We start from the raw sequence: 115,343 nt of genomic DNA on the forward strand, positions 1-115,343 counted from the left end.
TGCAAGCTATTTCCAAAACCTATTTTTTTACATTTGCACGCAAAATCTCACCCCAGCTGTTGGCTCGCACAAGACTGCTTCAACCCGAATGCTGGCAGCTCCTGATTTCCAATCGTCGCACCGCAGGTATGGTTTGATACCTTGCACCATCTTTTTGAAATTTCCCTCGCGCTCCATCCATGACTCTCGTTCCGCCCCCCGCATCTTTCTCCGTGCTCATGGTGTGCATGGGCAATATTTGCCGTAGCCCCAGCGCCCATGGCATCATGCGCAGCATGGTGCACGTCCGTGGCTGGAGCAACTGGTTCAGTGTCGATTCCTGCGGCACACATGCGCACCACGTCGGAGAGGCTCCCGACCGCCGCAGCCAAAAACACGCTTTGCTACGCGGCTACGACCTGAGTGATCTGCGCGCACGTCAGCTCACGCGTGAAGATTTCGAAGGCCACAACCTGGTGCTGGTGATGGACCATGAAAACATGGCCCGAGCACAAGCCCTGTGCCCGCCTGGGCAGCGCCACAAGCTGCACCGCCTGACGGAGTTCTGCCGCAACATGCGCAGCTCTGTCGTGCCTGATCCGTATTACGACGGCGACCAAGGTTTTGAACATGTGCTCGACCTGATTGAAGATGCTTGCCAAGGCGTTTTGCAGCATGTTGAAAAAGAGCACTTGGCGCTTTAAGCCAACCACTTTTTCTGCGTCTGCTGCATGGTGATGTAGCGGCTATGGCGGGCTATGGACACCTCCTGCAGCCCGCTTCTTCCCATCCAGATCACCCTTTGTGCATGATTACACCGGGGCTGCAAACGCCGAATTACATGGTGGACATAAGGCTTCTCCTGACGTGGAACGCGCTTGCCGTTATGGTGGCAACCCCTTCTTCGAGTTTTCAGCAGCCTTTCCTCCGTGCAACGCATCCAACTTCACTACACGCTGCAAGAAGCACCATCAAGTAGCGTCATTCACCACCCTTTGCTGGCATTGCTGGAATCCATCGCACAGGAAGGCTCTATTTCTGGCGCAGCACGCGCATTACGGCTTTCCTACCGCCATGTGTGGGGCTCCCTGAAAAAGTGGGAGGACCAACTGGGCCGCAAAGTCATTCTGTGGGGCAAGGGTCATACCGCCCAGCTCAGCCCTTTTGGCCAGCGCCTGCTGCTCACTGAGCGCCAAGCCCAAGCACGCTTGGCACCGCATATCGAAGCCATTCAAGCGGAGCTGGAGCGCAGTTTTGCACTGAGTTATGACGAGCGCACCCCCGTCCTTTCGCTGCATGCCAGCTATGACAGTGCCTATAGCGTGCTGCGTCAATTTGCCAGCATGCAAGGCCCACTGGCGGTGCATCTCGACCTGACTCCTTGTGTGAGTGTTGATGCCTTGCGCGCCCTGAATGAAGGCCGGGCGGCACTGGCAGGTTTTCATGTGCTGGAGGCAGCTGGCAAACACTCGATGTCTGCCCACATCTATCAACCCCTGCTGGATGTGGTGCAGCACCGCTGCATCAGCTTGGGGCGCCGCGCGCAAGGCCTGATTGTTGCTGCGGGCAACCCTTTACAACTACGCAGCTTGCAAGACGTGGCCCAGAGCAAGGCACAGTTTGTCAATCGCCCTTTAGGCACGGGCACCCGCGTTGTATTGGCCGACTTGATGGCGCAATCGCATCTGCACCCTGAGGACATCGTAGGTTTTGATGACGAAGAACCCAGCCACAACGCTGTCGCCCAAGCGGTGGCACAAGGGCAGGCAGATGTAGGGCTTGGGATTGCCTCTGCAGCCTTGGCCAAGGGCTTGGATTTTGTGGCGCTATGCCAAGAGCATGATCTGCTGGTCTGTCACGCCAAATTGCTACAGCACCCCGCGATGCAGGCGCTGTGCAGCATGCTGCGCTCTGCGGCTTGGCACCAGAGCATGCAGGCTCTGGGCGGCCATGACTGTACGGGCAGCGGCGACGTCAGCTTGCTGCATGAACGTCTGCCTTGGTGGTCAAAAAGCTGTTCGCACCATGCGCAAGATCAAGCCCAGAGCATCGACATCACCTAGTAAAAACCCTTTATTGACACCCTAAAACACATCAAAAGTGCTGAATTTTTACACCTCCGTCACAAAGCCGTCAGCAAGTACTTAGGGCGCTCCGTAGAATCGCGCGACTGTGCATTCTTACAAGCCTGCAGGGCCGTGTGGCCACACGCCATACGCTGTACCTGCGGCAGATATCGCGCTTTTTGGAGACACCATGCAAGCACTTCTACGACTCTCACGGGGTATCGACCAGCTCAACGCTTGGGTCGGTAAATACGTCATCTGGCTCATTCTTGCGGCCACTGTCATCAGCGGCGTAAACGCCGTGGTGCGCAAGGTGCTACACACCAGCTCGAACGCTTTTCTGGAAGTGCAGTGGTACTTGTTTGCCGCCTCCTTCCTGTTGGCAGCCGGCTATACGCTGCTGGAGAAAGAACACGTCAAGGTGGACGTGATCAACGCCAAACTGTCATTGCGCACCCGCGTCTGGATTGATGTAGTGGGCTTTGCCCTGTTCCTCACGCCGATGTGCTTGATCGTGCTGTATCACGGCGTGCCCTTCTTCCTGCAGGCCTGGAACACCAGCGAAATGTCCAGCAATGCTGGTGGCCTGATCCGCTGGCCCGTGTACCTGATGATGCCTCTGGGCTTTGGTCTGCTGATGCTGCAAGGCTTGTCCGAGCTCATCAAACGCATTGCATTCCTGATGGGCTTGATCGACGACCCAACCGTCAAGATTCTGGAAAAAACACCGGAAGAAGAGTTGGCCGAAGTCATCCGCAAGGCCGAAGAAGAAGCCGCGCGCAACGCCGCTAAAAGCGCCTGAGTGCACAGGGAGACATAGCTATGGAATTCATTGCAAACAATATGGCCCCGATCATGTTCGCGGGCCTGATCTGCTTCTTGCTGCTGGGCTTCCCGGTGGCATTTAGCCTGGGTGCCTGCGGCCTGTTCTTTGCCGTCGTGGGGATTGAGCTGGGCGTGCTACCCGAAGCCCTGATGCAGGCCTTGCCGCTGCGCATCTACGGCATCATGCAGAACGAAACCCTGCTCGCCATTCCGTTCTTCACGCTCATGGGGCTGATCCTGGAGCGCAGCGGTATGGCGGAAGACCTGCTGGACACCGTGGGCCAGCTGTTCGGCCCTATCCGGGGTGGCGTGGCCATCGCGGTGATTTTGGTGGGTGCCATGCTGGCGGCCACCACCGGTGTGGTGGCGGCTTCCGTGATCTCGATGGGTTTGATTTCCCTGCCCATCATGCTGCGTTACGGCTATGACCGCCGCATCGCCTCGGGCGTGATTGCCGCCTCCGGCACGCTGGCGCAGATCATTCCGCCATCGTTGGTGCTGATCATCTTGGCCGACCAGTTGGGCCGCAGCGTGGGCGACCTGTACAAGGGCGCTTTCCTGCCAGGCTTCATGCTGGTGGGTTTTTACATGCTGATGGTTTTCGCCATCGCCATCTTCAAGCCAGCCATGGTGCCGGCCCTGCCGCCTGAAGCGCGCAGCCTGAAGGAGAAAGATGGCTCCAACGGCCTGACTTCGCTGCTGGTGTTGACCATCCTGTGCGTGGGAGTCTCTGTATTTGCCGCCAACAACATGACCACCATCCACACCTGGTTCACCGGTGAAGTGGTGGAAAAAGTGGCCAAGGACGAGACCATCGTGTTTGCGATGTGCTTTGGCGTGGCGCTGGCCTTCGTGGCTGCGTCGATCAACCGCATCACCGGCATGGGCCTGCTGTCGCACGTGGCGGAAAAAGTCACCTTTGTGCTGATCCCCCCACTGCTGCTGATCTTCCTGGTGCTGGGTACCATCTTCCTGGGCATTGCCACACCCACTGAAGGCGGCGCCATGGGTGCCCTGGGCGCCATGATCCTGGCCGTCAGCCGCAAGCGCCTGAGCTACCAGCTGCTGCGCCAGGCCCTGGTTGGCACCACCAAGCTGTCGTGCTTCGTGCTGTTCATCCTGATCGGCGCCACCGTGTTCGGCCTGACCTTCCAGGGCGTGGACGGCCCACTGTGGGTGGAGCACCTGCTGTCGGACCTGCCAGGCGGCCAACTGGGCTTCCTGATCCTGGTGAACATCATGGTGTTCTTCCTGGCGTTCTTCCTGGACTTCTTCGAGCTGTCCTTCATCGTCGTGCCGCTGCTGGCCCCCGTGGCCGACAAGCTGGGCATTGACCTGATCTGGTTCGGCGTGTTGCTGGCAGTAAACATGCAGACCTCCTTCATGCACCCACCATTCGGCTTTGCGCTGTTCTTCCTGCGCTCGGTCGCCCCGGACAAGGAATACACCGACAAGCTCACCAAAAAGCGCATTGCCCCGGTGACTACCAACCAGATCTACATGGGCGCCATTCCGTTCCTGTGCATCCAGTTGCTGATGGTGGGCCTGATCATTGCCTTCCCGGGCATCGTCTCCAGCGGCCTGGACGAGAAGGTGGACTACGATCTGGACGCCATCCGCGAACAGATGGAAGCCGATATGCCTGCGCCGGTGGATTTTGACAATCCGTTCATGGAACAGCAGCAACAACAAAACGCTCCCAGCACTGACACGGCCGACGAAGACCCGATGAAGGCTTTGCAAGACTCCATGGCCAAATAAGCCTGTCAACTGCCTCCTCCCAGCCCCTGAGTGCCGAAAGCCTCGGGGGCTTTTTTTGTGCTGATGCACTCTAAAAAATGAGCATCTAGCGCTCAAAAAGCATGGCTTTCAAAGTCTTTTCACCTTTAAACCCATTAAAAACCAGCGCTAACAGCTCTTATTTTTAAATATCCTTACCGTCTCTTGCGATTTAGCGCGCAGGAGATCAGCCGTGTTTCGGTACACTTGGCGCCGGGTGCCCACCACATGCAGTGGTGATGGCAGGTGTTTCGTGCAGGTCGGGCCGCCTGCACACAATCGTGCCGTACGCACCCGTTTTGCCATACCACCCACGCCTGCTTTCAGCCCGCGCTGACACAGGCGCTCCCGTGCTTGCTTGAGCCTGGGCGTATGCTTGCCAAAGCGATTGCTGCGGCACTTTCCCAACCAAGAGAAAGCGCATACGTGGATTCACCCAAGCAATTTCCCATTCACCCGCAGTTTCCAGCCCCCAGCAACCGCATTCCTGCGCTGCAAACTGCGGCCGAGCGTGCCAGCGCTGGCTTTAGCCGGATGCTGCATATCGAGTCCATGAGCGGCATCGTGCTGCTCATCGCCGCAGCCGTGGCCCTGCTCTGGGCCAACTCGCCGTGGGCACAAAGCTACTTCGACACATGGCATGCCCCGCTGTCCCTCACTCTAGGGCCATGGACGGTCAACACCGATCTGCACTTTGTCGTCAACGATGTGCTGATGACCATCTTCTTCCTGGTCGTGGGCATGGAGATTCGCCGCGAGATGCACAACGGCGCGCTCTCCAGCCTCAGCCAGGCAAGCCTGCCCGTGGTTGCCGCCGTGGGCGGCGTGGTGGTGCCCGCTTTGATTTATGTGGCGATTGCGGCGGGCGATGCCGAACTGCTCAACGGCTGGGCCATCCCTACGGCCACCGACATCGCATTTGCCGTGGGCGTGCTGGCACTGCTGGGCAAATCCATTCCCGGCCCCTTGCGCATCTTCTTGCTGGCCTTGGCCATCATCGATGACATTGTGGCCGTGCTCATCATCGCGTTCTTTTACTCCGGTGGCCTGGACTACAGCGGCTTTGGCATCGCCTTTGTCGGTCTGCTGCTGGTGCTGCTGTTCAACCGCATGGGCGTGGCCTCTGCATGGCTGTACGTCTTCCCCGGTGCTGTGCTGTGGTTCGGTCTGCTGCAAACGGGGGCCCACCCCACGCTCGCAGGCGTGGTGCTGGGGCTGATGACCCCCGTCGCCATGCGCCCCGCACCCCGACACCATTTGGAAGCGGCACAACAAGCCCTCGCGCGCGTGCAAGTGCATGCACGTAGCGGCAGTTTTGATGCGCATGTGCTGTATGAAGAACTTCATATAGCCACCCGCGCCCAGCGCGATCTGCTCCCCCCCGTCTTTCGACTGCCGATGATGCTGCACCCTTGGGTGGCTTTTGCCGTCATGCCGGTCTTTGCGTTGGCCAATGCCGGCGTGCAGTTTGGTGGCGTGGACTTGAGTGCTGTGGGCCCCGCGACGGTGGCCTCGGGCATCATGCTGGCACTGCTGCTGGGCAAGCCTGTGGGCGTGTTCCTTGCCACGTTTTTGGCGGTCAAAACCGGCCTGTGCCAAATGCCCCAAGGGGTGACTTGGCCGGGCGTACTCCTAGTGGGCTTGCTGGCTGGCATCGGTTTCACCATGGCCATTTTTGTCGGCGGACTGGCCTTTACCGATCCGCAATTGCTGGCTGCAGCCAAGATGGGCATTCTGGGCGCCTCTGCTGCGGCAGCCATCGCGGGCTTGTCCTATGGCTTTGTAATGCGCAAGCGCTTGGGTGCAGCGGCCTAAACCCCAGCCACTCGCCCATTAAAAAGCCGGAGTCGCTGGTGCGCTCCGGCTTTTTTTCAGTCGTAGCAACCCTGTGCTTACTCGTGGCGCAGCGCCTCAATCGGATCCAGCTGCGCCGCCCGGCGCGCTGGAAAATAGCCAAACACCACACCAATTGCGGCCGAGAACACAAAGGACAGCACATTCACCGTGGGATTGAAGATGAAGGGCACCTGCATCACCTGCGCCAAGCCCACCGATGCAGCCGCCGCAATTGCAATGCCAATCAAACCACCCAGCGCTGCCAGTACCACCGCTTCAATCAAAAACTGAAGCAGCACTTCGCGCTCCAGCGCCCCAATAGCCAGGCGCAAGCCGATTTCGCGCGTGCGCTCCGTGACACTCACTAACATGATGTTCATGATGCCGATGCCACCCACCAACAAGCTCACGGCAGCCACCGCGCCCAGCAAGGTGGTCATCACCTTGGTGGTACCTGCCATGGTGTCAGCCAGCTGTTTGGTGTCGAGTACGTTGAAGTTGTCCTCGTCCATCGGCGCCAGCTTGCGCAGCTCGCGCAGCAGGTCTCGCAAGCTGCTTTTTACGCGCTCTGGGTCGCTATCGTCTGCCATCGAAACCAGCAAGGTATTCACCCGCGTATTGCCCGTCACGCGGCGCTGCAAAGTTTTCAGCGGGATCAGCACCATATCGTCCTGGTCGTTACCAAACGCACCTTGGCCTTTGGATTCCAGCACCCCAATGATGGTGCAGGAAAACGCCTTCACCCGCAGCTGCTGCCCCAGCACATCGGCGCTGTTTTGGTACAGCTCACGCAGCAAGGTCGAGCCAATCACACACACCGGCGCACCGGCGCGCAGCTCTTCGTCCGAGAACGCGCGGCCTTGCGCCAGCGTCCAGTTGCCGGTTTGCAACCAAGCATTGGTGCTGCCAATCACACTGGAAGACCAGTTGCGGCCATCGGCCACCAGCGTCACGCTGGAGCGTGCCTCGGGTGCCACGGCGGCAATGCCTCCGATTTGCTGCTCAATGACATTCGCATCCGTATCCTTGAACGCTGGTGCTGGTGCAGCGCCCGGCCCCATGCGTTGCCCCGCACGGATTTGCAGCAAGTTGGTGCCCAGCCCTTGAATTTGCGACTGCACGGCCACGGTGGCGCCATTGCCCAAAGTGACCATGGTGATCACGGCGCTCACGCCAATCACAATGCCCAAAATGGTCAGGAATGAACGCAGCAAATTGCGGCGAATGGAGCGCAATGCCAAAAGAATGGTGTTCAAAAACATCAATGCCCCTCCTGTGGCTGCACTGGCGCACTGCGGGCAGCTCGGCGCAGCATAAAGGGTTCGTTGCGCGTATCACTGTCGAGCAAACCATCCTTGAAACGCACAATGCGCCGCGCATAGGCAGCCATCTCCGGCTCGTGGGTCACCATCAGCACCGTAATGCCTTGCTCGCTGTTGAGCTTCCAGAGCAACTCCATGATTTCTGCGCTGCGCTGGGTATCCAAATTACCAGTAGGCTCATCCGCCAGTAGCACCACCGGATTGCTGACAATCGCCCGTGCAATCGCCACGCGCTGCTGCTGCCCCCCCGATAGCTCTGCGGGCGTGTGGTGCTCCCAGCCTTTCAAGCCCACGGCCTCCAACGCCTTTGCAGCCGCTTCGCGACGCGCTGCGTTGGTCTCTCCACGGTACAGCAGCGGCAGCTCCACGTTTTCCTGTGCTGTGGTGCGTGGCAGCAGGTGAAACCCCTGGAACACAAACCCGAAATAGCGACGGCGCAAACGCGCGCGCTCATCGCGGTCCAGGTCTTCGACATGCACACCTTTGAACAAATACTCGCCAGACGTGGGGCGATCTAGGCACCCCAAGGTGTTCATGGCAGTGGACTTGCCAGAGCCGCTGGGGCCCATAATGGCCACAAAATCACCTTGCTCGATATCAAGATCAAAGCCTTTGAGCGCCTTGAATGCCAGCCCACCCTCGCCGTATACCTTGACGATGTTGCGCAGCCTAATCAGGGGCACAGATCCACTGGCTTGTGGGGCGGCATCGCTCATCGCACGGCTCCACTGCGCTGGTCGGTAATGATTTGTGCGCCTTCCTTGAGCTTTTCGCTCTCCACCTCGGTCATGCGACCATCGCTCAGGCCCGTTTTGACCTGCACTGCCACGGGAGTGCCCGCTTCCAGCACCCATACATAACGGGTTTGCCCCGCACCCAGCGCTTGGCTGCCGCCGGCACCACCACGGCTCATGCGAGGGCGTTGTGGCAATAGTTGCCCCATGATGCCGCTATTGCCGGCGCTGCCAGCACCTTGAGGGCGCGTGCCCCGCTCGCCCGCAGCACCCGATGGGCGCCCATCGGGTGCTGCTGCATCTGCTGCAGCGGGGGCTGTCATTCCCACCGGGGTAAAGCGCAACGCCGCATTCGGGATCAGCAGCACATCCGTGCGCTCATTGGAGCGAATGGTCGAAGAGGCAGTCATGCCGGGGCGCAGCGATAAGTCTTCATTACGCACTTCCAGCCGCGCCAAATAAGTCACCACGTTATCGGTCTTGGTAGAGCCGTAGTCCACACGCGTCACTTTGGCAGGATAAATACGCGAGGGGTGGGCACTGACCGTAAAGCTGGCGCGCTGGCCCTCTTTGACCTGGCCAATATCAGCCTCATCCACCGAGACTTCCAGTCGCAATTGCTTCAGGTCTTCGGCAACGGTGAACAAGGTCACGGCTTGCAACGAAGCTGCCACCGCATTGCCCGGGTCTACGCTGCGCGTGAGGATCACGCCATCAATGGGCGATTTGATCGAGGCCTTGGACAAGTTGGTTTCGTCGTTCTTTAGCGCAGCCCGGGCATCATCTACCGCAGCACGAGACGCGGCCTCATCCGCAATTGCTCGATCAACCACGGCACGCCCCGTATCCATTTCTGCTGCAGAAGGTACTTTCCCACCCGAAATGCGGTGGACTTCTTCCAGCCGGGCCAAATTGGAACGCGCTTCTTTCAGCGTCGCTTGGGATTGCTGCAAGCGTGCTTGCGCGGAGGCAACCGATGCTTTGGAGCGGTTGAGCTGTGCATTGAGCTTGTCGGTATCCAGCTCCACCAGCACCTGGCCTTTTTTCACCGTGTCGTTCACGTCAACCAGCACATTGCGCACGGTACCGGACAATTCAGACCCCACATTCACCGTCCGTGTAGGCTGCAAGGTACCGTTAGCCGCCACCGTGATTGATAGATTGCCGCGCTTGACCTCTTGGGAAACATACACGGGCTTGGCATTCGCAGCCTGGTGGTTTTGCCACAGGAAATAGCCACCAATGGCACCTGCTACGGCCACAGCGCCAATCCAAATGGTGGGGTTCTGCCACCACTTACGGGCGAGACCATCACCTAAAAGTTCGTGCACGTCTTGGGCAATACTGGCGGATGTTTTTTTACGCATTGTTTGTTTTCCGTTGAATCTTTAAGGCTGTGCTGCAGCGGTGTCGATGACCTGGCCCTCGGCATTCAGGGGTTGCCAGCCGCCCCCCAACGCTTTGTACAGGCGCACGTAATCCGTGCTGATAGAGGCTTGTGCCGTGGCCACACTGTCTTGGGATGACAGCAAAGTGCGCTGGGTATCCAACACAGTCTGAAAATCCACCAGGCCGCTGCTGTAGCGCTGGTTGGCAAGCAGTTGGGCATAACGTGCTGCCTCTTCGGCAATCTTCAGTTGCACCAAGCGGTCTTTATCGCCTTGCAACTGCACCAAGGCATCTTCGACCTCTTGCAAGGCAGTCAGCACCGTCGAGCGGTAACTGATCCGCGCCTGTTCCACCAACGCTTGTTGCACACGAATCTGGGCGCGGTTCGCCCCGGCATCAAACAAGGGCGCAGCCAGTCCTGCGGCAATGTTTTGGGCCACGGTGGCTCCGCTCAGCGCCCCCAATGTCAAAGCATTCAGCCCCAGCGACCCCGACAGGCGCAGCGTCGGGAAATTGGCACGCTCTTGCGATGACAGATTGGCCACCGCTGCTATCACTTTTTGCTCCTGTGCGCGAACGTCCGGGCGCTGGCGCAGGGTGTCTGCAGGCAGCGTCATGGCCAGACTGTCAGGCGCCACTGGCAAGGGTTGTGCAGCCAGCAACTCCGCATCCAAGGCCGAAGGTGGTTGGCCCGTCAAAATGGCCAAGGCATGGCGTGTTTGGGCCAGCGAAGATTCCAACGCCGGAATTTGTGCAGCCGTTTGCGCCGTCAAAGAGCGCGCCTGCTCCGCGTCCAGCGAAGTGGCCAACCCTGCCTGCACACGCCATTCGGTGATTTGCTGGTTCTCCCGCTGAATGCCCAGGTTGTCCTGGGCAATCCTCAGCCGGTTTTGCAGGCTACGCAATTGAATGTAGTTGAGCGCGACTTCTGCCGCCAGTGACACATGCGCGCCTTCCAGCACCGCCACGGCTGCTTGGACATTGGCCTCCCCAGCCTGCACCGCATTCGCTTGGCGTCCCCACAAATCAGCTTCCCAGCTGGCGCTCACACGTGCTGCATAGCTATTGGCGCCATTGTCGCCACCTTCCCAGCTACGCCCTCGGTCAAAGCCAGCACTTGCGCTGGGGATGCGAGAGGCAGCTTGTACATCCAGTTGTGCACGCGCTTGACGCAATGATGCTTGGGCCGATTGCACACTGGGGTTGGCCTGCAGCGACTGCTCAATCAACGCTGTCATCTGGGCATCACCAAACCGCTGCCACCAGCGACTGAGGTCTTCCGGCGTGCGCTGCTGAGGCTGGGCCGCCGTACTGCTCCACTGCGTTGGCACAGCCACGGCTGCGCTTTGCCCATCAAAACGAGAGGTGTGCGTACAACCTGCAATAAATACGCTACATGCCACAGCAATGGGCATGACCCAAAAACGCGGCAAAGGTCGCAAAAAAATGGTGCTGGAGTTCTGGTACATGCTGGGGACGAAAAAACGCAATAGCCTGTTTCTACCCCCAGATTGTGCAGACCCCATGTAGGGCCACAGCAAAAGCCACGTGAAGCTTTGGTAAAGCCCGATGGCCGGACTGCTGGGAAAACCATCAAAAAAGCCCTCTTTCGAGGGCTTGGTCAGTCCGTGCGCAGCATGCTCAGGCGATGGTTTCCACAATCGCATCCAGCGGCCAGCGCGGCTTCACGTCAAATGCATAGGTCTTCTGGGGCATCTGCTGCCCGGCCTGTATACGCATGGCTGCTGCCATGGCAATCATGGCCCCGTTGTCGGTGCACAAATGCAACTCCGGGTAATGCACGCGAATTTTGCGTTTGGCGCATTCTTTGTTCAACTGGTCGCGCAGCAGTTGGTTAGCCCCTACGCCGCCCGCAACCACGACACGGTGCATGCCCGTTTGCTTTAAGGCATTGAGGGTTTTTTTCACCAGCACATCGACGATGGCCGCCTGGGTGCTTGCGGCCAAGTCTGCCTTACGCGCCTGCAGCTCATCGCCGAGCTTTTTGGCCTGCGTCAGTACTGCTGTTTTCAGGCCTGCAAACGAAAAATCCAAGTCACCGCTGTGCAGCAAAGGGCGAGGCAACTTGAACGCTTCAGGATCTCCACTCTCCGCCAGCTTCGACAGGATAGGCCCCCCCGGATAGGGCAAGCCCAGCACCTTGGCAGATTTATCGAAAGCTTCGCCAGCAGCGTCATCAATCGTTTCGCCCAGGATTTCATAGCGGCCCACGCCATCGACCCGCATCAGCTGTGTATGCCCCCCTGAAACCAGCAAGGCGATGAACGGGAACTCGGGCGGGTCTTCACTCAGAAAGGGAGAAAGCAAATGCCCTTCCAGATGGTGCACACCCAGTACCGGTTTGTCCAGTGCCGCACCCAGCGCACATGCCACGCCCGCGCCCACCAGCAACGCGCCTGCCAAGCCTGGGCCGCGTGTAAATGCCACCACATCCACATCTTGCAAAGTTTTGCCTGCATCTTGCATGACCTGTTTCGTCAAAGGCAACACGCGGCGAATATGGTCACGACTGGCCAGCTCGGGCACCACGCCGCCATACGCACGGTGCATATCAATTTGGCTGTGCAAGGCATGTGACAGCAGCACAGGCACGCGGCCATCTGCGGGCACTTGCACCAAAGCAACGCCCGTTTCATCACACGAGGATTCAATACCCAAAATCAGCTGACTCATAGCTTGCAAGTGTAGGTCTGTGACAGCGCCAGCAACGTCAGGCGTCCAAAAAGCCTTGCATGCGAGGCAAGAAAAAAGCACCGGCTGGTGCTTTTTTCCGTGTGTGTGGCTTGCGGCTTAGCGGCGGCCACTCCACAAGCTACTGCCCAGCTTGAATAGGTCGCCCACATCTAGCTTGCCATCGCCGTTTTGGTCCAGCAGGCTTCCCAGCAAATCACCACCAAGGCCGCCTTGCTGCTGGGCTTGAGCGCGCTCTTGCTCCAGCGTCTGGCTCAGACTGCCTGCATCCCAGCCCGCAGATTTCGCGCGATTGGCTAAAAAAGCCATCACGATGGGCGCCAGCATAGACAGCAGTTGCGCAGCGCCTTGGCCGCCCAAACCCGTGGCCTGCCCCAGGCTGGCCTCTGCTTTTTGCTGGCTGCCACCCAGGATATGGCCCAAGATGGCTGCACCATTGCCCAGCGGGTTCTGCGCGCTGTCGGCTGTGCTGCCCCCCAGGATGGAGCCCAGCAGGCCTCCCAGCCCACCCAAGCCTTGAGGCAGGGCTTGGCTGTGGTCACGCTGCAGCGCGCCCAATAAATCTGCGGCGCCTTGGGGCTGAGCGGCATTTTTCCCCAGTGCGCCCAACAACAGTGGCAAAGCCGCACTGACCGCTGTTTGGATTTGCTCGCTGTTTGCCCCCAATTGCTGTGCCATGTGCTGCATAGGTGCTCCCTGCAGTTGCGCCTGCAGCTCATTCACGATCGATGGCGAAGTATTCATTGCCCATTCTCCTCAACCAAAATTTGCCCCAAACGGCAGTCCAGCACCTACTTTGCACGCTGACAAAGCCTCCGGGTAAAAAACCACCCCGCCACGAAAGTAGACCACGGAGGCTGTTGCACATCAAGGCGCCACCTTGAAGGTTTTTTTGTGCACTCTAGAGCCATCGCCCTCTCTTTCACCGACTGAGGCAGTGTTTTTTGCACGATATGCCAGCGCAAGCCCATCACCGCTTTAGACCTGCATTTCCATATATCGAATCTATATATAAGACCTGTGAAAATAACAATAAATTCACATATCAGTCATGCATATCCAGCAATACCTCAAAGAAATTGGTCGCGGCAAAGATGGTGCCCGCGCGCTCTCGCGTGCCCAGGCCTGTGAGCTGCTGGGATGGATACTCGATGGGCAAGCCCTTCCCTTGCAAGTGGGTGCCTTTTGTTTGGCCATGCGCATCAAAGGCGAAACAGCGCAAGAGATGGCGGGTTTCATGGATGCAGTGCATGCACGCTTGCCGCTCACCGCCAGCGCTGCAACTCCGGTCATCATCTTGCCCAGCTACAACGGTGCACGCCGCCTGCCGGTACTCACCCCTTTGCTGGCCTTGTTGCTGGTACGCCAAGGTTTACCGGTGCTGCTGCATGGCTGTACCACGGAAAGCACACGGATCACTGCCGCACAAGTGCTGGAACACATGGGCTACCCCGCTGCGCTTGCCGTGCAGACCCCGCAGCCCGGGCAATTGCTACACCTTCACACCCGCACTTTGTTGCCTAGCTTGGCTGATTTGCTGGACGCCCGCGCTGCCATTGGGCTGCGCAACCCAGCGCACAGCCTGGTCAAGCACCTGAACCCACTGGCTGCCAGTGGCACACAGAGTTTGGTGGTTGGCTGCTACACCCACCCGGAATACCGCCTCAGCATGGAGCAAACCCATGCCGAAGCAGGCAGCCATGCGCTGCTGCTGCGCGGTATGGAAGGTGAGCCCGTGGCAGACCCGCGCCGCCAACCTGCGCTGTGCGGCATCATCAAAGGGCGCAGGGTACTGGATTTGCAGGCAGAAACTGGGGCTGTGCCCGTCACGCCCGAACTACCCAATGGGCTGGATGTGGCTGCCACCGCCACATGGACGCGCGAGGTGCTGCAAGGGCAGCGCCCAGTGCCCGCACCGATCGCCACGCAGGTGCAAGCCATTTGCGATTTACACCGTCAACTGGCCGCTTTACCGGCCCCACAAGGAGCGCAAGCATGAACGCCAGCGCCACACACACCGCAGGCACATGCACCCTGGTCGGTGCAGGCCCGGGTGACCCTGAATTGCTCACCCTCAAAGCACTCAAGGCCATCCAGAACGCCAGCGTGCTGCTGGTGGATGACCTGGTCTCGCCAGAGATCGTCCACTTTGCATCGCCCACCGCGCGCATTGTCTATGTGGGCAAGCGCGGTGGCTGCAAAAGCACGCCCCAGGCGTTCATCGAAAAGCTGATGGAAGCCGAGGTGCGTCAGGGCGAGCGCGTGGTACGCCTCAAAGGCGGGGACCCCTTCATCTTTGGCCGTGGCGGTGAAGAAGTGGAGCACCTGCGCCGCGCCGGTATTGCGGTGCAAGTGATCAATGGCATCACCGCAGGCTTGGCCGGGTTAAGCAGCTTGGGCGCACCGCTGACCCACCGAGAGCACGCTCATGGGGTGGTGTTTATCACGGGCCATGCCAAGCCCGGAGACAGCGGCACTGACTGGCGCGCTCTGGCCAGCACGGCACATGCGGCCAAACTCACCCTCGTGATCTACATGGGCGTCAGCGCAGCCGATCACATCAGCGCAGAGCTGCAAGCCGGCGGCCTGCCAGCCCTCACACCGGCGGCCATCATTCAACACGCCAGCTTGCCGCAGCAGCGCCATGCCATTACCAATTTGCAAAATTTGGCGGATACGCTGCATGCACAAAACCTGGCCAGCCCCAGCGTGCTGGTGATTGGGAATGTGGTGCAGGGCGTTGCGGCATGGGCCCTGCAAGCTAGCAGCACCCCGCCCTTGCAAGCAGCCTGCTAACTCCATCCACCATGGAAAATCACAACAATTGATAGCTGCTAGCGCTTGCCACGTAAGCGCTAGAGGCCAATTTCAGGGATTGCGCATGAGGTATGGAGATGGCGCCAAGCGCTATATTCCATGCCTTTTCCGTTTCGCCATGCAATGCTCTCGCTGCAATCACCATCACACACAAAAGATTGGCCTGAGCCGCCACAAACGACAAAGATGGATGTGCATGGGATGTCACAGAACCTTTGGTGACAAGGACTTGCGCCTTATCGATCCAAAGATCAAAGCACTGGCCTTGGCGATGTATGCCGAAGGTATTGCCGCAAGAAAAATCGAACGCCTATTACACGTGAGCCACAACGCAGTATTGTGGCTGGGTGCGCAAAGAAGTTGCTGGCAAAGCACTTCAAGCTGCGCACGTCAAAGATCTAGCGGTCATTGAGGCTGATGAGATGTGGAGTTATGTGGGCTCAAAAAACAGCCCATTTGGCTGTGGTGGGCAATAGACAGGACAAGTCACCAGATCGTCGGTTTCGCACTTGGGGAGCGAGGAACGAAAACAGCCAAAGTGCTGCAGCCTCAACTACCTATGGATGGGCATATCCATTACTGCACGGATGCACATCGGCCTTATAAGGCCATCATCAAGGCTGAGCAGCACACGGTAGGCAAGGCTCATACCCATCACATTGAGAGTCTGAACAATAAGTTGCGTTGGTACTTGGCTCGGCTTGGGAGAAAGACGCATGCATATAGCAAGAGCGCTACCGCGCTCTTGCATTCGCTGCTATTTGTCTAGCAGCGCAAGTTTGGGGCATCGTTGAAGCCCCAAACCGGGTACTTGCTGAGCAAACGATTGTGGGATCACGATATTCAAATACCTATTTAGCAATCCCCAATTTCATGCATAAACCCCATGAAAAACAAAGGCTGCAACGTCCACCACCGTTGCAGCCTTTGCCATCTGCACAGTGCCTAAGCCCTGTGCACATGTCCCAACCGTTATGCCTTAGGAACCGATCACACCGCCGTCATCCTTGGTGATCACCACCGTGGCCGAGCGAGGAATGCTGGAGCCACCATCGGGCCAGTGGCTGTCACCCTCTTCACCGGGGTGCTGGATGTTGATAAACATGGTTTTGTGGTCTGGCGTGAAGGTGATGCCGGTCACCTCGCACTCCTGGGGGCCTACCAAAAAGCGGCGAATCTCTTTGGTCACAGGGTCGGCGCACAGCATCTGGTTGTTGCCCTGGCCCGCGTAGTCGCCCTTGTTGCTGTACTTACCGTCCGTCTGGATCCACAAGCGGCCCTCGGCATCGAATGCCAGCCCATCGGGGCTGTTGAAGGTGTTGTCCGCCGTGATATTGGCCGAGCCTGACATCAAGTTCTTGCGGTCGGTATGCACGGCGGGGTTGCCCGCCAGCACAAAAACATCCCATTCAAACTGGGTGGCAGCGGCGTCGCCACCGGCTTCGCGCCAGCGCACGATCTGGCCATACACATTCTTGGGGCGCGGGTTGGCCGCATCCGCCACCGTGCGGCTGGTGTTGTTGGTCAGCGTGACATACACCTCACCCGTGCGAGGGTGCACCGTCACCCACTCGGGGCGATCCATCTTGGTGGCGCCCACCACATCACCGGCCATGCGCGCATGCACCAGCACGGCCGCCTGGTTGGCAAACTGCGCATCGGCCTGGAGCTTGCCGTTGCGCTGTTTGTCCAGCAGCAACCATTGGCCCGTGCCCGCAAAGTCGCCCGAGGCCTTGCCTGCGTCAAAGCGGGCAACGTACAGATCGCCTTCATCCAGCAAGTGGCTGGTTTTGCCGCCGGGCACATAGGGGTGCTTGGAGACAAATTTGTAGATGTAGTCGTTGGCCTGGTCATCGCCCATGTAAACCACCGGACGGCCATCTTTGGTCAACGCAAACGCCGCGTTCTCATGCTTGAAACGCCCCAGCGCCGTGCGCTTTTGGGGAATGCTGCCGGGGTTGAAGGGGTCAATTTCCACAATCCAGCCAAAGCGATTGGCTTCATGGGGCTCTTGCACATAGTCAAAGCGTGCTTCGTGCTTTTCCCACTGGAACAGGCTGGCCTTGGCCGAGATGCCATAACGCTTTTGCGCAGCGTTGCGGCGGTCTTCCCCGGCGCCGGTGCCAAAGTAGTTGTTAAAGTTTTCTTCACAGGCCAGGTAAGTGCCCCAAGGGGTAAAGCCGTTACCGCAGTTGTTGAACGTGCCCTGCGCACGGCGGCCTGAAGGATCGCCCTTGGTTTGCAGCAGCGCATCACCCGCTGCTGGCCCTGTCATTTCCATGGCAGAAAAAGCGGTGATCCGGCGGTTGTACACACTGCCCTTGACGATGTCCCACTGCCCCTTGGCATTTTTTTGAATGTGGATGACCGACACACCATGTGCATTCATGGATTTGTGCACATGGTCTTTGCTCCATTTTTTCTGGGCATCGGCACCTTTGCGGCCAAACAGCCAGGTGTAGGCACCGGTTTTCTCATTCACGGTGCAGTACTCGTGGTTCATCACCAGCAAGCCTTCGTGGCTCTTGCCATCCAGCGCGAAAAAGTGAATACCGTCGTGGTTATCCCCCACCTGCAAGGCTTGCGCCGCAGCATCTTCGCTGCCATCGCCCTTGAAGTTCGCTGCACCATCCACCAAAGGCGTGCCCCACGGGGCCAGCACCTTGGCGCTGTAGCCGGGAGCCACTTGCACCGTATCTGCCGTAGAAATGGCAATTGGTTTGAACCCCAGCAAAGGCTGGCTGGTATGGCCCCCTGAAGTGGCACAACCGGCCAGACCCCCGCCCAGGCCCAAAAACATGGCGGCTGTCAGGCCAGTGCCACTGCGCAAAAAACCACGGCGCGACACGGCGCTGTCCACCACGGTCTGAAACTCCGGGTTGTCACTCAGATTGGTAGGCAGGTCTTCACTGTCCAAAACGGCGGTCTGGCTATTCATCATGGCTTGGCTTTCTTCCCATAAAGATCAATGCCTGCGCAGTGTCGACAAGCTTTGTGACAGGCGCATGAAGCCATCAAGTCATCCGTATGACGGCGCACACCAAGCCCTGTGCGCACCCTCCAGCATTCCCTGATTTTTTTGGTGTCGCTGAAAATGCCACCGCATTGGAAAGAATGAAAATATCTGTGCAGCTGGCACACCCCAGCAAGCCTGCACACACATACACCGGGATGCAATTTCATGCGCATTACAAATCTCAAAATTGGCACCAAACTAGGCCTGGCTTTTGCCTTGCTCTTGGTTCTCACCCTCGGCCTTGGCGGCATTGCCTTGGCCCAACTCGAGCGCATGCACCTTGCCATGCAAACCATGGGCAACAGTGCCCTGCCCAGCGTGGCAGAAGCGGGCAACATCCGCTCACAGTGGAACCGTTTTCGGCGGCTGGAAAGCCATTTGCTCCCAGCACAAGCCAGCAGCAACGCCCAAGCACTGCTGCAGCAAGCGCAAGGGGTACTGACTTCCATCACGCAGTCTGAAAAAAATTACGAAGCCTTGCCCCATTCCGAGCAAGAGTTGCAGCTCATGCGCGCTTACCAGCAGCACCGCGACACGTACCTGGTCGCGCACCGCAAGTTCGTGCAGGCCGCCCTGGACGTGCACCAAAGCGGCAGCAGCGATGAAGCCCGTTTGCAGTCACTGCAGCGCATGTACAGCGAAGAAGCCGAGCCCAGCTTTGCTGCCTTGGCAGAAACCGTGGGCAAGCTCGCGGCCATGACCCAAAGCGATGCGCGCACACTGAGCCAGCAAGGCGATGCCGTACGCAGCTCTGCCCAGTGGTGGGTCATCATGGGCATGGGCGTGAGCGCGCTGCTGTCCATACTGTTTGCCGTGCTGGTCACCCGCTCTGTGGCACGCCCTGCGCAGCAAGCCGTGCAGGCCGCCAGCCAAATTGCCAGTGGCGACCTCACCCAGTCCATCCCCCCTGCTGGCAACGATGAAATGGGGCAGCTGATGGCCGCACTGGAGCAAATGCGCAACAAGCTCGACAGCGTGGTGCAGCATGTGCGCCACAACGCCGAATCGGTGGCCATAGCCAGTGAAGAGATCGCCAGCGGCACCACCGATTTGTCCTCACGCACCGAAGAGCAAGCCAGTGCGCTGCAGCAAACTGCAGCGTCGATGGAGCAGCTCTCCTCCACCGTGCGCCAGAACGCCGACAGCGCCTTGCAAGCCAATCAACTGGCACTGGGGGCATCCCAGGTCGCAGCACAAGGCGGGGACGTGGTAGGCGAGGTGGTGACCAATATGCGTGGCATCACGGAAAGCAGCCGCAAGATTGCCGACATCATTGGGGTGATTGACTCCATCGCCTTTCAGACCAACATCTTGGCGCTGAACGCTGCAGTCGAAGCGGCCCGCGCGGGCGAACAAGGCCGTGGTTTTGCGGTGGTCGCCGGTGAAGTGCGCACCCTGGCCCAGCGCAGTGCAGAGGCGGCCAAAGAAATCAAACTGCTCATCAACAACAGCGTGGACAGCATCACCGCCGGCACTGCCTTGGTGGACCGCGCGGGCCACACCATGACGGAAGTGGTCAGCTCCATCCGCCGCGTGACGGACTTGGTGGGAGAGATCAGCGCCGCCAGCTCCGAGCAAAGTCAGGGGGTCAGCCAAGTGGGTGAAGCCATTACCCAGATGGACAGCACCACCCAGCAAAACGCGGCATTGGTCGAAGAAAGCGCCGCAGCGGCAGAGAGCCTCAAACGCCAGGCGCAAGAGCTGGTGCAAGCGGTCTCGCACTTCAAAACCACCAGCGCCATCACTACGTCCGCCGCCCAGCCACCGCGCAGCGCCCCCATGCCTGCACGCACAGCCAGCACATCGCGCACCGAAGCTGCAGCGAAAGCAAAGCCGCAGACTGTGGCAACACCTGCCAAGGTGGCGCCAGCGCAGCCAGCGGCGCCCGCGCGCTTGGCCAGCCCTTCTGCCCGGGCGGCCACACTACCGGCCACCGCAGGGAGCGCAGAAGACGATTGGGAAACTTTCTAAGCGCCGATACCGCCCACCACCCAGCCAATCGCAGATGTGCGCTGGAAACGCGCAGCACGCAGCCTCTAGCCGCACAAGCGCACGACAAGGCGCAGCAACGATGTATGCAGGGTGGTGTTCGCGGGTCTGCGCCCCCGCGCCATCCGGCGGCCCTAGCAGCCAGACCATAAAAAAAGCCGTGCGCTCCTGCACGGCTTTTTGTTGCGTCGGCCAAAAAATGCGGCGATTACTATTACTGCGCAGCAGCGGGGGTGCGTGTCAGGGCAAAACGCTGCGCGACTTCTTTGCGCATGTCCTTGCGAACCAAGGCCGCATTCCAGCGGCGCTTTTCTTCCTCGGTAGAGGGCTGCAGCGCAGGCACGGACACCGGCTTGCGATCGGCATCCACCGCCACCATGGTGAAAAAGCAGCTGTTGACGTGGCGCACCACCTTGTCCTGGATTTGCTCGGCCACCACCTTGATGCCAATTTCCATGGAAGAGTGGCCGGTGTAGTTCACGCTAGCCAGGAAAGTCACCAGCTCGCCCACATGGATGGGCTGCAAAAACATCACCTGGTCCACGCTCAAGGTCACGCAGTAGCGCCCCGCATAGCGGCTGGCACAGGCATACGCCACTTCATCGAGCTTTTTCAAAATGGCACCCCCGTGGACATTGCCCGAGAAGTTGGCCATGTCAGGGGTCATCAGCACGGTCATGCTGAGTTGGTGTTCAGGCAAATTCATGGGCCGCAATTGTAAGAACCGCACTTTGATCGAGCGCAAAGCTTTGCATGCAACCTACGTCCATGGCGGGGCTTCCACCCTTGGCTACACTGCCGGCTCTGTTTTGGCTGTGCGCTGCCAGCCCCCTGTTGTTGACATTCCCAACCTTCCGCCATGCCTGCACCCACTGCCACCGCCTATCCCACAGCGTTTGACGCCATCATCATCGGCGCGGGCGCTGCGGGCCTGTTTTGTGCGGCGCAAGCAGGCCAGTTGGGGCTGAACGTGCTGCTGATCGACCATGCCGAAAAAGTGGCCGAGAAGATCCGCATCTCCGGCGGCGGGCGCTGCAACTTCACCAACCGCGATCTGGATGTGCGCGCGCCGCACAAGCACTACGTGGGCCAGAACCCGCAGTTTTGCCGCTCGGCCCTGTCGCGCTACACCCCGGCCGACTTCATCGCGTTGATGGACAAGCACGGCATTCCCTACGAAGAAAAGCACAAAGGCCAGCTGTTTGCCACCACCAGTGCGGAAGACATCATTCGCATGCTGCTGGCTGAATGTGCAGACGGTGGCGTCACACGCTGGCAGCCCTGCGCCGTGAAAAAAGTAGTGTTTTTGCCATCTAGCGCAGACACATCAAGCGCAGGCAGCTATGAAGTTCATACTGACCGTGGCGTTGTACACGCACCGCGCCTGGTGCTGGCCACGGGCGGCCTGTCCATTCCCAAAATTGGCGCCACGGATTTTGGCTATCGACTGGCCCAGCAATTCAAGCTGCCCCTGGTGGAGCGCCGCGCCGGTTTGGTGCCGCTGACGTTTGATGGCGCTGCGTGGCAGCCTTATGCCCAGCTGGCAGGCCTGGCCCTGCCAGTCGAAATCAGCACCGGCAGCAAAAAAGAACGCATGACGTTCCATGAAGACCTGCTGTTCACCCACCGGGGCCTGTCCGGCCCGGCCGTGCTGCAAATCTCCAGCTACTGGAAAGACGGCGCGCCGCTGCACATCAACCTGCTGCCCGGCACCGACATGGCGGCGCTGCTGCAAGCGGCCAAAACCCACTCGCGCAAACTGGTGGCCAACGAGCTGGCCGCGCACCTGCCAACCCGCTTGGCCGATGCCTGGGTCAGCCAGCAACCCGAGTTGCAGCGCCCCATCAACGAAGCCAGCGACAAAGCGCTGACCAAGCTGGCCGAGCAGCTCCAGCGCTGGGAGATCATCCCCACGGGCTCCGAAGGCTACAAAAAAGCCGAAGTGACATTGGGCGGTATTGACACCAAGGCGCTGTCGCAGCAAACCATGGAATGCAAAACCCAGCCCGGTCTGTATGCGATTGGCGAGGTGGTGGACATCACCGGCTGGCTGGGCGGCTACAACTTTCAGTGGGCCTGGGCCAGTGCCTTTGCCTGCGCGCAGGCCATGGCCCAGCAGCACGCAGCCACTGCCGCATAACGCCACTATCGGGGTTGGGAATGCGCCAACTTCAGACACGCGCTGAAAACTCGCTATAATGCTCGACTTTGCTGGCATATCCCCGTCGGCCATACTAGTTAATAGAGACGGGGAACAACCGCTGTACATGGCTCTTAGGCCCGATCTTCCCGAGAACCCGCTGTCAGCACAGATATATCTGGAAATTGAATGACTACTATCCGCGTCAAAGAAAACGAACCCTATGAAGTTGCCCTGCGCCGCTTCAAGCGCACGATCGAAAAACTGGGCCTGCTGACAGACCTGCGCGCTCGTGAGTTCTACGAAAAGCCTACAGCCGAGCGCAAGCGCAAGAAGGCTGCTGCCGTGAAGCGTCACTACAAGCGCGTTCGCAGCATGCAACTGCCTAAGAAGCTGTACTAATCGTTGATTAGGACTAGCCGGCCTTAAAAAAGCCGCAACCCGCGCTCGGGACGCCAGGCGCGGGTTTTTTGTTTTCTGGCCACTGCACTGCTGCAGTGACCTCCACAGCCACGGCGCCATCGAGCGAGGACACGCGGCCCGCGCACAGGCAGTACACAGGTACTGGCCAGCGTGATCGGCCAAGCCCGCATTGGATAGCGCCACGGCATTCCCTCAGGAGAGAGCTATGAGCTTGAAAGCCCAGATCACCGAAGACATGAAAACCGCCATGCGTGCCAAAGACAGCGTACGCCTGGGCACCATCCGCCTGCTGCAGGCCGCGATGAAGCAAAAGGAAGTGGACGAGCGCGTGGAGCTGGATGATGCCGCCATCATCGCCATCGTCGACAAGCTGATCAAGCAGCGCAAAGACTCCATCGCCGCCTACGAAACCGCCAACCGCCAAGATCTGGCCGACGTGGAAAAGGCCGAGATCGAAGTGCTCAAGGTGTACCTGCCCGAGCGCATGTCGCAAGCTGAAATCACCGCCGCCGTGCAAGCCATCGTGGCCGAAGTGGGTGCCACCGGCCCTGGCGACATGGGCAAAGTGATGGGCAAAGTCAAGAGCACCTTGGCTGGCAAGGCCGATATGGGCTTGGTGTCCGCCGCCGTGAAGGCCGCTTTGAGCCAGTAAGCACGGGGTAATGCAGCCTCTCATGGCTGCCAAGTCCTAATAAAAAGAAGCTGCCAGCGTTGATTGAGCAAGCGCTTCAGATACAAAACCGTCTGAAATGCCCATTTCACGAGCGCTGGCAGCTTCTTTTTTAATATCCACACACTGCGGCCACCTCTCTAGCCTGCGGCGGACAGTTTCTTCACAATGTGCGCTCCACATTCAGGAGAAGACATGCACCTCACCCGTCGTGATTGTTTTCGCTGGGGCAGCGCTGCCCTTGCCACCGCAGGTTTGAGCGCCTGCGCCACCCACACCACCACGGCCAGTAGCGCCCGTACGGCAGACGCCGCCGGCACGGGCTTTCAGCGCAAGCGCCTGGGCCCAGCCACCATCACCGCTGTCAGCGATGGCGTGTCGCGCCGCCCGCTTGATGCCAGCTTTGTGCGCAACGCACCGCTGGCGCAAGTGCAAGCCACACTGGCTGCGCAAAAGCTGCCTACCACCCACATCGACGTGCCCTACACCTGCTACGTCATTGAAACCCAAGGCAAGCGCTATTTGCTGGACACCGGTTTTGCCGACAACGGCGGCGCGGGCACCGGCCTGCTGCACACGCACCTGCGGGCGGCCGGGATCCCCCCTGAATCGATTGACACCATCATCTTGAGCCACCTGCATGGCGACCACATCAACGGCCTGCGCCGCAAGAGCGGTGAACTGGTCTACCCCCAGGCCACCGTGTACGTGGCACAGCCCGAGATGGCGTTCTGGGGGGACGATGCGCGCATGCAAGCTGCGCCAGAGGCTGCACGCGGCGGTTTTCAGAATGTACGCCGCGTCTTCAACGGCTATCCGCAAGACAAACTCAAGCTGTTTACGCCCGGCTCCCGCATTGATGGCGTGATCGACACCCTGCCCGCTGTGGGCCACACGCCCGGGCATACCGCGATTGCGATTGGCAGCGGCAAAGATCGCTTTACCTTCATTGCCGACACCACCAACTACCCCTACCTGTTTGTGCGCCACCCCAACTGGCATGTCATGTTCGACATGAACCCAGAGCAAGCCGCGGGTACCCGCCAGGCCCTGCTGGCGCAGCTGGCCAAAGAAGGCGGCTGGGTGGGCGGCTTTCACTTCCCGCTGCCGGGCTTTGGCCACATCCATACGCGCAACGACGGCTTTGACTGGGTGACGTAAACCTGCGCCTTGGGCTGCTTGCCCTTGGCTCTGTGGCCTGTGGCGTTATTTAGCCCTTGTGGCGCAGCGCGGCGGCATTCGCCGCCAGCGGCTGCGCTTGCAAGAAGGTCTGCAAAAACTCCACGCACACCCGCACCTTGGCCGAGCGCTCTAGCCGAGTGGGGTAGACCGCCCAAATATTGGCTTCCTGGCGCCACTCCGGCAGCACGTGCACCAAACGGCCATCGGCCAGCTGCGCGGCCACATCCCAGTGCGAACGCAGCACCACCCCATGCCCATCGACCGCCCATTGCACGGCCATTTCGCCGTGGTTGGTCGACAGCGGGCCCGTCACTTTCACGCTGCGCTCCAGCCCGCCTGCACGCAGCTTCCAGACGCCAAACGGGTGGTCGCGCTCCTTGATGACCAGGCAGTCGTGCGCCGCCAATTCCTCCAGGCTGCGGGGCACTCCGCGGCGCTGCAGGTAATGGGGCGCGGCGCACAGCAGGCGGTGGTTGTCTGCCAGCTTGCGTGCAATCAGCTGCGGGGCAATCTCATCGCCCACGCGCACATCCAGGTCAAACCCTTCGGCCACCACGTCCACCAGCCGATCCAGCACCTCCAGCCGCACCTGCAGCGCCGGGTGGCGCGCCACCAGTTGCGAAAACGCGGGGGCCACCACGTTGCGCCCAAAGCCAAAGCTGCTGCACACGCGCAGCAGGCCCCGCGGCTCTTTGCGCGTCACCCCCACTTCTTGCAGCAGGTGCTCCATATCGTCCAGGATGCGCTGTGCCCAGTGAAAAATGCGCTCCCCCTCCTCGGTCACCACCACGCGGCGTGTGGTGCGGTGCAGTAGCTTCACGCCCAACTCCTGCTCCAGCAACCGAAGGCGCTTGCTGACATAGGCGGGCGATGCATCCAGCGCCTGCGCGGCAGCCGCAAAACTGGATTTACGCACCACGGTGATGAAGACGCGCAAGTCGTCCGGAGAGGGCATTTTGTTCACGCTGTGTGAATAATCAAACTACAAAGCGTTGATTGTATGCAGAGCGTTCTTGCGCACAATCGCCACACCACGCCCACTTCTATTCATTTCTGTACTGGATTGCACCATGTCTCACCCTAAAAAAATTGCAGTGATCGCCGGTGACGGCATTGGCAAAGAGGTCATGCCCGAAGGCCTGCGCGCTTTAGAGGCGGCGGCGGCCAAGTTCAACCTGCCGCTGGAGTTCCACCACTTTGACTGGGCGCACTGCGACTACTACGCTGCGCACGGCCAGATGATGCCTGACGACTGGAAGGCCCAGCTCGCAGGCATGGACGCCATCTTCTTCGGCGCGGTGGGCTGGCCCGCCACCGTGCCCGACCACATCTCGCTGTGGGGCTCGCTGCTGAAGTTCCGCCGCGAGTTTGACCAGTACATCAACCTGCGCCCCGTGCGCCTGTTTGAAGGCGTGCCTTGTCCCCTGGCGGGCCGCAAGCCCGGCGATATCGACTACTACGTGGTGCGTGAGAACACCGAAGGCGAATACACCGCGCTGGGCGGCATCATGTTTGAAGGCACAGACCGCGAAATCTGCATCCAGGAATCGGTCTACAGCAAGCACGGCGCCAAGCGCCTGCTGAAATACGCGTTCGACCTGGCGCAAAGCCGCAGCAAAAAGCATGTCACGCTAGCCACCAAGAGCAATGGCATTGCCATCAGCATGCCGTGGTGGGACAAGCAGGCCGACGCCATGCACCAGCACTACCCCGAAGTCACGCTGGACAAGCAGCACATTGACATCCTGACCGCGCGCTTTGTGCTGCAACCCGGCCGCTTTGATGTGGTGGCCGCCACCAATTTGTTTGGCGACATCCTCTCCGACCTGGGCCCCGCCACCACCGGCACCATCGGCCTGGCACCTTCTGCCAATCTGAACCCAGAGCGCACCTTCCCGTCGCTGTTTGAGCCGGTGCATGGCTCGGCCCCCGACATTTATGGCAAGAACATTGCCAACCCCATCGCCATGGTCTGGTCGGGTGCGCTGATGCTGGACTTTCTGGGCCACAGCCAAGGCCAGTGGCGCGCCGCGCACGATGCCATCGTGGCGGCCATTGAGCAAGTGATCAAAACCGGGCCCAAAACGCCAGACTTGGGCGGCAGCGCCACCACGCCCGAAGTCGGCAAAGCAATTGCGGCACAGCTGCTTTAAGCCGCGCACCGCATACTGCACGCTAGGCAGCACAACCAATAATTTTTATAGCTATAGGCGCATACCTAGTATGCGTTTATAGCTGTTTTTATGCTGTATATTTTTCAGCCGTTTGCGGTGCCATATGGGTCTGGGTTTGCAGCCAATGCGCCAGGTCTTGCGGCGCCATTGGCTGGGCAAACAGGTAGCCCTGCGCCACGGGATAGCCCTGGTCGCGCAGCATGACATGCTGCACCTGGGTTTCCACACCTTCGGCCACCACCGTCAGGTCCAGGCTCTGGCCAATGCCCAAAATCGCACGACTGAGCGCTTGCGCGGCTTCGTCATGCTCCAAATCAGAGACAAAGCTGCGATCGAGCTTGAGCTCACTCACCGGCAATCGGCGCAGATAACTCAAGCTGGAATAACCGGTACCAAAGTCGTCCATGGACAGGCGCACACCGCTGGCATGCACCGCATGAATCGTCTGCATGGTGCTGGGATTGGTGTCCAGCAAGATGCTTTCCGTCAGCTCCAGCGTCAGGTCTTGGGGCTGCAGGGCGTGGCTGTCCAGGGTGGCAGAAATCATGCGCGGCAGATCCAGATTGTGAAAGCTGGAGGGCGACAGGTTCACCGCCACGGCAGGTACCTCCAGCCCCTGCGCACGCCACTGTGCCAATTGGCTGCATGCCTCTTTGAGGGCCCAGCGGCCCAAATCAGAAATTAGACCGCACTCTTCCGCCAGCGGGATAAAGCGCGCGGGAGCAATCATGCCCAGTGTGGGATGCGTCCAGCGCGCCAGGGCTTCTACGCCATACAAGCTGCCCGTCTTCAAATCCACCTGGGGCTGGTAGTGCAAATGCAGGCATCCGCGCTCGCTGTGCAAGGCTTCGCGCAGGGCTTTTTCCAGCGCCAAGCGCTCTTGGGCCAAGCGGTTCATCTCGCTGCTGAAAAAGCTCACACGCCCGCGCCCGGCGCTCTTGGCCTGGTACATGGCCATGTCAGCGCGGTGCAGCAAGGTTTCCATATCGCGCCCGTCATCGGGGAACATGGCCACCCCGATGCTGGCGGAAATCACCATCGACGTGTCGCCCAGCGTCAGCGGTGCCGACAACTGCTCTTGCAAGCGCTCAATCACTTGACCGACCTGCTCCGCGTCGCCCTCGGACAGCACAAGGACAAATTCATCCCCGGACAAGCGCCCTGCGGTATCGGCATTGCGCAGCACCAGCTTGATGCGCTCAGCCACCGCGCACAGCAACTCGTCACCCACAGGATGACCCATCGAATCATTGACCTGCTTGAAACGATCCAAATCCACAAACAGCACCGCCACCCGCTCATGGTTCGTGGTTGCGCTGGCCAGCACCTGCTCGGCCCGCGCGAGCAGCAAACTGCGGTTGGGCAGGCCTGTCAAACCATCGTAGAACGCCAACTGGCGAATGCGCGAGCGCGCTTTTTCACGCTCCAAGGCCAAAGCACACAAATCAATGCAGGTATCTACCAAACGCTGGTGGTAGGCAGAGGCGACCGCGATACTGGGGTCTCGGTAATAGAACGCAAAAGTGCCAATCGGCTTGCCTTCAGCCCCCACAATCGGGGTCGACCAGCACCCCGTGTAGCCCAGCGGCAAAATCAGGTGCTTGAAATCCTGCCACAAAGGGTCGCTGGCAATGTCATGCACCACCACAGGCTCGTTGCGCCATGCGGCGGTGCCGCAAGAGCCGACACAAGGGCCAATCGCCACCCCATCCAGCTGCATGGAATAGGACGCGGGCAAACAGGGGCTGGCCAAGGGGTGCAACTTGCCGTCCGCATCCACCTCCAGCACGGAGGCCGTGACCTCGGGGGCCATGCGCTCCACCTCTTCGCACACCATCTCCAGCACTTCCACCAGCGGACAATCGCGTGCCATGGCTTCCAGCACACGGCGTTGCAGCACCTCATGCATCTTGCTAGTGGTGATATCGGTCAATGTGGTCACGGTGTATTGCCACGCGCCATCACCGTCTGGTACGGGGTTGCTCAGCACCTTGCTCCAATAGCGCTGGCCGTTCTTACCCACCACAATCTCTTCGCGCACCACGGGCTCTCCGGCGCGCAATGCCGCTTGGTAATGTTCCGCAAAACCCACGGAGAGATGGGGGGCCAGCAAATCGATCGGTGCGCGGCCTTGCACCTCGGCAAGGCTCCAGCCAAACATGCGGCTAAAGCCCCGGTTCACAAACAGGATGCGTGACATGGCATCGCTGATGATGATGGCCGTATCACTGACATCTGCCACCAAGGCCAAACGCTCTACATAGGCCTGATGCGCCAGGGACTGGGTGTGCCGCTCGGTCACATCGGAGGCGATCTTGACCACATGGGTCACGCGCCCATGCTCGTCCAGCGCGGGCGAATAGGTGGCCTCTAACCAGCATCTACTGCCATCGCTGCGCACGCGTTCCACCTCGCCTGAAAACGCCTGCCCGTTGCGCAAGCGCTCCCACATCGCGGGGTAAGCGGCACTGGCCAACAAAGCGGGCGGGCAAAAATCTCGATGCGCTACGGCCAAGCTCGCGGTCTGGTCCAGCTGGAGCAACTGGCGATAGTTCGGGTTGGCATGGAGCAAGCGCCCATCCAGGTCAAACTCCGCCAGCGCCATCACCCGATCCAAAGCCTTGAACCGAGTGACTTGCGTGTGCACGTCTTCGCGCTCTCCCATAGCCTCACCCCTTATGTTCATGTTGTTATGTGCTGCGGCACCACGGGCGACATGGTGCTTGCCCATGGTCAGCGGCCAGTCTGCAGATCAGAACGCGACGACCGAGTGGTGGATACCTGCACGAATGATACGCACCCAGGCCGCATTCAAAACCTACCGATTAAGGAGGACACTTCTTGCGCCCTAGGCCCGGTGCCAGCGTCCACCAAACTGGTTGACCACCATGCCCAGCAACACCCCTGCAGTGCCCAGCCACTGCAGCAACGTGGGGAACTCCCCCAGCAACAGCATCGCCGAGAGCAAACCCACCACCGGCACCAGCAACGACAAAGGCGCCACCGTACTGGTGGGGTAGCGCTGCAGCAGTTTGGTCCACAGGCCGTAGCCCAGCAAGGTAGAGAGCAGCGCCAAATAAGCCACCGCCCCCAGCCCTTGCACGGTGATGGCTTGCAACTGCTGTAGCGTCACCGCCCAGCCGCCTTCCAGCCACACCGACAGCAGCAGCAAAGGCAGCACAGGAAAGAGGCTGCTCCACACCAAAAACGGCACGGGTTCATACGGGCCATTTTTGGCTGCATGGCGTGTAATCAGGTTGGAAGCGGCCCACATGGCGGCTGAAGCCACGGTGCACACAAAGCCAATCAGAGTCATGTGCGTGGCGCCATCGCCATGGGCAGAGCCAATCACGATCAGCCCCCCGACGGCAATGCACAACCCGGCCCACTGCCAAGGCTGCGGGCGCTCACCCAGCAACGCAGCGGCCATCAACAAGGTAATGAAGGCCTGTGTTTGCAGCACCACCGATGCCATACCTGCCGGCATGCCCAGTTGCATGCCCACAAACAGCAGGCCGAACTGGCCTACCCCTTGCACCAGCCCATAGGCTGCGAGCAGCCCCCACGTCAGGCTTGCGGGGCGGCGCACAAACAACATAAACGGCAGCGATGCCGCCATAAAGCGCAGCGCGCACAGCAGCAGGGGGGAGACCTCTTCCAGGCCCCACTTCATCACCACAAAGTTCACCCCCCACACCACGATGACGACCAGGGCCAAGACCCAATCGGCACCGCTCAAACCCTTGCTGTTGTTATGCATGTTTTTAGCCTCTAGTGCTTATACATATTGCGTAAGCAGCTATCAATTCAGATTTTCTTATTGCCATAAAAAAAAGGCATGCTGAATGCAGCATGCCTTGGGCTCACATTGGGCACCTGGTGCGCACAGAGCGCGTTAGCTCCCGGCCACCTTCATGCGGTTGATCAGCATCGATCCCACCGTTTTGGCACCGTAGTTGTACGTGTCGGTGCCCACGGCCTCAATGCCCTGGTACATGTCTTTGAGGTTGCCTGCAATCGTGATTTCTTGCACGGGGAAAGCGATTTCGCCGTTTTCCACCCAGAAACCCGAGGCTCCGCGCGAGTAGTCGCCCGTCACATAGTTCACGCCTTGGCCCATCAACTCCACCACAAACAGGCCGGTGCCCAGCTTCTTGAGCATTGCCTGCAGGTCATCGCCACGGCGGGTCAGGCGGGAAGTTAACGTCAGGTTGTGCGAACCACCCGCGTTACCCGTGGTCTTCATGCCCAGCTTGCGCGCCGAGTAACTCGACAGAAAGTAGCCTTCCACACGGCCGCTGTCGACCACCAGGCGGCGCTGCACACGCACGCCTTCGTCGTCAAAGGGCGAGCTGCCCTTGCCACGCAGGATGAAGGGGTCTTCTTCAATGCTGATGTGCGAAGGGAAAACTTGCGTGCCCAGCGAATCCAGCAAGAAGCTGCTCTTGCGGTACAGCGTGCCACCGCTGACGGCCTGCACAAAGCCGCCCAGCAAACCAGCCGCCAGCGGAGATTCAAACAACACCGCGCACTCGGTGGTGGGAATCTTGCGGCTACCCAGACGGCTCAAAGCACGCTGGGCAGCATAGCGGCCAATTTCTTGCGGCGATGCCAGCTCTACGGCATCCCGCATGGAGCTGTACCAGAAGTCACGCTGCATCTCGCCGTTCTTGCCAGGCAACGAGGCAATCGGCGCCACCGACACGCTGTGGCGTGAGCTGGCATACCCCCCGCGAAAACCGCGGGTGTGCGCACTGAAAAAGTGGCTCTGCTGGGCCGAGACGCTGGCACCCTCGCTGTTGGTGATGCGCTTGTGCGTCTTCATGGCTGCCGCTTCGCACTCAATCGCAATGCGCGCTGCCTCTTCGCTGCTCACGCTCCAAGGGTGGAACAGGTCCAGATCCTTGTGGGTTTCGACAGGGGCAATATCCTGCGCATCGGGCAAACCAGCGGTCGGGTCTTCGGCCGTAAAGCGGGCGATGTCATAAGCCGCTTGAACGGTTTGCTGGATGGCAGCTTCCGAGAAATCCGACGTGCTGGCATTACCGCGGCGCTGGCCGATGTAGACCGTCACCCCCAGAGACTTGTCGCGGTTGCGCTCTACGGTCTCCAGCTCCCCTTTGCGCACACTCACACTCAGGCCGCAGCCTTCGGAAGCATCCGCTCCGGCATCGGTGGCCCCCAGCTTTTTGGCATGGGCCAAAGCCTGGTCCACCAGACCTTCAAAAAAGGGACGGCTGTAGCTAAAGCCGGAATCAGCCTGTGCTGCGGTGGTGCTTGTGGAGCGTGTACGGGGTTTATTCATAGCGGCGGATATGATACCCAGCACTGCAGCCCCTATGTGCTGCCACCCTATTTCCATCGAAAAAACATGTCACGCAAACCCAAAAAAGGCTACTACGTGAAAGGCGTGTTCGTTGCAGAAGGCAGCGAGCGCGACCTGGAATTGAAAGCCGAACTCAAAGGCACTTGGGATTCCACCCGCACCGACCGCAAGATTGAAAGCGATGCCCTGCAAGACTTGGGTGAGGCACTACTGGGCCTGCGCCCCAAGCTGCTGCAACGCTTGAACCTGCCCGAAAAACTGCTGGAAGCGTTGGCCGAGCACAAGCGCCTGACCAACTTTGAAGCCAAGCGCCGCCAAATGCAGTTCATCGGCAAACTGATGCGCAAGCTGGAAGAAAACGAAGTCGAAGCCGTCAAGGCCGCGCTGCAAGAGCAGCGCACGGGCGTGAGCCTGGAGCAAACCAACATTTTGGTGGCCGAGCAGTGGCGTGACCGCTTGATTGACAGCGATGACCATCTGGGCATCTGGCTGGATCAGTTCCCTGCCACCGATGTGCAGCAGCTGCGCACCCTGATGCGCCAGGTGCGCAAGGACGACGCCACGGCCATTGCCAAGGCCAAAGAAGCCGAGGCCAAGGGGCAAATCCTGCCGCCTGCCAAAAAAGGCAAGGCTTACCGCGAGCTGTTCCAGACCCTGCTCTCGCACATCAATGGCACAGCAGCCGCCACGGTGCAAGACGAGGCAGCGCCCGCCTTAGATGACGAATACGAAGGCGACGACGCATGAGTGCACGCGACGCTGTCAAGATTGGCATTGTCTCCATCAGCGACCGCGCCAGTGCGGGCGTGTATGCAGACCAAGGCCTGCCGGCGCTCCAAGACTGGCTCAGCCGCGCCTTGCTGAACCCCATACACTTCGAGCCCCGCCTGATCGCCGATGAGCAAAGCACCATCAGCCAGACACTGGTGGAGCTGGTGGACGCCGGCTGCAGCCTGGTGCTGACCACCGGCGGCACCGGCCCTGCGCTGCGCGATGTGACCCCCGAAGCCACCTTGGCGGTGGCCGACAAAGAAATGCCCGGTTTTGGCGAACAAATGCGCCAAATCAGCCTGAAGTTTGTGCCCACGGCCATCCTGTCGCGTCAAGTGGCCGTCATTCGCGGCAGCAGCCTGATCATCAATCTGCCGGGGCAGCCCAAGGCGATTGCCGAGACCCTGGAAGGCCTGAAAGACGCAGACGGCAATCAGTTGGTCAACGGTATTTTTTCGGCTGTTCCCTATTGCGTCGACTTGATTGGCGGCCCCTATCTCGAAGCCGACCCCAGTGTGTGCAAGGCGTTCCGGCCCAAGTCGGCTATCCGCACACCGCAGGCTTAAGCCCGCACCGGCTGACGCAGGCACATGCATGCCATGTGCCTTTTTTTATGCAGCGCCTTGCGCTGCAACGCCACACAGGCATTCATGAAAAGCAATGTATCGCTCACCTTGGTGCTGGCCCTGTGCACCATGCTGGGGGCCCTGGGTATTGATACCTATCTGCCCTCCTTTCACGCCATCGCCCAAGAATTTGGCGTAGGCCCCGCAGCCGTGCAGCAAACCCTGAGCGTGTACGTGCTGGCCATGGCCATCACCATGCTGTTTTACGGCACGCTCAGCGACACCTTTGGCCGCCGCCGTGTGCTCATGGTGGCCAGCATGGGCTACGCGCTCACTTCCGTTGCCGCCGCTGTGGTCACCAGCATTGAGGCCTTGGTGGCCGTGCGCTTTGCCCAGGGTGCCATGGCCGGTGCCGGCATGGTGATTGCCCGTGCCGTGGTGCAAGACCGCTTTCAAGGCGCTGACGCCCAGCGCATGCTGAGCATGGTGATGTTCTGCTTTGGGCTGGCCCCAGCAATTGCCCCGGTATTTGGCGGCTGGTTGCAAACCCATGGTGGCTGGCGCGCCGCCTTCTTTTTCTTGGCGGCCTTTGGCGCACTGGTGGCACTGCTGTGCTGGCGCGTGCTGCCCGAAACCCTGCCCGCCGAAAAGCGCGTGCCGCTCAAGCTGGGCGTCATCACCCACAACTACCTGACGGCGCTGCGCAACCCGCAATTTCGCCTCATGGTGCTGGGCCTGGCCTTGATGGCGGGTGCCAATGCCATCTACATCAGCGCGGCGGCAGAGTTCGTGATGGGCATTTTGAAGCTGGATGAAACCTCATTTGGCTGGTTGTTCATTCCGCTCATTGGTGGCTCCATGCTCGGCTCTGCCATCTCGGGCGTGCTGGCCCAGCGCATTCCACCGCGCATCCAAAAGTTTATTGGCTACGGCTGCTTGCTGCTGGGCAGCGGCAGCAATGTGCTCTACCACACCTTCACCAGCGCCCCGGTAGTGCCTTGGGCGGTACTGCCCATCACCTGCTACACGCTGGGTATTGCACTGCTGATGCCGATTTTGTCGCTGCAAGTTATGGGCGTGTTCCCGCACATGCGGGGCTTGTCATCCTCGCTGCAAGGCTTCACCCAGATGAGTGTGTTTGCCATCGTGGCGGGTGTGGTTGTGCCGCAGCTGTTTCACAGTGGCCTGGGGCTGGCCGCAGGCCAGCTTGTTTGCGTCGTGATGGGCATGCTGGTGTGGTGGTTCGCCACCCGCACTCCGCGTGCAGAACCCCATCACGCCACTAAAAAATCATAGCTTTTAGCGTTTGATTTCATTGGTTTTCAGATACTTTCTTATCGAAAAATAAGTACAGACCAGCGCCATCAGCTCCTATTTTTCCATCACACAGAAAAAACGGATAAAAAAAGGCAGCCCGTGGGCTGCCTTTGAGAGTGCCGCCAATCCACACATCACAGCTTCTGGCTGGACATGAAGTTGTCGAAGCGGCCTTCTGCAAAACGGAACCACAGCACCTGATCGCGCTGGAAATTGCGGTAGTCGGCGTATACCTTCTTCCAGTCGGGGTTGCTGGTATCCAGGCTCTGGTACAGCTCCATGGTGGCCTTGAACGAAGCGTCCATCACTGACTGTGGGAAAGGCAGCACCTTGGCCTTGGCGGCCACCAGCTGCTTGAGGGCAGCAGGGTTGCGCGCGTCGTAACGGGCTTGGCACGTCACATGGGCTTCCATGGCGGCAGCACGCACGATGGCCTTGTACTCGTTGTTCAAGCTGTTGAACGCCTTGTCATTGATGTACAGCGACAAGTTCAGCGAACCCTCCCACCAGCCGGGATAGTAGTAGAACGGAGCCACCTTGTTCAGGCCCAGCTTCAGATCGTCGTAAGGGCCAATCCACTCGGCAGCATCAATCGTGCCTTTTTCCAGGGATTGGTAGATTTCGCCCGCCGGAATGTTCTGGGGCACAGCGCCCAGCTTCTCCAGCACCTTGCCGGCAAAGCCGCCCACACGGAACTTCAGACCCTTGATGTCTTCCGGCGTCTTGATTTCCTTGCGGAACCAGCCACCCATTTGCGCACCGGTGTTGCCGCAGCTAAAGGGCACGATGTTGTACTTGGCGTAAAACTCAGCCATCAGCTTGGCGCCGTTGCCATCGACCATCCAAGAAGTCAGCTGGCGCGAGTTCATTCCGAACGGAATCGCGCCCCCGATGGCGAACACTTCGTTCTTGCCAAAGAAGTAATAAGGCGCCGTGTGGGCCACCTCAACGGAGCCGTTTTGCACGCCATCCACCACATTGAACGCCGGCATCAACTCACCGGCTTGGTGCACTGTGATCTCAAACTTGCCGCCGGTTTGCGCCTTGACTGACTGCGCAAACACGTCCGCGGCACCATAAATGGTGTCCAGTGACTTGGGAAAGCTGGACGCAATGCGCCAGCGCAGTGCAGGTTGTGCATGCACCGCTGGGGCTGCTGCCGCAGCCAGTACACCAGCGATACCGGCGTTTTTGAGCATTGAACGACGATCCATGGGAGTCTCCTTAGTGGTTATCAACAATTAACCTTGCCTTCCTGCTTCACTTCTACGGCGAATTGCAGGCACAAAAAACCGGTGCTTTGAGCTTCAATGCACCGGTTTTTTATGGGTTGCTGCGCTGGCATAAGAAAAGCTGCAAGCGCAATCTTCAAATTACAGCTTGACCGAAGTCATGTACTGGTTGTAGCGCAGCTCCGAGAAGCGCTCCCACAACAGTTGGTCACGCTGGAACGCACGCATATCCTGGTGAATTTGCTTGAATTCGGGCGACTTGGCCTCGTGCTCGGCAAAAACTTCCATCGAAGCCTTAAAGCCTGCATCCATGACGTCTTTGGGGAACGCCTTGAGCTGGGTCTTGTCGGCCACCAGCTTCTTCAGCGCAACTGGATTGAAGGCATCGTACTTGGCCGTCATGTCGCGGGCCGCAACACGCGTTGCAACATCCACCATGTGCTTGTACTCGCTAGGCAGCGCTGCATATGCCTTGGCGTTCACAAAGAACTCCAGCTCTGCGCCACCTTCCCACCAGCCGGGGTAGTAGTAGAAAGGCGCCACCTTGTTAAAGCCGAGCTTCTGGTCGTCGTAAGGCCCCACAAATTCCGTCGAGTCCAGCGTGCCTTTTTCCAACGCCTGGTACACATCACCAGCGGGCATGTTCTGCGATACCACGCCCAACTTGGCCATGGCTTCACCAAACAAACCGCCACCCAGGCGCATTTTCAGGCCCTTAAGGTCTGCAACGGACTTGATTTCCTTGCGGTACCACCCCCCCATCTGGGTGCCAGTGTTACCTGCGCTGTAGCTCTTGATGTTGTAGTTGGCGCAGAATTTATCAAACAGCTTGCGGCCATTACCGTGCTCCATCCACGCATCCATCTGGCGCGCAGTCAAGCCAAAAGGTACTGCACAGCCAAAAGCGAAAATGGAGTTCTTGCCGGTGAAGTAGTACGGCGCTGTCTGCGCCATTTCGATGGTGCTGTTCTCCAGCGCATCGACCACACCAAAAGCGGGCATTAGTTCACCAGCTGCATGCAGCGAAACTTCAAACTTGCCACCCGAGAGTGCTTTGATGGTCTGAGAAAATTTCTCGGCGCTGCCAAAAATGGTATCCAGCGACTTGGGGAAGCTTGAAGCCAGGCGCCAACGGACTGCCGGTTGCGCGTGAACTGCTGGAGCGGCTGCAGCGGCCAGTACACCAGCAATGCCAGCGTTTTTAATGAGGGAACGACGGTCCATTTTTTCTCCTTGAATTTGCACGTGCAGTCGCTGCAGGGAGCGGCAGCACCACCTCGCGAGGTGTGCAAAATTCTAGGAATGAAAAATGTAAAAAATGTTGGGGGTAAACCCCCGAAAATTCACCGTCTTCAGCCATTTGTCAGACAGACCTGCGCCATCTGACAAATGGCGTCCTCAGGCCTGCTGATTCAAAAAACGCTGACGAATCGAACGCTCAATGCCAGGAGCGTCCAAGCCTTGCAGCGCCATCAGTTTGGCGGGGTCACCGTGTTCAATGAATTGATCCGGCAGGCCCAGGTGCAACACAGGCAAGCTGATGCCGGCAGCCGCCAAGGCTTCAGACACCGCAGCACCCGCGCCCCCTGCAATGCAGCCATCTTCCACCGTCACGATGGCGTCGTGGCTAGAGGCCAACTCGCGCACCAACGCTTCATCCAAGGGTTTAGCCCAGCGCATATTCGCCACCGTGGCATCCACCGCCTCGGCCACCTGCAGCGCAGGGTATAGCAAGGTGCCAAATGCCGAGATCGCGATCCGGGGCTGGGTGTTGCCATTTTCGCCAGCCCGCGGCGCAGTGCTCTGGCGACGAATTTCCCCCTTGCCAAATGGCAAGGATGACAAATCAGGCAGCGGCTCCACACCCACGCCTGCGCCACGGGGGTAGCGCACGCAGACGGGGTGATCTTGCTCATAGGCCGTTGTCAGCAACTGGCGGCATTCACGCTCGTCTGCAGGCGTGGCCATGCTCATATTGGGAATGCAGCGCACAAAGGCAATGTCGTATGCGCCAGCGTGCGTTGCGCCATCGGCGCCCACCAAGCCTGCCCGATCCAGCGCAAACACCATGGGCAGCTTTTGCAGCGCCACATCGTGGATCAGCTGGTCATAAGCACGCTGCAAAAAGGTGGAATAAATCGCCACCACAGGCTTGACGCCTTCACACGCCATACCCGCTGCAAAGGTGACGGCATGCTGCTCGGCAATGCCCACGTCGTAATAGCGCTCTGGAAAAAGCTTTTCAAACTCCACCAGCCCCGAACCCTCGCGCATCGCAGGCGTAATACCCACCAGCCGCTTGTCTTGCGCAGCCATATCGCACAGCCACTTGCCAAACACTTGGGTAAACGTGGGCTTGGAAGGGGTGCTGGGCTTGACAATGCCGACCGCAGGATCAAATTTACCGGGGCCGTGGTACGTCACCGGATCAGCTTCCGCCAACTTGTAGCCATGCCCTTTTTTGGTGACCACGTGCAAAAACTGTGGGCCTTCTAGGCTACGGATGTTTTCCAGCGTCGGGATCAGTGAATCCAGATCGTGCCCATTGATCGGGCCAATGTAGTTAAAGCCAAAGTTTTCAAACAGGGTGGCAGGCACCACCATGCCTTTGGCATGCTGCTCCAGGCGCTTGGCCAGCTCCAGCAAAGGCGGCACCTGCTTGAGTACGTTTTTACCCACATTGCGCGCGGCCGCATAAAACTGGCCGCTCATGAGCTGCGCCAAATAGCGGTTCAACGCACCCACTGGAGGGCTGATGCTCATGTCGTTGTCGTTGAGGATGACCAGCAAGTTGCCATCCAGCACACCTGCGTTGTTCATGGCCTCAAAGGCCATGCCGGCAGTCATCGCGCCGTCGCCAATCACCGCGATGGCACGGCGCTCTTCGCCTTTGCGCTTGGCGGCCATCGCCATGCCCAGCGCGGCCGAAATACTGGTCGAGGAGTGGCCCACTCCAAAGGTGTCGTATTCACTTTCGCTGCGCAGCGGAAAGCCTGAGATTCCGTCAAGCTGGCGCAGGGTATGCATACGGTCACGGCGCCCCGTCAGAATTTTGTGGGGATAGGTCTGGTGGCCCACATCCCACACCACACGGTCATACGGCGTGTTGAACACATGGTGCAAAGCGATGGTGAGCTCTACCGTCCCCAAGTTGGAACTTAAGTGACCACCAGTTTTGGAAACACTGTCCAGCACATAGGCACGCAACTCATCAGACAGCGCTTTGAGATCACTGCGCGACATGGTGCGCAGGTCAGAAGGTGTGTTCACTTTCTGCAGCAAAGGGTAGGCGTTCGTGGTCATTCGCAAATTAGAGGTAGCTGGTTGCACGAAGCGACGAGTGTGCGTGCAGAGCGCTCAACCAGACAATAGGAAAAATTCGACGATGGGTGGGTATGGCTCAATGCGAGCGCGACACCACCAAGTGGGCCAAGGCCGACAATGCCCGCACATCCTGCAAGCCACTGTCGTGCAACGCTGCCAGTGCTTGCTTCAGCAACTCGTTGGCGTAGCTGCGCGCGGCATCCAAACCCATCAAAGACACAAAGGTGGGCTTTTCGTTGGCCGCGTCCTTGCCCGGTGTTTTGCCCAGCGTAGCAGCGTCAGCCACCACATCCAGCACATCATCCACCACTTGGAATGCAATGCCCAGCGCAGTGGCATAGCGCGCCAAGGCTTGCTGCACGGGCGCGGGCACCGTGGCACAGGCCACGCCCATGGCCACGCTGGCCTCCAACAACGCACCGGTTTTCAGGCTGTGCATATGGCGCAACTCTTGCTCGGTCAAGGTCTTGCCCACGCTGGCCAAGTCAATCGCTTGCCCCCCTGCCATGCCCTGTGCGCCAGCGGCCTGCGCCAAGATACGGCACAGCTTGGCTTGCACAGACGCCGGCACTTCCAACTCCGAAGGCGTCAGCAGCTCAAAAGCCAGTGCCTGCAAAGCATCTCCACCCAGCAACGCCTGTGACTCACCAAACTGCACATGCACCGTGGGTTTGCCACGGCGCAGCACGTCGTTGTCCATGCAGGGCATATCGTCGTGCACCAAGGAGTAGGCATGAATCAGCTCTACCGCGCATGCAGCACGAATGGCTGCTTCTGGCAGCCCTTGCACAGACTGTGCAGCAGCCAATACCAGCAAAGGGCGCAAACGCTTGCCGCCATCGAGCACGGCATAGCGCATCGCATCGCCGAGATTGGCTGGCGCATTCACACCCACCCATGCAGACAAGGCTTGTTCGGTGCGTTGCAGCTGCGCATGCATCCAGGCATTGGCATCAAACTCGGAGGTGGCGGGCGCAAAATTAGGTGGCGTAGTCAAAATCTGAGATTCCATGTCTGCCCACTCAGTCCTGCGACCACGGCTTGATCTGTCCTTCATCCAGCGCACGGATTTGCGCTTCCACAGTATCTAACTGCTGACGACAGAATTCCAAAAGGAAAGAAGCACGGCGGTAGCCATTCATCATCTCGCCCAAAGGCAGTTGGCCAGATTCCATGGACACTGCCAGTGCTTCCAACTCCGCCAATGCCAGCTCGTAGCTTTCGGGAGGCGATGAAATGTCTGAAACAGCTTTGGTTTTGGCCTTGGGCATGTAGGAGCTCGTGGGGGGTGGGGGAACCAATGATTTTAGGCGGTGCTGGGCAGCGCCTGATATACAGCGCCATCGCTTGACTGGATGACGCAAAATTTACCGCTCGCGGAGCCCAAGCGATTGATTAAATACACATAAGTGGCCGGCGGGAATAACCCCACCGCTTACAATCCCATTCCCGTCGAACCGGCACACGCCAAGACTGAGACGGACATAGGCTTGTTTCGCTGCTGTCCGTCATGTTCTGGCATGGCCGGTTTTGTCTTTTTACCCGTGCAAACCGCACCTCCCTGTGGGGAGTCTTTAGGTCAGGTCCCATGTCTGATTTAAGTCTTCAACTGCAGCAGGCCGCAAGCCAACTACCAGTTTCAAGCTATTTCGACGAAGCGCTGTTCCAGCGCGAGATGGAAACGATTTTCCACCATGGTCCACGTTATGTGGGCTCCAGCGTCTCTGTGCCGGAGATCGGCGATTACTACGCCCTTCCCCATGAAAACGAGGGCCGGGTCTTGGTGCGCAACCGCCAAGGACAGGTGGAGCTCATCTCCAACGTCTGCCGCCACCGCCAGGCCATCATGCTCAAAGGGCGTGGCAACCTCCAAACCCAAGGTCAGGGCCATGCGGGCGGCAATATTGTCTGCCCGCTGCACCGCTGGACGTACAACCCCAGCGGCGAACTCTTGGGCGCACCGCACTTTCCCCACGATCCCTGCCTGCACCTGAACAACTACAAGTTGCGCGAATGGAACGGCATGCTGTTTGAAGACAACGGCCGCGACATTGCCGCTGATTTGGCGGGCATGCAGTTGCGCGAGCAGTTGCGCTTTGACGGGCTGGTGTTGCACCACGTGGAAATGCACACGTGCAACTACAACTGGAAAACCTTCATTGAGGTCTATCTGGAGGACTACCACGTCGGCCCCTTCCACCCCGGTCTGGGCAATTTCGTGACCTGCGACGATCTCAAGTGGGAATTTGCCAAAGAGTTCTCGGTGCAAACCGTGGGCGTGGCCTCCACTTTTGGCAAGCCCGGCTCCGATGTGTACAAGAAGTGGCACGAGGTGCTGCTGAACTACCGCAACGGCGCCCTGCCCGAGCGCGGCGCGATCTGGCTGACCTACTACCCCCACATCATGGTGGAGTGGTACCCGCACGTGCTGACGGTCTCTACCCTGCACCCCGTCAGCCCCACCCAAACCATGAATGTGGTGGAGTTCTATTACCCCGAAGAGATTGCAGCCTTCGAGCCCGAATTCATCGAGGCCCAAAAAGCGGCCTACATGGAAACCGCCATCGAAGACGATGAAATCGGTGAGCGCATGGACGCCGGGCGCCGCGCCCTGATGGAGCGGGGCGACAACGAGGTCGGCCCCTACCAAAGCCCGATGGAAGATGGCATGCAGCATTTCCATGCGTGGTATCGCCAGACAATGGGGCCCCACCTGCCGCAACGCTGAGCTTTTTTGCTACGCTCTCCAGAGCTGCCAGCACCCACCCCATGGGCGCTGGCAGCTCTTTTTTATTCAAAAACACACAACAATACCGATCAGGGACGACAGACCATGCAAGTGCTATGGATGGTGGTGGGCGCATTTCTTTTTGCCACCATGGGGGTCTGCATCAAATACGCAGCCCCTTATTTCAATACGGCAGAAATTGTTTTCTACCGCGGTCTCATCGGCATGCTGGTGCTGTGGCTGCTCAGCGCCTCGCAAGGCGTCTCCCTCAAAACCGCGCACCCGTGGATGCACACGTGGCGCAGCCTGGTGGGCGTTACTGCCATGGGCTCCTGGTTTTATGCCATCACCCAGATGCCGCTGGCCAGTGCCATGACGCTGAACTACATGAGCAGCCTGTGGATTGCAGTTTTCTTGCTAGCGGGCGCACTGTGGTCACTGCACCCGCGCAGCGGCAAGCCTCGGCAAGCCCTCAACATCCCCTTGGTGATCACCATCGTGGTGGGGTTTGCGGGCGTGGTGCTGATGCTACAACCCAGCTTTGCCCAGGAACAAACCACGGCCGCACTGATTGGTCTGGGATCAGGGCTGCTGTCCGCACTGGCTTATATGCAGGTGGTGGCCTTGTCACGCATAGGAGAGCCCGAATCGCGCACCGTGTTCTTCTTTGGCCTGGGCTGCACGGTGGCTGGCTTGGTGGCCAGCATGTTCACGGGCTTTTCACAGTGGCCGGGCTGGCAAGCGGCGTGCTGGCTGATTCCGATTGGCTTGCTCGCAGCAGGCGGGCAGTTGTGCATGACCAAAGCCTACGCCAACGCCAAAACTCCACGCGGCACACTGGTGGTGGCCAACTTGCAGTATTCGGGCATTGTGTTTGCGGGCCTGTACAGCCTGTTTCTGTTTCAAGACCAGTTGGGCTGGGAAGGCTGGCTGGGCATGGCACTGATTGTGCTGTGCGGCATTGCTGCCACCATCTTCCGTGCACGCGGTGTTGCCAGCGTTGCGGCCACCAAAAGCTAAACCCCAACAGCCGGCTACTTATATGAAAAGAGGAGCTGCTTGCGCTCTATTTAATTAGGTTTCAATTAGTTTTATATCTAAAAACCTTATCTAAACAGCGCCAGCAGCTCCTCTTTTTATATAGGCACAGCCGCGCCACGTGGTTCACAATGCACAGAGATTGAACTCTCTTCGCCGAGGCCATGACCTACACCACACTGATTTCGACCGCCCAACTCCAAGCCCTCCAAGCCAGCGGCCAGCCCTATATGGTGTTTGACTGCAGTTTTGATTTGGCCAACCCCGCCGCAGGCCGCCAGCAGTACACGCAAACCCATATCCCCGGCGCGGTGTATGCGGATTTGGACCAGCGCCTCAGCGCCCGCCATGGTGCGCCCGGCAAAGACGGGCAGGTGCATACCGCGCAAACTGACCAGCCCGCCTCCGGTGGCCGCCACCCTTTGCCCAGCCGCGAGCGCTTTGCGCAATGGCTGTCCTCCGTCGGTTTTCGCAACGACATGCAAGCCGTGGTGTATGACCGCCAAGGCTGCAATTTCTGTGGTCGCCTGTGGTGGATGCTCAAATGGGCCGGCCACGATGCGGTTGCCGTGCTTGATGGCGGACTGCAAACATGGACTGCGCTGGGCGGCGCCACCAGCCAAGGCACAGAGCCAGCACACTTTCAATCCAACTTTGCGCTGCACGACAGCCTGCGCCAGCTGGTGTCAGCCGACGAGGTGGAGCAAAGCCTGGCGCAAGCAGGCCACCAAACCCTGATCGATGCCCGTGCCCCTGCCCGCTACCGCGGCGAAGTGGAACCTATGGACCCCGTAGCCGGACACATTCCCGGCGCCCTGAACCGCCCCTTCACCGACAACATCGCACTAGACGGTCGCTTTAAACCCAAAGAATTGCTGCGTGCAGAGTTTGAAGCCCTGTTGCAAGACCGTGACCCCGCCACCGTGGTGCACCAATGCGGCAGCGGCGTCAGCGCGCTGCCCAACCTGATCGCCATGGAGATTGCAGGGTTTGCACCTACCAAACTGTTTGCAGGCAGCTGGAGCGAATGGTGCAGCAACCCGGCGCGCCCGGTGGCCAAAAGTTAACTATCTTTTCCGCTGAGAACAAGGCGGTTTTTGCACCTTTTTCAGGAGCATCATCCGCCCGTAATTCAGGCACTATGCAGGCCTGCAGTGAAAGAAAAACCCCCCTTTCATCCAAGCCTGCATAAGGGCTGGTTTTAGCCCCTTAGATGGATGTATCAGTTTGTTACAAACAGACTTACAATCCACCTCATGCCAGCAATGCAATGTTGCTGATGTAGGAATTTCTCCTACATACACCCGATACAAACCAGACAAACACGGCGTCTCAACGAGACGCGACGCACCGGCGTACCCCGACTCAAATTCCTGTTTGCGGTATTTCACAATTCATTCCATCAGATCGCTGCCTGCCTAGCGCCACAGCGACACCGCGAGCTAAGACTCAATTTTTGGAATTTGAAAGGGTGGAATCATGAATGACGAACAACTGCTTGCCGAGATCCGAGAAGCCAATCTGACCTACCTGATGCTGGCACAGACGCTGATCCGCAAAGACAAAGCCGAAGCAGTTTTCCGCTTGGGCTTGAGCGAAGAGGCCTGCGACATTCTGGCCACCCTGTCTGCAGCCCAAGTGCTGAAGATTGCCTCCCGCAACACCATGCTGTGCAGCTTCCGTGTGGACGATGACCTGGTCTGGAACCTGCTGACCAACCACAGCAGCAACAAGATCGGCAACGAAGCCACCAACACGCTGCACGCCAACATCTTGATGGCCAGCCGCGTCTCCGAAGTGCTCTAAGCCTTAAAGCCCTCTTTAAGACTGACACCCCAAACACTGACACGGAGTTCTGCCATGGCCACCACAGCAACCAAAAGCGTTCTGAACGAATCCAAGCAAATCGAGCGCGCCGCCATGCTCATCAACATGGGCGCACGCATGCAAGTGCTGGAGTCGGAGACCACCCTCTCTTATGAACGCCTGATCCGCCTGTACAAGGAAATCGCGGGCAAATCCCCCTCCAAGGGCCAGCTCCCTTTTTCCACCGACTGGTTCCTGACCTGGCAAGAAAACATCCACAGCTCGTTGTTCCTGAACATCTACGAGTACCTGTCCAAAGGCGTGGATGCAGACTCCGTGGAAATCCTGACCAAGGCCTACCGCCTGTACACCGAGCAAGTGACAGCTTCGCAGCTGGACTGCCTGCTCTCTTTCACCCGCGCCTGGCGTCTGGTGAAATTTGTGGATGCCAACATGCTCACCCGCACCAAGTGCAGCAAGTGCAGCGGCATGTTTGTGACCGAACTGTATGAAAACGCCCGCCACTACGAATGCGGCCTGTGCACCCCCCCCGCACGCGCCGGCAAGAGCAAGAGCGCTGGCGCCCTGATGCTGCACTAAGCCGCATCCCCCCTTTCCCCTTCTTTGACAGCCCGTCCTTTTGGCCGGGCTTTTTTTTCGCCTTGCCAAAGGCACACCCCGGCGAAAACTGCCGCCGTATCGGACAATAGCGCCCGTGTCCATTCCCCAATCTTTTCTTCAAGAGCTGCTTGCCCGCGTCGATGTCGTCGACGTGGTGGGCCGCTACGTGCAGCTCAAAAAAGGCGGCGCCAACTTCATGGGCTTGTGCCCCTTCCACGGGGAAAAGTCACCGTCGTTCAGCGTCAGCCCTGCCAAGCAGTTCTACCACTGCTTTGGTTGCGGCAAAAACGGCAACGCCATCAGCTTTTTGATGGAACACACGGGCATGGGGTTTATCGAGGCCGTCAACGACTTGGCCGGCCAAGTTGGCATGGTGGTGCCACAGGAAGACATCAGCCCCCAAGAGCGCGAGCGCCAGGCCGCGGCCAAGCTCAAGCAAGCCACACTCAACGATGTGCTCGAGCGTGCGGGCGTTGCTTATCGCGCGCAACTCAAGGCTGCCCCGCATGCCGTGCAGTACTTGAAAGATCGCGGCGTCTCCGGGGCCATCTCCAGCAAATACGGGCTGGGTTATGCGCCTGCCGGTTGGCGCAACCTGGCCAGTGTCTTTCCGGAATATGACGACCCGCAGCTGCACGAATCGGGCTTGGTCATCGTGGGCGAAGACGACAAGCGCTACGACCGCTTTCGTGACCGCATCATGTTCCCGATCCGCGATGTCAAAGGCCTGTGCATCGGCTTTGGCGGCCGCGTATTGGGCGATGAAAAACCCAAATACCTGAATTCACCTGAAACTCCTTTGTTCCACAAAGGACGCGAACTCTACGGCCTGTTTGAAGCCCGTGATGCGCTGCGCAGCATGGGCTACGCACTGGTCACCGAAGGCTATATGGACGTGGTAGCCCTGGCACAGCTAGGCTTTCCGAATGCGGTGGCCACCCTGGGCACCGCCTGCACCGCCGACCATGTGCAAAAACTGTTTCGCTTTACCGACTCGGTCGTCTTCAGCTTTGACGGCGACAGCGCGGGCCGCCGCGCAGCGCACAAAGCACTGGAAGCCGCCTTGCCCTACGCCAGCGACACGCGCAGCATCAAATTCTTGTTCCTGCCTGCCGAGCACGACCCTGACAGCTTCATCCGCGCACACGGCAGCGACGCGTTTGCACGCCAAGTCTCCAACGCCTTGCCGCTGAACCAGTTTCTGATCGAAGCCGCCAGCGCCGAGTGCGACTTGGGGCAGGCCCAAGGCCGCGCCAAGCTCTCCAGCCAAGCGCGCCCGCTGTGGAATCTGCTGCCCGATGGCGCCTTCAAGCGCCTGGTACTGGGCGAGCTGGCCCACAAAATTCAGATCGACACCCGTGAACTGTCAGAGCTGTGGGCCCAGGCCGAAGCCCAGGAAAAGCGTTTTCAGCGCGGCGGCAGCAAACACGCCGCAGCTCCCAGCCATGAAAACCCTCCACCGTATGCATCAGCCCCTCCCGACTGGGTGGGGGAATTTGCGCCCAGCCACAGCGCCCCCTACACAGACCGCTGGAGCAACAACAGTGGCAACAGCGGCGGCGGCAACACCCGTGGGGACTGGAAACGCAACAACAAATTCAGCCGCTTTAAAGAACAGCGCCCCCCCATGTCCACCGGCCCACGCGTGGCGCCCTCCACCGCGCCCGATCAGGCCACGCGGATTTTGCTGTCGCAGATGAAATTCATGGAGCGGCTGGACAACGATGACTTGGACACCTTGGTCAATCAGCCAGCCCCGCACGGCCCGCTGTTTGCGTGGATTGAAAGTGAGTTTCAAGACCACGGCCCGCAAGCGTGGGCGGTGTTGAAAGAGCGCGTCACGCAAACGCCGCATGCCGCGCTGGCCTTACACCTCATGAGCGGCCCACACGGCCACCCCGAAGGTGAGGAAGAAGAGCAGTTCCAAGAGTTGCGCAACATTTTGGCTCCCATGATGGCCAAACGCGTCAGCAACCTGGCCACCGAGGCGCTCAAAACTTACATGGCCAACCCCTTAGACCAGGCGGCCAAAACCCAGTACCAAGCCCTCATCGAGCGACGCAACCGTCTGCTGGCAGCGCCCACCGCACCGGGCAATTAAATTAAAAACAAGAGCACTTCACGCTTTAAAAGCAAGGTTTTTAAATATAAAAATATTTGAAAGCCTTTATTAACAAGCGCTTCCTGCTCTTATTTTTAAAAATACACCTTGCAAACCCTTACCCAGCAAGGGTTTGCGGCCTCATTAAAAAATATTTACGCAAAAATCGCGTTTACCTCTTGCAATTTCTAGCAAACGCTATAATTAATGGATTCTTCGGCAAGAGCGACAGCAGCACCTCCGGCCCGGGCACCGTGATGGAATCACGTGTTGAGCAGCAATTGCTCGCCCAATATCCGCAAGGACTGCACACCAAATGATCGCCCAGACATCTTGCCTAGGGAGCTGTTCGCTCCCGTGCGTGCTAATTTTTTGTTAGCACGTTCATGCGCCGGGTTGAGTGGCGCTTGCGTTTTCCCCTTTGTGTGTTCGCTTTTGACCAAGAGGTTTTCATGCCCGTTTCAAAGTCCGCGAAGTCCAAGCAGGCGCCCGACGCTAGCGCGAAGCCCAAAACTTCCAAAACCACCGCAACTGCCAGCGCCAAAGCCGCGTCTGCAACTGCGGTGAAGAAGCCCGCTGCCAAAACGGCAGTCGCTTCCAAGAAAGATTCCGATATGGCGACCCTGTCCCAAGCTGAACTTAAAGCCATGGCCGATGCGCTGCTGGCCGAATCCGCACCCAAGCGCGGAAAAAAGAAATCCGACGCTGACGACGCTCCTGCGGTCAAAAAGCCTGCCGCTAAAAAAACTGCGGCCAAAAAAGACGCGGCAGAAACTGCAGAACCCGTAGCCAAAAAGCCCGCGGCCAAGAAAGCAGCCAAGCCAGCCGCCGAAGCCAAGGCCCCAGCCAAGCGCGGCCGCAAGCCCAAAGCCAAGGAAGAGTCCGGTGACGATGAAGATATTGGTGACTTTGACGCCGATATCGATTTGGAAGCGGATGCCGAGCCTGAAGCCGAAGTAGAAGTAGAAGCTGCAGGCACTGGTACAACCGAAAAGGCCAAGCCCCTGCGCATGAAGATCAGCAAGGCCAAAGAACGTGCCTTGATGAAGGAATTCGGTCTGGACGAGACCGTTCTGACCGAAGAAGAAATGAACACCCGCCGTCAGCGTCTGAAGATGCTGATCAAGCTGGGTAAGACTCGCGGCTACCTCACCCACGCGGAAATCAACGACCACTTGCCCGATAAGCTGGTGGACGCTGAAACGATGGAAGTTGTGATTTCCATGTTGAGCGACATGGGTGTGGCGGTGTACGAGCAAACGCCCGATGCCGAAACCCTGCTGCTGAACAACACCGGCCAGTCCGCCACCACCGAAGAAGAAGCGGAAGAAGAAGCGGAAGCCGCGCTGTCGACCGTGGATTCGGAATTTGGCCGCACCACCGACCCCGTGCGCATGTACATGCGTGAAATGGGCACGGTCGAACTGCTGACCCGCGAAGGCGAAATTGAAATCGCCAAGCGCATCGAAGGCGGCTTGATGGACATGATGGAGGCGATCTCCGGCTCCCCCGCCACCATTGCCGAAGTGCTGGGCATGGCTGCTGAAATCCGTGATGGCAAGGTCGTCATCTCCACCATCGTCGACGGCTTTGTGAATGCCGACGAAAACGACGACTACGTGGCCGAAGAAGACTTCGACGAATACGACGAAGAAGACGACGACGACGGCAAGGGTGGCTCCAAGGCCATGACTCGCCGTCTGGAAGAGCTCAAGAACGAAGCTCTGGTGCGCTTTGACAAGATTGCGGCAGACTTCGAAAAGCTGCGCAAAGCGTATGACAAGGACGGCTGGGGCTCAGCGGCTTACAACAAGGTGCAGAAGTCCATCACTGAAGAGTTGATGACCATTCGCTTCACCGCCAAGACCATTGAAAAGCTGTGCGACTTGGTGCGTTCGCAAGTGGACGATGTGCGCAAGAAAGAGCGTGAGCTGCGCAAGATCATCGTGGACAAGTGCCGCATGCCGCAGGAAACCTTCGTCAAGGAATTCCCACCGAACCTGCTGAACCTGAAGTGGGTGGAAGAGCATGCCAATGCCGGCAAGCCTTGGAGCAATGTGCTGTCGCGCAACATTCCTCCTGTGCAAGAGCTGCAGCAAAACCTGATCGACCTGCAATCGCGCGTCGTCGTGCCCTTGGATGAACTCAAGAACATCAACAAGCGCATGAACGAAGGTGAGCGCAACAGCCGCTTTGCCAAGAAAGAGATGATCGAGGCCAACTTGCGCCTGGTGATCTCGATTGCCAAGAAGTACACCAACCGTGGTCTGCAGTTCCTGGATCTGATCCAGGAAGGCAACATCGGCCTGATGAAGGCCGTGGACAAGTTTGAATACCGCCGCGGCTACAAGTTCTCGACCTACGCCACATGGTGGATTCGCCAGGCCATCACCCGCTCGATTGCGGATCAGGCCCGCACGATCCGTATCCCGGTGCACATGATCGAGACCATCAACAAGATGAACCGCATCTCGCGCCAGCACTTGCAAGAGTTTGGTTTCGAACCTGATGCGTCCATCTTGGCCGAAAAGATGGAAATTCCTGAGGACAAGATCCGCAAGATCATGAAGATCGCCAAGGAACCCATCTCGATGGAAACCCCGATTGGTGATGATGACGACAGCCACTTGGGCGACTTCATCGAAGACTCGGCCAACACCGCGCCGATTGAGGCCGCGATGCAAGCCGGTCTGCGTGATGTGGTCAAGGACATCCTGGATGGCCTGACTCCTCGCGAAGCCAAGGTGCTGCGCATGCGCTTCGGCATTGAAATGTCCACCGACCACACGCTGGAAGAAGTGGGCAAGCAGTTTGACGTGACGCGCGAGCGCATCCGCCAGATCGAAGCCAAGGCGCTGCGCAAGCTCAAGCACCCCAGCCGCTCGGACAAGCTGCGCAGCTTCATCGATTCGCTGTAAAAGCCTGCCCTGCCAGCCACTGCTGGCCAGCGCACAACCAAAAGGAGACCCTCGGGTCTCCTTTTTTTATGCTTGATTGCTAAGTTTTGATCGATAAGTCTTGATACATAAATTTGATAGCTACCAGCGCTTACCCCATAAGCGCCAGAGCCTAAAAACACTCAAAATTCTGTTCGGGCTTTTCCTGGCCGTGCATGCCTTAAGCAATGGATTGGGATTGCAGCATGGCGTCTATTTCTGCTTGCGTATACCCCAAGGACGCCAGCAGCTCGCGCGTATGCTCCCCCTGTTTAGGGGGCTGGCTGCGCACCCCCAAACGCTCGCCATCCATGCGGATCGGCAGCAAGGTGGTTTTCGCGGTGTGGCCCGCTCTTTCCCCATCGCTGAGCACCACATCCGCCAAGCCCCCTGTGGCCAGCAAGTGTGGATCGTCCAGCAACTGCTCGGGGCGCGAGATCGGCGCAAAGGGCAACTGGTGTGCTTCAAAGACCTGCGCCAAGTGTGCAGCGCTGTAGTGCGCCAAGCGCTTGCGCAGCTCGGGCAGCATGCTGGCGCGGGCACGCACACGGTCGTTGTTGGTCTGCAAAGCCGGATCGTTGGCCATGTCTTCAAACCCCATGGCGGTGCAAAAGGTGCGCCACTGGGCATCGCTCACGGCGGCTAGGAATATCTGCTCACCATCTTTGACGCTGAACACGTCATACAGCCCCCATGAGGAAATGCGCTCCGGCATGGGTGCCGCAGGCTGGCCGGTGACGGCGTACTGCATCATGTGCTGCCCGACCAGAAACACATTGTTTTCAAACAGGGCCGAGTCAATCTCTTGGCCCTTGCCGGTCTGGTTGCGCTGCATCAGCGCGGCCAGCGCGCCAATCGCCCCAAACATGCCGCCCATGATGTCGTTCACGCTGGAGCCGGCACGCAGCGGATCGCCGGGGCGGCCAGTCATATACGCCAGCCCACCCATCATTTGCACCACTTCATCCAGTGCGGTGCGATGCTCGTAAGGGCCAGGCAGAAAGCCGGTGTGGTTCACATAGATCAGGCCGGGGTTGAGCTGGGACAGATGGGCATAGTCCAGCCCGTACTTCTTCATCACGCCCGGCTTGAAGTTTTGCACCACCACATCGGCGGTGGAGGCCAAGCGAATCGCCGCTTGCAGCCCTTCAGCGCTGCGCAGGTCGATGGCAACGCTTTTCTTGTTGCGGTTGAACATGGGAAAAAATCCCGCGCCCGCACCCAGCAACCCGCGTGTCAGGTCGCCCGTCACTGGCTCCACCTTGATGACTTCTGCGCCCAGATCCGCCAGCACCATGCCGCACGCAGGCCCCATGACCATGTGGCTGAACTCCACCACGCGTATGCCCTGCAAAGGCAAAGAGGCTTGGTTGGGGCTGGAAGAAGAAGCGGTAGGTAGGTCAGAAGCAGCGTTGTCGGTCATGGCAAAAAAATTCATCAAACAGCGACAACTCCTTGCCGCCAAGGGTTTCCCCTGTGTGCCAACAATTCTAGAAAGTCCACCCCAGCCCCTTCCCGATGTTTTGGGCAATCCGCCCATCCCCGAAGGTGAGCGCGCGCGCTGGAGAACGTGGCAACGCTACAACAAAAGTAGTGTTTTTGACGTTTTTTGGACTTTACCGCCTAGCGATTCTGCGCTCCGAGCTACTAAACTTGTAGCAGACAAGATTCAAAGCTATAGTCAAACCCGTTTGGATCGGCAGCAATGCACCAGATCCATCCCCCATCTCAGCGCAAGGAGAAGCGTCCATGAGCTCTAAGGAAAACGCCGCCATCAATCAGTTGCTCGAAAAACTCGAGCGCCGCTATGCACTGCGCGTGCTGTGGGCACTGCGCGATGGTCACCCCCAAACCTTCCGTTTGTTGCAAGACAGCGTGGGCGGCATCACGCCCAACACTTTGAACACCCGCATCAAAGAGCTGCGCGAAGAAGGTTTGATGGAGCACGGCAACGACGGCTATACCGTCACTCCTTCGGGCCAAGACCTGCTCAAGCGCCTGAGCGATCTACAGGCTTTTGCCACACGCTGGGCAGCCGCCCGCGCGAAGAAGTAATCTAGGCACCTGCCTCGTGGCGGCCCCTTGCCGCCACCGACTCACACAGGCACTCACAGTGCCTGTTTTTATTTGCGCAATCTCACAAGGAACACTCCATGGCACTGACCACCACTGCCTCTGGCCTGCAATACGAAGACGTCGTTGTCGGCGAAGGTGCCCAAGCTGTCAGCGGCGCTGACGTCAAGGTGCACTACACCGGCTGGCTCTACCAAGATGGCGAGCAAGGCGCCAAATTCGACTCCAGCAAAGACCGCCGTGAGCCTTTTGAGTTCACCTTGGACGATGGCATGGTCATTCGTGGCTGGGACGAAGGCGTGCAAGGCATGAAGGTGGGCGGCAAGCGCACCCTGATCATCCCTGCAGAACTGGGCTACGGTGCCCACGGCGCAGGCGGCGTGATCCCGCCCCACGCCACGCTGAAGTTTGAAGTGGAACTGCTGGGCACCAAGACCGCGCCCGTGCTGCAGGCAGAAGACACCGTGGTCGGCGAAGGCGCCGAAGCCACGCGCGGCAAGCGCGTGACCGTGCACTACACCGGCTGGCTCTACCACAACGGCGAGCAAGGCGCCAAGTTTGACTCCAGCAAGGACCGCAATGACCCCTTCGTGTTCCAGTTGGGCGCGGGCATGGTCATCAAAGGCTGGGACAAAGGCGTGGAAGGCATGAAGGTCGGCGGCAAGCGCACGCTGATCATTCCCCCAGAAATGGGCTACGGTGCCCGCGGCGCAGGCGGCGTGATTCCGCCCAACGCCACCCTGAAGTTTGAGGTGGAGTTGCTGGCGGTGTAAACCACTGCCCAGCCTCTCTCACGGAGAATGCAAAACGGCCTGTCAATGACAGGCCGTTTTTTCATCGGATGCCACCATCTGATGCTGCATGCAGTATCCACGCTTTTACGCAAACAACGCCCGCTGCAGCGGTGCGTAAGCGGCTGGCCCCACGGCTTCTTTGATCTTGGGAGCCACGGCTGCCAAATCTGCATAGCAGGTCGATCCCTCCACCGACAAATTCAAACGAAAGCCAGACAAACCCAGTTTTCCCGTCAACGCAACGGCCAAGGGGTAGGCATCACGGTAGCGATCCTGGTCGCTACGCTGGGGCATATCAGCCGGTGCCAGGTCTGGGGTATGGGCCACCAGATCTTGCAAAAAACCTGCTTGCTGCAGGGCTTGAATATCTGCCTGCACCACCCCCAAACCTTGGGTGGCAGCCAGTACCTGGGATACGCTGCGCTGGCCATCAAACAGCAAAAAAGCGGAGCGCAATTTACCTGCCAGCAGCGCGCTGCGCTCTTTGAAGGCTTGCTGGCCTTCCGGTGTTTTGATCAAAACCGCGCTCATACCGTCTCCTGAATTGGCTTGGTGCTGTTCAGCATCGCACACAAGCGAGCGGCGCTGCATTGGGGCAATCCATGTTGGGCTGCGAATTTTTGCTACTACTTCATGAGCATTTGGCGCTCACCAAATAACACTTTCAAATAATTTCATCATCGAAAGCTTTATCAATTGAGCGCCAGCAGCTATTTATTTTGATGGATATGCGGTGTCAACCAGCTCACCAGCACGGTCGCCAGCAAGCCCGCCTGCACACCAAAAACCCCGGCAGACACGGGCTGCAGCCCCCACCACAGGCCATCGGCCAGCAAAATCGATGGCACCCAATGCTGCACCCACAGGCTGTGCGAGAGCATGTAATACAGCGCCACGCCCAAGCCTGACAACATGCCCGCAATGGCGCCATAGCGCGTCACGCCACGCCAGAAAATACCCAGCACCATGGCCGGCACAAAGGCAGAGGCCGCCAACGAAAAAGATGCGGCCACCATGGGCAGAATGTCGGAAGAACGCTGCCCGGCCACAAAAGCCGCCAACAAAGCCACGCCCATGAGCATGAACTTGGACAAAATCACGCGCTGCTCTGAGGATGCCTGACGCAAGCGCCGCGAAACAATCAAGTCCCGCACCAGTGCATTGCTGATGGTGAGCAGCAGGCCATCGGCCGTCGACAGCGCCGCCGCCAGCCCACCCGCAGCCACCAGTCCAGCCACCACATAGGGCAAGCCCCCAATTTCGGGCGTGGCCAGCATGATGAGATCGGCCCCCAGCCGCAACTCACCAAACTGCAAAATGCCATCGCGGTTAATGTCTTCCACCGACAGCAGCGACGCATCCACCCGCGCCCACTGGGCAATCCAGTTGGGCAGCTCATCAAAGCGCACGCCCACCAGGTTGTTCATCACTTCCAGCTTGATCAGCGCCGCCAGTGCCGGGGCACTCAAATAAATCAGGCCAATAAAAAACAGCGTCCATGCCACAGAAGTGCGCGCGCCCGACACGGAAGGCACGGTGTAGTAACGCGTGAGCAAATGCGGCAGGCCCGCTGTACCCAGCATCAGACAAAACATCAGCGCCAAGAAGTTGTTGCGCTCATCGTTGAACTGGGCCCGCTCTGCGGGTGTGCCATCCGGGTCGCCACCAAAAGGCTGGCTGTGGCGCGGCAACCCAGACAGAGGTTTTGCGCGCTCACGGTAATCCTGCAGTTGCTGGCGCCATTGCTGCTCGGCCACTGCAGGATTGCGCGGCAAGTTGGCGTATTCACGGCTGATGGCCGCAATTTGCCCCATATCGCCATTGGTGGAGCGCAAGTAACGCAGCCGCTCGTGCAACACCAAGCGATCACGCTCCATTGCCAAGGGCACATCTTGGAGCTTGGCTTCCAGCGCGTCCGCGCGTTCGCTGTAGAGGTGCTGCACGGACAGCTCTTGGGGCGACACCAGCAACTGCGCTTCCAGTTCGGCAATTTTTTGCAACTGGCTGGCATACGCAACCGCCGCCACGGGGTTGCCCAGCTGTTTGTAGGCCAGCCATGACACGGGAATCAGGAATGCCAGCAAGATCACCACGTACTGCGCCACCTGTGTCCAGGTCACAGCACGCATGCCACCCAAAAAAGAGCACAACAGCACACCGCCCAGACCCAGCATGATGCCAATCTCAAACTGCACCCCGGTCAGCCGCGAAGCGATCAGCCCCACCCCGTAGATCTGCGCCACCACATACGTGAAGGAGCACACAATCGAGGCAATCGCGGCAATTGTGCGTGGCCAGCGCCCACCAAAGCGCTGCTGGAAAAAGTCCGGCAACGTATACAAATTCATGGCGCGCAGGTGGGGCGCCACCAGCATGGCCACCAAGCAAAACCCGCCCGTCCAACCCAGCAAGTACGCCAGCCCCCCTGGCTGTCCGCTGCTGCCACCAAAGCCTTGCAAATACAAAGCGCCCGACAAGCTGATGAAAGACGCCGCGCTCATCCAGTCGGCGGCAGCTGCCATACCGTTGTACATCGGCGGGATACGGCGCCCTGCAACGTAGTACTCATCGGCATCGCCGGTGCGCCCCCAGACACCGATACCGGCATACATCATCACCGGCACGAACAAAAAAATGGGGCCAATCCAGTGGCGTGACAGCCCCTGGCGCTCAGCCCAGGTCATCAGCAGCAGAAAAAGCAGCACGCAGACGCAGTACAGCCCTACCAGGCGGTGGATACGCCACTGGTAGGCGCGCGCGCGAGGGAAAGATGCGGCGCTAGCGCCAGAAGGAATGGGCATGCAACGTGAAGGAAGGAGAAAAGCTGCGGCGTGCTTAGGCCGAGCGCTCGAACAAATCCATCACGACACAGTAAACCAGCGCGATCAGCATGAACATCAGGACTGCCCCTTGGGCGGCCATCCAGTAACCCAGCTGCCAGCCTTGCACCCAGGCCTGCAAATCCCGCGCAAAAAACACCACCCCAAATGAAGACACCACCCAGACTGCCAGCAAAACTGCTTTGAGCCACAGGTGGTGTGTGTCGTGCCAATCGGGGGGCATATGCCCCCCGTTGGCCGAGATTGGATCTGGCCCGCCATGCACATCATTTTCAGAAAACTGCATCACAGGCCTTTCACGCAGGCGGTAGGTTAGCCCGCCAGATTCTGCCAAGTATCGATCACGGTGTCAGGGTTCAGCGAGATCGAGACAATGCCCTTGTCTGCCAGCCACTTGGCAAAGTCAGGGTGGTCGGAAGGGCCTTGGCCGCAGATACCCACGTACTTGCCCTTGACCAAGCACGCGTCAATTGCCATCTCCAGCATCTTCTTGACTGCGGGGTCACGCTCGTCAAAGTCCGCAGCCAGCAATTCCAGACCGGAGTCACGGTCCAGACCCAGGGTCAGCTGGGTCAGGTCGTTCGAGCCAATCGAGAAGCCGTCGAAGTATTCCAGAAACTCATTCGCCAGAATCGCGTTGGAAGGCACTTCGCACATCATGATCAGCTTGAGGTCATTCTCACCGCGCTTGAGGCCGTTGTCGCCCAGCATGGTGGTCACGCGTTCGGCTTGCTTCAAGGTACGCACGAAAGGAATCATGATCTGCACGTTGGTCAGGCCCATGTCCTCACGCACACGGCGCAGGGCTTCGCATTCCATCTTGAAGGCTTCGCCGAAGTCTTCGGAGATGTAACGCGCAGCACCGCGGAAGCCCAGCATCGGGTTCTCTTCCTCGGGCTCGTAGCGGCTGCCACCGATCAGCTTGCGGTATTCGTTGGACTTGAAGTCCGACATACGCACGATCACGGGCTTGGGCCAGAACGCAGCAGCAATCGTTGCCACGCCTTCGGCGACCTTGTCCACGTAGAAAGCGCGGGGCGATGCATGGCCTCGGGCCACGGATTCCACGGCCTTCTTCAGGTCAGGGTCTACCGCTGGGTAGTCCAGGATGGCCTTGGGGTGCACACCAATGTTGTTGTTGATGATGAACTCCAGGCGAGCCAGACCCACGCCCTGGTTGGGTAACTGGGCAAAGTCAAAAGCCAGCTGGGGGTTGCCCACGTTCATCATGATCTTGGTGCTGATCTCGGGCATTTCGCCGCGCACCACTTCGGTCACTTCGGTTTCGATCAGGCCGTCATAGATCTTGCCGGTATCGCCTTCGGCGCAGGACACGGTCACCAAGGTGCCATCCTTCAGAAGTGCGGTGGCGTCACCGCAGCCGACCACGGCAGGAATGCCCAACTCACGCGCGATGATCGCGGCGTGGCAGGTACGACCACCACGGTTGGTGACAATGGCGCTGGCGCGCTTCATGACGGGTTCCCAGTTGGGGTCGGTCATGTCGGTCACCAGCACGTCGCCGGCTTTCACTTGGTCCATCTGCGAGATGTCAGACACCAGACGCACAGGGCCGGTACCAATCTTCTGGCCAATCGCGCGGCCTTCGGCCAGCACATTGCCTGTGCCCTTGAGCTTGTAGCGCAACTCGGCTTGGCCCTTGGACTGGCTCTTCACGGTTTCAGGACGCGCTTGCAGGATGTACAGGTGGCCGTCAGTGCCGTCCTTGCCCCACTCGATGTCCATAGGACGGCCGTAGTGCTCTTCAATCACCAGCGCGTACTTGGCCAACTCTTGCACGTCAGCGTCGCTCAAGGAGTAGCGGTTGCGCAACTCAGGTGCCACGTCCGTGGTCTTGACCAGCTTGCCGGATTCGGCCTTTTCTTCGGGTGTGGAGAACACCATCTGGATCAGCTTGGAGCCCAAATTGCGGCGAATCAGCGCGCTCTTGCCAGCCTTGAGCATGGGCTTGTGCACGTAGAACTCGTCGGGGTTCACAGCGCCTTGCACCACGGTTTCGCCCAGGCCGTAGCTGGAAGTGATGAACACCACTTCTTCAAAGCCGGATTCGGTGTCGATGGTGAACATCACGCCGGCAGCGCCCAGGTCGGAGCGCACCATGCGCTGCACGCCAGCAGACAAGGCCACCACGTCGTGCTCAAAGCCCTTGTGCACGCGGTAGGAAATGGCGCGGTCGTTGTACAGCGACGCAAACACTTCCTTCATCTTGTGCAGCACGTCTTCAATGCCAACCACGTTCAGGAAAGTTTCCTGCTGGCCCGCAAACGATGCGTCAGGCAAGTCTTCAGCAGTTGCGGAAGAACGCACCGCAAACGAAGCGGCTTCGTTGCCGCCTTGCAGGGTGATGAAAGCGGCGCGGATAGCAGCTTCCAAGTCAGCGGGGAAAGGTTGTGCTTCCACCATGGCACGGATTTCAGCGCCGACAGCGGCCAGTGCGCGTACGTCGTCCACGTCCAGCGCTTTCAGCTTGGCGGAGATCTTGTCGGCCAAGCCTTCAAATGCCAGGAATTCGCGGAATGCGTGGGCGGTGGTGGCAAAGCCGGTAGGCACGCGCACGCCTTGAGGCAGCTGGGAGATCATTTCGCCGAGGGAGGCGTTTTTACCGCCAACGACTTCGACGTCGCTCATACGCAAATTTTCGAAAGGCACGACCAAAGCGGTCGCTTCGAAACGGTTAGACATGGGAGGCTCCAAAGTTAAAAACCGGTACGTCCCAGCGGCTGGCCCAACAAACCCGCCTGCTGGATGCACGTGCTGGACACCAACCACAACTTTGCTGTTCGAGGTTATCGGTCATCGGTAGCCAGCCCGTGCAGCGCCTGGAGAGGCTCCAAGCGCTTGAATCTTTGCGCAGGCATTCTACTCCTGCCCAGCAATGCGCGCTGTTATCTGGCACGCGCCGTACAGATGCTCACAGCCCTCTGAAGGACAGCTGTGTTTAGTCCGCTGTTTCTAAAGGAAAATACGGCGCACGCTATAAATTTAATAGCTGTTTGCGCTTTTATATCAATGGTTTAAATGTCAAATAGCTTTAAAACTTCGGTTGCACAAGCGTCAGAAGCTCTCTTTTTTGATCACGTTCCGCCCCCTGCCACATTCCATGCGCCAGCCAACCGCAGACTGGCGCTGAAATTAGGAATAATGCGCAGCACCGCACGCCTTGCCGCGCACGCTGGCTCTGCCTTTGCCGCGCAAGCGCGTGCGCTTGTTTGACTCGATTTGGAAAACTGCCCATGCACTCGCGCACCGTATACGTAATTTCTGACGGCACAGGGATCACCGCCGAAACCTTCGGCACCGCCTTGATGGCGCAGTTCGATATCAAACCCCGCATTGTGCGCATTCCCTTCGTCGACACCGTTGACAAGGCCCACCAAGCGGTACGCCAGATCAACCACACCGGTGAGGTGGAGGGCAAAAAACCCATCGTGTTCAGCACCCTGGTCAATCAAGATGTGGTGGCCGTCATCCACGATCACTGCAAAGGCTTGTTGATGGACATGTTTGGCACCTTTGTGCAGCCGCTCGAAGACGAGCTGGGCATGAAGAGCCAGCACCGCGTGGGCCGGTTTTCAGACATCAGCCAGAGCAAAGAGTATCTGGACCGCATGGAAGCCATCAACTACACGCTGGCCCACGATGATGGCCAAACCAACCACGACCTCAGCGGCGCCGATGTGGTGCTGGTGGGCGTGAGCCGCTCGGGCAAGACCCCCACCAGCCTGTACCTGGCGATGCAGTTTGGCCTGAAGGTGGCCAACTACCCGCTGATTCCCGAAGACTTTGAGCGCAAGAAGTTGCCCCCGGCGCTGGAGCCCATCAAGAAAAAGCTGTTTGGCCTGACGATCGACCCGATCCGCCTGTCCACCATCCGCAACGAGCGCCGCCCCGGCTCGCGCTACGCCAGCCTGGAAAACTGCCGCTCGGAAGTGCATGAAGCCGAAGCCATGATGCGCCGCGCGGGGGTCAACTGGCTGTCCACTACCACCAAATCGATTGAAGAGATTTCGACCACCATCTTGCAAGAGGTTCTGCCACAGCGCCTGGGGGTGGGGCTGCACGGCTAAGCCGCCTCTCCTCATGCATGCTCCAAATAGCTGCCAGCGCTTGATAGATCAGCGCGGGCAGCTATTTTTTTGCGCCAACCGTTTTCGCCCGCTCGGCACGAAAAGTTCTCCCCACCAGCCCCCAACAAGCTTGTGGACAAGTGTGCCTAGCCCACTGGATAAGGGGCTTAAGCTATTGTCACGATAGACACTTTCTATGGTTGCCAGTTTTTTAAGCACCGCTAGCCTGCGACACCGCTGCTGTGCTGGGCCATGCGGTGCAGCCATGTCGAAAACGCCGTCACCACCGTTGAGGGCATGGTCTGCGCGGGGGTGATGAGGTAGTAGCCGCGCTCGCCCCGTAAAGGCTGGGCGCAGGCCACCACCAGCTCACCGCGCGCCAGTTCGGCCTCTACCAGCATGGGCGGAATCAGCGCCACCCCCATCCCCTGCGTGGCTGCCACCGCCAGCATGGAAAACAGCTCATAACGCGGCCCGTCCATGGCGCGCTGCGCATCCACCCCCACCGACTGAAACCACTGCACCCAACCTTGCGGGCGCGTGCTTTGCTGCAGCAGCGGCAAATCTGCCAGCGCCTGCGGGGCCAGCGGCTGCCACGCACGCCCCAGATCGCGCTGCACGGCCCGGGCCAGCAACTGGGGGCTGCACACGGGCACCACGTCTTCGTCCATCAAGTGCAGGGCTTCAATCCCCGGCCAGTTGTGCACCTGATCGGGCGTGCCCGCATACAAGGCTGCATCAAAGCCCGTGTCGGCAAACAAAAACGGGCGAGTTTGCACATCAATGTGCACGGTGATGTCGGGATAGGTTTTGGCCAGTTGCGGCAGGCGTGGCATCAGCCAGCGCGTGGCAAACGTGGGCACGGCCGCCAGTTTGATGGTGCCCCCCGCGCCCTGGTGGGCCATGAGGTCGAGCGTGTCGCGCTCCATGCCCAGCAACCAGCTGCGCACCTTGCGCGCATAAGCCTCGCCAGCCGGCGTGAGGGCCACGCCATGGCGCGTGCGGCGAAACAGCTCCACCCCCACAAACGCTTCCAGCGCAATCACCTGGCGTGAGACCGCACCTTGCGTCAGCGCCAGCTCTTGCGCGGCGCGGGTATAGCTTTCGTGGCGGGCGGCGGCCTCAAAACAGGCCAGGGCTTGGGTGGAAGGGATAGAGCGGCGCATGGAGGGAGGACTGTTTTATGGAGGGCAAGGCAAGACTGCACATGCTGCCGCAATTGCTCTGCACATTCAAGCCATACATGCGCAAACCTCATATCTGGATGCAAACAAATCGTTTGCCTGGCACCCAGCCTCTTCGTACGATGGCTTCCATTGACCGGCATGCCTGCACAAAACCGCATGCACTGCCACCAGACCACCCAGAGATATCCAAGGAGCACCACATGTCCAACTTCCAATGGCAAGACCCCTTTCACCTGGACGAGCAACTGACCGCTGACGAGCGCATGATCCGCGACGCGGCCTATGAGTACTGCCAGGGCAAGCTGATGCCCCGCGTGCAGGACATGTTCCGCCACGAGAAGACCGACGTGTCCATCTTCCGCGAGATGGGCGAGCTGGGCCTGCTGGGCCCCACCATCCCCACCGAATACGGCGGCGCTGGCCTGAACTACGTGAGCTACGGCTTGGTGGCACGCGAAATCGAGCGCGTGGACTCGGGCTACCGCTCCATGGCTTCCGTGCAGTCGTCGCTGGTGATGGTGCCGATCAATGAGTTTGGTACCGAAGCGCAAAAGCAAAAATACCTGCCCAAGCTGGCATCGGGCGAATTCATTGGCTGCTTTGGCCTGACCGAACCCGACCACGGCTCCGACCCCGGCTCCATGGCCACCCGTGCCTACAAGGTCGATGGCGGCTACAAGCTCAAGGGCTCCAAGATGTGGATCACCAACAGCCCCGTGGCCGACGTGTTTGTGGTGTGGGCCAAGGAAGTCTCTGAAGGCGGCAACGTGGGCCAGATCCGCGGCTTCATTCTGGACAAGGGCATGAAAGGCCTGAGCGCCCCCGCCATCCACGGCAAGGTGGGCCTGCGCGCATCGATTACCGGTGAAATCGTCATGGACGACGTGTTCTGCCCAGAAGAAAACGCTTTCCCTGAAGTGCGTGGCCTCAAGGGCCCCTTCACCTGCCTGAACAGCGCACGCTTTGGCATCGCCTGGGGCGCCATGGGTGCGGCCGAGTTCTGCTGGCACACCGCGCGCCAGTACACACTGGACCGCAAACAGTTTGGCCGCCCTCTGGCCGCCAACCAGCTGATCCAGAAGAAGCTGGCCGACATGCAGACCGAAATCACCCTGGGCCTGCAAGCGGCTCTCCGCGTAGGCCGCATGAAGGACGAGCACCAGAACGTGGTCGAGATCACCTCGCTGATCAAGCGCAACAACTGCGGCAAGGCCCTGGACGTGGCCCGCCTGGCGCGCGACATGATGGGCGGCAACGGCATCTCCGACGAGTTCGGCGTGGCCCGCCACCTGGTGAACCTGGAAGTAGTCAACACCTACGAAGGCACGCACGATGTGCACGCGCTGATTCTGGGCCGCGCCCAGACTGGCATTGCGGCATTCGCCAACTGAGCGCCATTCACCTAGGTTGACTATGCAGAGCGTTCCCAGGAGTTCGCTCTGCTTCTAAGAGCTGCCTGCGCTTACAGAATAAGCATTTGCGGCTCTTTTCTCTAGAAGGTTCATGATGTCCAATTCCACAGCAAAAGGTGCACTGGCAGGCATCAAGGTGCTGGATCTGTCCCGCGTACTGGCCGGCCCCTGGGCCTCCCAAATGCTGGCCGATCTGGGTGCCGATGTGATCAAGGTCGAACGCCCCGTGGCTGGCGACGACACCCGCCACTGGGGCCCTCCGTTCCTGAAAAATGATGCGGGCAACGACACGCGCGAGGCCAGCTACTTCACCGCCTGCAACCGCAACAAGCGCAGCATCACCGTCGACATGGCCCACCCCGAAGGCCAGGCGCTGCTGCGCCAGATGGCGCAAGAAGCGGATGTGGTGGTTGAGAACTTCAAGGTCGGCGGCCTGGCGCAATACGGGCTGGACTACGACAGCCTCAAAGCCCTGAACCCCAAGCTGATCTACTGCTCCATCACCGGCTTTGGCCAGGATGGCCCCTACGCCGAGCGCGCAGGCTACGACTTGATGGTGCAGGCCATGTGCGGCCTGATGAGCATCACCGGCCATGCCGACGAGCAACCCGGCGGCGGCCCGCTCAAAGTGGGCGTGGCGGTGATCGATGTGTTCACCGGCCTGTACGCCAGCAACGCGATTTTGGCGGCCATCAATGCCCGCGACAACGCCCGCACCGGCACTGGCCAGGGCCAGTACATCGACATGGCGCTGCTGGATGTGGGCATGGCCGTGCTGGCCAACCAGGCGGCAGGGTATCTGGCCACCGGCCAAGCACCGGGGCGTGCGGGCAATATCCACCCCAGCCTGGCGCCCTACCAGGACTTCAAAACCAGCGATGGCAATGTGCTGCTGGCCATTGGCAACGACGGCCAGTTCGCGCGCTTTTGCGCAGCGGTGCATCAACCCGAATGGGCGCAGGATGCGCGCTTTGCCACCAACACGGCCCGCGTGCAAAACCGCACGGCATTGCTGGCGCTGATGGTGCCGCTGATGCAAACGCGCGGCACGCAGGAATGGATTGCGCTGCTGGAGGACAAGGCCGTACCTTGCGGCCCCATCAACACCGTCGCCCAGGCCTTTGCAGACCCGCAAGTGCGCCACCGCGGCATTGCGCAGTCATTGCCACGCCAAGCGGGTGATGGCATCGGCCATGTGGCCACCGTGGCCAACCCCATGCGGCTGTCGGCCACCCCGGTCACCTACCGCAGCGCCCCACCCACGCTGGGGCAGCACACCCACGAAGTGCTGCGGGAGATGGGCATGAGCGAGGCCCGCATTAGCGCCCTGTATGCCGATCAGGTGATCTAGCCCCCCGTGGTGCTGAACCGCTTCGCAGCGGTTCGGCCCTTTCCCCCAGAACGTATGGCGGCCAAGCGCCAGGCCTTCCCATACCTGTTTGCAGGCACTTCATCATCAAGTGATTACCCTATACAAAGGGTTTAACCTTAGGGTTTTGGCCTACACAGGCCCCCGCAACCTCTCTAGCATCTGTCTTCTTTCAACAACAAAGATAAGGAGACTGCACATGATGCGTCGCTCTCTGCTGGCTGTTGCCGCACTGCTTACCCTCGGTACTGCCCACGCCCAAGCCAACTACCCCAACAAACCCATCAAGCTGCTGGTGCCCTTTGCTGCAGGCGGCACCACCGACCTGATTGCCCGCGTGGTTGCAGACCCTCTGGGCCGTGAACTGGGCCAGCCCGTGATTGTGGAAAACAAGGGCGGTGGCGGTGGTGCGATTGGTGCGGCAGAAACCGCACGCGCCGCACCCGATGGCTACAACCTGGGCATTGCCACCGTATCGACCACGGCCACCAACCCCGCCATCAACCCCAAGATTCCCTACAACGTGTTCACCGATTTCACGCCCATCGTGAACATCGCTGCCACGCCTAACATCATTGCAGCCAACCCCAAGTTTGTTGGCCAAGACTACAAGTCCTTCCTGGCCGAGCTGAAGAAGAACCCCGGCAAGCATTCGTTTGGCTCGCCCGGCACTGGCTCCATCGGTCACTTGATGATGGAAATGTTCATGCTGGCCACCGGCACCGAAATGCAGCACGTCCCCTACCGTGGCTCGGGCCCTGCACTGAACGACGCTGTAGCGGGCCAAATCCCGCTGCTGTTTGACAACTTCCCTTCCACCTTGCCCTTTATCCAAAGCAAGCGCCTGACCCCGCTGGTCGTGGCAGCACCCCAACGTTTGGCTGTGCTGCCTGATGTGCCCACGCTGGCTGAAGTGGGCGCCCCTGGCGTGAACCGCATGGCTTACTACGGCGTGATTGGCCCCAAGGGCATGCCCAAGGACGTCGTGGACAAGGTGAACAAAGCCGTACACAAAGTGCTGCAAGACCCCGCCGTGCGCAAGCGCATCGAGGAAACCGGTTCACTGATCGTGGCCGACACCCCCGAGAAGTTTGCTGCCGAAATCAAGGCCGAATACACCGCCTACAAGGACGTGGTGGACAAGCAAAAGCTGACCATGGACTGATGCGGAACACAGCCCTACGCTGGGCTGCTTCACAAAAAAAGGACTGCCTGGGCAGTCCTTTTTTAATAGCTCACTGCGCTTGTTAGATAAGCGCCAGATGCCGATTTTTCTTAAATACTGATAATACCGATCAGTGGCGAATCAGGTGGTCAAACGCCGACAGCGCGGCCGTGGCACCGGCGCCGGCGGCAATGATGATCTGCTTGTACGGCACATTCGTGCAGTCACCGGCTGCGAACACGCCGGGCACATTGGTGTGGCCCTTGGCATCGATTTCGATCTCGCCAAAGCGCGTCAGGTTGACTGTGCCCTTGAGCCAGTCGGTGTTAGGCAGCAGGCCGATCTGTACGAAGATGCCTTCCAGCGCCAGTTGGTGAACCTGGTCGGTGGTGCGGTCCTTGTAGGTGATACCGGTGACCTTCTTGCCGTCGCCGTTCACTTCGGTGGTCTGGGCGTTCAGGATCACGGTCACGTTGGGCAGGCTGCGCAGCTTCTTTTGCAGCACGGCGTCGGCCTTCAGCTCGCTGGCAAATTCCAGCACCGTCACGCTCTTGACCAGGCCGGCCAGGTCGATGGCCGCTTCCACGCCGGAGTTGCCACCGCCAATCACCGCCACGTCCTTGCCCTTGAACAGGGGGCCGTCGCAGTGCGGGCAGAAGGTCACGCCCTTGGTGCGGTACTGCTCCTCGCCGGGCACGTTCATGTTGCGCCAGCGCGCGCCGGTCGACAGGATCACGGTCTTGGACTTGAGCACCGCGCCCGAAGCGGTGTGCACTTCGATGAGACCACCTTCGGTGGTAGCGGGCACCAGCTTGGCGCCGGTCTGCTGGTTCATCACATCGACTTCATAGTCACGGATGTGGGCCGCCATGGCCGCGGCCAGCTTGGGGCCATCGGTCTTGCTGACCGAGATGAAGTTCTCGATGTCCACGGTGTCCAGCACCTGGCCGCCCAGGCGCTCGGCAGCAATCCCGGTGCGGATGCCCTTGCGGGCGGCGTAGATGGCCGCAGCGGCACCGGCGGGGCCACCGCCAACCACCAGCACGTCAAACGCGTCCTTGGCCGAAATCTTGGCGGCTTCGCGGGCTGCGGCGCCGGTGTCCACCTTGGCGACAATTTCCGCCAGCTCCATGCGGCCCTGGCCAAAGCGCTCGCCGTTCACGAACACGGTGGGCACGCCCATGACTTCGCGCTCCTTGACTTCGTCCTGGAACAGGCCGCCGTCGATGGCCGTGTGGGTGATGTGGGGGTTCAGGGCCGACATCAGGTTCAGCGCCTGCACCACATCGGGGCAGTTGTGGCAGGACAGCGAGTAGTAGGTTTCGAAATGCAGTGGTGCATCAATCGCCTTGACCTGCTCCAGCAAGTCGGCCGATTCCTTGGAGGGATGGCCGCCAACGTGCAGCAGCGCCAGCACCAGGGAGGTGAATTCGTGCCCCAGTGGCACACCGGCAAAACGCACACCGGTTTCAACGCCGGGGTTGTTGATGGCAAAAGAGGGCTTGCGCACGTTCAGGTCGTTATTCTCGACCACGGTGATCTTGTCGCTGAGCGCCGCAATGTCGGCCAGCAGGGACTTGACTTCGCCAGCCGCCTTGCTGTCGTCCAAAGTGGCCACCAGTTCGAGCGGCTTTTGCAGGCGTTCGAGGTAAGCTTTGAGTTGGGTCTTGAGATTGGCGTCGAGCATAATAGTCAAATCCTAATTAAATTCTTTTTTGATAGCCAGAGATTGCTTGGTTGAAAAAAAGCCCGGGCCTCGCCCAGGCTTTTCACGGGCAATCGGATTAGATCTTGCCAACCAGATCCAGCGAAGGAGCCAGTGTGGCTTCGCCTTCGTTCCACTTGGCGGGGCACACTTCACCGGGGTGGTTGCGCACGTACTGGGCAGCCTTCACCTTGCGCAGCAGGTCTTCGGCGTTGCGGCCGATACCTTCCGCGGTGATTTCCACAGCTTGGATCACGCCATCGGGGTCCACGATGAAGGTGCCGCGGTCGGCCAGGCCCACGCCGGGACGCATCACTTCGAAGTTGTTGGTCACCACGCCCGATGGGTCACCGATCATGGTGTACTTGATCTTGCCGATGGTTTCGGAAGCGTCGTGCCATGCCTTGTGCACGAAGTGGGTGTCGGTGGACACGGAGTAGATTTCTACGCCCAGCTTCTGGAATTGGTCGTAGTGGTCAGCCACGTCGCCCAGTTCGGTGGGGCACACGAAGGTGAAGTCAGCGGGGTAGAAGAAGAACACAGCCCACTTGCCCAGCACGTCCTTTTCGGACACTTCGATAAACTTGCCATCCTTGAATGCGGAGGCTTGGAAAGGCTTGATAACGGTATTGATAACGGACATGTTGTTTCCTTATGTGATGCGACTGAACACAGACTGTAGTCTAAGCGCTTACAGTTAATAAAACCAATCAATTGACTTAATCAAATTGATTGCGTAAAGCTATCAATCAATACAAACACGACTTATCATCAACCGCAGCCACTGCGCGCCAGTGTGGACATCGGGCGTCACAGAACCCCCATCCCGCACAATACGTTCCACCACCTCACCACAAAAGGAGCCCCCATGAAAGGCGATCCACAAGTCATTGCAGCGCTGCAAGCACAACTCAAAAATGAACTGACCGCCATCAACCAGTACTACATGCACTACCGCATGTACAAGCACTGGGGCTTTGAGGCGCTCGCCAAAGTGGAGTACAAAGAATCGATCGGCGAAATGAAGCACGCCGACGTGCTGATGGATCGTATCTTCATGCTGGACGGGCTGCCCAATCTGCAGGATCTGGGCAAGCTGCAAATTGGTGAAGACGTGCCCGAAGGCCTGCAGTGCGACCTGAACCTGGAGCTGGCGGCCCAGGCCACCATCAAGGACGGCATCAAGACGGCAGAAGCTGCGCACGATTTTGTCTCTCGTGACCTGCTGCTCAAGATTCTGGACGACACCGAAGAACATATCGACTTTCTGGAAACCCAGTTGGATCTGATTGAGAAAGTCGGCGTGCAAAACTACTTGCAGACCCAGATGGGCGAGGCTGAGGGACATTGAGTCTGCTCAGGCATCTTTGGCAGCGGTCTATGTAGCCAAAACCAGTGCCAGCCCTTACCCCATCTACGCTAGCAGCTATCAATAAACAACGGAGCCTTCGGGCTCCGTTGTTTATTGCGCTGTGGTGTACTCACAGCTCGGGCACCAGAAAATCCCGGGTGATGGATTCACCCAGCAGGTTCACGCGATCCAGGAACTGCGTCAGGTAGGCGTGCAAGCCGGTGTCCAGAATTTCATCAATGCGGCCGTACTGCAGATCGGCCAGCAGGCGCCCCGCCTTGCGCTGGCTTTCCTGCGAGCCCTCGTGGGCCACGGCCTTGAGGTTGTCCACCACCTCGCGCATGCAGGCGTGCAGCGAGCGTGGCATGTCGGCGCGCAGTACCAGCAGGTCTGCCACACGCGCAGGCGTGATCACGTCACGGTAAACCTTGCGGTACACCTCGAACGCTGACACGCTGCGCAGCAACGCGCTCCAGTGGTAAAAATCCAGTTGCTGCCCTGCTTTGCGGCTGAAATCCACCCCGTGATAGTCACGCTCAACGGCATGAAAACGCACATCCAGCAGTCGCGCCGTGTTGTCTGCGCGCTCTAAAAAAGTACCCATGCGCACGAAGTTAAAGGCTTCGTCTTGCAGCATGGTGCCCAACGCCACCCCCCGTGCAAGGTGCGAGCGGTACTTGACCCATTCAAACAGCTGACCGGGGTCTTTGCCCAAGGCGCCTCCGGACAGCTGTGCGCGCAGCGCCAGCCATGTTTGGTTTTGCGTTTCCCAGATTTCCGTCGTCAATGCACCGCGCACCGCGCGTGCGTTTTCACGCGCTGCACGCAAGCACGCGACGATGGATGCGGGGTTGCGCTCATCGGCCACCATGAAAAACAGCACGTTGTCGCGCGTGACTTCGCCGTAGCGGGACTGGAACGCCGGAATCAACTCACTGATCGACAGCACCCCTTGCCACACCCGCGTGGCATCTTCAGCGCGCATGGGCAGCATGGAGGTGTCATAGCTCACACTCAACATGCGGGCAGTGTTTTCTGCCCGCTCGGTATAGCGCGACATCCAGAACAAATGGTCAGCAGTGCGGCTTAGCATTTCATACCCCCCGAGCCATGCCATACGGCTGTGCTTGCGCCGCCAGCAACGCATCTTGGCCAGGCTCACCCAGCACCCAGGTGTCTTTGGTTCCGCCACCTTGAGAAGAATTGACCACCAGCGATCCCTCTTTCAAAGCCACACGGGTCAGACCACCCGCCACCATGTGCACGCCTTCGCTGCTACTCAGCACAAAAGGGCGCAAGTCAATGTGACGCGGTGCAATGCCCGCTTGCACCATCGTCGGGCAACTCGACAGGCTCAGCGTCGGCTGGGCGATATAGCCCGCAGGGTTCGCCCGCAATGCGTTGCGGAAGTCTTCAAGTTCTGCCGTCGTCGCTGCAGGGCCAATCAACATGCCATAGCCACCAGCGCCATGCACTTCCTTGACCACCAACTCCTGCAAATGCTCCAGCACATAGCGCAGGTCGTCGGGCTTGCGGCACAGCCAGGTGGGCACGTTGTTGAGAATGGGCGTTTCACCCAGGTAAAAGCGGATCATGTCCGGCACGTAGGGGTAGACCGACTTATCGTCCGCAATCCCCGTTCCCACCGCATTGCAAATCGTCACATTGCCTGCGCGGTAAGCCTCCATCAAGCCCGCACACCCCAGCGTTGAGCTAGGGCGAAAAACATCCGGGTCCAAGAAATCATCGTCCACCCGGCGGTAAATCACATCGACCCGCTGCAAGCCACGGGTGGTGCGCATGTACACCACCTGATTGCGTACCACCAAGTCCTGGCCTTCAACCAGCTCCACCCCCATTTGCTGGGCCAAAAAGGCGTGTTCAAAGTAAGCGCTGTTGTACATGCCGGGGGTCAGCACCACGACGGTCGCGGTGGCCGCTGCAGCACTGGGCGGTGCGCTGGCACGCAAGGTATCGAGCAACATATCGGGGTAATGCGCCACCGGCTCGACCGCGTGCGCGCTGAACAAGTCAGGAAACAAGCGCATCATCATCTTGCGGTTTTCCAGCATGTAAGACACACCAGAAGGCACGCGCAGATTGTCTTCCAGCACGTAATACTCACCCTCGCCCTGCGCATTGGGGGCCCGCACGATGTCAATGCCAGCAATATGCGCGTAAATATGGCCGGGCACCTGCAGCCCGCACATCTCAGGGCGGAACTGGCTGTTCCCGTCAATCAGTTCACGCGGAACAATGCCTGCCCGCAGAATTTCCTGTCCGTTGTAGATGTCACCGATAAAGCGGTTGAGCGCGGTCACACGCTGCACCAGCCCTTGCTGCATGCGCTGCCACTCACCAGCAGGAATGATGCGGGGAATCAAGTCAAACGGAATCAGCCGCTCCGTTCCTGCGCCGCTTTCGTCCTTGTCACCATAGACAGCAAACGTAATGCCCACCCGGCGAAAAATCATTTCTGCCTCGGCCTGGCGTGCCTGCATCGTGGCTGGCGCTTGGCGTGCCAGCCACTGGGCATAGGCCTTGTAATGGGGCCGCACATCGCTGCCATCGAAAGGCAGCATGGCGTACATTTCATCAAACTTTTGCATCTTCGCGCGCCTCCCACATATGGATTGCTGCTTCTGCAGCAAGAATCAGGCCTGCATGAACTTGCCCGTCCGCCACAGCCCGCCACTGCAGCGTCCAAAGTGGCATGGAGTGTAGCAACCGGGCTAGCTCTCAAGGGGACAGGGTCGACCAATACCTGCGCCGATGCGCGCGTTCACACTGCACCTGATCGGGCTGCGTGGAGCGCCACCACGCGGCCCCACATGTCGGCGTTGCGACCCAGTCAACACCGGCGCGCTGGTAACGCTCCACCACGGCAGGTGCCGGGTGCCCAAACCGGTTGCGATAGCCGGCTTGGGCAATCGCTATCACAGGTTGTACCGCCTCAATCCATGCGGCGCTGGAAGATGTGGTGCTACCGTGGTGCGGCACCAGCAGCACCTGGGCACGCACATCTGCACCAGCACGAATAAGCGCCCGCTCCTGCCGCGCTTCAATATCGCCGCTCAACAATGCCCGCTGTCCTGCCAGGCTTTCTACCTGCAGCACGCAGCTGCTGGCATTACTGGCGGTATGAACCGCACGCCCCCCAGGGCCTATGGGCAAGGGGTGGAGCACCTGGAAATGCACGCCATCCCAGCGCCATGACTGGCCTGCCTGGCAAGGTACGCCACCGGCACCCAAGCCTTGCGACTGGGGGAAGGCCTGCTGCACCGAAGGCGCACCTCCTGCATGGTCGCTGTCGGCATGGCTGATCATGTGCGCCGAAAGATCCACGCCCAGCGCCCGCAACACCGGCACCACCGTACGCTCTCCTGCATCGACATGCTCCGACCAGCGGGGCCCTGCATCAAACAACAGACTGTGGTGCTGTGTGCGCACCAGCACCGCACTGCCTTGCCCCACATCCAGCGCCAACAGATCAAACTGCCCCCACGCTGGGGTTGCAGGCTGCCACCAGAGCATCGGCATAACCAGCGGCAGCCCCAGCAAACGCCAGCGCCAACCCCAAGGCATCGCCAGCCACAAGCACCCCAGCACGCCTGCCACCGCTGCCCACCACGCAGGCTGCGCAAAGTACAGCACAGCCACCGGCCATGCTGCCATGACCTCCAGCAGCCAGATCATGGCCGTCACCCCGGATACCGCCAGTTGCCACAAAGGCGGCCATAGCGCCCCCAGCATGGACAGCGGCGTGACCACCAACGTCACCCAGGGAATGGCCCACAAGTTCACCAGCAGGCCCACCACCGAGATTTGGCCAAACAGCAGCAGCGTCAGCGGTGCCAGGGCCAGCCCTAGCACTGCCTGCTCTCTCAGCAGCCGCAACCCGGCATGGCGGTATTTTTTCTCGTGCCGATTGCGGTCCGGGGGCTGCGCGGCAAACAACACCCCCACTGCTACAAAACTCAACCAGAACCCGGCTTGCAACAAGCTCCACGGATCCAGCAGCACCACCACGGTCAGCACCGTCAACCACACCACAGGCCAAGGCCATGTGCGCCCTTGGGTGCGCAAAAGCACCACCACCAGCAGCATGCCAATCGTGCGTTGGGCCGGAATGCCCCAACCGCTGAACACGGCGTACACCGTGGCCAAGCACCAGCCAGCCCATGCCGCTGCCAGCGGTGCTGGCAGCCACAAGCAACAGCGCGCACTGCGCCGCCATCCTGCATTGACCAGCGCCACAGCCAGCCACGCAAACATTGTGATGTGCAGACCACTGATGCTGACCAAGTGGGCAACGCCCGTATCTCTGAACAATTGCCAATCTGCACGCGTGATGCGGGACTGCGCCCCTGTCACCAAGGCCTGTACCACGCCCCACGATGCCTGCTCACGCGCTGATGCCCCCTCTGGCGGTTGCATCGCTTGCAGCAAGCGGCCGCGCAACTGCGCCACCGGTGCCCGTGCTGTTTGCGCCAGCCATTGCGGCGGCGCCACCTCGCCCTTGTCGCTGCCGCTGCCGCCACCACTGCGGTGCTGGCGCACATAACCGGTGGCTTGCACCCCTTGGCTCCACAGCCACAACTCCCAATCCATGCTGTGCGGATTGCGTTCCCCATGCGGTGCTTCGAGACGCACCGTCCATGCCCAGCGCTGGCCAGCCTGCAAGCCTTCGGCCGGCGGCTCTCCATACCAGGTCAGCATCACTCCCTCGGGCAACCGAATGGGCATGCCTTGTGCCCATGCTTGCTCAATCTCAAAACGCATGCGCACCCCGCGCGCTGTGGTCTGCGGCATGTCGACAATCACACCCTCGACGCGAACATCACGTCCCTCCCAGGCAGCGGGCATGGCCGTTTGCTGAAAAGCGGCTGCCCGCCATCCCGTACAACCCCAAGCCAACACCATGGCCAAGGCCAGCACACACCACGGATGACTGCGTGCAGGCTTGATCCACCACCCCAGCACCATGGCCAGCGCCACCGCTGCACCCGCGATGGCAACATACGCCCCGGACGAAAACAGTGCACTTTGCTGCAGTTGCAAGGCACTGCCAGCCACCAGACCCACCATGGCATATACGCCGGTGACTGGTCGCTGGGGCAAAGCGCTGCAATGTATTGGCATACTGGCAAGCATGCGGCGTGTAGGCTGGGTATGCAAAGCCAGTCACCCAGTTACGCCCCGCTCCAACAAGACGAAAGGAAAACCCCATGAGCGTTTATGACCAACTGCAAGCCCTGAACATCCAACTGCCCGCCGCCGCTGTACCTGCTGCCGCCTATGTGCCGTTTGTACAAACGGGCAATTTGGTGTTCTTGAGCGGCCACATTGCCAAAAAAGAGGGGCAAGTCTGGGCTGGCCAACTGGGCGCCAACATTTCCACCGAAGAAGGCAAGCAAGCCGCGCGCGCCGTGGCGATTGATTTGCTGGGCACCTTGCAAGTGGCCTGCGGCGGTGATCTGAACCGTGTGCAACGCATCATCAAGGTGATGAGCTTAGTCAACTCCACCCCGAGCTTCACCGAGCAACACCTGGTGACCAATGGCTGCTCCGAGCTGATCGCCGAGGTTTTTGGCGACAAAGGCACCCACGCCCGCAGCGCATTTGGCGTGGCCCAAATCCCCATGGGTGCGTGCGTGGAAATTGAACTGATCGCAGAGATTGCCTGATAAAAATAAGAGCTGCCTGCGCAATACAGTCTTTGATTTCAATATCAAAACATATTGAAATCCAATATCCAAAAGCGCCAGCAGCTCTTTTTTTAATATTTCTAGCTATAAAAAAGCGCACGCTCGATCCGAAGTGCGCTTTTTTCTTAGGGCAACGGTGCCCCACAGCCCAGGCTGGGTGAACTAAGCCTGCAACGCGCTGGCCGCCCAATCCGCATCTTGTGCCACGGCAATCCGCTGGTCTGCCACCGCCGCCAATTGGTCTGCACGCACCAAACTGGCATCCAGTTGCGCCAAAGGCAGCAGTACAAAAGCGCGCTCATACATGCGCAGGTGCGGCACGGTCAGCGCCGGGGTGTCCAGTTGCGCATTGCCCCACAGCAAAATATCCAAATCCAGTGTACGCGGCGCATTGCGGTAAGGGCGCTCACGGCCTGCGGCCAGCTCCACAGTTTGCAGCGCCTGCAAAAAAGCCTCGGGGCTTTGCTGCGTCTGCAGCGCAGCCACGGCGTTCAAATAGTCTGGCCCTGTCGCATCCACGGGCGCGCTGCTGTAGAGCGATGACACGGCCAGCAACTGGGTCTGTGGCAGGGCCGCCATCGCACGGAGTGCTTGCAGCAGCGCCTCCCCACGGTCACCCAAATTGGCACCCAGGCCTACATACACACGCACGCCAGTCATCACTCGGCTTCGGCCGCGCCGGCTGCGGCGGCCGCGCCACTGCCTGCGGGCTTGCGACGGCGGCGGCGCTTTTTCTTCGCCGGTGCATCACCCAGCGCCTGAGCGCCTTCATGGCCGATGGCATCCTGTGGGGCATCTTCCGACTCGGCTTGGCGCACCGTCTTGCGCGGTTGGGCCGCCTTTTGCTTTTGGCGCTGCTCTTCACGGGCCTGGGCCACCAAGTCTTCGCGGTGTGCATCGTCCGACGCCTGGAAGTCTTGCCACCACTGCGCCAGTGCCTCGTCCACCTCGCCCACATCAGCGCGCAGGCGCAAAAAGTCAAAGCCTGCACGAAAGCGCGCTTGCAGCACCATGCCAAACGGGGATGAGCCGGTGCGCTTGTCAAAGCGCGGCTGCATGACCCAGATTTCACGCATGTCCGCAGCCAGCTTGCCGCGGCCCGAGACATCACCAATGCGCTGGTCAAACACTTCGTCAATCGCTTCGCTCAGCGCAGGAAAGGCGTGAAAACCCTTTTTCAGGCGCTGATCCCAGCCCGTCTTCACGTCTTGCCACAGCACGCAAGCCAGCATAAAGCTGGGCGCTACGGGCTTGCCTTCGCCCACGCGGCGATCGGTATCGGCCAGCACCGCTTGCACGAAGGGGTGGTCTGCACGCTCGACCACCACGTCCAGCAACGGATAAATGCCCTTGGCCAGGCCCAGCTTTTTGAGCTGCTCAATCGATGCCAGCGCATGGCCGGTTTGCAGCAGCTTGAGCATTTCGTCAAACAACCGGCTTTGGGGCACTTCTTTGAGCAAGTGCTCCGACTCCACCAAGGGTTTGGCCGTCTTGGACTCCAGTTTGAAACCCAGCGGGCTGAGCTTGGCCACAAAACGCACGGCACGAATGATGCGCACCGGGTCTTCGCGGTAGCGCGTAGCCGCGTCGCCAATCATGCGCAACACCCGCTTTTGCGCATCTTGGATTCCTTTGTGGAAATCCACCACGACTTCGCTTTCCGGGTCGTAGTACATGGCATTCACGGTGAAGTCACGGCGCGTCGCGTCCTGGTCTTGCGGGCCCCAGACGTTGTCACGCAGCACGCGGCCGCTGGCATCCACGGCATGCTTCATATGCGCCAGCGCCAGCTTGCTGGTGCGCTCATTGCCGCTGACTTGTTCGGCCAGGCTGTTGTCCAGGAAGGCGCGGAAGGTGGAGACTTCAATCACCTCATGCTCACGCCCACGCCCGTACACCACGTGCACGATGCGAAAACGCTTGCCAATGATGAAGGCACGGCGAAACAGGTTTTTGACTTGCTCAGGCGTAGCATTGGTGGCCACATCGAAGTCTTTGGGGCGCAGCCCCAGCAGCAAGTCGCGCACCGCGCCGCCCACAATGTAGGCCTCAAAGCCTGCATCCTTGAGCGTGCGCACCACGTCCACGGCGCGCGGATCCACCAACTGCGGATCAATGCCGTGCACACTGGCCGGCACCTCTTCACGCTTGCCAAAACGCGGCTTGCGCGAACGGGTGGCGGGCTCTTTGCCCAGCAATTTATCAATGATGGTTTTAATCATGTGTTTTCAGTAAACAGATCCAGCACACGCCAGCCGCGCTCTTGCGCCAATGCGCGTAGTCGGGGCTCGGGGTTGGTAGCCACAGGGTGATTGACACGCTCCAGCAAAGGCACGTCGTTCATGGAGTCGCTGTAGAAAGTGGATTCCACCGTATCCCAGGACAGCCCACGCGCCGCCAGCCAAGCATCCATGCGCGTGACCTTGCCTTCGCGCATATTGGGCAGACCCTTCACTTCCCCCGTGAACCAGCCGTCCGCTCCGCGCTCCAGTTCCGTAGAGAGCAAATGCTCCACACCAAACGCAGCAGCAATCGGCCGCGTGACAAACTCATTGGTGGCCGATGTGATCACCACCACATCGCCTGCACGCAAGTGGCTTTGCACCAGCGCCACAGCCTGGGGCTTGATGGCAGGGTGAATCACCGTTTGCATAAAGCGCTCATGCGCAGCAACGGCGGCTTGTTCGCCGCGCTGCACGATGGCTTCCGTGGCAAAGCGCACGTAATCTTGCACGTTCAGCGTTCCGGCTTGGTAATGGGCAAAGAACTCGTCATTGCGACGGCCAAACTCGGTGCGGTCGCACCAGCCCATCGCAATCGCAAACTCTCCCCAGCCATGGTCTGAATCCATCGGGATCAGCGTATGGTCAAGGTCAAACAGGGCCAGGCGCGGACGCTGAGCAGCAAGTGACATGCGTGTTTCAATCCAGTAAAAAGCGAAAACGGTAGCTAAGAGGTGGGTGTTCATCCCCCCGCTCACTCCGTCTCCAGCATGGTTTTGAGCAATGGGATGGTGATGGCGCGCTTGTTGCGAAGCGCAAACTCGTCCAGCATGTCCAGCAACTGCATCAGGCTGGCCAAGTCGCGCGAGAAACGCTTGAGCATGTAGTCCACCACGTCCGCGCTGAGCGTCACCCCGCGCGCCGCTGCTTCGGTTTTGAGCACCTCTCGGCGCTCCTCCTCATTGGGCACATGCAGCTGAAACACATGCCCCCAACCCAAGCGGCTGCGTAAATCATCACGCACCTCCATCGCGGCGGGCGGCGCATCTCCGGCGGACAAAATCCAGCACGGCGAGCCACTGGGAGGGTTGATCGCGTTCACAAACCAGTTGAAGGCACGGGCTTGCTGCATGGGCGTGTACTGGTGGACATCATCCATCACCACCGCCGACCAGCGTTCATCAAACTCAGGCGGAAAGCCGGTTGATGCATCCATCCACCCCACTTGCACCCCCTGCTCACGCAGCATTTCACGCACCGCTTTGAGCAAATGGGTTTTGCCAGAGCCAGAAGCACCCCACAAGTAAGTAGGCACTGGCGAACGTGTCGCTGCACCGAAACCATTGTTGACCCAGTTCTGGAGGTGGCTGACCACCGGCGTGTTACGGCCTGCATAAAAGCGCGACAGGGACGGCCCAGTAGGCAAGCCAATATCCAGCGCCAGTTGCTTCATAGGAGGCATGCAGTCAATACGCCCTGCCTGCGATCAAGCAAGTGCGTGTGCACCAAAAATGCAATCAAGGGCAAAACCGTAGGCATGAAGAGGAAAAGAACGAGAACTCCCCGCCCAGTGTGGTGACCGGGGGACGTGCAAGAGAGCAGCAGCAATTGCTACAACAATTTGTACATTTTAGTCTGCTTCCACCGATCTCACAGACTACGCCCGTATCCCTGCACTGCATGCGCCACATACGCTGCATACCCTAGAGACGCTAAACACCCTAGCAAAGTCGCCTTGGGGGGACGCTCACATTCTGCGATGCCATGCCTCGGTGAAGCGGCATGAAGGACATACCCTAATGTCTCGACTTAGAATCGCAGGATTCCCCTCGCCCGCGCGGGCCTCACTGCACAGATCCATCTCATGAGCACTTCTGCCTCCTCCACCCCCATCTCCTACAAAGACGCTGGCGTTGACATCGACGCGGGCGACGCCTTGGTCGAGCGCATCAAGCCCTTGGCCAAAAAAACCATGCGCGAAGGCGTCATGGCCGGTATTGGCGGCTTTGGTGCACTGTTTGAAGTGCCCAAGCGCTACAAAGAACCCGTCTTGGTGTCTGGCACCGACGGTGTGGGCACCAAGCTGCGCCTGGCTTTCGAGTGGAACATGCACGACACCGTGGGCATCGACCTGGTGGCCATGAGCGTCAACGACGTGCTGGTGCAAGGGGCCGAACCCCTGTTCTTCCTGGACTACTTTGCCTGCGGCAAGCTGGACGTGGACACCGCCGCTGCCGTGGTGGGCGGCATTGCCAAGGGTTGCGAGCTGTCTGGCTGCGCCCTGATCGGCGGTGAAACCGCAGAAATGCCAGGCATGTACCCCGACGGTGAGTACGACCTGGCAGGCTTTGCCGTCGGCGCCGTGGAGAAGTCCAAAATTTTGACGGGCCAGAACGTCAAACCCGGTGACGTGGTACTGGGCTTGGCCTCGGCCGGCGTGCACTCCAACGGTTTCTCGCTGGTGCGCAAGTGCATCGAGCGCGCTGAGGCCAATGGCACCATCCCTGAGACACTGGACGGCAAGCCCTTCAAAAACGCGGTGATGGAACCCACCCGCCTGTACGTCAAGAACGTGCTGGCTGCTTTGGCCCAGCACCCCATCAAGGCGCTGGCGCACATCACCGGCGGCGGTTTGCTGGAGAACATTCCCCGCGTGCTACCCGAGGGCACTGGCGCTGACCTGAAGGCGGGCAGCTGGCCCCAGACCGAGCTGTTTGCCTGGCTGCAAAAGACCGCGGGTATTGATGATGTGGAAATGAACCGCACCTTCAACAACGGTATTGGCATGGTGATCGTGGTCGCGGCTGAAGAAGCACAGGCCACTGCAGCAACTTTGCGTCAACTGGGTGAAACCGTCTACACGATCGGTAACATTACGGAACGCAGCGAAGGCGCCGCAGTCCAAGTCAAATAGTTTTTCTTCTAAAGCGATCATCCATGGGGAACTCGAACCAACTTCCGATTGTTAGTCACTCCCCCACAGCGCCATCGCGCGGTGTGATGATCGCCAGTTATCTGCTCATGGCTGGCACCTTGCTGCTGGTCATGTGGCAAAAACTTTTGCCCGGACTGCTGTGCGCATGTCTGGGCTTTTTGTTAACCCGTGCCATCGCAGCATTACTGGCGCGGATTGACCGGCGTCCGCCCGGCCCCGCTCCGGACCGCTGGGCCCAGGTAACGGCTGCTACCTTGGTGGTGATTGCGCCGCTGCTCTGGATTGCCCTGGCACTGACCCACTCGCGCGGCTATCTGACCGATATCCCCCACCAATACAAAGAGCTGCTGAACTATTTGGCGCACACGGTGCTGGAGTTGCAGCAAAAACTGCCGCCCGAGCTGGGCAATCTCCTGCCCCAAGGCGCAGCGGAGATTCAGCAAGCCATCGCCACCAATCTGGCGACCAAAGCAGGCGCTCTGGCCATGGCGGGCAAAGCGTGGCTCGGTGGTTTGCTGCATGCCTACGTGGGCCTGCTGATTGGCGCGCTGGCGGCGGTGCGCCCACGGATTGTGCCGCGTGCGCCCCTGACCCAAGCCCTGCAACACCGCGTGATGCTGATGGGCGAGGCATTCCGCCAAATCGTGGCCGCCCAGTTCTGGATTGCCCTGTTTAACACCAGCTTGACCGCAGGCTTTTTGCTGCTGGTTCTGCCGCTGTTTGACATGGCGCTGCCCTATACCCCGGCCCTGATCATGCTGACATTTGTTGCAGGGCTGATTCCGATTGTGGGCAACCTGTTTTGCAATGTGGTGCTGACCATTGTTGGCCTGTCGGTCTCTCCCACCGCTGCCGCAGTGTGCTTGGGCTTTTTGATTTTGATTCACAAGGCTGAATACGTCATCAACGCCAAGGTAGTGGGTCAACGCACCCACATGGCCGTGTGGGAGCTGTTGACGGTGATGTTCATCGCCGAATCGGTGTTTGGCCCCGCTGGCTTGGTGGCTGCACCGCTGTTTTACGCCTACCTGAAAAAAGAGCTGGAAACCGCAAAGATGGTGTAGCCCACCAAGGATTGCAAAAAACATAGCTAGCAGCGCTAGACAATCAAGCACTTGCACATCAAAACACTGCGAAACCAAGAAAAATAGAGCGCTAGGCGCTCTATTTTTTATTCTCCGATGGCAGTGGCTTACGGCTTAAATTTCTGCGCGCAGCAACTCAATACGCGCCTCAATCACCGGCAAATCCTGGGGTGCAGGCGCCATGCGCACATAGTTTTGCAAATCTTTCAATGCCGCGTCGCGCTGCCCCAGCTGTGCCAGCACCAAGCCACGATCACGGTAGCAGTCTGCATCCAGCGGGCGCAAAACAATCAAGCGATGCAGCACGCCCAGCAGCAAGTCCAAGTGCTCTTCTTCCACGCACACGCTCTTCAAATTACGCAACATGCGCTCAATGATTTCGCGGCCACTGGCTGGCATCAAGAACAAATGCAGCGGCGCCATCTCCTCTTCGGCCAGCCCCCAGCCTTCACGAAAAGGCTCCAGCCGCTCTGACAGCATGGCTTGCGTCAGCCCCAGCCCGCTCAATGGGTCTTGGATGATGATGCCCTCGTCCACATGCACCTTGACGAGAAAGTGCCCCGGAAAAGAAATGCCATCGACCTTCAGCCCAATGCCCTGGGCCAACTCCATCCACAGCACCGCCAAAGTAATTGGAATGCCACGGCGTGTTTGCAGCACGTGGTGCACATAGCTGTTGGCGGGGTTGGCAAAATCGTTTGCATTGGCGGCAAAGCCCAGTTTTTCGTAGAAAAACGCGTTGAGCATGAATGTGCGCTGCAGCGCCGTAGCCCCCACCGGGATGGACTTGCGCAAGCGCTCCACCCAGTCATCCACCTGCAGCAGCACACCTTGCACGTCCAGATCGGGGGCGGCATCCAACGCCAAGCTGGTTGCGGCTTCCAGCACTGGAAAGGCTACGTCATGCCCAACCAGGCAAGCGAAGTGATCTAGCGCAGAGGGGGCTTCAAAGTTCAGCTGCATGGAGGGCACTCTACCGCGATTTCACTGTGTGCAAAGCGAGCACGGCACAGCAGCCTTTCAACGGCGCAGCAAGCTGCGCAATTTGACCCCAGACGCCCGCAAAGCGCCAAAATAAATCACGGCAGAGCCGGCCAGCATCACCGCCATCAGACCAGCACGCTGCCACTCATGGGCTTGCAACGCCTTCCAGTCCCATTGCTGGGCACCCCAAATTAAAAAGGCCGCCAGCAAAGCAGAGGCTGCCGCCACCTGCACAGCGTACTTGAGCCAACCCGCCGCAGGCTGGTAGGCACCACGGCGCAGCAAACCAATCAGCAGCCACGTGGCATTGACCAACGCCGCCAAGCCAATCGACAGTGCCAGCCCGGCATGCGCCATCGAGGGCACCAGCACCACATTCAAAATTTGCGTCAACACCAGCACCGCCACCGCAATCTTGACCGGCGTTTTCATATCCTGGCTGGCAAAGTAGCCCGGTGCCAGCACCTTGATCGCCACCAGCCCTACCAAACCGGCGCCATATCCAATCAGCGCCAAGGCGATGTTGGAAACATCCTGGCTGTGCAGCGCGCCACGGTGAAACAAGGTGGCCACCAAGGGCTCTGCAAATGCCAGCAAACCCACTGCACATGGCACGGCCAGCAGCACCACCAGACGCAGCCCCCAGTCCAGCATGTTGGAGTAGCGCTGTGCATCGCCTGCGGCCTTGGCCGATGCCAGCTGCGGCGTCAGCACCACGCCCAGCGCTACGCCCAGCAGCGCCGTGGGAAACTCCATCAACCGGTCGGCATAAAACAGCCAGGTCACGCTGCCCGGCGTGAGGTAAGAAGCGATCTGCGTATTGATCATCAAGCTGACCTGCGCCACCCCCACACCCAGCAAAGCGGGCGCCATCAACGACAGAATGCGGCGCACCCCCCCGTCATTCCAGGCTGCTTGCACGGCTGCAGGCGACATGCCAATGCGCGGCAACAGCCCCAGCTTCTTCAGCGCAGGCAGTTGCACACCCAACTGCAGCACCCCGCCCAGCATCACCCCCGCAGCCATGGCGTAAATCGGCTCCACACCTTGGCGCTCCAGCCACGGCGCCAGCAGCAAGGCAGCTGCAATCATGCAGATATTGAGCAACACCGGCGTGGCCGCCGGAACCGCAAACTTGCGCCAGGTATTGAGCACCCCAGCGCACAGCGCCACCATCGACATAAAGCCGATGTAGGGAAACATCCAGCGCGTCATCCACACTGCCGCTTCGTGCGCATGACCACCGTTCAACCCACTGGCCAGCAACCACACCAGCACCGGCGCGCCCGCCACGCCCACCACACAGGTCAAAAGCAGCACCCAAAACAGCACCGTGGCCACATTGCCAATCAGCGCCCGCGTGCGCTCCTCGCCTTCTTGCGTTTTGGTGGTGGCCAGCACGGGCACAAAAGCCTGACTGAACGCCCCCTCGGCAAACAAGCGCCGAAACAGGTTGGGAATACGGAAAGCAACGTTGAACGCATCCGTGAGCGCATTCGCGCCAAACATGGACGCCATGATCAAATCACGCACCAAACCCGTGACCCGAGAGGCCAGAGTCAGCAACGAAACGGTAGAGGCAGATTTAAGAAGTGACACCCGCGCAGTGTAGCCACGCGCCACCCTGCCCAGGTGCTGCGGCCACCAGCAGATACACAAAATTTCGCAAAAGCCCCGCAGCGCCCCAAGACCTGCAACACCCACCACCGTCACACCAAAGCGCTTTGTTGGTGCAACGTTGCACCAACACAATGCAAACACACCACCATGGTGCATCGACCGGTTGGCTACCGCATCCTGCACATGTGCGCAAGCGTTGCTATAATTGCGGGCTTCGCTGGCATCATCCCCAGACAACAAAGGAAATACATCATGGCAACTAAAGCCAAAAAGAACCCCCGCCTGGCCTCCGGCCGCAAGCGCGCTCGCCAAAACGTTAAGCTGAACGCTGCAAACACATCGCTGCGTTCCAAGTACCGTACCGCTGTAAAGAATGTCGAGAAGGCTGTTCTGGCCGGCGACAAGGTGAAGGCTACCGAACTGTTTGCCAAGGCGCAGTCCGTGCTGGACTCCGTTGCTGACAAGGGCATCTTCCACAAGAACAAGGCCGCTCGCGATAAGAGCCGTCTGTCTTCCAAGGTCAAGACCTTGGCACTGGCCGCCTAATCCACATTTAGGCATCGCACGAAGGGCCTGGCCCTTCGCCGTTTGCTTCGGGTGCGCTGCTAGCGAAACAAAAGAACCGCCTCACGGCGGTTTTTTTGTGCCTTTTTTATGACGTTACGCCCCTGCGGCCATGAATGTTTCGCCTGCATGTACAACGCGCAGGCATGAAAAAACCGCCCTCTGGCGGCTTGTTCACACACAATCAAGGCGCTTTGCGCCCACAGCAGCGTTATTTTTCAGCGTCAGGAATCAGGCAAGCCTCGACCACCTGCAAATTATTGTCGCGAGCAAAGTTCAGCACGAAGTCCCATGCCATCGGCTCATGGGCTTGCAAATCACGGTGCACCACAATGCATTTAAAGCCATTCATGGTGGTGGGAACGCACCAGGGCGAATAGCCCAAATGGCTGCCACGCTGGGCGCCACCGGGACGAAACTGACTCATCACACCCGCCAAACGTTCGGCCCAGTCACTGGGGCGAAAAGTTTTTCCCTCCAAGGTGACACCTTGGATGAATATTTCTTTGGAGCTTGGGGAAACCATCAGGATCAATCCGGTAATACGGGGTGCGCTGCGGGATCGCCGCCATGTGCACCGACTCATCAATTCTAACTCTTATATAAGACACAGGCAGGGCACTCGGGATTGCAATCCATGCATAGCTTTATTCCAAATATGGAAGTGAGCATGCCGCAGCGCTTAGAGGGCCCTAAAATCATTCTCTTGTCTTTTGCAAAAGCTGCAAAAGTTGTGCCATGACTGTTATGTCCGGAGATTGATTCATGACCGCTCACATTGAGGCTACCTCGCCCCACGTAATGCCCACCTACGGCCGCGTACCGATTGCGCTGCGACGAGGCCAGGGCTGCCGCGTGTGGGATGTGAACGGCAAGGAGTACCTGGACGCCTTGGGCGGCATTGCCGTCAACACGCTGGGCCACAACCATCCCAAGCTGGTGCCCGCCCTGCAAGAGCAACTGACCCAGCTGATCCACACCTCCAACTACTACCACGTACCCGGCCAAGAAGAGCTGGCCAAGCTGCTGACAGAGCGCGCAGGCATGACCAATGTGTTCTTTTGCAGCACCGGTCTGGAAGCCAACGAAGCCGCCATCAAGATTGCGCGCAAGTACGGCGTGGACAAAGGTATTGAAAAGCCTGAAATCGTGGTGTATGACCACGCCTTCCACGGCCGCTCCATCGCCACCATGTCGGCCACGGCCAACCCCAAGGTACGCAACGGTTTTGGCGCCTTGCTGGAAGGCTTCACCCGCGTTGCCCCCAACGACTACCAGGCGCTGGTGGAAGCCACCGAGGGCAACCCCAACATCGTCGCCGTGATGATGGAGCCCATCCAGGGCGAAGGTGGCCTGCACCCCATGCGTGCGGATTACCTCAAGCAAGTGCGCGCCCTGTGCGATGCCAATGGCTGGCTGCTCATCATGGACGAAGTGCAAGCCGGCATGGGTCGCACCGGCAAGTGGTTTGCCCACCAGTGGGCAGGCATTACGCCCGATGTGATGACCCTGGCCAAGGGCCTGGGCTCTGGCGTGCCAGTGGGCGCAGTCGTGGCGCACAACGCTGCGGCCAACGTGCTGCAAGCTGGCAACCACGGCTCCACTTTCGGCGGCAACCCGCTGGCCATGCGTGCGGGCGTAGAAACCATTCGCATCATGGAAGAAGATGGCCTGCTGGCCCACGCCACGCAAGTGGGCGACCACCTGAAAGCCAAGCTGATAGCCGAGTTGGGCAGCATCGATGGTTTTGTCGAAGTGCGTGGCCAAGGCCTGATGATTGGTGTAGAACTTGCAAAGCCCTGCGGCCAACTGATTGGCCAAGCCGCTGAGGCTGGCCTGCTGCTGAGCGTCACTTCCGACACCGTGATCCGCCTGGTTCCTCCGCTGATTTTGACCCAGGCCGAGGCCGACGAAATCGTCACCCGCCTCAAGCCTTTGGTTCAAGCCCTGCTGGCCGCCTGACACTCCAAGGAATACTGCATGAAGCACTATTTGCAATTTAGCGATTTCACCGCCGACGAGTACGACTACCTGCTGACCCGTGCGGCCTTGATCAAAAAGAAGTTCAAGGGCTACGAAAAGCACCACACGCTGAGCGACCGCACGCTGGCCATGATCTTTGAAAAGGCCAGCACCCGCACGCGCGTGAGCTTTGAGGCGGGCATGTACCAGTTGGGTGGCTCCGTGGTGCACCTGACCACGGGCGACAGCCAACTGGGCCGCTCCGAGCCGATTGAAGACAGCGCCCGCGTCATCAGCCGCATGACCGATTTGGTGATGATTCGCACCTTCGGCCAAGACAAGATCGAGCGCTTTGCCGAACACTCGCGCGTGCCGGTCATCAACGGTCTGACCAACGAGTTCCACCCCTGCCAGATCCTGGCCGACATCTTCACCTTCATCGAGCACCGGGGCTCCATCCAGGGCAAGGTCGTGGCGTGGGTGGGTGACGGCAACAACATGGCCAACACCTGGCTGCAGGCTGCGGACTTGCTGGGCTTTACTGTCCACGTCAGCACCCCCGGCGGCTACGAAGTGGACGAAAAGCTCGCCTTCAACGGCAAGCCACCACGCCCCGGCTGCTACAAAGTTTTCAAAGACCCGCTGGAAGCCTGCAAGGGCGCCGATCTGGTCACCACCGACGTGTGGACCAGCATGGGCTACGAAGCCGAAAACGCCGTGCGCATGAAAGCGTTTGCCGACTGGTGCGTCGACCAAGAGATGATGCAGGCCGCCAAGCCTGAGGCCGTTTTCATGCACTGCCTGCCCGCGCACCGCGGCGAGGAGGTGACCGCCGAAGTCATTGACGGCCCACAATCCGTGGTCTGGGATGAAGCGGAAAACCGCATGCACGTGCAAAAGGCGCTCATGGAGTACCTGCTGCTGGGCAAGCAGGGCGACTAATTACGCCTAACGATACGGCCATTTGTGATGCGCGCTCTACCTTGCTTTGGCACGCCTCTCACAAAAACAGGAGCTGCTTACGCGCGCCTGCTCAAGCTTTCGCACATCTTTAGATTGCAAAGCCAAGCAGGATCAGCGCTAGCAGCTCTTTTTTTATTTAAGCCGCGCAGCACCGTCACCACGCTGCGCACGCAAGCCCCCTTCTCTTGCTCTGCCAGCGGCACGCGCACGCTGGATTTGCGCCGCATGGCCCGCCGCCGCAGCGCGCTGCACGCCATTGCCTGCAGCCATCTGCTGAAAACACCGCGCTACCTGCTCGGTCACACCTAGGTTCTCTTTCTTTTTTTACGCTGCACTGCACGCTTTTGCGCTTGCCGTGGGTCGGTCTGTGTCTTGCTTGTTCTTGGCCAGATCACCCTCCCCCGGCCTAGCGGTGTGTGTGGCGGCGCCCGTTTGGGATTTTTTGCCTATTGATCCAACCGCTGAAAAAAGCGCTCGCTTCCCCATGACTGAAGCCATTCACCCCTGCCTCAAGTGCGGCGTATGCTGCACCAATTACCGCGTTGAATTCTCGATTTACGAGCTGCAATCCATGGGCGGCACCGTGCCCGATGAGCTGGCCCACGAGGTGCCCGGCAAAGGCAACCGCGCCCGCATGAACGGTACCGCACAGCACCCCGTGCGCTGCGTCGCGCTGGGGGATCTGGGCAACGACTGCGTTGGCTGCACGATTTACGAACAACGCTCGCGCCCCTGCCGTGATTTCCCGTTTGCCTCCTATGGCTGCCACGACACCCGCGCCAAATTTGACCTGCCCGCACTGACCGACGCCGAGGTCGAGCGCTGGGCAGAAGCTGCATAACACCCCACCATGGCACACCCCCACCCTTGCCTGAGCTGCGGCGCTTGCTGCGCAGCGTTTCGCGTCGATTTTTCGATCTATGAATCCGAAGACCACGGTGGCCGTGTGCCCCGTGGTCTGGTGGATGAGGTCAATGACTTCACCTGCCGCATGCGCGGCACCGACTACGCCCGCCCCCGCTGCGCTGCCTTGACCGGCACAGTCGGAGAGCGCGCCGCCTGCGGCATTTACGAATGGCGCCCCTCACCCTGCCGCGAATTTGCAGCGGGCTCTGACGCCTGCAACCGCGTGCGCCTGCGCCACGGCCTGCCCGCGCTGGAAAGCGGGCTGCTCTAAGACCGACTTGCTGGCCGCCACGTTGCCATTTTGTGCAATACAAGCGCAGCAGCACGGGGCACAGTGCGCTGCGTGAATGAAACCATCTTTTCCCCTTTGTGGCCCACGCTGCTTGCCATGGGCAATTTCGCCTTGGTGGACGCCATCACCCCAGGCCCGGTCAATGTGCCGGCCCTGCGCCATGGCAGCCAACGCGCACGCCAGCCAGCGCTGGGGTATGTGCTGGGCGCCCGCCTGAGTTATGGGGCCGTCGTCGCCTGCATGGGCTTGGCCAGTGCACCGCTGCTGCAGCAGCTGCCGCAGTTGCCGCAGACTGCCCAATGGCTGTGCACGGCCTATTTGCTATGGCTGGCCTAGCGACTGACCAGGGCAAAGCACACGGCATCCAGCAGGGGATGAGCACGTCACGGTTTATCCGCCACTTCAAAACCGCCACTGGAGTTACCCCCGGCATTTACCGCCTCAACATCCGCCTCACTGGTGCTCGCTGTCTGCTGGCCCAAGGCGCCGCGCTGGCAGATACCGCACTGGCCATGGGTTTTGCCGACCAGTCGCACCTGCAGCGCGCCTTCAAGGCCCACCATGCCGCCACGCCGGGCTGCTATGCCAAGCAGCAGCTGGCGTCACTGTAAGACCTTGTAATCTGCGCGCCTGCACCGCTTCAAGCCGCTGGCGTGCAGGCTCCTTGCGATGGCGTCTGCATACTGTAGCCAAGCGCCACTTCAGGACAAGGAGGCTGTCATGTCGACTTTGCTCATGGTGATTTCCAGCGCCTTCATTGTGTGCGGGCTGCTGGTGGCAGTGGTGTGCCTGCAAGCCACCTTGTCGGACACCCCCAACGACCTGTGAACCCCGGCATCCCCCTGTGGCTGCAAAAAAGCGCGCCGCCAACGATACTCAGAGGTTTCTCGATTCGATAGGACCCTGGGCGCAATGGGCGATTTCCAAGACATACAACAACGCGAAACTGGTCTGAAGCAGCACCTGACCAGTGCCCAAATGGTGATGATTGCCATTGGCGGCGCCGTCGGCACCGGGCTGTTCATGGGCAGCGCCTTTGCCATTGGCTTTGCCGGCCCTGCCGTGCTGGTCAGTTACACCATCGGCGCTTTCATTGCCCTGTTGCTGATCGGCGCTTTGGGCGAGATGACGGTGGCGCACCCCACCTCCGGCTCCTTCGGCGCCTATGCCGAGTACTACCTTGGCCCGCTGGCCGGTTTTGTGGTGCGCTACGCCTACTGGGCGGCGCTGGTGCTGGCCGTGGGCATGGAGGTGACGGCCGTGGGCATCTACATGGCCTACTGGTTCCCCGCCGTGCCGCAATGGATCTGGGTGGCCGTGTTCTCTGCGGTGCTCATAGGCATCAACCTGCGTAGCGTCAAGGTGTATGGCGTGGCGGAGTATGCGTTCTCGGCCATCAAGGTGGCCGCCATTGTGGCCTTTGTGCTGATTGGCGCCTATGTGGTGTTTGGCGCGCACATCCCCGGCATTGGCCTGCAAAACTACGCCGTGGGCGGTGGCTTTTGGGCCAAAGGCATCTCCGGCATGTGGCTGGGCGTGATTGTGGCCATGTTCAGCTATCTGGGCGTGGAAGCGATTGCCGTTGCAGCGGGCGAAGCCCAGCACCCGCAAAAAGCCGTGCAAAGCGCCATGAAAACCACGGTGCTGCGCCTGGTGCTGTTTTATCTGCTCACCCTGGCGCTCATGCTGGCCATCGTGCCGTGGACAGAAGCCGCCACGCAAACCAGCCCCTTTGTGCGTGTGATGGAAATCATCAACATCCCCTACGCCGCCGGCGTGCTGAATTTTGTCGTGCTGGTGGCCGCCCTGTCGGCCATGAACAGCCAGCTGTACGCCACCTCGCGCATGATGTTCAGCCTGGGCCGTGCCCGCCAGGCGCCCGCCGTGTTTGGCCAGGCCAACCAGCGTGGCGTGCCAGTGGCCGCCATTTTGATCTCCAGCCTGGGCGCAGGCGTGGCAATGTTTATCAATGCTTTCTGGCCCGATCAATCCTTTATCTGGATGATGTCGATTGCCATGTTTGGCGCCATGTTTGCCTGGTTCATGGTGTTTGTCACCCACCTGGCGTTCCGCCGCCGCCGCGACCGGGAGGGCGTGGTCAGCGCCTTTCGCATGTGGGGGTTTCCATGGCTGACCCTGCTGGGGGCCATCCTGATGGCAGCAGTACTGATCACCACCGCATTCACCCCGCAATTTCGCCTGACGCTGGCCTTTGGCCTGCCGTGGCTGGTGCTGCTGAGCGCGATTTACCTGCTGCGCCGCAAAAAATAAGCGCAGCACGCATACTTGCCAGCCTGTGACTCGTGCGCGAGCCACAGGCTTTTTTTATTGCCCTGCATTTGCCATGACCGCCACGCCACAGATTTGGGACATCTCCGCCCCCGTGCACAGCGCCAGCCCCGCCTACCCCGGCGATGCACCCTACCAGCAGCGCTGGATCGCGCGGATTAGCGCGGACTGCCCGGTCAACGTCAGCGCCATCAGCCTCTCGCCCCACCTGGGCACGCATGCCGATGCACCGCTGCACTACGACGCCAGCGGCCCCAGCATGGGAGCCGTGGATTTGCTGCCCTACATCGGCCCCTGCAGGGTGATTCATGCCATTGGCTGCGGCCCGCTGATTGCGTGGCAGCATTTGCAGCACGCCATCACCCCCGACTTGCCGCCGCGCGTGCTGGTGCGCACCTATGCACAGGCACCGCAGCAGTGGGACGCGCACCTCAGCGGTATGACAACGGATGCCATCGCCCGCCTTGCCGACTTGGGCGTGCAGTTGATTGGTATTGACACCGCCAGCATGGACCCGGCGGGCAGCACTGCGCTGGACAGCCACATGCTGGTGCGCGCACGCGGCCTGCGCATTCTGGAAAACTTGGTGCTGGACGCCGTACCCGAGGGCGACTACGAGCTGATTGCCCTGCCGCTGAAGCTGATGGAGGCGGAGGCTTCGCCCGTACGTGCCATCCTGCGGCCTCTTGCTGTCTGATAAGAAATCTGCCTTTAGCGCTTATCTGGCAAGCGCTGGCAGCTATCAAAACAAAGAAAACAGAGAAATTTGCCGACATGACCGAACGGATTGCCATCATCGACTTTGAAACCACCGGCATGAGCCCCGCCCACGGCGCGCGTGCGGCCGAGGTGGGCATTGTGGTGGTGGAAAGCGGGCGCATGGTTGATCACTACCACAGCCTGATGAATGCCGGGCAGCCCATACCGTGGAACATCACCCAGCTCACCGGCATCAACACGGCCATGCTGCAGGCCGCGCCACCCGCGGAGGCAGTGATGCGCGAGGCCGCCGCCTTTGTGGGCACCATGCCCATGGTGGCGCACAACGCTTCGTTTGACAGCAAGTTCTGGGTGGATGAGCTGCAGCGCGCCGGGTGCGCAGCCCCTCAGCCCTTTGCCTGCACGGTGCTGCTGTCGCGCCGCCTGTACCCGCAAGCGCCCAGCCATGCGCTGGGGCGCATCGTGCGCTTTTTGGATTTACCACCCGCCGACAAGGCCCACCGTGCCTTGGCCGATGCGCAAATGACGGCCCACCTGCTGCTGCGCATGCAGCAAGATCTGCAAACCCGCTGGCACATTCCGCAGCCAGCACACCGCCTGCTGCAGCACATTCAAAGCTGCCAGCGCCAGCACGTGCCCGCCTTGCTGCAGCGCACCAGTGAACTGCAAACCCAGCCCCAGCTGCCGGGCATGCTGGATGCCTGAAAGCGTGCAGCGCGCCTGAGGGAAATTCACACCACCCAGCCCGTCTTCGAGGTGCGGTTGAGATTGCGATCGCGATTTCGATGGCGATCAGGCCATGCCAAGACGTACCAAGGCAGATGCGGCAATTTCTTATTGCATAGCTTGCAGCGCTTGCACATCAAGCACTTCCGATGCATTGAATACTGAAATCCAATAAATACAAGCGCTAGCAGCTATCTTTTTTAAGAATGGCTCTCAAGCAATCGCGCCTTCTTGCTGCAACAGCTGTTGCTTGCGCGCAATGCCCCAGCGGTAGCCACCCCAGCCGCCATCGCTGCGCAGCACGCGGTGGCAGGGCACCAGTACCGCCAGCGGGTTGGCCGCGCAGGCACCGGCCACGGCACGCACGGCCTGCGGCTGGCCTATGGCCTGGGCCAGCTCGGTATAGCTGCGGGTTTGCCCCGCCGGAATGCCGCGCAAGGCCTTCCACACTTTGCGCTGAAATTCCGTGCCGCCCAGCACATCCAGCGGCACCACATGCTGCAAGCTGGGGTGCGCCAAAATTTCCAGGACGGTATCGCTCCAGCGCTGCAGCACAGGGCCGCCGGTGTCCAGCTGCGCCTGCGGATAGCGCTGCTGCAAGTCACTAATCAACTGGGTTTTATCGTCGCCCAGCAACACCGCTGCAATCCCTTTGGACGTAGCCGCCACCAAAACCTGCCCGAGCGGGCACACACGCACGGTGTAATGCAAAACTAAAGGTGTAGCGGGTGTGGAAGTGCGTGTGCTCATAACCACCACTTTATGCCTGCGGCACCGGCTCGCCAAGGGCAAATCCCTACACCGTGGTGACAGTTGCCGCAGCCGCTCAGCGCTACGCTTGCCGCCAGGAGATGCCACTGTGCCCGAGACCCCATCCACCACCTCACACCGCAGCGTTTTGCAACGCCAACTCTGGATCATGCTGCTGGCATTGCTCAGCGGCTTTGCACTGAGCCAAGCTTTTCGCACCATCACCGCCATCTTGGCCCAGGGCCTGCAGCAGGACTTTGGTATCAGCGCCAGCTCATTGGGCGCGTTTGCCGGGCTGTTTGGCCTGTCGTTCGGCATCGCCCAACTGCTGATGGGCATTGGCATGGATTTGTACGGCCTGCGCCGTACCGTGCTGTGTGCCTTTCCGTTCGCCACGCTGGGCGCCATGGTCTCCGCCGCAGCCCCCAGCTACGGTTGGCTGATGCTGGGCCAGTTGATGATTGGCGTGGGCTGCTCCCCAGCTTTTCTCGCTTGCACCATTTTTATTGCCCGTCACTTCCCGGCAGAGCGGTTTGCGTTTTTCTCGGGCCTGTCGATGGGCGTGGGCGGACTGGGTTTGCTGTTCACCGGCAGTCCCCTGGCGTGGGTGGTGGAAGCAGGCGGCTGGCGCAGTGGTTTTTGGCTGCTGAGCATCATGTGCGCGCTGTCCTGGGTGCTCATTTTTTGCAAAGTGCATGAGCCTGCGCTCCCCAGTACCAAGGCTGGCACCCCTGAAACATGGGGCTCCGCCTTTATGCGCATGGCAGAGTTGCTGACACTGCCCCACACCTGGGGCATGCTGGTGCTGGGCATGTCGTGCTACGCAGCCTTCTTGTCGTTGCGCGGGCTGTGGATTGGCCCCTTGATGATGGATCGCCATGGCTTGAGCTTGGTGCACAGCGGGCACGTTGCGTTTGTTATGTCCTTGATCTCGCTGTTCACCCCGGCGATTTTTGGACGTCTCGACCCGGGCACCCTGGCGCGGCGCCAGTGGCTGGCGAATTTTTCGCTGTGCATGGCTGCCCTGTTTGTGATGCTGGGCCTGTGGCACAGCACCATCGGCAACATCGCCATCGTGATTGCCATGGCCATGCTGTCGGGCTACGGCTTGCTGCAATACGCCGATGTGCGCGCCTCCTACCCCGACCACATGACCGGGCGTGCGCTGTCGCTGTTTACCATGTCCATGTTTTTGGGCGTGGCCCTGATGCAGTGGTTTACCGGGGTGGTCGCCGCATGGGCCGCCCAACACGGCTGGGAAAGCTACACGGCCGTCGCCCTGACGATTGCGATCTGGCTGATGATCGCATCGACCGCCTATCGCTGGCTGCCCGCCTCGCCCTTGCTGCTTCGCAGCAAGGTCTGAGAACTTACAAGATGCTGGCGCTAGAGCCTTCGCCGCTGTAGAGCCAGGGCACATCCATCAACCGGCTGCCCAACATGCCCATGGCCAGATCGCGTCCCCAGCGTACCGGGCCGGTGGCGTGGAAAATGTTGCCGTTGCGAATAGAGCGCGCTTGCACACGGGCATTGCGCTCCCAACGATTGAGGGCATAGCGGCGCAAGCGCAAGCCGATGTCCAAGTCATCCATCGCCAAAGCACGCTGCAACTCTGCCGCATCTTCAATCGCCATACCCGCGCCTTGCGCCAAATAAGGGCGCATGGGGTGCGCAGCATCACCAATCAAGCCGACCAAACCCTGGGCCATGGCATCAGGGCCTTGAATGGGCGCACGGTCAGACAGCGGCCACAAGCGCCACTGGGCACCTGCGGCAGGCACACTGCGGATCAAATCTTGCAGATTGCTGCTGCAATCTGCCAGCGCTTGCTCCAGCACCTGCGCATTGGCCGCATGGTCCCACTGCTCCAAATCCTGGGGTACAGGGCCTTCAACAATGACCACGATGTTCATCATTTCGCCACGCCGTACCGGGTAATGCACGGCATGCATGCGAGGGCCCAGCCACACCGTCACTTCATTGCTGCGCCACCCCACCGGAATGTCTGCCATGGGCAGCAAGGCCCGGTAGGCCAAATGACCCGAGACCCGGGGACGGCTGGGATCGCCGAGCACTGCTGCGCGCAACTTGCTCCACACCCCATCGGCCAGCATGAGGGCATCGCCCTCCACCACCTTGTTGGCGGAAGTGCGTATGGTGGTCACGCGCTCCGTGCCCAGCAGCTCGGTGACTTCTTGCCCGGGATTGATATAAATATCAGCCCGTTCTTGGGCTGCGCTGTGCAAGACCGCATGCAAGTCTGCGCGGTGAATCGTGACATAGGCGGCTCCGTAACGCTCCACCATGGATTGCCCCAGCGGCGCACTGGCCAGCACACGCCCGCTCAGTGCACTGCGTGCCACCAATTGCTGCGGCACTGCAGCGACCTGTTGCAGGGCTTTTTGCAAGCCCCAGGCCTGCAAACGACGCACCACATTCGGCCCCAGCTGAACACCGGCACCCACTTCAGAAAACACGGCCGTCCGTTCAAACAAGCGTGCATCCCAGCCAGCGTGCGATGCGCCCAACGCTGCAGCCATGCCGGCAATGCCACCACCTGCGATCAATACTTGTTTTTTCATGGCGCAAATTGTGGCGCTGAAACAGGGTGCCCAGAAGCCTCCAAAGCAAAAGAACGCTGATGCGCAGCAAACACTGCCCACAAATGAAGCAACACCCCAAGCTTTAGGAAATGCGTGCCACTTCCTTGGCGTCACATGAGGCATATATCTGCGCCGCAAAGCACCGCTTACCCATCACCATCAGTCCACCCATCAAAAAAGCCTGCTTTCGCAGGCTTGGATGAGATGCGCAAGCTGGTGATTAAATTTCAAACTTGCTGCGATCTTGGTCTTGAATCCACTTGGGTGCTTTGCCACGCCCCGTCCATGTTTCACCGGTTGCAGGATTTTTGTACTTAGGTGGTACCTTGCTTCCGGCACCACCTGCGCGAACCGCACGCGCAGGGCTGAATATGTCTGCTGCCGTCAATTCATACTCATCCACCAAAGCACGCACCTTGCTCACGGCTTCCGCCAATTCACGCTTACGTGCATCTTGAATTTGCTTTTCGAGTTCTTCGCGCTGTTTCAAAAGTTCTTTATAAGAGCTCATGGAGGAATTCCTTTCTGTAAGTTCTTGGATTATAGAGATAGAAAATTTTTTGCATAAACCGTTAAGGAAAAAATTATTCCAAATGTTTTGATATTCCAAAGACAGACCATCATTCCTGCGAAAACATTTTTAGCTTGAATGCACGGCGCTTGAAGCGATTCGCACTGGGCCTAAAATCTCGCACAAGCATTTAATGTATTGGCACTACACTGCCAATACACAGCAAGGAAATACAAAGAGTGTCCACTTACTTAATCGGTGATGTTCAAGGCTGTCATGGGGCTCTCACCAGGCTTCTCAACCACATCTCCTTCTCCCCCAGCCGAGATACCGTCTATTTGCTCGGCGACCTGATCAACCGCGGCCCTGAATCCGTAGAAGTCTTGCGCTATTGCATGGAATTGGGAGATGCGATTAAGCCTCTGCTTGGAAACCATGATCTGCATTTACTTGCCAGTGCCTATGGCGTGCGCAAACCCGGTAAACGAGATACTTTGCAAAGTATTTTGAATGCACCCGATCGCGCCGCTTTGCTGCACTGGATTTCCCAGCAGCCATTAGCCAGATCAATTCAAAATCCGCAGGGGCAACGATTATTGATGGTGCATGCAGGCGTATTACCGCAATGGAGCTTGGAAGAGACATTACAACTGGCCGATGAAGTCCACCAACAAATCAAGGGAGAAGCACTGCCCCAGTTTCTGATGCACATGTATGGCAATCTGCCCAACCACTGGGATAACAGTTTCACCGGCAGCGACAGAAACCGCGTCATTGTGAATGCACTCACGCGCATTCGATTTTGCACGGCGCAAGGGGCAATGGACTTTGAAAGCTCTGAGGCTGCAGATGCAGCGCCAACAGGTCTGATGCCCTGGTTTGACTGCCCCGATCGCAAAACCGCCCAAGACATCGTGGCTTTCGGCCATTGGTCAACACTGGGCTTGGTGAACCAGCCTAACCTGATGGCCTTGGATACAGGCTGCGTCTGGGGTGGCTGCCTCAGCGCGATGGAAATTGGAGCTGACTTCCGCGAACGCCAGCTCCACCAGATTCATTGCGAGCAAGCACAAAAACCAGGTTAGGCGTTGCCATAAAAAAAACCACGGCATGCCGTGGTTTTTTTTATGAATCCTTGGAAAGCTAGACGCTGCCCATGGGCTTAAACAGTGCAGCAACCTTGCGCTTGGGCTTGGTGCCCAGCGCTGCTTTGGGCGCAGCCTTTACCGCATCCCATGCGGGTACGTGGGTTTCACTGGCCTCATAAGGTTTGTCAAAGAAAGGATCTGCATGTGCGCTGCGCACTGGGCGCGCACCACGCACTGGGCGCGTGCCATAGGCAGATGCACTGCGTTGCACCTCTTCGCGCCCTGGCGCATCACGCTGCGGCTCCCGCTCACGGAAACGACGCGATTCAGGCAGTTGCAGTGTTTCAACGTTGATCTTTTTCTTGATCAACTTCTCAATCTCAGACACCAACTTGCTATCCGAGTTGCCCACCAGGGTCACCGCCAAACCGGTGGCACCCGCGCGGCCTGTACGGCCAATCCGGTGCACATAGTCTTCGGCGTTGAACGGTACGTCGTAGTTAAATACGGCGGGCACATCCTTGATGTCCAAACCGCGCGCGGCCACATCGGTACACACCAGCAAATCAACTTCACCTTGCTTAAAGGCTTCCAGCGCTTTCAGACGCTCATCTTGGCTCTTGTCACCATGCATGGCTGCTGCACGATAGCCATCACGCTCCAGAGCACGTGTCAAACGGGCACAGCCGAGCTTGCTGTTGGAGAAAATGAACGCTTGGCGAATGCCTTTTTCACGCAGGACCTGCTGGATCGCGCGGCGCTTGTCATCGTCATTGGCGCTGTAAAAGCGCTGCTCCACCAAAGATGCCGTCTCATTGGGACGCGCAACTTCAATCGTGACGGGGTCTTGCAAGTAACTGCCGGCCAAGCGCTTGATTTCTGGGGAGAAAGTAGCACTGAACAGCAGTGTGGTACGGGTCTTGGGCAAGTGGCTCAAGATGCGCTGCAAATCGGGCAGGAAACCGATGTCCAGCATACGGTCTGCCTCATCCAGCACCACATATTCCACTTGATTGAGCGCCACGTTCTTGGCTTCAATATGGTCAAGCAGGCGGCCCGGTGTCGCCACCAATACTTCCACACCTTTTTTCAGCTCGAGGGTCTGGGGCTTCATGTCCATGCCGCCAAAAACCACCATGCTGCGCAGCTTGGTGTGCTTGGCATACAAGGCGATTTGCTGTGCAACCTGGTCTGCCAGCTCGCGGGTGGGCAAAAGCACCAGGGCACGCACAGGATGGCGTGCAGGTGAGGCAGAGCTGTTTTCATGCCGCATCAAGCGTTGCAGCAGCGGCAGCGAAAAGGCAGCAGTTTTACCTGTACCGGTTTGCGCGGCTCCCATCACATCCTTGCCGGTTAAAACCACCGGAATCGCCTGGGCCTGGATGGGGGTCATGGACTCGTAGCCCATTTCGGCCACGGCGCGTGCCAGAGGCTCCGCCAAGAGTAAAGAGGAAAAAGGACTTGTCATTTAGACCGCTATTGTCGCACCGTGCGCGCAAAGCCCTGTGTGAGGTTCAATAAATCCAGTGTTTCCTCGCGGATTCGTGGAAATAAAACCGCACTCACAACCAAGGCTTATTACAAATTGGTGGCCGAAAAAGTATCGCAAGATTTGATGCTGCCATTTTGCAACCCTGTTTGAAACCACCGCTGACGCTGCGCACTGCTGCCATGGGTAAAGCTGTCGGGCACTACCTGTCCCGTTTGCGCTTTTTGCAACGCATCATCACCAATTTTGGCTGCCGCGTTCATGGCTTCTTGCACATCGCCTTGCTCGAGGATTTGACGCTGGTTTTGCGCATGGTGCGCCCAAACCCCTGCCAAACAGTCAGCCTGTAACTCCAGCTTCACAGAAAGCTGGTTGTATTCCACTTTGCTGACACGGCCGCGCATCTGATCCACCTGCCCTGAAATGCCCAGCAAATTCTGCACATGGTGCCCTACTTCGTGGGCAATCACGTAAGCCTGTGCAAAGTCGCCGGGAGCACCCAGCTGATTTTTTAACTGGTCGTAAAAAGACAGATCAATGTAGACCTTGTGATCTCCTGGGCAATAAAACGGCCCCATCGCAGACTGGCCCGTGCCACACGCGGTGCCTACAGCGCCCCGAAACAGCACCAGTTTGGGCTCTTGGTAACTGGCACCGCCTTGCTGAAAAATTTGCCCCCAGACATCTTCGGTATCCGCCAGAACAGTGGACACAAACTGCCCCATGGTGTCGTTGGCTGGTACACCTTGTGCAGGCGTGTTCTGCTGCACCACAGGTGCACCACTGCCGCCACTGAGCACACCCAGAATAGTTAAGGGGTTGATGCCTAGCACCCAGCCCCCGATCAAAGCGACCACGATGGTGCCGATCCCAATATTGCGCCCACCCAGCATCGGAGCACCACCTCCTGCGCTGCGCCGATCTTCCACATTGCTGGACTGGCGGTTGCCTTCCCATTTCATAACGCGCTCCTGATCTCACTAGGGCCAATTTCCAAGCACCCTGCCTGTATCCGCCGTTGCCTGATGGCCCACCTCCAGCCAGCTGGAATCCCCCTCTGGCTGCGGCATAACGCCCACCGCTTTTCCGTCCCAGCCTGCAGACTGACTGATTTTGTGTGCCTGCGCAGTGTGCACCTGTACCACCTCGACAAATGTGAAAAATTGCCAAAGTGCGACCAGCAAGCCCAGCAAGACCGCTGCGCCATCAAACAGCTGCCACCGGGATGAAGCATGGAAATTCGATAGACGCATAAATAGCAAGCCCCTTGATTGCCTTGCCCCATCCTAGGCAAGCGGCTTGCGGCAGCGAAGCTGGTGACACGCCAATTCCGTGTAGGAGAACCGTTCGTCGCTGCGCTATCAGCGCCACCTTCCGCGCAAGCGGCACCCACCGCTTGCGCGGAACGCTCTGAACAGCCACAAAAAAAGCCAACCCAAGGGTGGCTTTTTCGAACCGTACCGACAGGCTTCAGGTGCGCGGCAGCGTCACACCGTGCTGGCCCTGGTACTTGCCGCCACGGTCTTTGTAGCTGGTCTCGCAAGGCTCGTTGCCTTGCAGGAACAGCACTTGCGCACAGCCTTCGCCCGCGTAAATCTTGGCGGGCAGCGGTGTGGTGTTGGAGAATTCCAGCGTCACATAGCCTTCCCACTCGGGCTCAAACGGCGTCACGTTCACGATGATGCCGCAGCGCGCATAGGTGCTCTTGCCCAGGCATACAGTCAGCACATCGCGGGGAATGCGGAAGTACTCCACCGTACGGGCCAGCGCAAAGCTGTTGGGCGGAATGATGCAGTAGTCACCTTCGAAGTCGACAAAGCTTTTTTCATCGAAGTTCTTGGGGTCAACCACGGTGCTGTGGATGTTGGTGAACACCTTGAATTCGCGCGCGCAGCGGATGTCATAGCCGTAGCTGGAGGTGCCGTAGCTGATGATTTTTTTGCCATCGGCCTCGCGGATCTGACCGGGCTCAAACGGCTCGATCATGCCGTGCTGCTCCGCCATGGTGCGGATCCACTTGTCGCTCATGATGCTCATGGAGGTGTCCTATTTCGCTGAATTTTTTATAGCTGAGCGCGCTGATTGAATGCGCGCCATGGCGTTATTTTGCTTGAGAGATGATGGTTTGCTCAATCAAACGGTCATCCCCGAGCACGATCATCGCAAAAAGCAGCTCATCCAGCGTCTGCGCTTGCGCCGTTTTGCGCGCCAGCAGCGGGGTACACGCGGGGTTGATCACCACCATATCCGCCTCGCAGCCCGGCTGCAAATTACCGATCACCCCCCCCAGGCCCAGGGCCTTGGCCGCCCCTGCCGTGTGCTGCCACCACAGATGCCCCGGCTTCAAACTCAAACCCTGTTTGCTGTGCTGCTCCCGCCCCACTACGTAAGCGGCCTGCATGGTGCGAAACGGTGAAAAGCTCATGCCGCCGCCCACATCGCTGGCCAGCCCATACCTTAAACCTGCGGCATCGGCCTTCAAGTAATCAAAGTAACCGCTGGACAAAAACAAGTTGCTGGTGGGGCTGATGGCTGCTGCCGTCCGGGTTTCGCGCATCAGCGCCCGGTCAACGTCATCCAGCCAAATACAGTGCGCATACACCGCGCGCTCGCGCATCAAACCAAAGCGCTGGTACACCTCCAGATAGCTGCGCGCTTGCGGGTACAGCTCGCGCACCCAGCGGATCTCATCGAGGTTTTCCGACACATGGGAGTGCACCCACGCATCAGGATATTTGGCCGCCAGCGCACCTGCGCCCTTGAGTTGCTCGGGTGTGCTGGTGGGTGCAAAGCGCGGCGTGATGGCGTAGCCCAGGCGATCCACGCCGTGCCAGCGCTGGATCAAGGTTTCGGTGTCGATCAGGCCCTGCTCGGTGTGGTCACGCACCCCGTCGGGGCTGTGGCGGTCTTGCAGCACCTTGCCCGCCAGCATGCGCATGCCGCGCGCCTGCGCTGCGGCCATGATGGCATCCACCGACGCCGGGTGTGAAGTGGCAAAGGTGAGCGATGTAGTCACGCCATTGCGCAGCAGCTCATCCAGAAAAAATTCCGCCACACCGTCGGCATAGCTGCGGTCATGAAAACGTGCTTCATGGGGAAAGGTGTAGTGCTCCAGCCAAGGCAGCAGCCCGTCAGCCGGCGCACCAATCACATCGGTTTGCGGGTAGTGGATGTGCATGTCCACAAAGCCCGGCGCCAGCAGCTTGCCGGGAAGGTGCAGGATGTGCGCGTTCGCTTGGGCTGCATATTCGGCTTGCAGCGCCTGCCAGCTCCCTGCAGCCACCACGCGCTCTTGGCCTTGGGCATCAGGGTCAACGGCCAGCAAACCATCGCTGTCGTAGAGCGGCATGCCGTCGTCGGCAAAGCGGAGCAAGGCACTGCGGTAGATCTTCATCGGCGTGGTAGTAGGTCTATGGAAAAAAATATTGAGGAGCAGCTTGCGCTTACCAAGCCTTGCTTTCACGCACAAATCATGCCAAAAGCAATATCTGACATGCGTCAAGCGCTCCTCATTTTCAATATGGTGGCAGGCAGCACCCCAAGCTTGCCACCACGGCCCTACTTTGTACTGCCAATCACGTCTTCGACCAACCAGTCCATTTGCAGCAATTGCGCATCGCCCAGCGTTTGCCCCTGGCGAATGCGCAACTGGCCCTGGTTGTCGCGGATGTCCGCGCGGCTGGCCTGAAACGGCTGCAATTTACCTGCGGCCATGTCTTTTTGGCGTGCCAGCACCTCATTGCGCACCGCCTGTGGCAGCTTGGGTCCAAAGTGTTCCACACGCACCATGCCATCTTTGACGCCGCCCCAGAAGTCACCCGACTTCCAGCTGCCGTTTTGCACCGCCTTGGCGCGCGCAGCGTAATAGTTGCCCCAGTGGTGGGTTACGGCCATCAACTGTGCATCGGGGCCGTCTTTGCGCATGTCGGAGTGAAAGGCGATGGCCATCTTGCCGCGCTCTTGGGCAGCGGCCATCACCGCCGTGCTGGCGACCTGGAAGGACAGCACATCAGCGCCCTGGTCCATCAGCGCCATCGCTGCATCACGCTCCATGGCGGGGTCAAACCAGGTGTTGAGCCACACCACCTTGACCTGCGCTTGGGGGTTCACGCTGCGCATGCCCAGTGCAAACGCATTCACGCCTTGCACCACTTCAGGAATCGGAAAACCCGCCACAAAGCCGGCCACACCGGTTTTGCTCATCCGCCCTGCGGCAATGCCCGACAGATAGCGCCCTTCGTAGTGGCGCGCGTTGGCCGTTGCCACATTGGCGCTTTGCTTGTAGCCCGTGATGTTTTCAAACTTCACGCCCGGAAACTCTTTGGCCACGCGCAGCGTAGGCTCCATATAACCAAAGCTGGTGGTGAAGATGAGTTGATTGCCCTGCAACGCCAGGTCTCGAATCACGCGCTCGGCATCCGGGCCTTCAGGCACGTTTTCGACGGCCGTGGTCTGCACCTGGTCGCCCAGGGCGCGCTGCAACTGCAAACGCCCCTCTTCGTGCTGGCGCGTCCAACCAGCAGGCAGCACCGGTGTCACGTAGACAAAGGCGGCCTTCAGCGGTGGCGTGGCGGGGGAATTTTTCAGCGCTGCCGAAGATTGCGCAAAAGTGGGGGCGGTGAAAGCGACGGCAACGCAGGCGGCCACGAGCGTGGCTGCGAGGTTTTTGTACATGGTGTTCCTCTACATGGCTCCAAATTGAACAAGCGCCACACGCTGGAGCAAAGCCTGCGGCGAAGGGGCGGATTCTAGCGCTGCCAAGAAACCATCGCAGCGTTCGGACTAACCACACTAGCGGCGCATGCCCTCCTTACCTACGATGCCTGCCAAAGACTTCAAGGAAATCTGCCCTATGCCCATGTTTGTTGACACCTCCCCGCCCGGCCACTGCATCTTCTGCAAAATCGTGGCGGGTGAAATTCCTGCCGCCAAGGTCTATGAAGATGACCTCACTGTGGCGTTCATGGACATTGGCCAGGTCAACCCCGGCCATGTACTGGTGGCCAGCAAGCGCCATGCCGTCACCGTGCTGGATTTGACCGCCGAAGAGGCCGCCGCCGTCATGCAAACCGCGCAGCGGATCGCGCACGCGGCGCAGCAGGCTTTTGCGCCCGATGGCATCACCCTCTTCCAAGCGAATGGTGCAGCGGGTGGGCAAACCGTTTTTCACTTTCACATGCATGTGCTGCCACGCCATGAGGGCGACGGCATGGCGCTGACCTGGCCGCGCAAAGAGCCCGCCATGCCATTGCTGCAACAGTATGCCCAGCAGCTTCACACCGCGCTGCAGTCCCCGCTCAGCCTTAAAAATAAGAGCTTGCAGCACATGAAAAACAAAGGGTTGAGATAGTTATTTATCTCAACCCTTTTGTAGATAAGCGCTAGCAGCTATGTTTTTTTATGCAGACTGGGCAAACCGCGCAAAGCAGTCATCCAGTTGCTGCACCCACGCTGCTTGCTGTGCAGGGCTGGCAAACGACGCCTCCAAACTGTTGCGCGCCAGCTGGTAGGCCTGTGCAGCACCCATGCCGGTGGCGGCAAACACTTGCAGGTAGTTGTCGTTCACATAGCCGCCAAAATACGCAGGGTCGTCGGAGTTGACGGTCACGTTCAAGCCTGCGGCCAGCAAGCGCGGCAGGTTGTGCTCGCGCAGGTCGGGGAAGACACACAGCTTCTGGTTAGACAGTGGGCACACCGTCAGCGGCATGCGGGTTTGTGCCAGCCGCTGCATCAATTCCACATCTTTTTCAGACTGCACGCCGTGATCGATGCGCTCTACCTGCAGGGCATTCAGCGCACTCCACACATAGGCGGGCGGCCCCTCTTCGCCGGCATGGGCCACCAGATGAAAGCCCAACGCCTTGCACCGGGCAAACACGCGCTCAAACTTCTCGGGCGGGTTGCCCAGCTCCGAGCTATCCAGACCAATGCCGATGAAATGCGCGCGGTACGGCAGCGCGGCCTGCAGCGTCTCGAAGGCGGCTTCTTCGCTCAGGTGGCGCAAAAAGCTCAGGATCAGCGCCGCGCTGATGCCCCAGCGCGCTTGCGCGTCGTGGCAGGCACGTGACAGACCCAGAATGACGGCCTCGATGGGCACGCCACGCTCGGTGTGCGTTTGCGGATCAAAAAAGAGCTCTGCACGCACCACATGGTCGGCAGCGGCGCGCTCCAGGTAAGCCATGGCCATGTCGTAGAAGTCTTGCTCATGCAGCAGCACGCTGGCACCGGCGTAGTAGATGTCCAGAAAGCTTTGCAGATCCGTGAACGCATAGGCACTGCGCAATGCCTGCACGCTGTCGTAGGGCAGCGTCACCCCGTTGCGCTGGGCCAAAGCGAAGATCAGCTCAGGCTCCAGCGAGCCTTCGATGTGCATGTGCAACTCAGCCTTGGGCATGGTGCGCAGCAGCTGGGGCAGTTGCGCGGCGGGGATGCGCTCAATGGCGGCAGGCAGGGCATAGGTCATGGGGTCAACACACTCCGAAAGTGACGCCGCAGCCCTTGAGGTAGCGGCGGTAGGCGGACGACATGCGGTCGGCCGACGAATGCAACTCGGCCCGAGGGTCCAGGGGCAACTCCTTGGGCAGTTGCGACTCCAGCACGGGCTGGTCTTGCGTGAAGATCGTGTGCTGGAAGGCTTGCAGCTTGTCGTCCGAAGATTCAAAGTCTGCCACTGCCAGGCGGAACCACACACGGCTGGTGGTCGGTGTCATGGGGCAGATAAACAGACCAATGGCTTCGCGCCAGCCATCCTTGGTCGTGCCGTCTTCGGGAATCTTGGTCAGCAGCGCGGTATAGGGCGCCGTGACTTCATAGGTGTAGTGCACTTCTGCAGGCTTGGTCGAGTGCAGGTTGGAGATCGGCTGCACGGCCTTGCAGTTGGTGGCCTTCACGCCGGTGGGCGTGGTTTCGACGTTGTAGGGAGACATTTCGGTGGTGTCGCGGCTGCCCAGCCAGCCTTCGTGCACAAAACCAAAGTGCGACATGTCCAGGAAGTTCTCAATGATGCGCGGCGCGCTCGCCTGCACGTCGTAGGGGCCGCAGTTCACTTTACGCAGGCGCTCATCCCCTTCAGCTTCAAACACGGGCAGCGGCACGTCAACGCCTTCTGGCTTTTCCAACTGCACCCAGATCAGACCGTAGGCTTCTTGCACACCAAACGATTTCACGCAGTGCTGGGGGGGTGGCGTAAAGCCGGGCACCGCAGGCACTTTCACGCACTGCCCCGTGGTGGAGAACTGCCAGCCATGGTAAGGGCACTCCAGGTTGCCTTCATTCACGCGCCCCAAGGAAAAACGTGCGCCGCGATGGGGACAGCGATCCACAAAGGCCTTGGCCACGCCTTGCGCATCACGCCATAGCACCACGTCCTGCCCCAGCAAACGCACGCCCACAGGGCCATTGGTTACATCCGAAATCAGGGCTACGGGGTGCCACTGGTTTTTTTCCATCATGGGAGTCACTGTCACAGTTGTATTCATAAGGCGCTATCTTTCCAAAGAAAAGGGCTGCCCATAGGCAGCCCTTGCAATATCCGAGCCATCTACAGGCTCGTTGGTACTGGCTTACTGGCCAGGTACCTTGCCCTCTACGCCCTTGACGTAGAAGTTAATGCCAGCCAAGAAGGCGTCATCTGCCTGGGCGCCTGCCGCCAGGATTTCCTTGCCATCGTTGGTCGCAATCGGGCCCTTCCAGATCTGGAAAGTACCGGCCTTCAGGCCAGCCTTGACCTCTTCTACCTTGGTTTTCAGCTCTGCGGGCACATCGTCAGCAATCGACACCAAATCGATCGCACCTTCCTTCACGCCCCACCAGCTGCTGCCAGTGGTCCATGTGCCTTCCAGCACATCCTTGATGGCCTTGGAGTAATAAGGCTGCCAGTTGATGATGGACGAACCCAAGTGTGCCTTGGGGCCGTAAGCGGTCATGTCCGAATCCCAGCCAAAAGCACGCGCGCCCTTTTCTTCCGCCGTCTTGAGCACGGCAGGAGAGTCGGTGTTTTGGAACAGGATGTCTGCACCGCCGTTGATCAGGCTGGTGGCGGCTTCAGTTTCCTTGGGGGGGCTGAACCACTCGTTCACCCACACCACCTTGGTCGTGATCTTGGGGTTCACCGACTGCGCACCCAGGGTGAACGAGTTGATGTTGCGGATCACTTCAGGAATTGGCACCGAACCCACAATACCCAAGGTGTTGCTCTTGGTCATGCCACCAGCGATCACACCTGCCAGGTAAGCACCTTCATACGTACGGCTGTCGTAGGTGCGTACGGTTTCCGATGTCTTGTAGCCCGTAGCGTGCTCAAACTTGACGTCCTTGAAATCAGGTGCAATCTTTTGCAGCGTATCCATGTAGCCAAAGGTGGTGCCAAAAATCAGCTTGTTGCCTTGGCTGGCCAAGTCACGCAGCACGCGTTCAGCATCTGCACCTTCTGGCACGCTTTCTACAAAGGTAGTGACAATCTTGTCGCCATACTCTTCTTGCACTTTCTTGCGCGCAGTGTCGTGTGCAAACGACCAGCCGCCATCACCCACAGGGCCCACATAGGCGAAAGCCACCTTCAAAGGTTCTGCTTTGGCAGGTGCTTCCGCCGCTGGTGCGGGGGCAGCGGCAACGGGTTCTTCCTTCTTGCCACATGCTGCCAAGGCAGTGATGGCCAGTGCCGAAACGGCAGCCAGTTTGAACATGGAACGTTTGTTCAGATCAGTCATGGATCGTCCTTATGGATCGGGAAATAAGCAAACCACTGCAGCAACGCCTGCACTCAGATTTTGCAAACAGGCGCTGGCGCGCATAGCACCGCACTTTTGACAAAACCCACGCATCCTAACGAAGCTATTTCAGCCAGCGAAAATTTCTTCCACCCCTGCCGCGTGCTGCGTTGCATTCATGCCCAATCGCAAGATGTATGCCATAGCGCACACGCTGTACGCATACTCTGCGATGGGTAGATAAGAAAAGCCCCCCACCGTGAGGAGGCGTTTCAACAACAAGGGCTTACCCAGCCCCTGTCAAAGGCTAGGCCCAATTACTTGTTCGCACCGGGCACATTGCCTTCGATGCCGTTCACATAGAACTTGATGCTGGTGATGAAAGGCATATCCGCCACTTGGCCGTCCGCCAGCAATTCCTTGCCAGCGTTGTCCTTGATGGGGCCCTTCCAGATTTGGAAAGTACCGTCCTTCAGACCTTGGCGCACTTGCGCCACCTTGTCTTTGATGTCCTGAGGCACTTCGTCCGAGATCTTGACCAGATCCATCGCACCTTCCTTCACGCCCCACCAGAAGTTTTGGCCGTTTTCTACCTTGCCGTCCAGCGCATCCTGCACCACCTTGGTGTAGTAAGGCGACCAGTCGATCACGGCCGAGCCCAGGTGGGCCTTGGGTGCATAAGCACTCATATCGCCGTCTTTACCAAAGGCGTAAACACCACGCTCTTCCGCTGTCTTGAGCACGGCAGGCGAGTTGGTGTTTTGGTACATCACGTCCACACCACCATTGATCAGGCTGGTCGCAGCTTCTGCTTCTTGGGGAGGGCTGAACCACGAGTTCACCCACACCACCTTGGCCTTGATCGAAGGATCCACGCTTTGTGCGCCCAGCACAAAGGAGTTGATGTTGCGCACCACTTCGGGGATTGGCACCGAAGCCACGACCCCGATGGTCTTGGTTTTGGTCATGCCGCCAGCCACGATACCTGCCATATAGGCACCTTCGAAGGTTTTGGCATCGTAGGTCGCGCTGTTCGCAGCTTGCTTGTAGCCTGTCGCATGCTGGAAGTTCACTGCGGGCAGCTCAGGCGCGACCTTTTGCACATACTCTTGGTAGCCGAAGCTGGTGGCGAAAATCAGCTTGCTGCCTTGCGCAGCCATATCTCGCATCACGCGCTCGGAGTCTGGGCCTTCGGCCACACTCTCGACAAAAGATGTCTCAATCTTGTCACCAAACTTCTCTTGCACCGCCTTGCGGCCCAGCTCATGCTGGTAAGTCCAGCCGCCATCACCGATGGGGCTGACGTACACAAAACCGACCTTCAAAGGCTCAGCGTTGGCGGGCGCTTGTGCTGCGGGTGCAGCCACAGGAGCAGCTTCTTCCTTCTTACCGCAAGCAGCGAGAGTGGCAACGGTGATGGCCGACAGGGCCACCATCTTCAGCACAGTGCGTTTGTGCAGTTGAGACATGTGTTTTTCCTCGACATGGATGTAAAAAAAAGGCAGCCTCGAAAAGCCTGCCTTGCACGGCGTGCACCCGGCCCCCGGATGCACGGTGTCTTGTGGGTATGGCGCTTTTAGGAGCCTGGGTAGAAGGGCTTTCCCAGAGATGCAGGCATATTCGCACGAATCCACGCGGGATTGCGAGAAATCAGCACCAAAACGATGATCGTCGCTATGTACGGCAGCATGCTAAGCAGCTGGCTGGCAATGTGCACGCCCGAGGCTTGCAAGTGGAACTGCAACATCGTCACACCACCGAACAGGTAGGCGCCCAGCAAAATTCGCGTCGGCCGCCAAGTGGCAAAAGTCGTTAACGCCAGCGCAATCCAGCCGCGGCCCGCCACCATGCCTTCCACCCACAAAGGCGTATAGACCGTAGAGACATACGCACCGGCCAAGCCGCACAGCGCACCACCTGCCATGACGGCGGCCAAGCGAATCATGCGCACGTTGTAGCCCAGGGCGTGGGCAGACTCTGGCGACTCACCCACCGAGCGCAGCACCAAGCCTGCACGCGTGCGGTACAGGAAGTACACCAAGAGCGCAGCAATGATGATGGCGCCGTACACCAAGGGATGGTGGCGAAACAGCGCAGGGCCCAGCACAGGGATATCCGTCAAGAACGGAATTTCAAACTTGGGCGACTCAGGCATCTTGGCTTGTACATAGCTCAAACCTGCAAATGCAGAAAAACCAGCGCCAAACAAGCTCAGTGCCAAACCTGTTGCCGATTGGTTGGTGTTAAGCCAGATCACCAGCACACCAAAGATGGCCGCCAACAAGGCGCCCGCGCCCATGCCCGCCAAAAAACCCAGCCATGTGCTGCCGGTGTGGACCACGGCCGCAAAGCCTGCCAGGGCGGCGCACAGCATCATGCCTTCGGCACCCAGATTGATCACCCCGGCTTTTTCATTGATCAGCAGCCCCAAGGCAGCCAAAGCCAGTACCGTGCCCGCGCTCAGCGTCGAAGCAAACAGCAATGCATACGCGTCCATTACTGGGCTCCCTTCGCGGCAGGCTTAGCGGCTACCCAGCGTACACGGTAGGCAATCAAGGTGTCGCAAGCCAGCAAAGTGAACAGCAACAGACCTTGGAACACCCCGGTCAAAGATTTGGGCAAACCCAGACGCGATTGCGCCAACTCACCACCGATATAAAACATACTCATCAACACGGCTGAAAAAATCATGCCCACAGGGTGCAAACGGCCGACAAAGGCCACGATGATGGCCGCAAAGCCATAGCCAGCAGGCACATAAGGCGTCAGCTGCCCAATCGGGCCGGCCACTTCCAATGCACCGGCCAGACCCGCAGCCCCCCCGGAAATTAGCAACGCAGTCCACAGTGCGCGGCGCGACGAAAAGCCTGCATAACGCGCTGCGGCAGGAGCCATGCCACCCACCTGCTGGGCAAAGCCCGCCTTGGTGCGGAACAGGAAAATCCACAAAGCAGCGGCGGCCCCCAAAGCCAGCAGCGTACCGATGTGCACCCGCGTGCCGGCAATCAGCTTCGGAATCTGGGTCACGCTTTCAAAGGTCTTCGATTGCGGGAAGTTGTAACCCATGGGGTCCTTCCAGGGCCCGTAGACCAGGTAGCCCAGCACCAGCGTGCCCACATAAACCAGCATCAGACTGACCAGAATTTCATTGGCGTTGAACTTGTCACGCAAAAACGCCACAATGCCTGCCCAGAACATGCCCCCCAGCACTCCCGCCAGCAAGATGGCTGGCACGATCCAGGGGCCCGTGGTTTTGTCTGCCAAGAGCGCCACACCGCCCGCAGTGACAGCACCAATCACAAACTGACCTTCAGCACCAATATTCCAGATGTTGGAGCGAAAGCACACCGCCAGCCCCAAGGCAATCAACAGCAAAGGCGTGGCCTTCATCACCAACTCGCCCAGTGCATAGGGCGACTTGATGGGCTCCCAGAAGAAAGCTTGCAGCCCTTTGACGGGGTCTTTACCCAGTGCAACAAACAAGGCCACGCCCACCGCCACGGTGATCAGCAAAGCCAAGATGGGCGCGCCATAGGTCCAGAACTTGGACACCTGAGGACGAGGTTCGAGCTTAAACATGCTGTGCACCTCGCGTATTCGCTGCCAGTTGGGCCAAGTGCTGTTGCACATCAGCATTCCACAAACCACTCATCCACTCACCTACCAGTTGCAGGGTTGCTTCCGCACGTGGCAGCGAGGGGCTCAGTTGCCCCTTGGCCACGACATGCAGACGGTCACTAATTTCAAACAATTCGTCCAGTTCTTCACTGAGCACCAAGACCGCACAGCCCGCGTCGCGCAGCGCCAAAATTGCGCCACGGATTTGCGCCGCCGCGCCCACGTCTACGCCCCAGGTGGGTTGCGAGACGATGAGCAGCTTGGGATTGGCATCAATCTCTCGGCCCACAATGAACTTTTGCAAGTTGCCGCCAGACAATGACTTGGCCGGGGCATTGGGGCCACCGGCCTTCACGCCAAAGCGCTGAATGATGTCGGCCGCATGCTCCTCGAGCTTTTTGATGCTGAGCCAACCGCCTTTGCCGACCGCGTCACTGCGCGTGAGCAGCATGTTGTGCGCCAAGCCCATGGTGGGCACAGCGCCCCGCCCCAAACGCTCTTCCGGCACAAAGTGCAGCCCCAGTGCGCGGCGCTGGCTGGGATTCAAGCGGCCCGCAGGCTTGCCTGCCACACGAATCATGTCGGCATCCGCACGCGTGTCTTCTCCCGACAGGGCATACAACAGCTCTTGCTGGCCATTGCCCGAAACCCCGGCAATGCCCACCACTTCACCGGCACGCACCTCCAGCTGCATGTCGATCAGATCGACACCAAACTGGTCTTGCTTCTTCAGCGTCAGCCCATTGACGTGCAGCACGGTTTCGCCGGTTTGCACTTCACGGTACTGCAGCGCAGGCGGCTCGGCACCAATCATCAAGCGCGAGAGCGAGGCATTGCTCTCTTCTTGGGGGTTGCAATAGCCAGTTACCTTGCCGCCGCGCAGCACCGTGCAGGCAGTGCACAGTTCGCGGATTTCATGCAGCTTGTGGCTGATGTAGAGAATCGAGCAACCTTCCGCAGCCAGCTGCTTGAGCACCACAAACAGCTTCTCCACGGCTTGGGGCGTGAGCACCGAAGTGGGCTCATCCAAAATCAGAACGCGCGGGTCGGTCAGCAGTGCACGGATGATTTCCACACGCTGCATCTCGCCCACCGACAAGGTATGTACCGGCCGAGTGGGATCGATATCCATGCCGTACTCTGCGCCCTTGGAGGCGATACGCGCCGTCACCTCTGCCAAAGAAATGCGCTTGTCCAGGCCCAGCCAGACGTTTTCTGCCACCGTCAGCGTGTCAAACAGGCTGAAGTGCTGGAACACCATGGCGATGCCGAACTGGCGCGCTTCCTGGGGGTTGCGGATATTGACGGGCTTGCCATCAAACAGCACTTGGCCCTCATCGGGCTTGACCGTGCCGTAGATGATTTTCATCAGCGTGGATTTGCCAGCGCCGTTCTCACCCAGCACAGCGTGGACTTCGCCGGGTTGCACCGTCAGCGACACCCCATCATTGGCCACAACAGCCGGGTATCGCTTGGTGATGCCCACCAGCTGCAGGCGCGGTGGCACAGCACCGGGCGTGGGGATGGTTTCAGGGGAATTCATGCGCGGGATGGTTTCTGTTTCAAAAAAACTTGTAGACAAAATCTGCTCTAACGCAGACTGGGTTTACGCTGAAAGCTATATTTCTTATAGCTGCATGGCGGCATTCTTTACGGCTTCTCGCAACCACGTTCCAGCACTGGAATGGTGCGTGCGGTCATGCCACAACTGGTAGTAACGCATCTGCGGCAGTGGCACCGGGGGCGCCAAAATCGCCAGAGGCAGTTGCGCGGCATAACGCTCACAAAACTGTCGCCCGGTCGTCAGCACTAGCAAGCTCGATGCCACCATCTGCGGCATCAAGCCAAAATGCGCGCACCGCACCGCAATCTTGCGCCGCAGCCCTTGGGCATTCAATGCGTCATCAATCACGCCCTTGGCACCAGGGTGTGTAGGCATGGGCGCAATGTGCTCGGCCTCCAGCCAGTCTTGCGCCGACCAGCCACGGCGCACCGCCGGGTGGTTCTGGCTCACCAGGCAGACGGTGTCATCGGCAAACAACTGCGCCATGCGCAACTCCGCAGGGGGCTGCGGCCAGTTACCGATCACCACGTCAACATCGCCATGGGCCAATTGGCCGCTGTAGTCCACGTCATGGCTCAAGGCCATGATTTCCACGGTGCACAGCGGCGCGTGTTTTTTGAGGTAGGCCACCAGTTTGGGCAGAAACTGGGGGTCCAGGTAATCGCTGGCCGCAATACGGAAAGTGCGTACTGCGCTGCGCGGGTCAAAGGCCCGCGCTTCGGTAAACAGGTGCTCGGCGGCCTGCAGGATTTCTGCGGAAGGCTGCAGCATGCGCAACGCCGCATCCGTGGGCTGCATGCCGCTGCCCGAGCGCACCAAAATCGGGTCGCCCGACAAATCGCGCAAGCGTTTGAGGGCTGTCGAAACCGCCGGCTGGTGCATGCCAAGGCGCACCGCTGCACGCGATACGCTGCGCTCGGCAATCACCGTGTGCAAAACGCGTATCAGGTGCAGATCGATTTTTTCGAAAGGCGTGGTTTCTCGCATAAAAGCAATAAGGGCCGCGATTGCGACCCAGTATGCCAAGGCAACTTGAACCCAAGGGCAGGGATTATTCGGAGATCAATGCTGCTGTACGGCTTCACCCGTTAAAGCGGCTTCATCCAGCTTGGCTTGCCAATACGCCAATCGGGCGTTGTGGCGCGCCATGATGGCGGCATCGATCGCAACTTTGTGGGTGTCGGAGTAATCCTCCAGCTCATCCACCAATTGCAGCATCTTGCATTCCATCTGCGATATCCGTTCCACCAGCTCGTCTTCTGCCGTTTTCTCCGTGCGCAGCGGGTTGGCCAGCACCACCAGCAGCTTGCCGGGGTCGGTCGTCCCCAAGGCGCGACACGCCTGGTCGTACTCGGCACGGATAGCGTTGAGCTCATCCATGCGCTCATTGAAGCCTTCGCTGAGCACGGCTTTCAAATCGGCTTCGGCTTGCAAGTACGCAGCGTGGCAACGCAGTACCTCTGCTTCGCGCTGCAGGCGCTCGGCACGCGTGCGCGGGCCTTCCAGGCGAAACAGGATGGCAAAGATCAAAACCGCAGCCGCGCCATACCACAGCAACCAGTCGGGGGGAACTTGAAAGCCTCCCCAAGCCAGTACGGCAGTGCCCGCCCATGCCGCCATATAGACAGCCTGACTTTCCCAGCGCACCTCACGCGGCACAGGAATGGGGGCGAGTTTGACCAACGAGTGAAACTGCGCAGGCTCTTGCCCATGGGGGGCCTGGAGCTTGGCAACACGCTGGGAAACTTCGTCAATATGAAACGCAGGCGGAGCGGATTCAGGCTGAGCAGATGCAGACCAGAACTTGAGGGAGCTTTTGGCGCGGCGCAAGAAGTTAATAAAGCTCATGTTGCGGCAAAAGATCCAAAAAGAGGAGGTCTTAGAGTTAAACGATCGCAAGGCTTGCCAGTGACCCAGCAAGCCTTGCACGGAAATTGCTAACAGAACGTGTATACAGATTGCAGCTTGGGGGCCAACACCTACAACGGTGGCGACCTTATTGCTGTAAACGCATGAACTGCATACGGAAGTCTATATGCCATCGCCAAGTCCGAGTGGCTTAATCACCAAAAAACCGTCAGATCGCAAGCCTATGTCCCCACGATCACTCCATTTTTTGCGTCGCGGTCAGCGCGTGACGCTGCACGATGTTCCCCCGGACCGCACGCTGCTGGAAGTGCTGCGAGAGGACCTGCATTGCACCGGCACCAAAGAAGGCTGTGGCGAAGGGGACTGCGGGGCGTGCACCGTGGTCATCGGCGAGCGCGTGCAAGACACGGATGGCCCGGCGCAGCTGCGTTACAAAGCCATCAACAGCTGCATCCGGCTGGCCCATTCCATCGATGGCATGGCGTTGTGGACGGTGGAAGACTTGACCCAAGACCCGCACCTGCATCTGCCCGCCGACAAAGACCTGCACCCGGTACAGGAATCGCTGCTGCAGTGCCACGGCACGCAATGCGGTTTTTGCACACCCGGTTTCGTGATGAGCATGTTTGGCATGTACCAAAACCATGCGGGTGGCAGCCAGCTGGATCGCCAAGGCGCACAGGAAGCGCTGTCTGGCAATTTGTGCCGCTGCACGGGCTACCGCCCTATTTTGGATGCCGCCCGGCACATGGCCACCCTGCCGCCTGCCACGGTCGATACCCCTGCAGTTTTGCAAAAACTAGAGCTGCTCGCGCTTGAAAATCAAGCACCTGAAGCACAAAGCAGCTACCAACGCCCAACCAGCCTGCGTGAGCTGCTACAACTTCGTGCAGAACACCCCCAAGCCCAGGTTGTGGCGGGCTGCACCGATGTTGGCCTCTGGGTCACCAAACAGCACCGGCGCTTTGACATGGTGCTGGACGTGACTGCCGCCGCCGAGCTGCAAACCATCACCCACGCAGAGGGCCAGTTGCGCATTGGTGCGGCGGCCACGCTGGAAGCTGCGTTCACCGCCCTGCACAGCCACTGGCCCCAGTTGCACAGCTTTGCCGCACGCTTTGCCGGTTTGCCGGTGCGCAATAGCGGCACGCTGGGCGGCAATGTGGCCAATGGCTCGCCGATTGGCGACTCCATGCCGCTGCTGATTGCGCTGAATGCGCAGGTTGTGCTGGCCAGCGTGCGCGGCGAACGCCGCCTGCCGCTGGAGCAGTTGTACACCGGCTACCGCCAAAACGTGATCGCCCAAGATGAGTTGCTGGTGCGCATTGATGTGCCCGTACCCCCGCTGAGCGCTGGCACCACGC

101 protein-coding genes and 2 pseudogenes (1 of these 103 running past the window's edge) are annotated in these 115,343 nt (G+C 59.4%); 51 read left to right on the forward strand and 52 right to left on the reverse strand.

From position 1 onward, the window contains the following. Positions 1–179 precede the first annotated feature (179 nt). From QEP12_RS08105 to nhaA, 5 genes are all read left to right on the forward strand, one after another. Positions 180–683 (forward strand): low molecular weight protein-tyrosine-phosphatase, encoded by a 504-nt coding sequence (locus QEP12_RS08105; RefSeq protein ID WP_174863143.1) that lies wholly within the window; start codon positions 180–182, stop codon positions 681–683. A gap of 225 nt (positions 684–908) precedes the next feature. Further along, positions 909–2,042 (forward strand): substrate-binding domain-containing protein, encoded by a 1,134-nt coding sequence (locus QEP12_RS08110; protein ID WP_174863142.1) that lies wholly within the window; start codon positions 909–911, stop codon positions 2,040–2,042. Between the two features lie 193 nt (positions 2,043–2,235). Further along, a complete protein-coding gene (locus QEP12_RS08115; protein WP_174863141.1) occupies positions 2,236–2,847 on the forward strand; it encodes a TRAP transporter small permease subunit in 612 nt (203 codons plus the stop codon). A 20-nt stretch (positions 2,848–2,867) separates the two neighbouring features. Further along, positions 2,868–4,631: a TRAP transporter large permease gene (locus QEP12_RS08120; RefSeq protein WP_284213934.1), complete on the forward strand. Its 1,764-nt coding sequence runs from the start codon at positions 2,868–2,870 to the stop codon at positions 4,629–4,631. A 444-nt stretch (positions 4,632–5,075) separates the two neighbouring features. Further along, entirely contained in the window at positions 5,076–6,464 is a 1,389-nt protein-coding gene (gene nhaA / locus QEP12_RS08125) for a Na+/H+ antiporter NhaA (RefSeq protein WP_284213935.1), read from the forward strand. 77 nt (positions 6,465–6,541) lie between these two features. Here the strand turns inward: nhaA and QEP12_RS08130 are convergent, their stop codons facing one another. The 6 genes from QEP12_RS08130 to QEP12_RS08155 form a co-directional block, all read right to left on the reverse strand. Then, complete coding sequence (locus QEP12_RS08130; protein WP_284213936.1) at positions 6,542–7,747, reverse strand: ABC transporter permease; 1,206 nt, start codon at positions 7,745–7,747, stop codon at positions 6,542–6,544. Beyond that, positions 7,747–8,523: an ABC transporter ATP-binding protein gene (locus tag QEP12_RS08135; RefSeq protein WP_284213937.1), complete on the reverse strand. Its 777-nt coding sequence runs from the start codon at positions 8,521–8,523 to the stop codon at positions 7,747–7,749. Before QEP12_RS08135 ends, QEP12_RS08130 begins: the two co-directional genes overlap by 1 nt. Further along, complete coding sequence (locus tag QEP12_RS08140) at positions 8,520–9,908, reverse strand: efflux RND transporter periplasmic adaptor subunit (protein WP_174863138.1); 1,389 nt, start codon at positions 9,906–9,908, stop codon at positions 8,520–8,522. Before QEP12_RS08140 ends, QEP12_RS08135 begins: the two co-directional genes overlap by 4 nt. 21 nt (positions 9,909–9,929) lie before the next feature. Next, on the reverse strand, positions 9,930–11,399 hold the full coding sequence (locus tag QEP12_RS08145; protein WP_284213938.1) for an efflux transporter outer membrane subunit: 1,470 nt from the start codon (positions 11,397–11,399) through the stop codon (positions 9,930–9,932). 172 nt (positions 11,400–11,571) lie between these two features. Next, positions 11,572–12,624: a tRNA (adenosine(37)-N6)-threonylcarbamoyltransferase complex transferase subunit TsaD gene (gene tsaD / locus QEP12_RS08150; RefSeq protein WP_284213939.1), complete on the reverse strand. Its 1,053-nt coding sequence runs from the start codon at positions 12,622–12,624 to the stop codon at positions 11,572–11,574. 117 nt (positions 12,625–12,741) lie between these two features. Continuing rightward, positions 12,742–13,386, reverse strand: a complete 645-nt coding sequence (locus QEP12_RS08155; protein ID WP_284213940.1) for a DUF937 domain-containing protein — start codon at positions 13,384–13,386, stop codon at positions 12,742–12,744. Between the two features lie 307 nt (positions 13,387–13,693). Here QEP12_RS08155 and ybiB point away from each other — a divergent pair, with 307 nt between their 5' ends. The 4 genes from ybiB (at position 13,694) to QEP12_RS17065 (ending at position 16,228) form a co-directional block, all read left to right on the forward strand. Further along, a complete protein-coding gene (ybiB, locus tag QEP12_RS08160; RefSeq protein WP_284213941.1) occupies positions 13,694–14,641 on the forward strand; it encodes a DNA-binding protein YbiB in 948 nt (315 codons plus the stop codon). After that, positions 14,638–15,438 (forward strand): uroporphyrinogen-III C-methyltransferase, encoded by an 801-nt coding sequence (gene cobA, locus QEP12_RS08165; protein ID WP_174862807.1) that lies wholly within the window; start codon positions 14,638–14,640, stop codon positions 15,436–15,438. Before ybiB ends, cobA begins: the two co-directional genes overlap by 4 nt. A 139-nt stretch (positions 15,439–15,577) precedes the next feature. Further along, positions 15,578–15,871, forward strand: coding sequence for a transposase-like zinc-binding domain-containing protein (locus QEP12_RS17060; RefSeq protein ID WP_431308077.1), 294 nt, complete (start codon positions 15,578–15,580; stop codon positions 15,869–15,871). 12 nt (positions 15,872–15,883) lie between these two features. After that, positions 15,884–16,228: an IS1 family transposase gene (locus tag QEP12_RS17065; RefSeq protein WP_431308075.1), complete on the forward strand. Its 345-nt coding sequence runs from the start codon at positions 15,884–15,886 to the stop codon at positions 16,226–16,228. A gap of 210 nt (positions 16,229–16,438) precedes the next feature. On the opposite strand, the gene QEP12_RS08170 is transcribed toward QEP12_RS17065, so the two are convergent. Beyond that, positions 16,439–18,397, reverse strand: a complete 1,959-nt coding sequence (locus QEP12_RS08170) for a PhoX family protein (RefSeq protein WP_348521121.1) — start codon at positions 18,395–18,397, stop codon at positions 16,439–16,441. Between the two features lie 243 nt (positions 18,398–18,640). Here QEP12_RS08170 and QEP12_RS08175 point away from each other — a divergent pair, with 243 nt between their 5' ends. Beyond that, complete coding sequence (locus QEP12_RS08175) at positions 18,641–20,446, forward strand: methyl-accepting chemotaxis protein (RefSeq protein ID WP_284213943.1); 1,806 nt, start codon at positions 18,641–18,643, stop codon at positions 20,444–20,446. 232 nt (positions 20,447–20,678) lie between these two features. Here the strand turns inward: QEP12_RS08175 and QEP12_RS08180 are convergent, their stop codons facing one another. Beyond that, the gene (locus tag QEP12_RS08180; RefSeq protein ID WP_284213944.1) at positions 20,679–21,170 is read right to left on the reverse strand and encodes an acyl-CoA thioesterase; all 492 of its coding nucleotides are present in this window, start codon (positions 21,168–21,170) and stop codon (positions 20,679–20,681) included. Positions 21,171–21,323: 153 nt separating this feature from the next. Between QEP12_RS08180 and QEP12_RS08185 the strand changes: the two genes are divergently transcribed. From QEP12_RS08185 to QEP12_RS08200, 4 genes are all read left to right on the forward strand, one after another. Then, a complete protein-coding gene (locus QEP12_RS08185) occupies positions 21,324–22,604 on the forward strand; it encodes a BaiN/RdsA family NAD(P)/FAD-dependent oxidoreductase (protein ID WP_174863696.1) in 1,281 nt (426 codons plus the stop codon). A 189-nt stretch (positions 22,605–22,793) separates the two neighbouring features. Beyond that, on the forward strand, positions 22,794–23,006 hold the full coding sequence (gene rpsU / locus QEP12_RS08190) for a 30S ribosomal protein S21 (RefSeq protein WP_003052999.1): 213 nt from the start codon (positions 22,794–22,796) through the stop codon (positions 23,004–23,006). 226 nt (positions 23,007–23,232) lie between these two features. Then, positions 23,233–23,679: a GatB/YqeY domain-containing protein gene (locus QEP12_RS08195; protein ID WP_284213945.1), complete on the forward strand. Its 447-nt coding sequence runs from the start codon at positions 23,233–23,235 to the stop codon at positions 23,677–23,679. A 213-nt stretch (positions 23,680–23,892) separates the two neighbouring features. After that, the gene (locus QEP12_RS08200) at positions 23,893–24,858 is read left to right on the forward strand and encodes an MBL fold metallo-hydrolase (protein ID WP_284213946.1); all 966 of its coding nucleotides are present in this window, start codon (positions 23,893–23,895) and stop codon (positions 24,856–24,858) included. 49 nt (positions 24,859–24,907) lie between these two features. On the opposite strand, the gene QEP12_RS08205 is transcribed toward QEP12_RS08200, so the two are convergent. After that, the gene (locus QEP12_RS08205; RefSeq protein ID WP_284213947.1) at positions 24,908–25,834 is read right to left on the reverse strand and encodes a LysR family transcriptional regulator; all 927 of its coding nucleotides are present in this window, start codon (positions 25,832–25,834) and stop codon (positions 24,908–24,910) included. Positions 25,835–25,949: 115 nt separating this feature from the next. Between QEP12_RS08205 and QEP12_RS08210 the strand changes: the two genes are divergently transcribed. Then, positions 25,950–27,032, forward strand: coding sequence for a tartrate dehydrogenase (locus QEP12_RS08210; RefSeq protein ID WP_284213948.1), 1,083 nt, complete (start codon positions 25,950–25,952; stop codon positions 27,030–27,032). An 88-nt stretch (positions 27,033–27,120) separates the two neighbouring features. Here QEP12_RS08210 and QEP12_RS08215 read toward each other — a convergent pair whose 3' ends face one another. The 3 genes from QEP12_RS08215 to pmbA all read right to left on the reverse strand — a co-directional run bounded on the left by QEP12_RS08215 (position 27,121) and on the right by pmbA (position 32,358). Then, a complete protein-coding gene (locus QEP12_RS08215) occupies positions 27,121–29,718 on the reverse strand; it encodes a bifunctional diguanylate cyclase/phosphodiesterase (RefSeq protein ID WP_284213991.1) in 2,598 nt (865 codons plus the stop codon). 183 nt (positions 29,719–29,901) lie between these two features. Further along, a complete protein-coding gene (locus QEP12_RS08220) occupies positions 29,902–30,813 on the reverse strand; it encodes an EamA family transporter (protein ID WP_174863699.1) in 912 nt (303 codons plus the stop codon). Positions 30,814–30,948: 135 nt separating this feature from the next. Continuing rightward, complete coding sequence (gene pmbA / locus QEP12_RS08225) at positions 30,949–32,358, reverse strand: metalloprotease PmbA (RefSeq protein WP_284213949.1); 1,410 nt, start codon at positions 32,356–32,358, stop codon at positions 30,949–30,951. 66 nt (positions 32,359–32,424) lie between these two features. On the opposite strand from pmbA, the gene yjgA reads away from it, so the two are divergent. The 3 genes from yjgA (at position 32,425) to QEP12_RS08240 (ending at position 35,012) form a co-directional block, all read left to right on the forward strand. Further along, the gene (gene yjgA / locus QEP12_RS08230) at positions 32,425–33,126 is read left to right on the forward strand and encodes a ribosome biogenesis factor YjgA (RefSeq protein WP_284213950.1); all 702 of its coding nucleotides are present in this window, start codon (positions 32,425–32,427) and stop codon (positions 33,124–33,126) included. Then, the gene (mog, locus tag QEP12_RS08235) at positions 33,123–33,716 is read left to right on the forward strand and encodes a molybdopterin adenylyltransferase (protein ID WP_284213951.1); all 594 of its coding nucleotides are present in this window, start codon (positions 33,123–33,125) and stop codon (positions 33,714–33,716) included. The genes yjgA and mog overlap by 4 nt, the downstream gene beginning before the upstream one ends. 84 nt (positions 33,717–33,800) lie before the next feature. Next, a complete protein-coding gene (locus QEP12_RS08240; protein ID WP_284213953.1) occupies positions 33,801–35,012 on the forward strand; it encodes a multidrug effflux MFS transporter in 1,212 nt (403 codons plus the stop codon). Positions 35,013–35,167: 155 nt separating this feature from the next. Here the strand turns inward: QEP12_RS08240 and QEP12_RS08245 are convergent, their stop codons facing one another. From QEP12_RS08245 to xseB, 5 genes are all read right to left on the reverse strand, one after another. Further along, the gene (locus QEP12_RS08245; RefSeq protein ID WP_284213954.1) at positions 35,168–36,247 is read right to left on the reverse strand and encodes a TRAP transporter substrate-binding protein; all 1,080 of its coding nucleotides are present in this window, start codon (positions 36,245–36,247) and stop codon (positions 35,168–35,170) included. A gap of 159 nt (positions 36,248–36,406) precedes the next feature. Beyond that, the gene (locus QEP12_RS08250; protein WP_219162450.1) at positions 36,407–37,489 is read right to left on the reverse strand and encodes a TRAP transporter substrate-binding protein; all 1,083 of its coding nucleotides are present in this window, start codon (positions 37,487–37,489) and stop codon (positions 36,407–36,409) included. A 174-nt stretch (positions 37,490–37,663) separates the two neighbouring features. Next, positions 37,664–39,568, reverse strand: coding sequence for a 1-deoxy-D-xylulose-5-phosphate synthase (gene dxs, locus QEP12_RS08255; protein ID WP_284213955.1), 1,905 nt, complete (start codon positions 39,566–39,568; stop codon positions 37,664–37,666). 97 nt (positions 39,569–39,665) lie between these two features. Beyond that, positions 39,666–40,601, reverse strand: coding sequence for a polyprenyl synthetase family protein (locus tag QEP12_RS08260; RefSeq protein WP_219162452.1), 936 nt, complete (start codon positions 40,599–40,601; stop codon positions 39,666–39,668). A 10-nt stretch (positions 40,602–40,611) separates the two neighbouring features. Further along, entirely contained in the window at positions 40,612–40,860 is a 249-nt protein-coding gene (xseB, locus tag QEP12_RS08265; protein ID WP_174863122.1) for an exodeoxyribonuclease VII small subunit, read from the reverse strand. Between the two features lie 317 nt (positions 40,861–41,177). Between xseB and QEP12_RS08270 the strand changes: the two genes are divergently transcribed. The 8 genes from QEP12_RS08270 to rpoD all read left to right on the forward strand — a co-directional run bounded on the left by QEP12_RS08270 (position 41,178) and on the right by rpoD (position 50,801). Then, entirely contained in the window at positions 41,178–42,317 is a 1,140-nt protein-coding gene (locus tag QEP12_RS08270) for an aromatic ring-hydroxylating oxygenase subunit alpha (RefSeq protein ID WP_284213956.1), read from the forward strand. A gap of 105 nt (positions 42,318–42,422) precedes the next feature. Then, positions 42,423–43,337, forward strand: a complete 915-nt coding sequence (locus QEP12_RS08275; RefSeq protein WP_174863867.1) for a DMT family transporter — start codon at positions 42,423–42,425, stop codon at positions 43,335–43,337. 182 nt (positions 43,338–43,519) lie between these two features. Beyond that, the gene (locus QEP12_RS08280) at positions 43,520–44,422 is read left to right on the forward strand and encodes a sulfurtransferase (protein ID WP_284213957.1); all 903 of its coding nucleotides are present in this window, start codon (positions 43,520–43,522) and stop codon (positions 44,420–44,422) included. Positions 44,423–44,834: 412 nt separating this feature from the next. Next, positions 44,835–45,161, forward strand: coding sequence for a flagellar transcriptional regulator FlhD (flhD, locus tag QEP12_RS08285; protein ID WP_174862531.1), 327 nt, complete (start codon positions 44,835–44,837; stop codon positions 45,159–45,161). Positions 45,162–45,215: 54 nt separating this feature from the next. Next, positions 45,216–45,761: a flagellar transcriptional regulator FlhC gene (gene flhC / locus QEP12_RS08290; protein WP_219162456.1), complete on the forward strand. Its 546-nt coding sequence runs from the start codon at positions 45,216–45,218 to the stop codon at positions 45,759–45,761. A gap of 115 nt (positions 45,762–45,876) precedes the next feature. Beyond that, positions 45,877–47,883 carry a DNA primase gene (gene dnaG, locus QEP12_RS08295; RefSeq protein ID WP_284213958.1) on the forward strand — a complete coding sequence of 669 codons (2,007 nt, stop codon included), beginning with the start codon at positions 45,877–45,879 and terminating at the stop codon, positions 47,881–47,883. 56 nt (positions 47,884–47,939) lie between these two features. Further along, on the forward strand, positions 47,940–48,203 hold the full coding sequence (locus QEP12_RS08300) for a hypothetical protein (RefSeq protein ID WP_174862528.1): 264 nt from the start codon (positions 47,940–47,942) through the stop codon (positions 48,201–48,203). A 132-nt stretch (positions 48,204–48,335) separates the two neighbouring features. Continuing rightward, positions 48,336–50,801, forward strand: a complete 2,466-nt coding sequence (gene rpoD, locus QEP12_RS08305; RefSeq protein ID WP_284213959.1) for an RNA polymerase sigma factor RpoD — start codon at positions 48,336–48,338, stop codon at positions 50,799–50,801. Positions 50,802–51,000: 199 nt separating this feature from the next. Here the strand turns inward: rpoD and QEP12_RS08310 are convergent, their stop codons facing one another. After that, positions 51,001–52,242 (reverse strand): CaiB/BaiF CoA transferase family protein, encoded by a 1,242-nt coding sequence (locus QEP12_RS08310; RefSeq protein ID WP_284213992.1) that lies wholly within the window; start codon positions 52,240–52,242, stop codon positions 51,001–51,003. Between the two features lie 326 nt (positions 52,243–52,568). On the opposite strand from QEP12_RS08310, the gene QEP12_RS08315 reads away from it, so the two are divergent. The 3 genes and pseudogenes from QEP12_RS08315 to QEP12_RS08325 all read left to right on the forward strand — a co-directional run bounded on the left by QEP12_RS08315 (position 52,569) and on the right by QEP12_RS08325 (position 53,665). After that, positions 52,569–52,874 (forward strand): winged helix-turn-helix transcriptional regulator, encoded by a 306-nt coding sequence (locus QEP12_RS08315; RefSeq protein ID WP_191722908.1) that lies wholly within the window; start codon positions 52,569–52,571, stop codon positions 52,872–52,874. A gap of 98 nt (positions 52,875–52,972) precedes the next feature. Beyond that, positions 52,973–53,317 (forward strand): annotated as a pseudogene (locus QEP12_RS08320) (FKBP-type peptidyl-prolyl cis-trans isomerase); the annotation flags it as partial. Then, positions 53,312–53,665, forward strand: a complete 354-nt coding sequence (locus tag QEP12_RS08325; RefSeq protein WP_246254002.1) for an FKBP-type peptidyl-prolyl cis-trans isomerase — start codon at positions 53,312–53,314, stop codon at positions 53,663–53,665. The pseudogene QEP12_RS08320 and the gene QEP12_RS08325, both read left to right, overlap by 6 nt. Before the next feature lie 105 nt (positions 53,666–53,770). On the opposite strand, the gene QEP12_RS08330 is transcribed toward QEP12_RS08325, so the two are convergent. The 4 genes from QEP12_RS08330 to ppsA all read right to left on the reverse strand — a co-directional run bounded on the left by QEP12_RS08330 (position 53,771) and on the right by ppsA (position 59,229). After that, a complete protein-coding gene (locus QEP12_RS08330; protein ID WP_174862524.1) occupies positions 53,771–54,217 on the reverse strand; it encodes a hypothetical protein in 447 nt (148 codons plus the stop codon). Between the two features lie 179 nt (positions 54,218–54,396). Beyond that, positions 54,397–56,487, reverse strand: a complete 2,091-nt coding sequence (locus QEP12_RS08335; RefSeq protein WP_284213960.1) for a VC_2705 family sodium/solute symporter — start codon at positions 56,485–56,487, stop codon at positions 54,397–54,399. 34 nt (positions 56,488–56,521) lie between these two features. Then, positions 56,522–56,812 (reverse strand): DUF4212 domain-containing protein, encoded by a 291-nt coding sequence (locus QEP12_RS08340; RefSeq protein ID WP_174862523.1) that lies wholly within the window; start codon positions 56,810–56,812, stop codon positions 56,522–56,524. Positions 56,813–56,838: 26 nt separating this feature from the next. Further along, positions 56,839–59,229: a phosphoenolpyruvate synthase gene (gene ppsA, locus QEP12_RS08345; RefSeq protein WP_174862522.1), complete on the reverse strand. Its 2,391-nt coding sequence runs from the start codon at positions 59,227–59,229 to the stop codon at positions 56,839–56,841. Positions 59,230–59,780: 551 nt separating this feature from the next. Between ppsA and ppsR the strand changes: the two genes are divergently transcribed. Next, positions 59,781–60,614: a posphoenolpyruvate synthetase regulatory kinase/phosphorylase PpsR gene (ppsR, locus tag QEP12_RS08350; protein ID WP_174862521.1), complete on the forward strand. Its 834-nt coding sequence runs from the start codon at positions 59,781–59,783 to the stop codon at positions 60,612–60,614. A 221-nt stretch (positions 60,615–60,835) separates the two neighbouring features. Here ppsR and QEP12_RS08355 read toward each other — a convergent pair whose 3' ends face one another. Then, positions 60,836–61,780, reverse strand: coding sequence for a LysR family transcriptional regulator (locus QEP12_RS08355; protein WP_284213961.1), 945 nt, complete (start codon positions 61,778–61,780; stop codon positions 60,836–60,838). 221 nt (positions 61,781–62,001) lie between these two features. Between QEP12_RS08355 and QEP12_RS08360 the strand changes: the two genes are divergently transcribed. The 3 genes from QEP12_RS08360 (at position 62,002) to QEP12_RS08370 (ending at position 65,747) form a co-directional block, all read left to right on the forward strand. After that, positions 62,002–63,192, forward strand: a complete 1,191-nt coding sequence (locus QEP12_RS08360) for an acyl-CoA dehydrogenase (RefSeq protein ID WP_174862520.1) — start codon at positions 62,002–62,004, stop codon at positions 63,190–63,192. 112 nt (positions 63,193–63,304) lie between these two features. After that, a complete protein-coding gene (locus tag QEP12_RS08365) occupies positions 63,305–64,564 on the forward strand; it encodes a CaiB/BaiF CoA transferase family protein (protein WP_284213962.1) in 1,260 nt (419 codons plus the stop codon). 217 nt (positions 64,565–64,781) lie between these two features. Further along, entirely contained in the window at positions 64,782–65,747 is a 966-nt protein-coding gene (locus QEP12_RS08370) for a tripartite tricarboxylate transporter substrate binding protein BugE (RefSeq protein WP_284213963.1), read from the forward strand. A gap of 130 nt (positions 65,748–65,877) precedes the next feature. Here the strand turns inward: QEP12_RS08370 and ahpF are convergent, their stop codons facing one another. Together ahpF and ahpC are read right to left on the reverse strand one after the other, a co-directional pair. Beyond that, a complete protein-coding gene (ahpF, locus tag QEP12_RS08375; protein ID WP_174862518.1) occupies positions 65,878–67,434 on the reverse strand; it encodes an alkyl hydroperoxide reductase subunit F in 1,557 nt (518 codons plus the stop codon). Positions 67,435–67,531: 97 nt separating this feature from the next. Beyond that, the gene (gene ahpC, locus QEP12_RS08380) at positions 67,532–68,095 is read right to left on the reverse strand and encodes an alkyl hydroperoxide reductase subunit C (protein WP_042413974.1); all 564 of its coding nucleotides are present in this window, start codon (positions 68,093–68,095) and stop codon (positions 67,532–67,534) included. Between the two features lie 225 nt (positions 68,096–68,320). On the opposite strand from ahpC, the gene bfr reads away from it, so the two are divergent. Further along, positions 68,321–68,803, forward strand: coding sequence for a bacterioferritin (bfr, locus tag QEP12_RS08385; protein ID WP_174862517.1), 483 nt, complete (start codon positions 68,321–68,323; stop codon positions 68,801–68,803). Between the two features lie 130 nt (positions 68,804–68,933). On the opposite strand, the gene QEP12_RS08390 is transcribed toward bfr, so the two are convergent. The 3 genes from QEP12_RS08390 to QEP12_RS08400 all read right to left on the reverse strand — a co-directional run bounded on the left by QEP12_RS08390 (position 68,934) and on the right by QEP12_RS08400 (position 73,924). Continuing rightward, positions 68,934–69,896, reverse strand: coding sequence for an alpha-E domain-containing protein (locus tag QEP12_RS08390; RefSeq protein ID WP_174862516.1), 963 nt, complete (start codon positions 69,894–69,896; stop codon positions 68,934–68,936). Position 69,897: 1 nt separating this feature from the next. Further along, complete coding sequence (locus QEP12_RS08395; protein ID WP_174862515.1) at positions 69,898–71,412, reverse strand: circularly permuted type 2 ATP-grasp protein; 1,515 nt, start codon at positions 71,410–71,412, stop codon at positions 69,898–69,900. A 130-nt stretch (positions 71,413–71,542) separates the two neighbouring features. After that, positions 71,543–73,924, reverse strand: a complete 2,382-nt coding sequence (locus QEP12_RS08400; protein WP_348521122.1) for a DNA internalization-related competence protein ComEC/Rec2 — start codon at positions 73,922–73,924, stop codon at positions 71,543–71,545. A gap of 107 nt (positions 73,925–74,031) precedes the next feature. On the opposite strand from QEP12_RS08400, the gene QEP12_RS08405 reads away from it, so the two are divergent. Next, positions 74,032–74,490 (forward strand): RidA family protein, encoded by a 459-nt coding sequence (locus QEP12_RS08405; RefSeq protein ID WP_219162472.1) that lies wholly within the window; start codon positions 74,032–74,034, stop codon positions 74,488–74,490. 183 nt (positions 74,491–74,673) lie between these two features. Here the strand turns inward: QEP12_RS08405 and folK are convergent, their stop codons facing one another. The 4 genes from folK to hda all read right to left on the reverse strand — a co-directional run bounded on the left by folK (position 74,674) and on the right by hda (position 78,186). Further along, positions 74,674–75,171, reverse strand: a complete 498-nt coding sequence (gene folK, locus QEP12_RS08410) for a 2-amino-4-hydroxy-6-hydroxymethyldihydropteridine diphosphokinase (RefSeq protein WP_174862514.1) — start codon at positions 75,169–75,171, stop codon at positions 74,674–74,676. Beyond that, positions 75,171–76,733: a polynucleotide adenylyltransferase PcnB gene (gene pcnB, locus QEP12_RS08415; RefSeq protein WP_284213965.1), complete on the reverse strand. Its 1,563-nt coding sequence runs from the start codon at positions 76,731–76,733 to the stop codon at positions 75,171–75,173. Before pcnB ends, folK begins: the two co-directional genes overlap by 1 nt. Then, on the reverse strand, positions 76,730–77,425 hold the full coding sequence (locus QEP12_RS08420) for an HAD family hydrolase (RefSeq protein WP_174862532.1): 696 nt from the start codon (positions 77,423–77,425) through the stop codon (positions 76,730–76,732). Before QEP12_RS08420 ends, pcnB begins: the two co-directional genes overlap by 4 nt. A 62-nt stretch (positions 77,426–77,487) precedes the next feature. After that, on the reverse strand, positions 77,488–78,186 hold the full coding sequence (gene hda / locus QEP12_RS08425) for a DnaA regulatory inactivator Hda (RefSeq protein ID WP_219162473.1): 699 nt from the start codon (positions 78,184–78,186) through the stop codon (positions 77,488–77,490). 411 nt (positions 78,187–78,597) lie between these two features. Between hda and purM the strand changes: the two genes are divergently transcribed. Together purM and QEP12_RS08435 are read left to right on the forward strand one after the other, a co-directional pair. Beyond that, complete coding sequence (gene purM, locus QEP12_RS08430) at positions 78,598–79,647, forward strand: phosphoribosylformylglycinamidine cyclo-ligase (RefSeq protein ID WP_284213966.1); 1,050 nt, start codon at positions 78,598–78,600, stop codon at positions 79,645–79,647. Positions 79,648–79,670: 23 nt separating this feature from the next. Continuing rightward, a complete protein-coding gene (locus QEP12_RS08435) occupies positions 79,671–80,732 on the forward strand; it encodes an AI-2E family transporter (protein WP_174862774.1) in 1,062 nt (353 codons plus the stop codon). A gap of 135 nt (positions 80,733–80,867) precedes the next feature. On the opposite strand, the gene QEP12_RS08440 is transcribed toward QEP12_RS08435, so the two are convergent. Beyond that, positions 80,868–81,716 (reverse strand): SirB1 family protein, encoded by an 849-nt coding sequence (locus QEP12_RS08440; RefSeq protein ID WP_284213967.1) that lies wholly within the window; start codon positions 81,714–81,716, stop codon positions 80,868–80,870. A 57-nt stretch (positions 81,717–81,773) separates the two neighbouring features. Next, positions 81,774–83,336, reverse strand: coding sequence for a murein biosynthesis integral membrane protein MurJ (gene murJ / locus QEP12_RS08445; RefSeq protein ID WP_284213968.1), 1,563 nt, complete (start codon positions 83,334–83,336; stop codon positions 81,774–81,776). 273 nt (positions 83,337–83,609) lie between these two features. On the opposite strand from murJ, the gene rpsT reads away from it, so the two are divergent. Continuing rightward, the gene (gene rpsT, locus QEP12_RS08450; RefSeq protein ID WP_174862777.1) at positions 83,610–83,903 is read left to right on the forward strand and encodes a 30S ribosomal protein S20; all 294 of its coding nucleotides are present in this window, start codon (positions 83,610–83,612) and stop codon (positions 83,901–83,903) included. 229 nt (positions 83,904–84,132) lie between these two features. Here the strand turns inward: rpsT and QEP12_RS08455 are convergent, their stop codons facing one another. Continuing rightward, on the reverse strand, positions 84,133–84,447 hold the full coding sequence (locus tag QEP12_RS08455; RefSeq protein WP_219162478.1) for a DUF3579 domain-containing protein: 315 nt from the start codon (positions 84,445–84,447) through the stop codon (positions 84,133–84,135). 239 nt (positions 84,448–84,686) lie between these two features. On the opposite strand from QEP12_RS08455, the gene QEP12_RS08460 reads away from it, so the two are divergent. The 9 genes and pseudogenes from QEP12_RS08460 (at position 84,687) to QEP12_RS08500 (ending at position 91,758) form a co-directional block, all read left to right on the forward strand. Continuing rightward, complete coding sequence (locus tag QEP12_RS08460; RefSeq protein ID WP_284213969.1) at positions 84,687–85,883, forward strand: aspartate aminotransferase family protein; 1,197 nt, start codon at positions 84,687–84,689, stop codon at positions 85,881–85,883. A gap of 18 nt (positions 85,884–85,901) precedes the next feature. After that, complete coding sequence (gene argF / locus QEP12_RS08465) at positions 85,902–86,825, forward strand: ornithine carbamoyltransferase (RefSeq protein WP_284213970.1); 924 nt, start codon at positions 85,902–85,904, stop codon at positions 86,823–86,825. A 505-nt stretch (positions 86,826–87,330) separates the two neighbouring features. After that, positions 87,331–87,687: a YkgJ family cysteine cluster protein gene (locus tag QEP12_RS08470; RefSeq protein ID WP_219162482.1), complete on the forward strand. Its 357-nt coding sequence runs from the start codon at positions 87,331–87,333 to the stop codon at positions 87,685–87,687. A gap of 9 nt (positions 87,688–87,696) precedes the next feature. After that, complete coding sequence (locus QEP12_RS08475) at positions 87,697–88,023, forward strand: YkgJ family cysteine cluster protein (RefSeq protein ID WP_174862779.1); 327 nt, start codon at positions 87,697–87,699, stop codon at positions 88,021–88,023. Positions 88,024–88,095: 72 nt separating this feature from the next. Then, positions 88,096–88,380 (forward strand): LysE family transporter, encoded by a 285-nt coding sequence (locus QEP12_RS08480; protein WP_246254067.1) that lies wholly within the window; start codon positions 88,096–88,098, stop codon positions 88,378–88,380. A 35-nt stretch (positions 88,381–88,415) separates the two neighbouring features. Beyond that, positions 88,416–88,655: pseudogene (locus QEP12_RS08485) on the forward strand (helix-turn-helix domain-containing protein); the annotation flags it as partial. 301 nt (positions 88,656–88,956) lie between these two features. After that, positions 88,957–90,315: an amino acid permease gene (locus QEP12_RS08490; protein WP_284213971.1), complete on the forward strand. Its 1,359-nt coding sequence runs from the start codon at positions 88,957–88,959 to the stop codon at positions 90,313–90,315. Between the two features lie 73 nt (positions 90,316–90,388). After that, positions 90,389–91,030, forward strand: a complete 642-nt coding sequence (gene kynB / locus QEP12_RS08495; RefSeq protein WP_284213972.1) for an arylformamidase — start codon at positions 90,389–90,391, stop codon at positions 91,028–91,030. A 77-nt stretch (positions 91,031–91,107) separates the two neighbouring features. Then, positions 91,108–91,758: a 3'-5' exonuclease gene (locus QEP12_RS08500; RefSeq protein WP_284213973.1), complete on the forward strand. Its 651-nt coding sequence runs from the start codon at positions 91,108–91,110 to the stop codon at positions 91,756–91,758. 234 nt (positions 91,759–91,992) lie between these two features. On the opposite strand, the gene QEP12_RS08505 is transcribed toward QEP12_RS08500, so the two are convergent. After that, on the reverse strand, positions 91,993–92,529 hold the full coding sequence (locus QEP12_RS08505; RefSeq protein WP_174862784.1) for a methylated-DNA--[protein]-cysteine S-methyltransferase: 537 nt from the start codon (positions 92,527–92,529) through the stop codon (positions 91,993–91,995). A gap of 88 nt (positions 92,530–92,617) precedes the next feature. On the opposite strand from QEP12_RS08505, the gene QEP12_RS08510 reads away from it, so the two are divergent. Beyond that, entirely contained in the window at positions 92,618–93,895 is a 1,278-nt protein-coding gene (locus tag QEP12_RS08510) for an MFS transporter (RefSeq protein WP_431308076.1), read from the forward strand. A gap of 4 nt (positions 93,896–93,899) precedes the next feature. Here the strand turns inward: QEP12_RS08510 and QEP12_RS08515 are convergent, their stop codons facing one another. After that, positions 93,900–95,111 (reverse strand): FAD-dependent monooxygenase, encoded by a 1,212-nt coding sequence (locus QEP12_RS08515; protein WP_174862785.1) that lies wholly within the window; start codon positions 95,109–95,111, stop codon positions 93,900–93,902. A gap of 241 nt (positions 95,112–95,352) precedes the next feature. Continuing rightward, a complete protein-coding gene (locus tag QEP12_RS08520; RefSeq protein WP_174862795.1) occupies positions 95,353–95,643 on the reverse strand; it encodes an H-NS histone family protein in 291 nt (96 codons plus the stop codon). A 239-nt stretch (positions 95,644–95,882) separates the two neighbouring features. Here QEP12_RS08520 and QEP12_RS08525 point away from each other — a divergent pair, with 239 nt between their 5' ends. Further along, positions 95,883–96,728, forward strand: coding sequence for a symmetrical bis(5'-nucleosyl)-tetraphosphatase (locus QEP12_RS08525; protein WP_284213974.1), 846 nt, complete (start codon positions 95,883–95,885; stop codon positions 96,726–96,728). A 58-nt stretch (positions 96,729–96,786) separates the two neighbouring features. On the opposite strand, the gene QEP12_RS08530 is transcribed toward QEP12_RS08525, so the two are convergent. The 5 genes from QEP12_RS08530 to QEP12_RS08550 form a co-directional block, all read right to left on the reverse strand. Continuing rightward, positions 96,787–98,199: a DEAD/DEAH box helicase gene (locus QEP12_RS08530; protein ID WP_219162491.1), complete on the reverse strand. Its 1,413-nt coding sequence runs from the start codon at positions 98,197–98,199 to the stop codon at positions 96,787–96,789. A 110-nt stretch (positions 98,200–98,309) separates the two neighbouring features. Then, positions 98,310–99,182, reverse strand: a complete 873-nt coding sequence (ypfJ, locus tag QEP12_RS08535; RefSeq protein WP_219162492.1) for a KPN_02809 family neutral zinc metallopeptidase — start codon at positions 99,180–99,182, stop codon at positions 98,310–98,312. Positions 99,183–99,690: 508 nt separating this feature from the next. Further along, positions 99,691–100,257 (reverse strand): dCTP deaminase, encoded by a 567-nt coding sequence (dcd, locus tag QEP12_RS08540; protein WP_174862786.1) that lies wholly within the window; start codon positions 100,255–100,257, stop codon positions 99,691–99,693. 64 nt (positions 100,258–100,321) lie between these two features. Next, complete coding sequence (gene guaD, locus QEP12_RS08545) at positions 100,322–101,614, reverse strand: guanine deaminase (RefSeq protein ID WP_284213975.1); 1,293 nt, start codon at positions 101,612–101,614, stop codon at positions 100,322–100,324. A gap of 164 nt (positions 101,615–101,778) precedes the next feature. Further along, on the reverse strand, positions 101,779–102,894 hold the full coding sequence (locus tag QEP12_RS08550; protein WP_219162494.1) for a BMP family ABC transporter substrate-binding protein: 1,116 nt from the start codon (positions 102,892–102,894) through the stop codon (positions 101,779–101,781). A 178-nt stretch (positions 102,895–103,072) separates the two neighbouring features. On the opposite strand from QEP12_RS08550, the gene QEP12_RS08555 reads away from it, so the two are divergent. Then, positions 103,073–103,570: an HIT family protein gene (locus tag QEP12_RS08555; protein WP_174862788.1), complete on the forward strand. Its 498-nt coding sequence runs from the start codon at positions 103,073–103,075 to the stop codon at positions 103,568–103,570. 48 nt (positions 103,571–103,618) lie between these two features. Here QEP12_RS08555 and QEP12_RS08560 read toward each other — a convergent pair whose 3' ends face one another. From QEP12_RS08560 to QEP12_RS08600, 9 genes are all read right to left on the reverse strand, one after another. Next, positions 103,619–104,683: an adenosine deaminase gene (locus tag QEP12_RS08560; RefSeq protein WP_174862789.1), complete on the reverse strand. Its 1,065-nt coding sequence runs from the start codon at positions 104,681–104,683 to the stop codon at positions 103,619–103,621. 4 nt (positions 104,684–104,687) lie between these two features. Continuing rightward, positions 104,688–105,671: an aromatic ring-hydroxylating dioxygenase subunit alpha gene (locus QEP12_RS08565; RefSeq protein ID WP_219164806.1), complete on the reverse strand. Its 984-nt coding sequence runs from the start codon at positions 105,669–105,671 to the stop codon at positions 104,688–104,690. 111 nt (positions 105,672–105,782) lie between these two features. Next, on the reverse strand, positions 105,783–106,928 hold the full coding sequence (locus tag QEP12_RS08570; protein ID WP_174862790.1) for a BMP family ABC transporter substrate-binding protein: 1,146 nt from the start codon (positions 106,926–106,928) through the stop codon (positions 105,783–105,785). Positions 106,929–107,245: 317 nt separating this feature from the next. Further along, positions 107,246–108,397 (reverse strand): BMP family ABC transporter substrate-binding protein, encoded by a 1,152-nt coding sequence (locus tag QEP12_RS08575; protein ID WP_174862791.1) that lies wholly within the window; start codon positions 108,395–108,397, stop codon positions 107,246–107,248. Between the two features lie 107 nt (positions 108,398–108,504). Further along, positions 108,505–109,425: an ABC transporter permease gene (locus tag QEP12_RS08580; protein WP_174862792.1), complete on the reverse strand. Its 921-nt coding sequence runs from the start codon at positions 109,423–109,425 to the stop codon at positions 108,505–108,507. Further along, positions 109,425–110,507, reverse strand: coding sequence for an ABC transporter permease (locus QEP12_RS08585; RefSeq protein ID WP_174862793.1), 1,083 nt, complete (start codon positions 110,505–110,507; stop codon positions 109,425–109,427). Before QEP12_RS08585 ends, QEP12_RS08580 begins: the two co-directional genes overlap by 1 nt. Further along, positions 110,500–112,089 carry an ABC transporter ATP-binding protein gene (locus QEP12_RS08590; RefSeq protein WP_284213976.1) on the reverse strand — a complete coding sequence of 530 codons (1,590 nt, stop codon included), beginning with the start codon at positions 112,087–112,089 and terminating at the stop codon, positions 110,500–110,502. The genes QEP12_RS08585 and QEP12_RS08590 overlap by 8 nt, the downstream gene beginning before the upstream one ends. An 84-nt stretch (positions 112,090–112,173) precedes the next feature. After that, entirely contained in the window at positions 112,174–113,097 is a 924-nt protein-coding gene (locus tag QEP12_RS08595; RefSeq protein WP_284213977.1) for a LysR family transcriptional regulator, read from the reverse strand. Positions 113,098–113,172: 75 nt separating this feature from the next. Then, complete coding sequence (locus tag QEP12_RS08600; protein WP_284213978.1) at positions 113,173–113,958, reverse strand: hypothetical protein; 786 nt, start codon at positions 113,956–113,958, stop codon at positions 113,173–113,175. A 244-nt stretch (positions 113,959–114,202) separates the two neighbouring features. Here QEP12_RS08600 and xdhA point away from each other — a divergent pair, with 244 nt between their 5' ends. Next, positions 114,203–115,343: the 5' portion of a xanthine dehydrogenase small subunit gene (xdhA, locus tag QEP12_RS08605; protein WP_284213979.1), read on the forward strand. It continues 368 nt past the right edge of the window; the window shows 1,141 of its 1,509 coding nt (coding positions 1–1,141); it begins with the start codon at positions 114,203–114,205; the stop codon falls past the right edge of the window.

The organism is Comamonas jiangduensis, assembly GCF_030162955.1.
Taxonomy (GTDB): Bacteria; Pseudomonadota; Gammaproteobacteria; order Burkholderiales; family Burkholderiaceae_C; genus Comamonas; species Comamonas jiangduensis.

Coding starts and splice junctions, on each gene's coding strand:
- QEP12_RS08275 (WP_174863867.1), top strand. CDS start 42,423: ATGCAAGTGCTATGGATGGTGGTGGGCGCATTTCTTTTTGCCACCATG.
- QEP12_RS08115 (WP_174863141.1), top strand. CDS start 2,236: ATGCAAGCACTTCTACGACTCTCACGGGGTATCGACCAGCTCAACGCT.
- QEP12_RS08565 (WP_219164806.1), bottom strand. CDS start 105,671: ATGATGGAAAAAAACCAGTGGCACCCCGTAGCCCTGATTTCGGATGTA.
- QEP12_RS08245 (WP_284213954.1), bottom strand. CDS start 36,247: ATGGATCGTCGTTCAATGCTCAAAAACGCCGGTATCGCTGGTGTACTG.
- QEP12_RS08500 (WP_284213973.1), top strand. CDS start 91,108: ATGACCGAACGGATTGCCATCATCGACTTTGAAACCACCGGCATGAGC.
- QEP12_RS08120 (WP_284213934.1), top strand. CDS start 2,868: ATGGAATTCATTGCAAACAATATGGCCCCGATCATGTTCGCGGGCCTG.
- argF (WP_284213970.1), top strand. CDS start 85,902: ATGAAGCACTATTTGCAATTTAGCGATTTCACCGCCGACGAGTACGAC.
- QEP12_RS08355 (WP_284213961.1), bottom strand. CDS start 61,780: ATGCGCCGCTCTATCCCTTCCACCCAAGCCCTGGCCTGTTTTGAGGCC.
- QEP12_RS08175 (WP_284213943.1), top strand. CDS start 18,641: ATGCGCATTACAAATCTCAAAATTGGCACCAAACTAGGCCTGGCTTTT.
- QEP12_RS08505 (WP_174862784.1), bottom strand. CDS start 92,529: ATGAGCACACGCACTTCCACACCCGCTACACCTTTAGTTTTGCATTAC.
- QEP12_RS08455 (WP_219162478.1), bottom strand. CDS start 84,447: ATGGTTTCCCCAAGCTCCAAAGAAATATTCATCCAAGGTGTCACCTTG.
- QEP12_RS08105 (WP_174863143.1), top strand. CDS start 180: ATGACTCTCGTTCCGCCCCCCGCATCTTTCTCCGTGCTCATGGTGTGC.
- QEP12_RS08580 (WP_174862792.1), bottom strand. CDS start 109,425: ATGGACGCGTATGCATTGCTGTTTGCTTCGACGCTGAGCGCGGGCACG.
- QEP12_RS08250 (WP_219162450.1), bottom strand. CDS start 37,489: ATGGACCGTCGTTCCCTCATTAAAAACGCTGGCATTGCTGGTGTACTG.
- dcd (WP_174862786.1), bottom strand. CDS start 100,257: ATGAGCATCATGAGCGACAAGTGGATCCGCACCATGGCGGAGCAGCAC.
- QEP12_RS08205 (WP_284213947.1), bottom strand. CDS start 25,834: ATGCCCTCTCCGGACGACTTGCGCGTCTTCATCACCGTGGTGCGTAAA.
- ypfJ (WP_219162492.1), bottom strand. CDS start 99,182: ATGAAATGGGAAGGCAACCGCCAGTCCAGCAATGTGGAAGATCGGCGC.
- QEP12_RS08210 (WP_284213948.1), top strand. CDS start 25,950: ATGTCTCACCCTAAAAAAATTGCAGTGATCGCCGGTGACGGCATTGGC.
- QEP12_RS08145 (WP_284213938.1), bottom strand. CDS start 11,399: ATGTACCAGAACTCCAGCACCATTTTTTTGCGACCTTTGCCGCGTTTT.
- rpoD (WP_284213959.1), top strand. CDS start 48,336: ATGCCCGTTTCAAAGTCCGCGAAGTCCAAGCAGGCGCCCGACGCTAGC.
- QEP12_RS08340 (WP_174862523.1), bottom strand. CDS start 56,812: ATGCAGTTTTCTGAAAATGATGTGCATGGCGGGCCAGATCCAATCTCG.
- QEP12_RS08600 (WP_284213978.1), bottom strand. CDS start 113,958: ATGAGCTTTATTAACTTCTTGCGCCGCGCCAAAAGCTCCCTCAAGTTC.
- kynB (WP_284213972.1), top strand. CDS start 90,389: ATGACCGCCACGCCACAGATTTGGGACATCTCCGCCCCCGTGCACAGC.
- QEP12_RS08330 (WP_174862524.1), bottom strand. CDS start 54,217: ATGAGCGCGGTTTTGATCAAAACACCGGAAGGCCAGCAAGCCTTCAAA.
- purM (WP_284213966.1), top strand. CDS start 78,598: ATGAGCACTTCTGCCTCCTCCACCCCCATCTCCTACAAAGACGCTGGC.
- QEP12_RS17060 (WP_431308077.1), top strand. CDS start 15,578: ATGCAATGCTCTCGCTGCAATCACCATCACACACAAAAGATTGGCCTG.
- ahpC (WP_042413974.1), bottom strand. CDS start 68,095: ATGTCCGTTATCAATACCGTTATCAAGCCTTTCCAAGCCTCCGCATTC.
- tsaD (WP_284213939.1), bottom strand. CDS start 12,624: ATGAGTCAGCTGATTTTGGGTATTGAATCCTCGTGTGATGAAACGGGC.
- ybiB (WP_284213941.1), top strand. CDS start 13,694: ATGCATATCCAGCAATACCTCAAAGAAATTGGTCGCGGCAAAGATGGT.
- QEP12_RS08335 (WP_284213960.1), bottom strand. CDS start 56,487: ATGCCCATTCCTTCTGGCGCTAGCGCCGCATCTTTCCCTCGCGCGCGC.
- rpsT (WP_174862777.1), top strand. CDS start 83,610: ATGGCAACTAAAGCCAAAAAGAACCCCCGCCTGGCCTCCGGCCGCAAG.
- QEP12_RS08590 (WP_284213976.1), bottom strand. CDS start 112,089: ATGAATTCCCCTGAAACCATCCCCACGCCCGGTGCTGTGCCACCGCGC.
- QEP12_RS08360 (WP_174862520.1), top strand. CDS start 62,002: ATGTCCAACTTCCAATGGCAAGACCCCTTTCACCTGGACGAGCAACTG.
- pcnB (WP_284213965.1), bottom strand. CDS start 76,733: ATGATTAAAACCATCATTGATAAATTGCTGGGCAAAGAGCCCGCCACC.
- QEP12_RS08310 (WP_284213992.1), bottom strand. CDS start 52,242: ATGACCGACAACGCTGCTTCTGACCTACCTACCGCTTCTTCTTCCAGC.
- QEP12_RS08575 (WP_174862791.1), bottom strand. CDS start 108,397: ATGTCTCAACTGCACAAACGCACTGTGCTGAAGATGGTGGCCCTGTCG.
- QEP12_RS08390 (WP_174862516.1), bottom strand. CDS start 69,896: ATGCTAAGCCGCACTGCTGACCATTTGTTCTGGATGTCGCGCTATACC.
- QEP12_RS08200 (WP_284213946.1), top strand. CDS start 23,893: ATGCACCTCACCCGTCGTGATTGTTTTCGCTGGGGCAGCGCTGCCCTT.
- QEP12_RS08260 (WP_219162452.1), bottom strand. CDS start 40,601: ATGGAATCTCAGATTTTGACTACGCCACCTAATTTTGCGCCCGCCACC.
- QEP12_RS08135 (WP_284213937.1), bottom strand. CDS start 8,523: ATGAGCGATGCCGCCCCACAAGCCAGTGGATCTGTGCCCCTGATTAGG.
- QEP12_RS08420 (WP_174862532.1), bottom strand. CDS start 77,425: ATGTCACTTGCTGCTCAGCGTCCGCGCCTGGCCCTGTTTGACCTTGAC.
- QEP12_RS08130 (WP_284213936.1), bottom strand. CDS start 7,747: ATGTTTTTGAACACCATTCTTTTGGCATTGCGCTCCATTCGCCGCAAT.
- QEP12_RS08240 (WP_284213953.1), top strand. CDS start 33,801: ATGAAAAGCAATGTATCGCTCACCTTGGTGCTGGCCCTGTGCACCATG.
- ppsA (WP_174862522.1), bottom strand. CDS start 59,229: ATGTCTAACCGTTTCGAAGCGACCGCTTTGGTCGTGCCTTTCGAAAAT.
- ppsR (WP_174862521.1), top strand. CDS start 59,781: ATGCACTCGCGCACCGTATACGTAATTTCTGACGGCACAGGGATCACC.
- QEP12_RS08220 (WP_174863699.1), bottom strand. CDS start 30,813: ATGCATAACAACAGCAAGGGTTTGAGCGGTGCCGATTGGGTCTTGGCC.
- hda (WP_219162473.1), bottom strand. CDS start 78,186: ATGAAGCAACTGGCGCTGGATATTGGCTTGCCTACTGGGCCGTCCCTG.
- QEP12_RS08370 (WP_284213963.1), top strand. CDS start 64,782: ATGATGCGTCGCTCTCTGCTGGCTGTTGCCGCACTGCTTACCCTCGGT.
- QEP12_RS08595 (WP_284213977.1), bottom strand. CDS start 113,097: ATGCGAGAAACCACGCCTTTCGAAAAAATCGATCTGCACCTGATACGC.
- dxs (WP_284213955.1), bottom strand. CDS start 39,568: ATGACCACGAACGCCTACCCTTTGCTGCAGAAAGTGAACACACCTTCT.
- ahpF (WP_174862518.1), bottom strand. CDS start 67,434: ATGCTCGACGCCAATCTCAAGACCCAACTCAAAGCTTACCTCGAACGC.
- QEP12_RS08155 (WP_284213940.1), bottom strand. CDS start 13,386: ATGAATACTTCGCCATCGATCGTGAATGAGCTGCAGGCGCAACTGCAG.
- QEP12_RS08270 (WP_284213956.1), top strand. CDS start 41,178: ATGTCTGATTTAAGTCTTCAACTGCAGCAGGCCGCAAGCCAACTACCA.
- QEP12_RS08475 (WP_174862779.1), top strand. CDS start 87,697: ATGGCACACCCCCACCCTTGCCTGAGCTGCGGCGCTTGCTGCGCAGCG.
- QEP12_RS08530 (WP_219162491.1), bottom strand. CDS start 98,199: ATGACAAGTCCTTTTTCCTCTTTACTCTTGGCGGAGCCTCTGGCACGC.
- QEP12_RS08180 (WP_284213944.1), bottom strand. CDS start 21,170: ATGAATTTGCCTGAACACCAACTCAGCATGACCGTGCTGATGACCCCT.
- QEP12_RS08435 (WP_174862774.1), top strand. CDS start 79,671: ATGGGGAACTCGAACCAACTTCCGATTGTTAGTCACTCCCCCACAGCG.
- QEP12_RS08215 (WP_284213991.1), bottom strand. CDS start 29,718: ATGGGAGAGCGCGAAGACGTGCACACGCAAGTCACTCGGTTCAAGGCT.
- QEP12_RS08315 (WP_191722908.1), top strand. CDS start 52,569: ATGAGCTCTAAGGAAAACGCCGCCATCAATCAGTTGCTCGAAAAACTC.
- QEP12_RS08405 (WP_219162472.1), top strand. CDS start 74,032: ATGAGCGTTTATGACCAACTGCAAGCCCTGAACATCCAACTGCCCGCC.
- QEP12_RS08170 (WP_348521121.1), bottom strand. CDS start 18,397: ATGAATAGCCAGACCGCCGTTTTGGACAGTGAAGACCTGCCTACCAAT.
- flhD (WP_174862531.1), top strand. CDS start 44,835: ATGAATGACGAACAACTGCTTGCCGAGATCCGAGAAGCCAATCTGACC.
- QEP12_RS08515 (WP_174862785.1), bottom strand. CDS start 95,111: ATGAAAAAACAAGTATTGATCGCAGGTGGTGGCATTGCCGGCATGGCT.
- guaD (WP_284213975.1), bottom strand. CDS start 101,614: ATGAAGATCTACCGCAGTGCCTTGCTCCGCTTTGCCGACGACGGCATG.
- QEP12_RS08550 (WP_219162494.1), bottom strand. CDS start 102,894: ATGTACAAAAACCTCGCAGCCACGCTCGTGGCCGCCTGCGTTGCCGTC.
- bfr (WP_174862517.1), top strand. CDS start 68,321: ATGAAAGGCGATCCACAAGTCATTGCAGCGCTGCAAGCACAACTCAAA.
- QEP12_RS08570 (WP_174862790.1), bottom strand. CDS start 106,928: ATGACTGATCTGAACAAACGTTCCATGTTCAAACTGGCTGCCGTTTCG.
- QEP12_RS08555 (WP_174862788.1), top strand. CDS start 103,073: ATGCCCATGTTTGTTGACACCTCCCCGCCCGGCCACTGCATCTTCTGC.
- QEP12_RS08140 (WP_174863138.1), bottom strand. CDS start 9,908: ATGCGTAAAAAAACATCCGCCAGTATTGCCCAAGACGTGCACGAACTT.
- QEP12_RS08470 (WP_219162482.1), top strand. CDS start 87,331: ATGACTGAAGCCATTCACCCCTGCCTCAAGTGCGGCGTATGCTGCACC.
- flhC (WP_219162456.1), top strand. CDS start 45,216: ATGGCCACCACAGCAACCAAAAGCGTTCTGAACGAATCCAAGCAAATC.
- QEP12_RS08490 (WP_284213971.1), top strand. CDS start 88,957: ATGGGCGATTTCCAAGACATACAACAACGCGAAACTGGTCTGAAGCAG.
- yjgA (WP_284213950.1), top strand. CDS start 32,425: ATGTCACGCAAACCCAAAAAAGGCTACTACGTGAAAGGCGTGTTCGTT.
- pmbA (WP_284213949.1), bottom strand. CDS start 32,358: ATGAATAAACCCCGTACACGCTCCACAAGCACCACCGCAGCACAGGCT.
- QEP12_RS08395 (WP_174862515.1), bottom strand. CDS start 71,412: ATGCAAAAGTTTGATGAAATGTACGCCATGCTGCCTTTCGATGGCAGC.
- QEP12_RS08560 (WP_174862789.1), bottom strand. CDS start 104,683: ATGACCTATGCCCTGCCTGCCGCCATTGAGCGCATCCCCGCCGCGCAA.
- QEP12_RS08520 (WP_174862795.1), bottom strand. CDS start 95,643: ATGAGCTCTTATAAAGAACTTTTGAAACAGCGCGAAGAACTCGAAAAG.
- QEP12_RS08185 (WP_174863696.1), top strand. CDS start 21,324: ATGCCTGCACCCACTGCCACCGCCTATCCCACAGCGTTTGACGCCATC.
- xseB (WP_174863122.1), bottom strand. CDS start 40,860: ATGCCCAAGGCCAAAACCAAAGCTGTTTCAGACATTTCATCGCCTCCC.
- QEP12_RS08365 (WP_284213962.1), top strand. CDS start 63,305: ATGATGTCCAATTCCACAGCAAAAGGTGCACTGGCAGGCATCAAGGTG.
- mog (WP_284213951.1), top strand. CDS start 33,123: ATGAGTGCACGCGACGCTGTCAAGATTGGCATTGTCTCCATCAGCGAC.
- QEP12_RS08460 (WP_284213969.1), top strand. CDS start 84,687: ATGACCGCTCACATTGAGGCTACCTCGCCCCACGTAATGCCCACCTAC.
- cobA (WP_174862807.1), top strand. CDS start 14,638: ATGAACGCCAGCGCCACACACACCGCAGGCACATGCACCCTGGTCGGT.
- QEP12_RS08195 (WP_284213945.1), top strand. CDS start 23,233: ATGAGCTTGAAAGCCCAGATCACCGAAGACATGAAAACCGCCATGCGT.
- rpsU (WP_003052999.1), top strand. CDS start 22,794: ATGACTACTATCCGCGTCAAAGAAAACGAACCCTATGAAGTTGCCCTG.
- QEP12_RS08585 (WP_174862793.1), bottom strand. CDS start 110,507: ATGTTTAAGCTCGAACCTCGTCCTCAGGTGTCCAAGTTCTGGACCTAT.
- folK (WP_174862514.1), bottom strand. CDS start 75,171: ATGACTGGCGTGCGTGTGTATGTAGGCCTGGGTGCCAATTTGGGTGAC.
- QEP12_RS08280 (WP_284213957.1), top strand. CDS start 43,520: ATGACCTACACCACACTGATTTCGACCGCCCAACTCCAAGCCCTCCAA.
- QEP12_RS08440 (WP_284213967.1), bottom strand. CDS start 81,716: ATGCAGCTGAACTTTGAAGCCCCCTCTGCGCTAGATCACTTCGCTTGC.